This window comes from Microbulbifer mixtoriginis (SeqCode) (assembly GCF_052466695.1).
The window spans coordinates 925,243-1,040,585 of the sequence record NZ_CP174285.1; the positions used below are offsets into that span (position 1 = coordinate 925,243).

The 115,343-nt window shown below is 47.2% G+C and carries 88 protein-coding genes and 1 pseudogene (2 of these 89 only partly in view); 62 read left to right on the forward strand and 27 right to left on the reverse strand.

Annotated features, from left to right (window positions below):
- Positions 1–380 carry the 5' portion of a hypothetical protein gene (locus ACJJI0_RS04090; RefSeq protein WP_444884779.1) on the reverse strand. Its footprint begins 25 nt before the window's first position, so the window shows 380 of its 405 coding nt (coding positions 1–380); the start codon lies at positions 378–380; the stop codon falls past the left edge of the window.
- Between the two features lie 253 nt (positions 381–633).
- Between ACJJI0_RS04090 and ACJJI0_RS04095 the strand changes: the two genes are divergently transcribed.
- From ACJJI0_RS04095 to ACJJI0_RS04105, 3 genes are all read left to right on the forward strand, one after another.
- Positions 634–1,542, forward strand: a complete 909-nt coding sequence (locus ACJJI0_RS04095; RefSeq protein ID WP_444884780.1) for a hypothetical protein — start codon at positions 634–636, stop codon at positions 1,540–1,542.
- Positions 1,543–1,614: 72 nt separating this feature from the next.
- Entirely contained in the window at positions 1,615–2,172 is a 558-nt protein-coding gene (locus tag ACJJI0_RS04100; RefSeq protein WP_252081718.1) for a hypothetical protein, read from the forward strand.
- A 328-nt stretch (positions 2,173–2,500) separates the two neighbouring features.
- Positions 2,501–3,748: a DUF418 domain-containing protein gene (locus ACJJI0_RS04105; RefSeq protein ID WP_444884781.1), complete on the forward strand. Its 1,248-nt coding sequence runs from the start codon at positions 2,501–2,503 to the stop codon at positions 3,746–3,748.
- Positions 3,749–3,955: 207 nt separating this feature from the next.
- Here the strand turns inward: ACJJI0_RS04105 and ACJJI0_RS04110 are convergent, their stop codons facing one another.
- Entirely contained in the window at positions 3,956–4,138 is a 183-nt protein-coding gene (locus ACJJI0_RS04110) for a hypothetical protein (RefSeq protein ID WP_444884782.1), read from the reverse strand.
- Between the two features lie 85 nt (positions 4,139–4,223).
- Here ACJJI0_RS04110 and ACJJI0_RS04115 point away from each other — a divergent pair, with 85 nt between their 5' ends.
- A complete protein-coding gene (locus ACJJI0_RS04115; RefSeq protein ID WP_444884783.1) occupies positions 4,224–5,549 on the forward strand; it encodes a cytosine deaminase in 1,326 nt (441 codons plus the stop codon).
- Positions 5,546–6,952 (forward strand): FAD-binding oxidoreductase, encoded by a 1,407-nt coding sequence (locus tag ACJJI0_RS04120; RefSeq protein ID WP_444884784.1) that lies wholly within the window; start codon positions 5,546–5,548, stop codon positions 6,950–6,952. The genes ACJJI0_RS04115 and ACJJI0_RS04120 overlap by 4 nt, the downstream gene beginning before the upstream one ends.
- 205 nt (positions 6,953–7,157) lie before the next feature.
- Here ACJJI0_RS04120 and ACJJI0_RS04125 read toward each other — a convergent pair whose 3' ends face one another.
- From ACJJI0_RS04125 to ACJJI0_RS04135, 3 genes are all read right to left on the reverse strand, one after another.
- Entirely contained in the window at positions 7,158–8,147 is a 990-nt protein-coding gene (locus tag ACJJI0_RS04125; RefSeq protein WP_444884785.1) for an alpha/beta hydrolase, read from the reverse strand.
- A 42-nt stretch (positions 8,148–8,189) separates the two neighbouring features.
- On the reverse strand, positions 8,190–9,356 hold the full coding sequence (locus tag ACJJI0_RS04130; protein ID WP_444884786.1) for an AMP-binding protein: 1,167 nt from the start codon (positions 9,354–9,356) through the stop codon (positions 8,190–8,192).
- Positions 9,357–9,424: 68 nt separating this feature from the next.
- Positions 9,425–10,447, reverse strand: coding sequence for a methyltransferase (locus tag ACJJI0_RS04135; RefSeq protein ID WP_444884787.1), 1,023 nt, complete (start codon positions 10,445–10,447; stop codon positions 9,425–9,427).
- Between the two features lie 258 nt (positions 10,448–10,705).
- Here ACJJI0_RS04135 and ACJJI0_RS04140 point away from each other — a divergent pair, with 258 nt between their 5' ends.
- Positions 10,706–12,286 (forward strand): FAD-binding oxidoreductase, encoded by a 1,581-nt coding sequence (locus ACJJI0_RS04140; protein WP_444884788.1) that lies wholly within the window; start codon positions 10,706–10,708, stop codon positions 12,284–12,286.
- A 115-nt stretch (positions 12,287–12,401) separates the two neighbouring features.
- On the forward strand, positions 12,402–12,827 hold the full coding sequence (locus ACJJI0_RS04145) for a hypothetical protein (protein ID WP_444884789.1): 426 nt from the start codon (positions 12,402–12,404) through the stop codon (positions 12,825–12,827).
- Between the two features lie 100 nt (positions 12,828–12,927).
- On the opposite strand, the gene ACJJI0_RS04150 is transcribed toward ACJJI0_RS04145, so the two are convergent.
- The 4 genes from ACJJI0_RS04150 to ACJJI0_RS04165 all read right to left on the reverse strand — a co-directional run bounded on the left by ACJJI0_RS04150 (position 12,928) and on the right by ACJJI0_RS04165 (position 16,759).
- On the reverse strand, positions 12,928–13,917 hold the full coding sequence (locus ACJJI0_RS04150; protein ID WP_444884790.1) for a zinc-dependent alcohol dehydrogenase family protein: 990 nt from the start codon (positions 13,915–13,917) through the stop codon (positions 12,928–12,930).
- Positions 13,918–14,055: 138 nt separating this feature from the next.
- Complete coding sequence (locus ACJJI0_RS04155) at positions 14,056–14,901, reverse strand: enoyl-CoA hydratase/isomerase family protein (RefSeq protein WP_444884791.1); 846 nt, start codon at positions 14,899–14,901, stop codon at positions 14,056–14,058.
- Between the two features lie 55 nt (positions 14,902–14,956).
- Entirely contained in the window at positions 14,957–15,775 is an 819-nt protein-coding gene (locus ACJJI0_RS04160) for an SDR family NAD(P)-dependent oxidoreductase (protein ID WP_444884792.1), read from the reverse strand.
- A gap of 9 nt (positions 15,776–15,784) precedes the next feature.
- On the reverse strand, positions 15,785–16,759 hold the full coding sequence (locus tag ACJJI0_RS04165; RefSeq protein WP_444884793.1) for an LLM class oxidoreductase: 975 nt from the start codon (positions 16,757–16,759) through the stop codon (positions 15,785–15,787).
- Positions 16,760–17,040: 281 nt separating this feature from the next.
- Here ACJJI0_RS04165 and ACJJI0_RS04170 point away from each other — a divergent pair, with 281 nt between their 5' ends.
- Positions 17,041–17,961: a LysR family transcriptional regulator gene (locus tag ACJJI0_RS04170; RefSeq protein WP_444884794.1), complete on the forward strand. Its 921-nt coding sequence runs from the start codon at positions 17,041–17,043 to the stop codon at positions 17,959–17,961.
- A 201-nt stretch (positions 17,962–18,162) separates the two neighbouring features.
- Here the strand turns inward: ACJJI0_RS04170 and ACJJI0_RS04175 are convergent, their stop codons facing one another.
- The 4 genes from ACJJI0_RS04175 to ACJJI0_RS04190 all read right to left on the reverse strand — a co-directional run bounded on the left by ACJJI0_RS04175 (position 18,163) and on the right by ACJJI0_RS04190 (position 22,658).
- Positions 18,163–18,702, reverse strand: a complete 540-nt coding sequence (locus tag ACJJI0_RS04175; RefSeq protein ID WP_252081703.1) for a Dps family protein — start codon at positions 18,700–18,702, stop codon at positions 18,163–18,165.
- A gap of 104 nt (positions 18,703–18,806) precedes the next feature.
- Positions 18,807–19,418: a hypothetical protein gene (locus ACJJI0_RS04180; protein ID WP_444884795.1), complete on the reverse strand. Its 612-nt coding sequence runs from the start codon at positions 19,416–19,418 to the stop codon at positions 18,807–18,809.
- A gap of 306 nt (positions 19,419–19,724) precedes the next feature.
- The gene (locus tag ACJJI0_RS04185; protein WP_444884796.1) at positions 19,725–20,708 is read right to left on the reverse strand and encodes an alpha/beta hydrolase; all 984 of its coding nucleotides are present in this window, start codon (positions 20,706–20,708) and stop codon (positions 19,725–19,727) included.
- A gap of 807 nt (positions 20,709–21,515) precedes the next feature.
- Positions 21,516–22,658 (reverse strand): Ldh family oxidoreductase, encoded by a 1,143-nt coding sequence (locus ACJJI0_RS04190; RefSeq protein WP_252081700.1) that lies wholly within the window; start codon positions 22,656–22,658, stop codon positions 21,516–21,518.
- Positions 22,659–22,847: 189 nt separating this feature from the next.
- On the opposite strand from ACJJI0_RS04190, the gene ACJJI0_RS04195 reads away from it, so the two are divergent.
- The 5 genes from ACJJI0_RS04195 (at position 22,848) to ACJJI0_RS04215 (ending at position 28,921) form a co-directional block, all read left to right on the forward strand.
- The gene (locus tag ACJJI0_RS04195; RefSeq protein WP_252081699.1) at positions 22,848–23,648 is read left to right on the forward strand and encodes an SDR family NAD(P)-dependent oxidoreductase; all 801 of its coding nucleotides are present in this window, start codon (positions 22,848–22,850) and stop codon (positions 23,646–23,648) included.
- A 219-nt stretch (positions 23,649–23,867) separates the two neighbouring features.
- Positions 23,868–24,641, forward strand: coding sequence for an SDR family NAD(P)-dependent oxidoreductase (locus tag ACJJI0_RS04200; protein WP_252081698.1), 774 nt, complete (start codon positions 23,868–23,870; stop codon positions 24,639–24,641).
- Positions 24,642–24,686: 45 nt separating this feature from the next.
- Positions 24,687–25,844, forward strand: a complete 1,158-nt coding sequence (locus tag ACJJI0_RS04205; RefSeq protein ID WP_252081697.1) for an arginase family protein — start codon at positions 24,687–24,689, stop codon at positions 25,842–25,844.
- Between the two features lie 48 nt (positions 25,845–25,892).
- Complete coding sequence (locus tag ACJJI0_RS04210) at positions 25,893–27,269, forward strand: diaminopimelate decarboxylase family protein (protein WP_444884797.1); 1,377 nt, start codon at positions 25,893–25,895, stop codon at positions 27,267–27,269.
- Positions 27,270–27,316: 47 nt separating this feature from the next.
- Positions 27,317–28,921, forward strand: coding sequence for an MFS transporter (locus ACJJI0_RS04215; protein ID WP_444884798.1), 1,605 nt, complete (start codon positions 27,317–27,319; stop codon positions 28,919–28,921).
- A gap of 236 nt (positions 28,922–29,157) precedes the next feature.
- Here the strand turns inward: ACJJI0_RS04215 and ACJJI0_RS04220 are convergent, their stop codons facing one another.
- Positions 29,158–29,775 (reverse strand): site-specific integrase, encoded by a 618-nt coding sequence (locus ACJJI0_RS04220; protein WP_444884799.1) that lies wholly within the window; start codon positions 29,773–29,775, stop codon positions 29,158–29,160.
- Positions 29,776–29,807: 32 nt separating this feature from the next.
- A complete protein-coding gene (locus tag ACJJI0_RS04225) occupies positions 29,808–30,482 on the reverse strand; it encodes a site-specific integrase (protein ID WP_444884800.1) in 675 nt (224 codons plus the stop codon).
- Positions 30,483–30,920: 438 nt separating this feature from the next.
- On the opposite strand from ACJJI0_RS04225, the gene pcp reads away from it, so the two are divergent.
- Both pcp and ACJJI0_RS04235 read left to right on the forward strand, forming a co-directional pair.
- Positions 30,921–31,589, forward strand: a complete 669-nt coding sequence (gene pcp / locus ACJJI0_RS04230; protein ID WP_444884801.1) for a pyroglutamyl-peptidase I — start codon at positions 30,921–30,923, stop codon at positions 31,587–31,589.
- Positions 31,590–31,622: 33 nt separating this feature from the next.
- On the forward strand, positions 31,623–32,534 hold the full coding sequence (locus ACJJI0_RS04235) for an SMP-30/gluconolactonase/LRE family protein (RefSeq protein ID WP_444884802.1): 912 nt from the start codon (positions 31,623–31,625) through the stop codon (positions 32,532–32,534).
- Between the two features lie 135 nt (positions 32,535–32,669).
- Here ACJJI0_RS04235 and ACJJI0_RS04240 read toward each other — a convergent pair whose 3' ends face one another.
- From ACJJI0_RS04240 to ACJJI0_RS04250, 3 genes and pseudogenes are all read right to left on the reverse strand, one after another.
- Complete coding sequence (locus tag ACJJI0_RS04240) at positions 32,670–36,155, reverse strand: fascin domain-containing protein (protein ID WP_444884803.1); 3,486 nt, start codon at positions 36,153–36,155, stop codon at positions 32,670–32,672.
- 868 nt (positions 36,156–37,023) lie between these two features.
- On the reverse strand, positions 37,024–38,037 hold the full coding sequence (locus ACJJI0_RS04245) for a cytochrome-c peroxidase (RefSeq protein ID WP_444884804.1): 1,014 nt from the start codon (positions 38,035–38,037) through the stop codon (positions 37,024–37,026).
- A 595-nt stretch (positions 38,038–38,632) separates the two neighbouring features.
- Positions 38,633–38,785: pseudogene (locus tag ACJJI0_RS04250) on the reverse strand (helix-turn-helix domain-containing protein); the annotation flags it as partial.
- Positions 38,786–38,948: 163 nt separating this feature from the next.
- On the opposite strand from ACJJI0_RS04250, the gene ACJJI0_RS04255 reads away from it, so the two are divergent.
- Positions 38,949–39,794, forward strand: coding sequence for a MerR family transcriptional regulator (locus ACJJI0_RS04255; protein ID WP_444884805.1), 846 nt, complete (start codon positions 38,949–38,951; stop codon positions 39,792–39,794).
- A gap of 149 nt (positions 39,795–39,943) precedes the next feature.
- The gene (locus tag ACJJI0_RS04260) at positions 39,944–40,441 is read left to right on the forward strand and encodes an SRPBCC family protein (RefSeq protein ID WP_252081688.1); all 498 of its coding nucleotides are present in this window, start codon (positions 39,944–39,946) and stop codon (positions 40,439–40,441) included.
- A gap of 537 nt (positions 40,442–40,978) precedes the next feature.
- On the opposite strand, the gene ACJJI0_RS04265 is transcribed toward ACJJI0_RS04260, so the two are convergent.
- Positions 40,979–42,232, reverse strand: a complete 1,254-nt coding sequence (locus tag ACJJI0_RS04265) for a tyrosine-type recombinase/integrase (RefSeq protein ID WP_444884806.1) — start codon at positions 42,230–42,232, stop codon at positions 40,979–40,981.
- An 806-nt stretch (positions 42,233–43,038) separates the two neighbouring features.
- Here ACJJI0_RS04265 and ACJJI0_RS04270 point away from each other — a divergent pair.
- From ACJJI0_RS04270 to ACJJI0_RS04290, 5 genes are all read left to right on the forward strand, one after another.
- Complete coding sequence (locus ACJJI0_RS04270; protein ID WP_444884807.1) at positions 43,039–43,401, forward strand: MerC domain-containing protein; 363 nt, start codon at positions 43,039–43,041, stop codon at positions 43,399–43,401.
- A gap of 9 nt (positions 43,402–43,410) precedes the next feature.
- On the forward strand, positions 43,411–43,605 hold the full coding sequence (locus tag ACJJI0_RS04275; protein WP_444884808.1) for a ZrgA family zinc uptake protein: 195 nt from the start codon (positions 43,411–43,413) through the stop codon (positions 43,603–43,605).
- Positions 43,606–43,693: 88 nt separating this feature from the next.
- Positions 43,694–43,921 (forward strand): ZrgA family zinc uptake protein, encoded by a 228-nt coding sequence (locus tag ACJJI0_RS04280; protein WP_444884809.1) that lies wholly within the window; start codon positions 43,694–43,696, stop codon positions 43,919–43,921.
- A gap of 3 nt (positions 43,922–43,924) precedes the next feature.
- Positions 43,925–44,392, forward strand: a complete 468-nt coding sequence (locus tag ACJJI0_RS04285) for a Fur family transcriptional regulator (RefSeq protein WP_444884810.1) — start codon at positions 43,925–43,927, stop codon at positions 44,390–44,392.
- Complete coding sequence (locus ACJJI0_RS04290) at positions 44,392–45,411, forward strand: CobW family GTP-binding protein (RefSeq protein ID WP_444884811.1); 1,020 nt, start codon at positions 44,392–44,394, stop codon at positions 45,409–45,411. The genes ACJJI0_RS04285 and ACJJI0_RS04290 overlap by 1 nt, the downstream gene beginning before the upstream one ends.
- 863 nt (positions 45,412–46,274) lie before the next feature.
- Here the strand turns inward: ACJJI0_RS04290 and ACJJI0_RS04295 are convergent.
- Positions 46,275–46,997, reverse strand: a complete 723-nt coding sequence (locus tag ACJJI0_RS04295) for a DUF1826 domain-containing protein (RefSeq protein WP_444884812.1) — start codon at positions 46,995–46,997, stop codon at positions 46,275–46,277.
- 631 nt (positions 46,998–47,628) lie between these two features.
- Between ACJJI0_RS04295 and ACJJI0_RS04300 the strand changes: the two genes are divergently transcribed.
- Positions 47,629–49,854: a S46 family peptidase gene (locus ACJJI0_RS04300; RefSeq protein ID WP_444884813.1), complete on the forward strand. Its 2,226-nt coding sequence runs from the start codon at positions 47,629–47,631 to the stop codon at positions 49,852–49,854.
- Positions 49,855–50,037: 183 nt separating this feature from the next.
- On the opposite strand, the gene ACJJI0_RS04305 is transcribed toward ACJJI0_RS04300, so the two are convergent.
- Together ACJJI0_RS04305 and ACJJI0_RS04310 are read right to left on the reverse strand one after the other, a co-directional pair.
- Complete coding sequence (locus ACJJI0_RS04305; RefSeq protein ID WP_444884814.1) at positions 50,038–50,220, reverse strand: DUF3299 domain-containing protein; 183 nt, start codon at positions 50,218–50,220, stop codon at positions 50,038–50,040.
- 366 nt (positions 50,221–50,586) lie between these two features.
- Positions 50,587–52,194, reverse strand: coding sequence for a (2,3-dihydroxybenzoyl)adenylate synthase (locus tag ACJJI0_RS04310; protein WP_444884815.1), 1,608 nt, complete (start codon positions 52,192–52,194; stop codon positions 50,587–50,589).
- A 121-nt stretch (positions 52,195–52,315) separates the two neighbouring features.
- On the opposite strand from ACJJI0_RS04310, the gene ACJJI0_RS04315 reads away from it, so the two are divergent.
- The 14 genes from ACJJI0_RS04315 (at position 52,316) to ACJJI0_RS04380 (ending at position 83,054) form a co-directional block, all read left to right on the forward strand.
- A complete protein-coding gene (locus ACJJI0_RS04315; protein ID WP_444884816.1) occupies positions 52,316–53,053 on the forward strand; it encodes a thioesterase II family protein in 738 nt (245 codons plus the stop codon).
- 317 nt (positions 53,054–53,370) lie between these two features.
- The gene (locus ACJJI0_RS04320) at positions 53,371–53,700 is read left to right on the forward strand and encodes an isochorismate lyase (RefSeq protein WP_444884817.1); all 330 of its coding nucleotides are present in this window, start codon (positions 53,371–53,373) and stop codon (positions 53,698–53,700) included.
- The gene (locus ACJJI0_RS04325; protein WP_444884818.1) at positions 53,697–55,112 is read left to right on the forward strand and encodes an isochorismate synthase; all 1,416 of its coding nucleotides are present in this window, start codon (positions 53,697–53,699) and stop codon (positions 55,110–55,112) included. Before ACJJI0_RS04320 ends, ACJJI0_RS04325 begins: the two co-directional genes overlap by 4 nt.
- Entirely contained in the window at positions 55,090–61,716 is a 6,627-nt protein-coding gene (locus tag ACJJI0_RS04330) for a non-ribosomal peptide synthetase (RefSeq protein ID WP_444884819.1), read from the forward strand. Before ACJJI0_RS04325 ends, ACJJI0_RS04330 begins: the two co-directional genes overlap by 23 nt.
- A gap of 48 nt (positions 61,717–61,764) precedes the next feature.
- Positions 61,765–67,350 (forward strand): non-ribosomal peptide synthetase, encoded by a 5,586-nt coding sequence (locus tag ACJJI0_RS04335; RefSeq protein ID WP_444884820.1) that lies wholly within the window; start codon positions 61,765–61,767, stop codon positions 67,348–67,350.
- Positions 67,351–69,144: an ABC transporter ATP-binding protein gene (locus ACJJI0_RS04340; RefSeq protein ID WP_444884821.1), complete on the forward strand. Its 1,794-nt coding sequence runs from the start codon at positions 67,351–67,353 to the stop codon at positions 69,142–69,144.
- Positions 69,141–70,895 (forward strand): ABC transporter ATP-binding protein, encoded by a 1,755-nt coding sequence (locus ACJJI0_RS04345; protein ID WP_444884822.1) that lies wholly within the window; start codon positions 69,141–69,143, stop codon positions 70,893–70,895. The genes ACJJI0_RS04340 and ACJJI0_RS04345 overlap by 4 nt, the downstream gene beginning before the upstream one ends.
- Complete coding sequence (locus ACJJI0_RS04350; RefSeq protein ID WP_444884823.1) at positions 70,892–71,992, forward strand: saccharopine dehydrogenase NADP-binding domain-containing protein; 1,101 nt, start codon at positions 70,892–70,894, stop codon at positions 71,990–71,992. Before ACJJI0_RS04345 ends, ACJJI0_RS04350 begins: the two co-directional genes overlap by 4 nt.
- Positions 71,989–73,140, forward strand: coding sequence for a class I SAM-dependent methyltransferase (locus tag ACJJI0_RS04355; RefSeq protein ID WP_444884824.1), 1,152 nt, complete (start codon positions 71,989–71,991; stop codon positions 73,138–73,140). The genes ACJJI0_RS04350 and ACJJI0_RS04355 overlap by 4 nt, the downstream gene beginning before the upstream one ends.
- A gap of 9 nt (positions 73,141–73,149) precedes the next feature.
- Positions 73,150–75,438, forward strand: a complete 2,289-nt coding sequence (locus tag ACJJI0_RS04360; protein ID WP_444884825.1) for a class I SAM-dependent methyltransferase — start codon at positions 73,150–73,152, stop codon at positions 75,436–75,438.
- A complete protein-coding gene (locus ACJJI0_RS04365; protein WP_444884826.1) occupies positions 75,428–76,534 on the forward strand; it encodes a Gfo/Idh/MocA family oxidoreductase in 1,107 nt (368 codons plus the stop codon). The genes ACJJI0_RS04360 and ACJJI0_RS04365 overlap by 11 nt, the downstream gene beginning before the upstream one ends.
- Positions 76,535–76,601: 67 nt before the next feature.
- The gene (locus ACJJI0_RS04370) at positions 76,602–77,489 is read left to right on the forward strand and encodes an ABC transporter ATP-binding protein (RefSeq protein ID WP_444884827.1); all 888 of its coding nucleotides are present in this window, start codon (positions 76,602–76,604) and stop codon (positions 77,487–77,489) included.
- Positions 77,486–80,896 carry an ABC transporter permease gene (locus tag ACJJI0_RS04375; protein WP_444884828.1) on the forward strand — a complete coding sequence of 1,137 codons (3,411 nt, stop codon included), beginning with the start codon at positions 77,486–77,488 and terminating at the stop codon, positions 80,894–80,896. The genes ACJJI0_RS04370 and ACJJI0_RS04375 overlap by 4 nt, the downstream gene beginning before the upstream one ends.
- A gap of 25 nt (positions 80,897–80,921) precedes the next feature.
- The gene (locus ACJJI0_RS04380) at positions 80,922–83,054 is read left to right on the forward strand and encodes a TonB-dependent receptor (protein WP_444884829.1); all 2,133 of its coding nucleotides are present in this window, start codon (positions 80,922–80,924) and stop codon (positions 83,052–83,054) included.
- Positions 83,055–83,143: 89 nt separating this feature from the next.
- Here the strand turns inward: ACJJI0_RS04380 and ACJJI0_RS04385 are convergent, their stop codons facing one another.
- Complete coding sequence (locus ACJJI0_RS04385; RefSeq protein ID WP_444884830.1) at positions 83,144–83,827, reverse strand: VOC family protein; 684 nt, start codon at positions 83,825–83,827, stop codon at positions 83,144–83,146.
- Positions 83,828–83,980: 153 nt separating this feature from the next.
- The gene (locus ACJJI0_RS04390; protein ID WP_444884831.1) at positions 83,981–84,391 is read right to left on the reverse strand and encodes an Rrf2 family transcriptional regulator; all 411 of its coding nucleotides are present in this window, start codon (positions 84,389–84,391) and stop codon (positions 83,981–83,983) included.
- A gap of 110 nt (positions 84,392–84,501) precedes the next feature.
- Between ACJJI0_RS04390 and ACJJI0_RS04395 the strand changes: the two genes are divergently transcribed.
- The 3 genes from ACJJI0_RS04395 to ACJJI0_RS04405 all read left to right on the forward strand — a co-directional run bounded on the left by ACJJI0_RS04395 (position 84,502) and on the right by ACJJI0_RS04405 (position 90,904).
- The gene (locus tag ACJJI0_RS04395) at positions 84,502–85,401 is read left to right on the forward strand and encodes an NAD(P)/FAD-dependent oxidoreductase (protein ID WP_444884832.1); all 900 of its coding nucleotides are present in this window, start codon (positions 84,502–84,504) and stop codon (positions 85,399–85,401) included.
- A gap of 1,601 nt (positions 85,402–87,002) precedes the next feature.
- On the forward strand, positions 87,003–88,931 hold the full coding sequence (locus ACJJI0_RS04400; RefSeq protein ID WP_444884833.1) for a S8 family peptidase: 1,929 nt from the start codon (positions 87,003–87,005) through the stop codon (positions 88,929–88,931).
- 746 nt (positions 88,932–89,677) lie between these two features.
- Positions 89,678–90,904 carry a S8 family peptidase gene (locus ACJJI0_RS04405; protein ID WP_444884834.1) on the forward strand — a complete coding sequence of 409 codons (1,227 nt, stop codon included), beginning with the start codon at positions 89,678–89,680 and terminating at the stop codon, positions 90,902–90,904.
- 100 nt (positions 90,905–91,004) lie between these two features.
- On the opposite strand, the gene zigA is transcribed toward ACJJI0_RS04405, so the two are convergent.
- Positions 91,005–92,210: a zinc metallochaperone GTPase ZigA gene (gene zigA / locus ACJJI0_RS04410; protein WP_444884835.1), complete on the reverse strand. Its 1,206-nt coding sequence runs from the start codon at positions 92,208–92,210 to the stop codon at positions 91,005–91,007.
- A gap of 121 nt (positions 92,211–92,331) precedes the next feature.
- Positions 92,332–93,585 carry a tyrosine-type recombinase/integrase gene (locus tag ACJJI0_RS04415; protein WP_444884836.1) on the reverse strand — a complete coding sequence of 418 codons (1,254 nt, stop codon included), beginning with the start codon at positions 93,583–93,585 and terminating at the stop codon, positions 92,332–92,334.
- A gap of 732 nt (positions 93,586–94,317) precedes the next feature.
- Between ACJJI0_RS04415 and ACJJI0_RS04420 the strand changes: the two genes are divergently transcribed.
- From ACJJI0_RS04420 to ACJJI0_RS04460, 9 genes are all read left to right on the forward strand, one after another.
- The gene (locus ACJJI0_RS04420) at positions 94,318–95,574 is read left to right on the forward strand and encodes an exonuclease SbcCD subunit D C-terminal domain-containing protein (protein ID WP_444884837.1); all 1,257 of its coding nucleotides are present in this window, start codon (positions 94,318–94,320) and stop codon (positions 95,572–95,574) included.
- Positions 95,575–95,585: 11 nt separating this feature from the next.
- A complete protein-coding gene (locus tag ACJJI0_RS04425) occupies positions 95,586–96,806 on the forward strand; it encodes an AAA family ATPase (RefSeq protein ID WP_444884838.1) in 1,221 nt (406 codons plus the stop codon).
- Positions 96,719–98,839 (forward strand): SbcC/MukB-like Walker B domain-containing protein, encoded by a 2,121-nt coding sequence (locus ACJJI0_RS04430; protein WP_444884839.1) that lies wholly within the window; start codon positions 96,719–96,721, stop codon positions 98,837–98,839. The genes ACJJI0_RS04425 and ACJJI0_RS04430 overlap by 88 nt, the downstream gene beginning before the upstream one ends.
- A 532-nt stretch (positions 98,840–99,371) precedes the next feature.
- Positions 99,372–100,106, forward strand: coding sequence for a tyrosine-type recombinase/integrase (locus ACJJI0_RS04435; RefSeq protein WP_444884840.1), 735 nt, complete (start codon positions 99,372–99,374; stop codon positions 100,104–100,106).
- Positions 100,107–100,330: 224 nt separating this feature from the next.
- On the forward strand, positions 100,331–101,644 hold the full coding sequence (locus ACJJI0_RS04440; RefSeq protein WP_444884841.1) for a metallophosphoesterase: 1,314 nt from the start codon (positions 100,331–100,333) through the stop codon (positions 101,642–101,644).
- Positions 101,637–102,776, forward strand: a complete 1,140-nt coding sequence (locus tag ACJJI0_RS04445; protein WP_444884842.1) for a GTPase-associated system all-helical protein GASH — start codon at positions 101,637–101,639, stop codon at positions 102,774–102,776. Before ACJJI0_RS04440 ends, ACJJI0_RS04445 begins: the two co-directional genes overlap by 8 nt.
- Positions 102,777–102,782: 6 nt before the next feature.
- Entirely contained in the window at positions 102,783–103,796 is a 1,014-nt protein-coding gene (locus ACJJI0_RS04450) for a TRAFAC clade GTPase domain-containing protein (protein ID WP_444884843.1), read from the forward strand.
- Positions 103,793–104,653 (forward strand): TRAFAC clade GTPase domain-containing protein, encoded by an 861-nt coding sequence (locus tag ACJJI0_RS04455; protein ID WP_444884844.1) that lies wholly within the window; start codon positions 103,793–103,795, stop codon positions 104,651–104,653. The genes ACJJI0_RS04450 and ACJJI0_RS04455 overlap by 4 nt, the downstream gene beginning before the upstream one ends.
- The gene (locus tag ACJJI0_RS04460) at positions 104,641–106,596 is read left to right on the forward strand and encodes a GAP1-N1 domain-containing protein (RefSeq protein WP_444884845.1); all 1,956 of its coding nucleotides are present in this window, start codon (positions 104,641–104,643) and stop codon (positions 106,594–106,596) included. The genes ACJJI0_RS04455 and ACJJI0_RS04460 overlap by 13 nt, the downstream gene beginning before the upstream one ends.
- A gap of 1,793 nt (positions 106,597–108,389) precedes the next feature.
- On the opposite strand, the gene ACJJI0_RS04465 is transcribed toward ACJJI0_RS04460, so the two are convergent.
- On the reverse strand, positions 108,390–108,737 hold the full coding sequence (locus ACJJI0_RS04465; RefSeq protein ID WP_444884846.1) for a hypothetical protein: 348 nt from the start codon (positions 108,735–108,737) through the stop codon (positions 108,390–108,392).
- Positions 108,738–108,957: 220 nt separating this feature from the next.
- On the opposite strand from ACJJI0_RS04465, the gene ACJJI0_RS04470 reads away from it, so the two are divergent.
- The 13 genes from ACJJI0_RS04470 to ACJJI0_RS04530 all read left to right on the forward strand — a co-directional run.
- Complete coding sequence (locus ACJJI0_RS04470; RefSeq protein ID WP_444884847.1) at positions 108,958–109,338, forward strand: hypothetical protein; 381 nt, start codon at positions 108,958–108,960, stop codon at positions 109,336–109,338.
- Entirely contained in the window at positions 109,335–109,724 is a 390-nt protein-coding gene (locus ACJJI0_RS04475) for a hypothetical protein (RefSeq protein ID WP_444884848.1), read from the forward strand. Before ACJJI0_RS04470 ends, ACJJI0_RS04475 begins: the two co-directional genes overlap by 4 nt.
- The gene (locus tag ACJJI0_RS04480) at positions 109,717–109,899 is read left to right on the forward strand and encodes a hypothetical protein (protein ID WP_444884849.1); all 183 of its coding nucleotides are present in this window, start codon (positions 109,717–109,719) and stop codon (positions 109,897–109,899) included. The genes ACJJI0_RS04475 and ACJJI0_RS04480 overlap by 8 nt, the downstream gene beginning before the upstream one ends.
- 91 nt (positions 109,900–109,990) lie before the next feature.
- Complete coding sequence (locus ACJJI0_RS04485) at positions 109,991–111,802, forward strand: replication endonuclease (protein WP_444884850.1); 1,812 nt, start codon at positions 109,991–109,993, stop codon at positions 111,800–111,802.
- A 19-nt stretch (positions 111,803–111,821) separates the two neighbouring features.
- Positions 111,822–112,184: a hypothetical protein gene (locus ACJJI0_RS04490; protein WP_444884851.1), complete on the forward strand. Its 363-nt coding sequence runs from the start codon at positions 111,822–111,824 to the stop codon at positions 112,182–112,184.
- Positions 112,181–112,336, forward strand: coding sequence for a hypothetical protein (locus ACJJI0_RS04495; protein WP_444884852.1), 156 nt, complete (start codon positions 112,181–112,183; stop codon positions 112,334–112,336). Before ACJJI0_RS04490 ends, ACJJI0_RS04495 begins: the two co-directional genes overlap by 4 nt.
- A complete protein-coding gene (locus ACJJI0_RS04500) occupies positions 112,333–112,758 on the forward strand; it encodes a hypothetical protein (protein WP_444884853.1) in 426 nt (141 codons plus the stop codon). The genes ACJJI0_RS04495 and ACJJI0_RS04500 overlap by 4 nt, the downstream gene beginning before the upstream one ends.
- On the forward strand, positions 112,751–113,272 hold the full coding sequence (locus tag ACJJI0_RS04505) for a hypothetical protein (RefSeq protein WP_444884854.1): 522 nt from the start codon (positions 112,751–112,753) through the stop codon (positions 113,270–113,272). Before ACJJI0_RS04500 ends, ACJJI0_RS04505 begins: the two co-directional genes overlap by 8 nt.
- Complete coding sequence (locus ACJJI0_RS04510) at positions 113,169–113,816, forward strand: hypothetical protein (RefSeq protein ID WP_444884855.1); 648 nt, start codon at positions 113,169–113,171, stop codon at positions 113,814–113,816. Before ACJJI0_RS04505 ends, ACJJI0_RS04510 begins: the two co-directional genes overlap by 104 nt.
- Before the next feature lie 115 nt (positions 113,817–113,931).
- Positions 113,932–114,108: a hypothetical protein gene (locus ACJJI0_RS04515; RefSeq protein WP_444884856.1), complete on the forward strand. Its 177-nt coding sequence runs from the start codon at positions 113,932–113,934 to the stop codon at positions 114,106–114,108.
- A gap of 2 nt (positions 114,109–114,110) precedes the next feature.
- On the forward strand, positions 114,111–114,941 hold the full coding sequence (locus ACJJI0_RS04520; RefSeq protein ID WP_444884857.1) for a major capsid protein P2: 831 nt from the start codon (positions 114,111–114,113) through the stop codon (positions 114,939–114,941).
- A gap of 10 nt (positions 114,942–114,951) precedes the next feature.
- Complete coding sequence (locus tag ACJJI0_RS04525) at positions 114,952–115,254, forward strand: hypothetical protein (protein WP_444884858.1); 303 nt, start codon at positions 114,952–114,954, stop codon at positions 115,252–115,254.
- Positions 115,254–115,343: the beginning of a hypothetical protein gene (locus ACJJI0_RS04530; RefSeq protein WP_444884859.1), read on the forward strand. Its footprint extends 123 nt past the window's final position; only the first 90 of its 213 coding nucleotides appear in the window; its start codon is at positions 115,254–115,256; its stop codon lies off the right edge, out of view. The genes ACJJI0_RS04525 and ACJJI0_RS04530 overlap by 1 nt, the downstream gene beginning before the upstream one ends.

Genomic DNA, 115,343 nt, shown 5'->3' on the forward strand with positions numbered 1-115,343 from the left:
AACCAAGTTCGATTGCCGGGGAAGGTGGAGGCTAGTTGGAAGGGTGTAACCGCCTTGAGCAGCGGTGGGGCTAATATTTGCGGCCACTGGTAAGTGGGCGGTGGTGCCAGCTGAGGAAGTTCCAGGCCAAGGAAGGCAGCGGTTAAGGCGACTTCGTGATCATCCAGAGAGGTCTTGAGAGAAACCTGGGTGTCGTATTCACAGCAGTCGACTTCATCGGGCTCTGAGCTGGTAACCATGTGGTCACAACAGCACTCCGCTGCCGGCTCAGGGCTATCCATCATTTCGCAGGCAAGCACAGTTTGCACCTGGAACATCAGCAGGAGCAGGGCCGCCATAGCAATCAGTTTGGCGCGAAATGTGGAAGAGTAGTGTTTCATTACTAGTAAATCATACACCAGAGATCGGCCACCCGACAAAGATTGCCTTCACTGCGTGACTGGCTGGTGTTCTCAAGTTTCTCCAGGCAATGAAAATATAAACGAGGCTCAGCAATTTCCCGTGAGCCCCATGGTGGGAATTCCGACATCCATTTTCTCTTCGAGGCAGGCTTCCAAGCGATAATTAAGCTGTGCCCCTCTGAATAATGGGCCAAGTCACATATAGCTACCGAAAGCGACCTAAGGTTCCCCAATGCCATTCCTTCCAAATGCCGCCTTATTGTTGATTTCTTTAATGAGCATCATCTTTACTACTTCGGCTGTCGCTAGCTCTAATCAAGATGCCTTACAGATATTGCATGCTACGGCGAATGATCTCAATAAGAAAATTGATAGCGACTGGATACTGAGTAGGGAACGGAATTTGACAGCTTGGCTGCGAATGAAAGCAGTTCGCCAAGCGAGTTATGACGGTGAAGACTTGTCTTTCCTCCAAAAGCACGGCCTTGAAAAAAAGAGCCCGACTTGGTATGAGGTGAATTTAAAAGAACATCCTGAGTGGATGACCGCATACCGGTTGCTAATGCCGTTATCCTCTTGGCGAGGACTGCCTGAACACCAGGCTAAACTTTATGAACTTGGCATGACGGTGGTTGAAGTCAATAGACTCACTGGCTATATCCTTGCCAATGATATTCAGGAAATAACAATCCAGGCAGCGTTGGATTTTTTACGTGAGGAGGAGTCCACTTACGTAAGTAGATTTCTTCAAGGAGGTGAAGACTTTTCCTTAATCTATTTAGAATTTGTGGATAAGTTTTACACGCTCTCACATGTATTGGAAACCGATTGGGCGATAGGCCTATTTAACCTGTTCGATCGTGATGGTCAAGATATTTTATTGACTTACAGTTTGTCGAAAGTTAACTCCCGGATAGGTCTGGGGAAGAGTAGTTTTAGCCTGGATGAGAAGGTTGACATATTCATGGGGTATTTTCTCTCTGGAGTATTTCATGCATCAACGAAAGAGTCATTGCAGAGACACAAAGAGAGAAGGCGAGCCGATAGAACTCAAATTAATCTGGAATTTAAACCCCCGACGGATAAAGCCGTCAATGAGTGTCGTTGCGCCCCAAAGCAATGTTCGTATACCAATCATTGAATATACTCATTAATAGCGATAACGCCTTGTGTCTCTTATGTGGTCAATTCTTGATTTTGAGTGGTAGTAGCAATGGCTGTAACAAGGATCTGTATTTGTCTTGTCGTACTTCTCATTTCATTGCCTCTTGCGGCAGAAGAAAACACCCCCGCCGCTGAATCCTACGGTCCCCTTACAAAAATGACCAACTTATGGCTCCGGGGTGAAATTAGCAAAAGGCAGATTCGGGAACTGGCGTTAAGAGGGCGCTATGTGAATAGTTCTGATAAAGATAACGCCCATGTATCTTTTTTTCTAGACGAGATGCAGATAGTTGCTCGTGGATCATCAGTGTCTGGGCGATCAGCCCAAATTAATATCCAGGTCAATGAATCTAAGTTTGATCTGGATTATGACCTTGTCTCCATGCACCTCTTAATTAATGGGCATGGCAGTGGGCTATCGAATGAGCAGAAGTTTCTTCTGATTGTAATGAGCTATCGATTGGCAGCTGAGGGGTGGAGTAAATCTTTGGGAATAGACCAAATGGAGAAGAGCCTGATCTATAACACTCTAAATTACCTCTCCGAAATGCCGGCAGACTATAAGATGTGGGGGATGGCTAAGGAGATTAAATATCCTTTACATTAATAATAGAAACGGCCAATTTTAAGTCTGTGGTGATAATCTAATCGTTATCTAAATTGCTATTGATGAGATTGTGTTATCCAAGGTCTTATATGGACAGCAGAAGTGGCAATTTTTGTATTATGGTGACGCGCGCTCGACAGATTTAAATATATTTTCTAACCGATCTAAAAAAACTATTGGTCCAATCGTCCCAAAAAGGAGTGTTAACCGGCTAATTTTTTAAGTTGGTACGTCTGGTCAATAAAAGAATAATACTTTTAAGTGGTTCAATCTTGTGTCAAACCTACACTGGCATTAATCTGCTCTATTTTTGCTTAAAAGGATTTGCATGTCAGCCCGGATTTCACAGTTAGATTTGTTGAGAGGAATTGCCATATTGGGTATTCCTTTTATGAATATGGTTAGTTTTTCCATGCCCATGGCTGCCTATTTGAACCCTAAAGCGTATCTGGCAGATGGACCACTTAATGATCTGATTTTTATTTTCTTACATATATTTGCCGATCAAAAGTTTATGGGACTTTTTGCCATGCTTTTTGGGGCGGGTATTGTCCTTCTTGCTGAGAAGCGTTTAAACCAGCAAAAATCTGCCGCTAAGATTCATTACAGCCGCAACTTTTGGCTACTGGTTATAGGCTTGCTCCATGCGATCTATATCTGGGAGGGCGACATACTGACAGTATATGCGCTAGTTGCTATGGTGCTTTATATATTCCGTGGGCTGCGTGGAAGTTGGCTCATTACGCTAGGAACTTTGAGTTTAATGGGCGCTGTACTGGTCTCAAACTATACCGGTGTTGTGTTATCCGGGCTCAGTGGGGAAGCTAAATATATAGTCTCAGATATCTTCGCACCTGATACAGCACAAATTCAAAGGGACGTTGCGGCCTATACAGGTGGTTTCTGGGAGTTGGTCAATCACCGATTCGCAGCTGAAGATAGCGATGCAGATATGGAGGCGAATATTGTGATGCTATTTTTCAGCTTGTCGTTTATTTTGAAAATCGCCGCGATGATACTAATAGGTATGGGACTCTATAAAGTTGGCATCTTACGTGGTGAGGCAAGCCCTGAGACCTATAAAAAGATGGCTGTTGTCGCAACACCCATTGGTTTGATCCTTACTGTATTGGGTTTAGTTTGGAACTACAGCAATGATTGGGAGATTAATCACTACTTCTTATATGGCGATGCATTTAATCTGGTAGGGGCTACCTTCACCAGTATTGGCTATGTTGGCTTGGCCTGTCTCTGGTATCAGAGTAATACACATCTGTGGATTAAGAATAAAATACAACAGGTTGGCCAAATGGCATTTACCAATTACCTCGCTCAGTCATTGATTGGTGTGTTTATATTTTATGGCTTTGGAATGGGGCTATATGGTGCGCTGACAAGAGTAGAAGTTGTTGGTGTTTGTATTGGTCTTGTCCTATTTCAGCTCGCTTATTCTGATTTGTGGCTGAAAGTTTTCCGTATGGGGCCTTTAGAGTGGTTTTGGCGGGCACTAACCTATCTGAAGCTTCCACCGATCTTTAGGGAGAAGTCGCTCCAGACTGCCGGTAGGGGAGCTTAATTAGTCTCATTTGAATAGTGAAAGGACACGTCAGCTAGGGCAGTGACAGGTGTTAAGGCTCAGAGAAGAAAAAGCAGCTCAAACTAATCAGATATCCAAATCGCAGAAGTAGAGGGCCGGCTACAATCAAAGATGTGCAACATCACGCAAATAGCGCCGGTTTTAACTACGGGTGCAAGCTGCTGGTGAGGCAAATAGGCCGCTGACTTAGCCTGCAAGACAATCAAGCATGTTCTTACTGTTCTCCTGGGCGGATAGCAGATCGCTGGCGGCCAGTATTTGATCGATGCAGTCGTATTCATTGTGGGCATATCCTATTCCGGACTTGGCCTTGCCATATTTGTACTGGAGCAGAGTATCAGCAGAACATTCCCTACAGGTTTGTTGCATGCATTTTGGTATCTCTGTCTTTCAATCTCTTTTCTCACCAGCTATGCGCAAACTGTGTGCGGGCGCATTGGAACGGGAGGTATAGATGCAGGCAAGTTGGGGCTCCAGTTTCAAAGGCACTGGCACCATAAGAAATGCAACGATCCCTGCCTGTGTCTTGCGCGACCCTGGCAATTCTGAGCTATCGGATCTTGTTTCCTGCGATTTGGTATTTCGTAACGGAACGCTGGTCCAGGTTGCTCCAGCGGCCAGTCTGCCAGAGGCGTCAGGTGGGCTAGACCTGGATAACGGCTTGGTCCTACCGGCTCTTGTTGATCTGCATACTCATCTGGATAAAGGGCATATCTGGCCGCGTGCATCCAATCCCGACGGCTCTTTCACGGGGGCGATGCAGGCGGTTGACAGGGATCGGAGCAAAAATTGGTCAGCAGAGGATGTTCGGGTGCGTATGGAATTTGGGCTGCGTTGTGCCTATACCCATGGCACGGCCGTCATCCGGACGCACCTGGATAGTTCGCCGCTGCAAGATGAGATCACCTGGCCGCTCTTTTGCGAGATTCGCACCGAATGGGCGGGCCGAGTCGAACTTCAGGGCGTGTGTTTGTTCGGCATCCATCGCCTTGCCGCAGACGATCAATATTTAGGGCGCATTGCGTCTAGGGTGCAGGCTGCCGGGGGCATCTTGGGAGCAGCGACCTACATGGTGCCCGATCTAGATCGGTATCTTGAAGCGATGTTCCGTGCGGCTATGGAGCATGCGTTGGACCTCGACTTTCATGTCGATGAGACGCTCGACCCATCCGGAATGACCTTGCGCCACATCGCGGAAACAGCTCTGCGCCTGGGCTTTCAGGGGAAAATTGTGTGCGGGCACTGCTGTACTTTATCGGTACAGCCTGATGACGAGGTAGACCGTACGCTGGACCTGGTGGCTAAGGCGGGGATCGCGGTCGTGACTCTGCCGGTGAGCAATCTTTATCTTCAGGACCGGGTAATGGGCCGGACTCCGCGCCGCCGGGGTGTCACGCTGTTGCATGAAATGCGTTCCCGTGGAATAGATGTTGTTGTTGCTTCGGATAATACACGGGACCCCTTTTGCGCCTACGGTGACCTCGATCTGATTGAAGTCTACGCTCAGGCGACTCGCACTCTGCATCTGGACCATCCGGTTGGAGACTGGGTTCGGTCAATAACGACCACGCCGGCGGATATAATGGGGGTTTCTGCCGGCTGGATTGGGGCCGGTGAGTCGGCAGATCTGCTTCTCTTTCGTGCGCGCAATTGGAATGAACTCCTTTCACGCCCAAATGGTCCACGGCATGTGCTGCGCGCAGGGTACAGCATTGACAAGGACTTGCCGGATTTCCGCGAACTGGATCATCACATGCACATGGGAGCGCAACGCCCATGACTGACATCTCCGCTTTGAAAGCGAATCTCGACGGTATCAAGGTCGAGGATGATCCACGGATAGTGAGAAAAAAGAGCCGTGATTTCTTTTGGTATTCCCCGATCCTCAAGGAGCAACTTGATGGTGTGACCGGTGATCTGCTTGTCAGCCCGAAAAATGTTGACGAGGTTATTCGCGTTCTAAAAGTGTGCTACGCCGCGGACATTCCGGTGACAGCTCGTGGGGCGGGTACCGGAAATTATGGTCAGGCCATGCCACTTTCCGGTGGCGTTGTCCTGGATTTGTCGGAAATGGATGCTGTCAAGGATATTAAACCAAGCGTTGTTGTTACCGAGCCTGGAGCCGTTATGGCGGATATCGATGCGCAGACGATATCCCGGACCGGTCATGCGCTCCGCATACATCCCTCCACCTACCGTATCGCGACCATCGGAGGATTTCTTGCAGGGGGGGCTGCGGGGGTCGGCTCGGTGAATTGGGGGGGGCTCAGGGATCTGGGCAACGTCATCCGTTTACGGATGGTAACCATGGAGGCGGAGCCGCAGGTTCTGGAGCTGACAGGAAGCGATGTACAAAAGGCTATACACGCTTACGGTACGACAGGCATCATCACCGAGATCGAAGTACCGTTGACAGAAGCTTATGACTGGATCGATGTGCTCGTTGGGTTTGATGATTTTATAAATGCGATCCGTTTTTCTGAAGAGCTTGCCAACATGGATGGCCTTTTGACAAAAGATATCGCTACGATTGAAGCGCCGTTGCCCCATGACTATTTCTTGCGACACAAAAAATTTATCCGCAAGGAACAGTCCGTTGTTGTGCTCATGGTGGCAGCGTTTGCCATGGGGGCATTGGATGGGCTCCTGAGCCGATCGCCGGGTGCTGAGATGTTGTACCGCTCCGATAGCGCAACCGCCGAAGATATCACGCATTTACCGCCGGCTTATGAACTCACCTGGAACCACACAACCTTGCGTGGCCTAAGCGTTGACCCATCGATTACCTATCTTCAGGTCCGTTATCCTGATGTGAACCCACTTGAGACCGTCGGCAAGTTGCAGAGCATATACGCTGAAGAGTTGCCCGGCCACCTGGAGTTTATTCGCTACAACGGACGCCTAGTTCCCATTGGTCTACCCTTTGTTCGCTTCACGGATAAAACCCGGCTTGATGAAATTATCAAACGGCATGAAGCGCTCGGGTGTACGATTTTCAATCCGCACCGATTCACTCTGGAAGAAGGGGGGATGAAGCAAATTGACCCGGTGCTGCTTGCATTTAAAAGGCAGACAGACCCCAAGGGGCTACTCAATCCGGGTAAGATGATCGCCTGGGAGCATCCAGACTACAAGTTCGATAGTGATCAAGGGTTTTTGTTTCCAGGCTTACAGCGTTCATGAACTTGTATCATTCACCGGGGCCTGAATAGGCTGAATCGCCAGCACCAGTCTATGCCTGTATTGCCATATTTATATAGCGGTATAATTTTTGAAATCTATGGTGCACTAAGAGCTAATATCGCTAAGTTCCCAGGGACGTGACTGTTTTATTGGTTGGTAAAATGATTTATTTATTCGGGTATAAATAGGATGTGTAAATTTAGTATTATTCCTTTTCATTTTTATTGAGCCATCTAATAATCGAGATATGTTCGTCATCTCCAATTGTTGTCATACTCTGATGGTTCCTATTGTGAATCTTGACTAAGTCAATATTATCTTGGCTTAAGCCTTTGTAGTCGGAGTAAGGAGCGATTCGATCTGTATCTGAGGATATTAAAAGTATTGGAATTTTAGATGATTGGATAAGGGGGATTATATTTGTATCCTCCAGGTTAATATTATTTTTTTTCAAGACTAAACTGGCGCCTTTGCGAATATCTTGTTCCGGAATGATTTTGCTAAGTATTGGATGTGTGACTTTAGAGTGATTATATAAGGCTTGATCAAATTGGGGCATTGGGGCTAATAAAATAACTCCACTGATATCCGTTCTCAAATTTGAGATATAGGTAGCGGTTAGGGCACCCATTGAGTTCCCAACAATATAAAAATTATCCTTCTTAATAATATCTTCTTCAATGAGGTTGTTAATAAAAGGGTTGATGAGCTTGCTATCATAAACTCCATATTTCTTAATCCCACCTGATTCACCATGGCCGAGGAGATCTGGAACAACAACGTGATAACCTAAGAAACGAAAATATATTGCCGAGTTCAACATGAATTCTTTGGATACCCGAAATCCGTGTAATAATATTACCGTTCCAGAATATATCCTTGTTAAAGAACTCTTATTCAAGTTCATGCTGGCAGTACTTTCACTGCCATTTGCTTCAAATGTAACAGAGTATTGTAAATTTTGATCTATTAAAGGGGGTCCATGATAATAGCTTATACAGATGTCATCCTTTACAAAGCAATATTTATCTTTCTTAAAACCATGTTTTATAATTCTTTCAATGGTTATTATCTCATCAAATGGGAAGCATTTAGAGCTTTCTATAAAGTTGGCAATCATTTGAGAACATACGGCACGTATAGGGCGTAACAGTAGGGTTGATAATAGCACTGACAAATTAGCTATGGACTTCATTTCTATGTTTCCTATGCTGTATCTTTAGTGCTTGACTGAAATCTACAAATTGATATCGTCTGCCTGAATAATAGGCGGCACCTTGTTAGTTCTTTTGACCCTCATCAGCCTTTCAACCCGTTTTGTGCTAAAGGCTCCAGGGTATTGCTGGACTACAGATGCCAAGTTATGAATCTCAGCTAGAATTCGTTTTCGAACTATGTCGGATTCTGTAATACCGGTATAAGCTAAAGTAAGTTCGCTTGCAGATTTACGTGTTTCCCCGCTTTTTGTGAGAATCAGCTGCGCCTCCTCAACACCATCCTCTTCTCTAGCGATAGCAAGTATGTTCCTAACGCTAAAAATCGCACTACAAAGACTCACCTCATCGTCCGCGCGCCCCTCAATCAGCAATGCATTTGGCTGACCACATGGGCAAGTGGCTTGCCGAATCAAATCCCCTAACCGATAGCGTATAACTGGTACTGTCCAGCCATCGCCAATACGTGTGAGTAGGGCCCCGTGATCGTCGGGTTCAATCAATTGATCCGCTAAAAGGTGGTAAGTATCCCGATCACACTCGGGCCCGTTAACAGCGATGCTGTTGGTCTCCACCGAACCGTAGTCACACCAGAAGCCGGCATTTGGAAAGGCCATACGCACCGTATTAAACTTTTTCTCGGTCCAGGGTTCCGCCATCCAAATAATTGTTTTGATGTTCAGTTTGCAATTGCCATCCAGGATGCCCTGGGCGAAGTCCGCTAATCCTGTGGGAGCTCCAGCAAGGGAATTAATCTCTATCTTGCGAAATGTCTCCAGCCAAGCGCCTGCTTCACTGGGAGTAAAGGGCCCTACAGGTGCGGTGATAGCTCTGCTTTTTTCGGCGAGAGTTTGAATAAAGTAGTGGGCACCCCATAGGCGGCCGGGGTTGAAAAGGTTGAGGAGTACATCGCCAGACCCAAGTGGTTTCCACTGTTGTAGAAGTCTCTGTGTTGCCTGATGGAAGGGCGTATAGGCCAGCTTGGGGTTTCCTGTGGTACCACCGCTGGACATTAATATAGCGCCTTCTGTTTTTGCCAAGGCTTTGGTGATTTTTAAGATTTCTTTCGGCCCACTGATAGGTAGGTCGTCAATCCGGTTGGCGTTTGGGGGCACACTGAGCCCCCCCTGTTCAGATATTGATCTGGCATGGTGTAACAGCTGGCTCCAATCTAAGTGTCCGATGGTCATGGGGAGCTCCGTGCTTCCATTTCTTAATTGACTTGCCGGATGGATGGCCATAGTTATGAATACATCAGCTAGGGTTTTTGCGCTGAAATGACCGAGAAATAGCCAAGTGCTTTGTGGCTTTGTGGATTTTTAAAGCCGGCTTTAGTGAGCATTTGGTATAGTTCTTTTTCAGAATACAACTGTGAACCATGATTCATAAAAAGGTGGAAGCTAAATAAGCTCGGTGTAAGCTGGCTCTCATCTAGGAGCATGTCATGAATATAGATAAAACCCTCTTTGGGTAGTAGAGAGAAGGCCTTATTCAGTAAGGATTCACAGATAGCTTCTTGCCAGTCGTGTAGTACATTGCTAAAGCAGAGGCCGTCAAAGCCCGTGGGCCACTCAGGGCTGAATAAGTCCCCCTTTGCAATGGTTATTTGCCGTGTTTTGTTAAATTTTTGTACATACTCCTTGGCAGTTTCACAGACTGGGGCAAGATCAAAGAGTAAAGCACAGCGATTTGGATACGTTTCACAAAAGGCCAGGGCGATAGTCCCTGAGCCGGCACCAGCATCAAGTAAGATATCAACCTGTTTGAAAATACCGTCTGAAGCGGCTTTAACTGCCGAGGCGAAACCCTGAGAGTGCATTAGATGAGTAAAAGCGGCTGCCGATTCATTATCCATTTCATCGTTTTGCCACATATCGGTTACTGAACGCCCCTTACACTCCAATTCATATTCCCGTTTAAGGCTGGTTATAATTTTCTTGTCCAAATGATTGATATCGTAAATAGCAAAGGGGTCCAGTAGGACTTCCCCCCAATAATATAAACTGTTCTTATCTAAATAATTTTTTGCCAGCTCAGTGTTCTCATATTGGGCCAGTTCCATTTTGATATAACCCAGGTGATTAAGAATCAAAAGATATTGCTCAACACCCTTGTTACTAAGTTGCAGTGCCTGAGAGATCTTGTCGCTAGTGTTGTAGCCCTTGTCTATCAGGCCGTAAATATCAAGTTGAGCGGCAACCTTCAGACAAGCAAAGATGTAGTTGCCCATCAGGCGATCCCACAAGGGGGTGTCTGAGGAGGTGGGCGCCTTTATATACATACTCTATCTCACTATTGTCTTTATAAATATCTTCAACACGAAGGGTTACACTCTAATATGTGTAGAAGTGACTTATATATTGATTTGTCGCTTAACTTCTATTTTTGTCACCTAAATGAACTCTAAGGTTTGTTTGTCTTTTCGCTATTTGGTTTAGGTCTATTTGTTTGCTCTTTTGCTTTTAGAGTAATAGTAGATCTTCAGTAAAGCACTAGGATGTCGCGATTTTGTGCCAGTATAGGGCTGTGTGGAGTGGTTATGATTAGAGATTTTTTGCTGGAGATAAAAAAAACTTTTAGGGCTGATCAAGTTGTATCTGAGCAGGATGAAATAGCACAGCATATTGAAAATGTTACATCGTATAACGTAGATGTTCCGTTAATCTTATATCCTGAGTCTGCTGAGGAAGTTCGACAGATAGTCTTAAATGCAAATAAATTTAAAGTTTGTATACAGCCTTTTAGTACCGGAAAGTCCTGGGGTTTTGGTTCAAAATTATCAACGCAGGGTGATCTAATACTTGTTGATCTTCATCGAATGAATAAGATTATCGAAGTAAATGAAGAGTTTGGCTATGCAGTTATTGAGCCGGGAGTGACACAGTTTCAACTTTTCAATTACCTCAACGAGGCTGGCTCAAAGTATTTTTCAGACACAACAGGTTCTGCAAAGGATACAAGTATAGTAGGCAACGCTCTAGACAAAGGGGTGGGGTACAATATGGAGCGATATAAGCAACTTCTTAATCTGGAGGTTGTTCTAGGGGATGGGAGAATATTTAAGACGGGATTTGGGCATTATGCAAACTGTAAAGCAACTAATACCTTTCCGGATGGAATAGGACCATCATATCTTCGGATTTTTTTGCAATCAAATTTTGGAGTTGTAACTCGTGCAACAATTGAGTTGAGGAGAAGACCTGAAAAAAAGTGCATGTTTTTGACGGTTTTAAAGGATGAAAGTTACCTGGGTGATGCAATCAATGCCCTCAAAGGAATTAAACAACTTGGGTTGGTTAATTCTATTACTCATTACTATGAAAATGTCCGGGTTAAAAATGGTCTGGCTCCTGTAATGTATCAAGATCTTAAAGGGCAGGGTGTTGATATAGATCGCGAGAGCTTGATGGGATTTCTTAATCGATGCTCATTTGGTGCAGGTGTAATATTTTCAAATATCAGTGGTACCAAATACCAGATAAAAGCAGCAAAAAAAGAATTGAAGAGATTGAGTCCTTGGGGTATTACTTTTTATGTAACGGATAGGTTGATTAACTTAGGGTTGTATACCTCCAAGCTTGTCGGCTGGAAAAAAATGAACTCTTTTATTCATTGTAATGCAGGCTTTTATCGTATGGCATTGGGTGAGCCAAGTGATCGACCTATCATGAGCATTTATTGGCCGGCTCAAACGGAACTTCCTGAAGGATGGGAGAATCCGGATCACACTGACATTGGTATGCATTTCATTCTTCCAACAGTGCCCATGAATGTTGAATATGTTCAGCAGGCAAACTCAATTGTTCGAAAAGTAAATACACATTACAGTAAGGCCCAAGCAAGTTATGCATTTGGCCTTGTTGATGACAAGACAACTCATTTCAGTATATCAACGCACTTTATACGTACCGATAAAGTAGCGCGAGAGGAGTCGCGATCTTTGGCAAAGGAGCTTAATGAAGAATTCATTAAGGCCGGCTTCCATCCTAACCGTCTGTTTGTTGATTTTATGGATCTTGTAGTTGATCCTGATGATATTTTTTGGCAGGTCACAAGGGATATTAAGAAGGTTTTCGATCCAAATGGCGTCATTGCACCTGGCCACTACAATTTAACTTGACACAATTTTGGTAAATGTTAGTGAAAGCTTTTTAGTTCTTATTATGGCTGTTGAAATTTTTATTTTAAGAAATTTTAACTTCCTCCTTTGGTTTGAGAGTGTAAGGGTTATTTAAATGTTTACTGAGAAAAGATATCGGCAGTATATTAGTGATTTTAACTCTACTTTCACTGGAGGAATCAGCTTGGATGATTTCTTTGATAAGTATTACGAAAAGAGTGCAACTTTTGAGTATGTTCCCCAAGCCCGTAAAAATATTGGACGCCACCAGATTCTGGCCTTCTGGGAGGGCGTCGCTGAAAAAATGCAGGAGGTGATTCTAAGTCATACTCATTTCTTGGCGGATGAAAAAACTGTAGCTTCTGAAGCGCCGATAGATTTCCTCTGTAAAGAGGATCTTGAGTGGAATGGCATAACTTATAATGCCGGCTCAAAATTCAGGCTTATGATGTGTGCTTTTTATGATGTGAGTCCAAGCAACAAGTTTTCGTATGTTAGAGTATATTCGATATATAATCCGGGTTATAAGCCTGATGAGTAAAATTTGTTTGCTCGCAATTGCTCAGCTAGGATCCTAGTTCGATGTTAAATGGTTTGTTTAGGCCCAACATGTGGGCCATAGCTTTTGAATTCTTCAAGAGTCAGTCAATAGTAACCACAACTTTGCCCATAGCTTTACCGCTTCTCAGCCTTGCGTGAGCTTTGCCAATCTCCTTAAAGTCAAATGATGATTCGTCGAGTACGGGTTTGACATCACCCTTTTCTACAATAGATTTAAGGGCTTTTAAAATGGTCCCATGGTCTTTGCGCCCTTGATTATGAATCATAGGGATCAACATAAAAACGACATGCAAAGAAAGGCCTTTAAGGTGGGCCGTTGTTAAGTCAAGTTCAACCATGGCGACAGTTGATATCACCTGCCCATTGAGTGTGGCTGCTTCGAATGATTTTGCGATGTTAACGCCACCCACAGAATCGAATACGATATCAAAGCCTTTGCCATCTGTATGTTCTTTGACGTATTCCTCGACCGATTCTTTTTTGTAGTTGATTGGCGTTCCACCGAGCTTTTTGATTAGAGCCATTTGAGGCTCTCCGGCGCCTGTTGAAAAGACCTCGGTGCCAAAGTGACGGGCTAATTGCAAGGCAATATGCCCAACGCCTCCCGAACCACCATGAACAAGGACTTTCTGACCCGCTTGAATACCAGCACGTTTTAGCCCTTCATACGCGGTAATACCAACCAGTGGTAAAGCAGCTGCTTCTCGCATGGTTGTATTTGTGGGCTTTAATGCGATCAGGTTGGCATCCGCAATCATATATTCGGCCAGGGTGCCCGGCAAATCTGCTAAACCACCGGCACAACCATAGACTTCATCGCCAACCTTATAGTCACTGACACCTTCACCAACCTCTTCAATCGTACCAGCGAAATCCATGCCTAAGATGGCGGGAAGAGGTGGAGAGAAGGGCAGTTCCGTGCCCATTTCTCGGATCATCGTATCGACTGTGTTAACACTGGTTGCTGCAACCTTTACCAGTACATGCCCAGCCTTAATTGTTGGCTTTACTACATCGGCTTCTTCAAATACATCTGGACCGCCAAAGGCATTTACTATCATTGCTTTCATTTTTAATTCTCAAATATCAGGGGTAATAATGGTAGCTAATCAGGATTTTGGACTGATCACCGAGGTGAATTATTAATAGTCAGCCCTTAGAATAGAGAGGCTCTATTTTTCTATTGGAAAGAGAAAACTTTCAAAGGGTTAATTGATGTTCTGTACTTGCATGACCAGTTCACTCCAATTGCGTTGATTTTCAATATCATGCTCTAATCCCTGCTCATCAGCGATCGAAAACCGCTTTAGTGCAGGTGTTTTACTGGTCGCTTGATATAACCAGTAGGCTTCAGCCTTCAATGCTTCATCTATCGGCTTGTCGATGGACTCATATACGGCCTGCTTACAGGCATTGATAGATTCAGCAGGAAATTGAGAGATTCTCTTTGCTAGTGAATCTACATATTCACCGATTTCATCAGAGTCCAGTGCTTTGTTAATTGTGCCTAGCCTCTCCGCCTCATCCGCATCGAAGTCTTGAGCACTTAGAATGATCTCTAATGCTCTCCCTAACCCGGTCTGGCGAGCCATCCGAGATGCGCCACCACCGCAGGGCAGTATTCCCATACCAACTTCCATTTGCATAAACTTAAATTTGCCACGTGCGGCAAAACGCATATCCATTGCCAGCGCCAACTCGTGGCCGCCGCCTCGAGCAAAGCCTTCCAGTTTGGCAATGGTTGCCTGTGGAACTTTACTAATTCGCTCACAAACAGCTTGTAAATCGAGTAACTTAACTTCATCTCGGGATATTGCCTCATCAGACATATCCTTTAAGAGCTCGGTGTCATAGTGGCAGACCCAAATTTCAGGGTTTGCCGATTGAAAAACTACCACTTTGGTATTGCGATCCCGTTCCAGGCGCATGGCTAAACTGTTAAGGTCTGCCAGCATTTCTTGCCCCTGGACATTCACTGGCCCAAAATCAAATGTGACCGTTAAAATGCCTTCCTTTTGAGCGGTTGAGAATGTAGTAAAGCCTTCATACTTCATCATTATGTCCTTTTAGGGGGGGAAGGTATTGATTGTTTAAGTTACAGGTTATGCTTTAGGGGATTTGAGCCCCTAACTCATTAGCAACGCTTTCAATTTCTAAAATAAGCAATTCATTCTTTGCCTCATCAAGAGCATCGGGGTGTGGCTGAGACCAATTGCCCAGGTCGTTATCAAAGTACTTGCCGGTAGCACTGGAGAATTCATCACTAAGAGCTGCTCGAACCAATACATCAGCACCAATACCTATATCTCTCCCAAGCGAGCCATAAGCCTCTTTCACCATTTTGCTGCCCAAGAATGATGCGGGGTTAATGGCAATGAATGCTGGGGCTTCATTGCCAAGGGATTTGGATAATTGGAATGTCCACATCGTAATAGCCAATTTACTTTGGGCATAAGCATCACTATCAGAGAGGAGTTGCTCACCTTTAAGCGCTTCCAGATTCACAGGCGCCTGGGCGGCAGAGGATAGATTGATGACACGGCCACTACTATTGAACAGAGTTAAAAGGTGCTTGGTTAATATATATGGTGCAATAGTATTTACGATAAAACGAATATCGTACCCTGAGTCTGTAACTGGATTGGGTATTTTAAGTACACCAGCATTGTTTATTAGTACGTCAATATTTGAATAGTGACTTTTAACTTTTACTGCCAGTGCCTCAACTTCAGATAGGTTAGTGAGGTCTGCCAGAAAAGTGTCTATTGTGGTTTCAGGGAAATCTTGTGAGATGCTTTTCTTTACCTGTGCCAATTTAGACTTGCTTCTGCCATGCAACAGTAAAGTATGGCCTTTTGACGCTAATAGCTTTGCCGTTTCCAGTCCAATACCATCTGTTGCGCCTGTTAGTAAAATTGTCTTCGTCATTAATTATTCCTATCCTTTCAACTCTGGAAGAATATTTGTAGCAATCTGTTGAAGTGTTTCTTGTACGTCTCGTTTATTAAAGCGTAGATTAAGCGCAATATGATTAATGCCAATTGCCGCTCTTGACTTCAAATACGCAGCTAATTGATTGATGCCGATGCGAAACCCCAAATGTATTGGTTGTGGCGGACAATCAGGGTCGTCAATAACATCAATATACAGTGGCTCCATAACTGGCTTGGCAGGGACCCCTTCTTCGCAGATGTTTTTTCTTAGTTGTTTAATAAAATGCTTCTGCTCTGTATGGGGCCTGGGATATGTAATCCATCCGTCGCCATTGCTCGCTAGCCAATCTGGGGCCTGCTGGGAGGATCCTGTTATTAGTAACGGCAATTGTTGGCCATAAGGCTTTGGCAAAAGGTCCACTTCGCCAGCTCCTGCCCCAAGGCGATTCTCAAAATGAGGGTAGGGGGCTGCTATTTTTCGAATGTATTCGTAACTCTCACAAAAAATCGCCCCCCTCTCCTTATAAGGAATATTCATCGCTGGATACTCTTCAGGGCGATCGCCGCTGGCAATGCCAAGGATAAGTCGCCCTCCGGAGAGTTGATCAACCGAGGCAGCTGCTTTTGCAACGTGTGCCGGGTGACGTAATGGCAAAATAAGACTCGCTACGCCGAGGCTAATCTTTGAAGTTGCACCTGCAAGTAATCCAAGATAGACGAAAGGGTCAAACACTTGCCCGGCATCACCAAATGAAGGCACATTGAACGGCACGTCTCTTAGCCAAACGGCGCTAAAACCTAGCTCCTCAGCGAGTTGAACTCTCTCAATATGATCTGCCATAGTTGGCACAGAGGTTGTCGAGTAGTTTTCAATAGGGACGACTAGGCCTATAGAAAGTCGTCCAGGTTTAAATACGCTATTGAAGCCAGTATTGATTTCGGGAAACCAAGCTTTTCTATCTCTTTGGTCAGAAGTCACTAAACATCCCCTTCAACATAGTTGACACAGCGGGTTATGGTTGTTGGCATTGCCATGTCCTTTGCACAATTGTGATCAGTTGGCTCATATCCCATAAATGTTCTGAAGAGAGAAAATACCATCTATTGATCTCTTCTAATCGCGAACGAACCTCCTGTTATTGCTCAGCTACAAGACCTTTTGAGGGCAACTACTCAACAGCTGGGCAAAGCCTAATTCATTGGTTATTACGAATAAATGATGTATAAATGGATTCAGAATTCTGATTTTGGATATAATTGGTGGATACGAACGGAATAAGGCTTTTTGTGCTGGCTGCTGACCTGCTCAATATCAGTTCCGCGGGGCGTCAGCTTGGGTTGGCTCCATCAGTAGCCAGTGCGCGCCTGTCAAAGCTTGAGGTTCAATTAGGGGCGGATCTATTCCATAGATCCACTCGGAAGGTCACTTTATCGACAGAAGGAGCCGAATTCCTTCCCTATGCTAGAGAAATCCTTGCCCAAGAAGATGCTGCCTTGGCAGCCCTGGGTAAAGGCAGTTCAAATGTGAGCGGAACGCTAAGATTTGCGGCTTCAAGCACATTTGTACAGCGCTTTGTAGCACCAATACTGCCTGAATTTCTTGAGCGATATCCCGGTGTGGATGTGGAGCTTAAGCTATCTGATACACAAGTTAACCTAATCGAGGGAGGCTTTGACTTAGCCCTACGCAACTATGCCGTAGAAGACAGTAGTCTTATTGGACGTAAACTTGCAGAAGACAAGAGAATCCTGTGCGCTTCCCCCAGCTACTTAAAGAAATATGGTGCTCCAAATACGCCTGAAGATCTCATTCGGCACCAGCTATTGGTGTTTATGAATTCAAAGCCCAGAAAGCTGATATCTGAAAGTGATAAACAAGCTGGATCATTTCCTCCACCGAAAGGCAAGTCTCGAGTAATTTGTGATGATGGCGCCAGCATGCGTATAGCCGCCAAGGCTGGGGTTGGGGTTTGTATGAGTTCGTTATGGAATATTCATTCTGAATTAGAAGAGGGTACACTGGTTCGGGTACTTCCGGATTACAGAATTGATGACCAGGCAGCGATTTGGCTTGTCTACCCTAAATCTAATGTACTCACTTCAAAAGTCAGGGTATTTATTGATTTCCTTGTTGAAAAGATTGGTATTTCAGCCTCCTGGGCAAACCTGAAATCCCAATAAAGTAGCCTTCACGTTATTCAGTCGCTCCGTAACTGGAGAGATAAATTGTATAGAAAATTGAGGCTGGAACTGTAAATTTAACACTGTAAATAAGTGGAAAGTTCTAGTAGAGATGTAAGAAAGGAATTGTTGTCCGCTAAAAATACAACAACTCCCTTCTTCAACTAGAGCACAAAATTATTGCGTCTTTTGGGGTGACGCTCAGTGGTGCGTTAATCCTGAACTCCGGCTAGCCTCAAATAAGAACCAAGATCGCCTTTCAGCCTGATCAATATACTCCTCCAGTATGCTCGCAGTTGCAATGTCACGATGCTCATCACAGAGCTCATGGACTTTGCGCATATTCGCAATCATTTGCTGGTTGTCTTCAGCAAGTTCCGTGAGCATATCTTGTGGGTCTACATAATCCGCATCATTATCTGAAGATCGTTGTAGTTTGGCGATCTGGCCAATGGAGCGAAGTGTGGTTCCCCCCAGTTTACGCACACGCTCTGCCAAGACATCGGTCATCTCAAAAATTTGACTGGCCTGATCATCAAACAGTAGATGGTAGTCCCGGAAGTGCGGACCGCTCACATGCCAGTGAAAATTCTTCGTTTTCATGTATAAGCCAAAGGTGTCTGCCAGTAGCGTATTGACGGCAGTAGTAATGCTACTCCTAGCGTTCTCGCCCAAATCAGTTGGAGCCTTAAGTCTGGCTTGATCCTTTGCGCTTACTTGTTCACTGGTTGCTTTTCTCATAGGAAGCCTCATAAGGTTATGGCAAGGGGGAGGAGCTAGAAGAGTAAATATTATCTTGGCATTAGATTAGACGCCTATAGGTCGACTCGCCAGTCAAGCCTGGGTCACTCTGAGACTTTCGCCTTCGTTCCCGCACAATATTTAGCAGGCGTCTGGTCTAAACCAAAAGCCTTCATCAGCTGCTTGCTTGCCCCAATATAGGACCCTACTGTTGCGCCTGACCAATAGCCGGTATCACAAGTCAACGAAACGCAGTCTCCCCCAAAAGTTACAAAAGGCTGATCACGTACTATTTTGCATGTGCAAATGGCTTTGAGTGGATTCATTGGGTTGACGATACAGGGTTGATCCAGGCAATCCGTCCAAGGGTTACCTTCTGGACAGGAAAGCACTGGTTTAGTCGGTGCCTGAGCGAAAGAAAAAGTCGATAAGATTTTTTTTACACCGGTCGAGTCAGTCACAGGAATCCGGGCTTTACATGCTGACATCCCGAAGTTTAAACCCTTGTTAACATCACATTGGCAAATTGCATTTGAATCCGGATTTCTAGGGTCCGGGATACAAGGGGCGGAAGTGCATAAGACATATTCATTACTACAAATATTGCCTTCACTACTTTGAGGAGGCTTAGGCTTAACTTCTTCAGCCGCTGCGTTAAACCCTATAAAGGCAAGAGCAATCAAAATCATTATGAATAAGAATGAATGCTTCTTCATGCACATCTCCTTTATGAATCAAGGGGGCGGGTAGGATATGAGCAGACATTTACTCAAACTCAAATAATAGCAGTCGTTGATTAATAGTTGTTCCCATTTCGCTATCGACCAGACAGTGTGTGGGAACACCCCAAGAACATGACCTTTAATTGGTTGTTAAGTAGTCGTGGTTGTGGCTTATCCAGGCTTATTATGAAAAAAACTAATAGGGTCGACAAAGATAACTGCTCTATCTCGCTCTATCTCTGGTAGGTTTATCCAGCGATATTTAAATTTTGAATATATCCGAAAACTTTATAGGCAGTATTACTGAGTAGTATTGAGCCATTTAACAATGGCTTTATGCTCGATCTCACCTATTGTATTCATGCTTGGATGATACCTATCATGAACTTTAAATATTTTGATATTATCTTTCTTCAACTGCTTGTAACTTGCATATGGTGAAATTTGGTCTGAATCTGAGAGCATTAGTAGAGTCGGAGTCTGGGAGGATTTTAAGAGAGGTTTTATGTTTGTATCTTTCAAATTTATATTAGATTTTCTTAGAGCCAAAATCGCCCCCTTGCGTATATCTCTCTCAGGGATAATTCTGCTAAGTATGGGGTGGTCACGTTTTGCATAATTGTATACAGCTTCATCAAGTTGTAACATCGGAGCTAAAAGAATAACTCCGCTAATGTCTGATCTTAAAGAAGAAATATGAGAGGCTGTTACGGCGCCCATAGAGTTTCCTACAATATATATATTTTCATTTTTGATGATCCCTTCTTCAATTAGGTTGTCAATAAGGGAGTTGATATATTTAGTATCATTTACCCCATATTTCTTCTTGCCTCCAGTTTCACCATGACCTAGAAGATCTGGAACAATAACCTGAAACCCAAGAAAACGAAAATAAAGAGCAGAATCCAGCATAAATTCTTTGGAAGTACGGAATCCATGCAGTAAGATTACGGTGCCAAAGTAGCTTCGATCTAAAGAATCTCTACTTAAATTAATCTTAACAATATTTTCTCTTTCGTCCTCACCAAATGTTACAGAGTAGTTTAGGTTGGCGTCGGCTAAAGGTGACCCGTAATAATAACTAATGCATGTATTTTTTCCAGGTGGGCAATATTCAGCTTTCCTGAAGTTTAACTGTTCTATTCGCTCGACAGTTATCCTTTCTCCAAAGGAGAAGTGTTCAGCTTTTTCTATTGAGCTAGCTATTCTTTGAGAGCAGGATGGGATAGCAATGCATATTGAGATAACAGTTAGCACTCTGGCTAAAATTGACTTGGCTTTCATATCGCTTTAACTCAAATGGTAACTGCAGTTTATTCATATGGCGCGTAGATAAATTCACTAATCCATAAATTGCTCACTTGGCGATATCCCGCGACAGATTACTCTTGATATATCAGCTTAGCTGATCCTAAAAAATACAGTTCAAACAGCTATACCTTATTGTTGTCATTTAATATCTTGCAGGTTCAAGCGCATTAGTGAGCCTTAATCGTTTCAATTTGGAATAGTGCATTTTTGCCAGTAGAGTAGGGCGGTAGTTTTACCGCTCCTCCTTAACTCGCTTACGTCGCCTGCTCTCATACCGTTCCCGCATCATCACGGATATGCTTACGGGGACGGTACCTCAAATCTTCAGAAATACCAGTATGGCGAAACCAGTGGACGATAGCGCCTTAAGCATTTGGTCGCAAACAATGATCGTACAGCCTTTGTACCTTTACCTAAAATGTGAAACCATTAGTTTGCGCCGCAATCTTTCTTGGAATCACCCATAGCGGGTAACGATCTTTAAACGGCAACCAACTCAGAGTTTCACAAGTACATAGCGAATAGGCTGCTCATAATGAATAAGGATAGATCGTGAACAGTTGGCGATGTCTCGGCCATAATCTCAAAAGTTCCGATATTAACAGCCCTAATGCTTATCTCAGCCTAGACGAAATTGAAGATCAACTGGTAGAAAAACGATGTGTCCGTTGTTGATGGATCGAGTCCAAGCATGTAAATCACTACAAAGAAAACCGCAGAAGCGGCCAGAGTAGAGCTTAAAACCAATCTAATTTGATGTAACAAATATGAATAGCCTCGTTATTCCCGCTGCGCTTCCCATTCCTTTTTCAAGCTTTCCTCACTCCAACCATGTCGGCCGGCTTGGGTTTCAAAAAATGGAACCCAGTGACTTTCAAGTACTTCAACTTCATCAGACTTTTGATTTAACTTCTTCCAACCAGTACCACCTGGCATACGACAGTTTCTACCGCCCGGTAACGGGGGAGTATTCTGTATAGCTTTCGCAAAACGATCAGACTTAGCCTTTACTTCGGAAATAGGGCCGAATTTAGAGGGATCAATACATATATAGTAACTACCACCTACTGAGGTAGCCTGTGCCTTACCGTTTATGAAGTCTGCTAAAGTGGGAACCTCTGGGGTTATGATACCTCTAGGATTTATGATGCCTGTTAGTAACTCGTTCCATAGATTCAGCATATAAACCCGGGGTTCGTGAAGATTCTGGAAGCAGGTCTGATCATATACACGACCATATCCCTCGACTGGAATTGCATAGGGAGCCAAATCATTACCCAGCTCACCTGTATCCGGGTCAATTACAGCATTATATTTAAGCTTGGTACCTTGCAAAACAGCCTGTGCAGTATCTGCATCATACCACTCACACAGTTTCGTGCTCATCCAGACCGGTGGCTGTTCTCCGCTTGGGCCTATGGCATCAAGCGGCGGTACGGCAATTGTATTTCCCATACCGCCCAGTGGGGAGCACATGGGTACAGAGTTATTCGACGCTTGTGCTACACAATCGGCTTGATGAGCAAGCCACGTGTATGCGCCAAAACTGCCAGCATCATTATGATTATGAGCAAATACTATTGAAATGCCTTGCTCTTTTGCTTTTTTGATCGCAGTCTGGGCAACTTTCGTCATCGTATAGTATCCAGATGAGCGTTTACCATCAATTGATGCCCAAGTAGGACCTTCATCAACGATCTCAGGTTCAGCTTTGATATCCAACATTCCCATTTTATGGGTCAAATCTATGGCTTCATAAACACCGAGTCCCTGATTTAGTTTGCCCTGGAATATTCCGATCATTAATGCATTTGCCACCGCATTGCAGTGCTCATCGCTTGCCCCCTCAGCTTTCCATATCCTTCTAATGCAGTAACTTAAAAAATCTCCACTTGTTTTTCTCGTTTGTGCATCAGCATTCATATTTTCTTCCAGTTATATTAACCTGTTGGTCAAAGTATAGATGGGTATCAAAGGAGAATTACAAACTATAATTTTATGATTTATCCAAAAAATTAATTGTAGTAAATTAAAATATAGCTCTAAATTTATATTTAAACAATTAGGTAGTTAGCTACTATATAACTAGCTATTAATCTCAGAGCCTGCTTTATGAAAAAACTCTCAGGTAAGATCGCGATTATAACTGGTGCTACCAAGCAAAAAGGGTTGGGTCAAGCTGTAGCAATAAAACTAGCCTCATTAGGAGCAACTGTGATCCTTGCAGGGAGAGAAAAGTCAAAGGATAGCCTTGAATGTAATGTTAAAGAAATAGAATCTAGTGGCTGGGAGGCTACATATATATTTATAGATATGTCAAAACCTGATCAAATAGATAATGCAGTTAATGACCTGGCAGATAAATTTGGTCGCATTGATATTTTAGTCAATAACGCTGGGGTTGGATTTGGATCCGCCATTTTAAATGAAAATGAGAATAAAGATTGGGATATTAATTACAGCATCAATGTAAAAGGTGCATTATCTATGTGTAAGGGAGTACTGAAGATAATGGAAAAAGAGGGTTCTGGGGCAATAGTCAATGTTGCATCTACAGCTGGTATCGGGGTTTCTGCGGGTATGCCATATCCTTATATAGCTACAAAGCATGCATTGGTAGGTGCAACCAAAGCTTTAGCTTTAGAATATGCAGACAAGGGCATAAGGGTTAATGTTGTAGCACCTGGTGCAATCAATACAGATATGTTGCAGCAAGCTTATGCGGCAATAGCTGAAGGCGAAGGAATTTCTATTTCTCAGGCAGCCGAACAAGAAAACTCATCTATACCGTTAGGGCGCCCAGCAGAACCCTTTGAGGTTGCTGCGGCAATAGCTTTTTTAGCAAGTGATGAGGCATCGTATATTACAGGTGTTGTATTACCTGTAAGTGGAGGCTTGTCTCCAGGAATTTAGTAATATTTAAGAGGTAATAGCTTACTTTTAGGTTCATATAATTATATTGTATTTAATAAGATTTCCATGTGAGCATTCAAAATGCTCAGCACTTGCGCTTCCTCACTCATTTCTTTTGAAAAAATTAATCCAATTAAAAGGTCAAAAACCTTAACAAAAAAATGATAGCAGCCGAAAACTAACAGTTCCTAGGAAAACCGAATTTTGGAGAAATAAGCTATGAATAGATTCTTTGATATTAATGACCAAGTGGCAGTGATAACTGGAGGAAACTCAGGAATTGGATTGAGCACTGCAAAACGTTTCCATAAGGCTGGCGCTCACGTCATTATAGCGGGTATTGGTAGTGGGGATAATGCAATTCGGGATATAGAAGGCGGCGACTTTGTTGAAACAGACGTATCAAGTGAGTCACAAGTAAAAGAATTAATGAATTACGCAGCAGAAAAATTTGGGAAAATAGATACTTTGGTTAATTGTGCAGGCATAAACAAAGGATATGAAACGCTGCTTAACGTAGATTGCAATGACTTTGGGGCAAACTACAGCGTCAATACAATGGGAGTCGTTTTTGGTATAAAATACGCCACACCTCATATGAAGTATGGTGGCTCCATAGTCAATGTTGCTTCAGCCGCCGCAAAATCTGGCGTTCCTTACCTTGCTCCATATGTTGCATCAAAATGGGCAGTTGTTGGTATTACACAGACAGCAGCATTGGAGTTAGGGGCACAAAATATTAGGGTAAATGCCATATGCCCAACTTCCGTTGATACACCAATGGCCCAAGCAGAAGGCGGCGAACCGCAATTAGCTATGGAAAAAGTTGCTGTTCCTTTGGGACGCATTGCACATCCAGATGAAATTGCCGCTTTGATACATTTTCTAGCGTCACATGACTGTACCTTTATCAATGGTCAAGCCATTAATGTTGATGGTGGTTTTAGTGCAGGGCTTTCTATCTCTGCATTCAATAAATTGGCTCATACTTAGATATAATTTAAGGTGTTTCATATTGTTATTTAAGTGGACGTAAAAATGAGTAAAAGGAATTACCCTTATCCAGAAATGTCGAAAGAGAAAAAAGCACGTCTTCAGGATTTATGGAAACATTCTAGAAGCTCTGATGGGATAGACCCGGAAGTAGCGTCTCACCTACAAAGAATGGGTAAGATGGGCGGCGTTGGATTAGAAGTTGTTGGTAACCTAAACAAGGATTATTTAGGTGGCTTTATGTCGCCTTACTCTCGGGACTGTAAAAATGCAGACCTCGTAATAGTTGGCCAGCCCTTAGAAAAGGCTGCGCCGATGAATGCATCTCATAAATATGGTCCAAAAGTCCTTCGTGAGTTTTCAAAGAATGCCATGGGGACTATCGAACCAAATCCTGATGGAGGTTGGGATATACCTTTCGATACATGTAGAATCATAGATTATGGAAATATTGATACTTACGGGCGATTTGATTTGTCTGATGAGGTATCTAAAATAATCCAGGAATATGAAAAGATAGTTCTAGATAATGACTGTGTCACATTTACCTGGGGTGGTGATCATACAATTAGCTATGCACCAATTAATGTTCTCGGCAGAAAATTTGGCCCATTAAGTTTGATTCATTTCGACGCGCATTATGACCTGGTAACCTTCGCGGATTTTAACTATCCATATCACTCTGGCAATCAATTCACAAAAAATATGGCAGAGGGATATCTCGACCCAGAACGTATGATAACTATGGGTATCCGGGGAAGGATGACAGCCTTGGTTGGTGGACATGCAAAAAATTTTGGCGTAACTACTTATACTGCCGATCAAGTATTTGAGCTGGGGACGGACAAAATTGCAGAAAGGATTTTAGAGGTTGTTGGAGATGGACCTACATATTTCACTCTAGATCTCGATAGCCTTGACGCTACGGATAATGCTTCCAATTCAGCGGTGGAGCCCTTTGGACTAAAGTCTAGACAAATATGGGACATTATTCGATATCTCAGAAAAAATGGAGACATTGATCTTGTTGGTGCTGATGTATGTGAATATGCTCCATACCTAGACTCTACACATAGAGACGCATATATAGCATGCGGTATTAGTTGGAAACTGCTCTGTTGGCTGGCGGATTGTGTAGCTAAGCGTAAGGGAGAAAAACAAAAGACTGAATGGCCTTTAGCTATGGGTAAGGCAAGCCTGTGATATACAAATGAGGATTTTATAGTTTAATTTACTTTAAATGGACTTTGCATGGAATATAAATATTTAAATGAATTTCTATCCGTTAGGAATGGCCATTTGTTCATTGAAGACTGTGATACGGTTGAGCTTGCTGAGAAATATGGAACCCCATTATTTGTTGTATCAGAAAACCATTTGGTTAAAAACTTAAGATCATATAGGAAGGCATTTGAGTCTGAATGGCCTGAGGGTAAGGTCAGAATTATGGCCGCGATTAAGGCAAATCCTGTTACAGCAATACGTAAAATACTGACAAGAGAAGGGGCCGGTTGTGACACTTTCGGTAAGGGGGAGTTGGAGCTGGCTCTTCGAGGAAATGTTCCATTAAAGGATATAGCTGTAAATGGATCTATTAAGGGACGAGAGATTATAAGTAAAGCTATAAATCTAGGTATTCCCATTGTTTTAGATAGTCCTATAGAGCTTTTATATTGTGAGCAGGAAGCTAAATTTTTAAAAAAGAAAGCTACTGTAATACTTAGGGTCAAGCCCTGGCTAAAGAATCTTGATCTAAATTCAGATTTTTACCCTGATCGTACTATTCGAGAAATGACACAAACTGTTAAGTATGGTATCCCTCACAGTGAGCTTGTAGATATGATTCCACAGCTTAAAAGCTCGAAATGGTGTGATCTCGTAGGCTTTCATACTCATGCAGGACGCCATTCTAAGAAAGCGGCCTTCTGGAAGGCTTTAATGAGAGACTATGCATCACTTATAGGTAAAATAAGTATGTTAATGGGAGGGGATTGGGTACCGAGAATAGTTTCAGTGGGTGGTGGCTTTGCAGCCTCTAATGATCATGAGACCCGAGTCCCGGTAACGGATTATGAAACTCCTACACCTAAAGATTATGCAAAGATGATTACTAAGCAATTTAGAAAATCAATGCAAAAACTAGGCCTTTCAACGGAAGGGATTGTACTTGAGATTGAACCAGGAAGAGCACTCCACAATGAAACTGCTATCCATTTAACAAAAGTTCATAACATAAAATTGGAACGAAACTATATTGCCCGCAGTTGGATAGAGACTGATACCTCTGAGTGTTTTCTAGGTATAGGCAGCTTAAATACAAATCCTCCATTTGATATTTTATTAGCCAACAGAGCAAATTCACCCGAGTATGCTCCATATGATGTTGTAGGAATAACGTGTAATTATGAATGTATTGCTGAGCAAGTCATGATGCCAGAAGTTGCTGCAAAAGATATATTGGCGTTCCTCAATACTGGCTCATATATAGAAACCTATGCGTGTAATTTTAACGCTCTCCCTCGACCGGGTATGCTATTGGTGAGTGGCCATAAAGCTAGCTGGATTAAGCGACCTGAAACACAAGATGAGGTGTTTCAACGGGATATTATTCCTCCATGGATTAACTAGTTATCATTAGTCTTAGTATTTCAGCTCTTAATTTAAGATTAAATAAAATGTCAAAAGTTGAGCGCAGCTGGTTTCCAATGATTGTTATTTCTCTGTCAAATGTGATGCTTTATATAACAACTTTTGGTGTAAATGTTCTTATATCTCCGATCGTAAATGACCTTCAAAGTACGGTTTCAACCTTACAGGCCGTTATTGTTTCTGCTTCGTTAATTGGTGGGGCATTAATGGTGACAGCAGGAAGGCTCGGTGATAAATATGGAGAAAAGAAAATATTTTCTATTGGAGTGGCCATTTATGTTCTTGGGATGATAATTGTCATTTTAAGCCCAAATACCCTTATTTTCATTGTAGGGTGGGCCATTGTTTGGCCTCTGGGGATGGTTATGGTTGTGCCCACATCAATCGCTTTAATCATGAATTATTATCATGGTAGCCAGAGGGTGTTGGCTTTTGGGGTTTATGGAGCTGTTCTTTCAGCTGTATCGGCATTAGCTCCAGTAATTGTTGGTTTAATAGCTGACAATGTTAATTGGCGCGTATCACTTTCTTTATCTCCTATATTTGGAATAATTACTTTATTGATGGCTCATTCCCTTCCTGAAACAGAAGGCGATAAAACGATAAGCATAGATGTCAGAAGTGTCATCTTGTCGACGCTAGGTTTTGGTTTCTTCTTAGTAAGCACAACTCTTGCTGGGCAGTATGGTTGGTTGTGGGAGAAGAGGCCATTAGTAATCGCTGGAAACACTATTACCTTTGGAGAGCTGTCAGTTGTTCCAATTATTTATGGGGTGAGTCTAATTGCAATATTCTTGTTTATTGTTCGATGTGTTAGATTGAAGAAGCATGGGAAAGTCCCATTGTTAGATTTAACCCTGTTTAAAAATATATCATTTTCATTAGGATTGTTCGTTGGTGGCTTATTTTTTCTGGTAAATGCGGGGTTTCTATTTGTTGTTTCTGTATATCTACAGGCTGGTGTTCAGATGGACTCGCTCTCAACGGCCCTAACAACATTACCATTCACAGCAATTTTAGCGATATTATCATTTTTAACTCCACCCCTCGGAAAAAATATTGCACCAAAATGGATTCTGATTTTTGGTGCAATCTGCATGCTCCTGGGAATATGGTTATCCGGGCAGTTGGCCAGAATGGATATGACACCTCTTGAGTTGCTAGTTCCTATGATTATTGCGGGAATAGGGGGCGGATTAATAATGGCCCAATATACGGGAGTTACGATGATGAATGTTAAACCTGAAAATAGTGGAGCAGCGTCAGGTTTAACTGAAACTATGAAAGAAATATTAGGGCAAGGTTTTGCTGTGGCTTTTGCGGGTTCTATACTTTTTGGATCCGTATATGCAAGTATGGCAGACTCGTATGCCAATATAGAGGGAAAAACCTTATCAGATAGAACTCGCCAGGAAGAGGTTGTCAAATTAGAAGATATATTTAATAGTATCTCTGTCCCTGAAGAAGAAAAGTATGTCTCAGAGTTGCCAGAAAAAATCAGATTAGCTTATTCAGATATAGTTTCGAGAGCCGCAAATACTGGTCTGAAAGACGCCCTTTTTTCTATAAATATATTTTTATTTCTTTCATTGGTATTGATGTTTTTTTTGCCTAACAGAATCTTGAGGTGAAAGTAAAAGGTTAGACTTTAGTGATTATCTTGTAATTCACAACATCTATAAATAATCCCCTTGATTAACGCAAAATGATTGATGTCTAACTAGATAGTAACTCTAAAAAGGCCTTTAGTACGCAGGCTTTTGTATCCTCCCAATTACGCATAAGAAGATCCTGCACAGCAACCGCGTGCATAATACAAACGCCTCGGCGAATAGGGCATACTTGACAGTAGAGTAGGGCGGTAGTTTTACCGCCCCTCCTTAACCCGCTTGCTTCGTCCGCTTTCATGCCGTTCCCGCATATCGGAATCAATATAGCGATCGGTTGTGGCCATACTTGCATGGCCTGCATCATCACGAACATGTTCCCGGGGACGATATTTCACATCTTCGGAGATTCCAGTGTGTCTTAGCCAGTGCACCGTGGCAGCTTTCAAGTCTTCCGCGTCTTCACCAAGGCCTTCTTCCATCCGTTGGTAAGCGGCACCGAAACAGTTCTGTACGATATGTCGAACTTGACGTGTACTGGTGACAGGTCCCTTGCCGCGAGATTTTTGCACCAAGGGTGTCTGCTCATTGATGCTGGGCAGAGCAGGGAGCTGCAAGTGGATTCTGTATCGCTTTAAGGCACTTAACATCTGGTCGCACACGGTAATGGCTCGGCCTTTATTGCCCTTACCGGTGACGTGAAACCACCAGTTTCCGTCGCGATCTTTCTTGAAGTCACCCATAACGGGTGCCGATCTTTCATCGGCAACCAGCTCAGAGATACGCAGGTACATAGCGAATAGGGCGTTCATAATGAACAATGTACGCTCGTGCTCAAGTGGTGACTTCTCGGCCATAACCTCAGCAGTTTCTAACACATAATCCCACTGCAGATTGCTGATGCGCCTAACTACCTGGCTTTGTTGCTCACGCCGGACGAACTTACTTTTTTGCGGATCAATGCTACAGGGTTGGCGGGAACCAAGCCTTCCTGAAACAGGAAGTCGAAGAAAGAAGACAGTGCAGTAAAGATACATTTGATGGCCGCCTGAGATGGCCGGAAGTCCTTGGCGGATGGTGTCTTACCTGAACGAAACTCAACCTTAGATATACTGACTACGAATGGCCGCCAATCTGAATTAACAACACGTTCGCCGTTTCTAGTTTTAAACCGGGCGACATTCTTTGTACCGATCCAGGCAAGTGGCGGTTCAATACAGAACTGAACAAAATCCTCGATATGCTCACGCTTGAGCGACAAGATTGAAACTTCTTCGATACGCCAAGCCCACTGCAGTAGTCGTTCAAGTTCGCGGCGATAACTATTAAACGTTGCCTGGCTACCGTTGTAGCTGTAAAGAAACTTGAGCATGAACTCCAGATCGGTATCCGCACCAGGAATCTGCTTACTGAGATAATGATTAGCGGAAAAGCTGGTGCAGCGGAATGGATTCTCAAGATTACTCAGGTTATCGATGATTGGTGCTGGTGATTGATTGGAGGCAGACATAGAAAGGAAATGAAGTTGTTGATGGAATGCAGTGGACAGCCAAGTAAAGTACTTAATTGCACAAATATTTATCATTACAAATTTAGGCAGAAAAAACTCTGTATATGTAGGGCAGGGCAGGGCAGGGCAGGTTTGCTCCGGAAGTTATGATGCACCGTACCACCCTTGCTGGCGGCTCATTCCAGGCGGTGTGATATCAGAGAGAGTTTAAGTACACTCACTCTCAGTGAGAGATGCGTGTCGCTAGGCACTGGTCGACATACCGAGGTATAAGCCTACAGATTGCGCTTTGGTTAATGGAGACCAAGTTCACGTCTATCTGAAAAACGCTTCTGCTGTCTTTCTACAGATCTATGGTTCAAAACAGCCTCTTAATTGGCATATTGTGCCAATCAAACCTATCAGCAAAGCCGTTCTTTTAAGTCTGAGCCCTTAAAAGTTTCTATTCTTGATTAATAGAATCAGACAACATATTTCTGAAGGCCAATTTCAAACGACTCAAAGAGTATTGTCATGAAAAAGGTTTTAGTGACCGGATTTGAACCATTCGGGCATACGCCAATAAATCCTGCAGAATCGGTAATGCGTGTTTTGGATGGTACCCGTATTGGGAATTCAGATGTTTTTGGAATCCTGGTTCCTAGTAACTTCTTTGAGTGTATTGACGTAGTAACTAGCGCTATAGATGAGCTCCGTCCACAAATAGTGATCATGATGGGTGAATATGGTGGGCGATCGATGGTTACTATAGAGCGAATTGCTCAAAATTTTAACGATTCTACTCGATACAACCTAAAGGACAATCGTGGCGTAGAGATGCAGGGCGCACCTACGGTTGCCAATGGACCGGTAGCCTATCGTAGTAATCTTCCTCTCAGAGCTATGGTTAGGGCAATGCGTGAAGCCGGAGTGCCTACAGATATTTCGGATAATGCCGCCACTTTTTGCTGTAATCACTTGATGTATGGCGTTTTGCACTTTATTGCCAGCAATCAGCTGGATATACGCGCAGGGTGGATTCACCTTCCGCAATTACCTCAAGTAGCGGCTTTGCCCGAAAACCTTGGTACACCCAGCATGTCCAGAGAGACCTCAGCACTTGGTGTCCATGCTGGAATAGAGGCCGCATTGCTACATACTGAGGATATTGATGTTCCTATTCCATCCAAGTTTCAAGTCTAAGACCTACTGAAACTATTAAGAAGGGTTTTGACAATGGAGATTGAATGTCTTTGGGAGTGTAACGATGGATTGGGAGAAACACCCATCTGGCATGCAGAAGACACCTCTATCTACTGGGCGGATCATGTTGGCCCTTCGGTTGATCTGGCAGGGCCCCGGCGGCCATCGATTCGGCGGCTAAACATCTCTACTGGTGAAAGAAAGACTTGGGAAATGCCGGAGCAGGTAGGGTCCTTTGGTTTCCGTAAGGGGAGAGGGTTAGTTGGCGCTGCCAATTCAGGATTCTGCACCATTGACCTCGAAACAGGGGAGTTTGAGAAAGTTGTTGATCCGGAACCGAATCTACCCCAAAACCGGTTAAACGATGGAAAGATCGATCGAAGAGGGCGTTTTTGGTGCGGTAGTATGGATACGCAATTGAAAGGTAAAGTCTCTCATTTATATTGCCTTGAGCCTGATTTTAGCGTGCGCCAGGTTGCTAAAGACTTTTCCTTTGTATGTTCCAATGGGATTGCTTTCGACCCAGAGGACACTCGTATGTACTTTGGCGATACCATTGGTGGCATGGTCTATGTATTTGACTTGGATATGGATGAGGGCCGTATCAGTAACCGAAGGCCGTTCTTTTCAGTTCAAGAGCGTAAGCCCGCGATTGTAGATGGCGCAACAGTCGATGCTGAAGGGTATTATTGGTTTGCTTTGAATCTTGGCGGTAAGATTTTAAGGATTGATCCTAAGGGCCGCCTTGATCGTGAGATTGACCTACCGATCCGAAGTCCCACCTGCGTCACATTCGGCGGCGACAATTATGAAACTCTCTATGTTACTTCACAGCAATCATTTGTAACTCCTGAGGAACTGGCTCGTCACCCGCAGCCAGGTAGTATTTTTGCTATTCATGGCCTTGGTGTTCGGGGGCTCCCGGAGCCAAAGTTTGGAGCTTGAAAAGCTCCGAGTTAGGATCACTGATGAGTATCTATCTAGCTTATTGACACAGGATAATTTTGCAGATACGTAATCTCCAAAGATTAGGGCACCCAAACCCAGTAAGAATGGATGTGGGTGCCCGCCTGGTACTTGTTAGTTATCGTTTAGATCGTAAACAATAAATTTCTCCCAGGAACCTATTGCTTTGCGATTCGCATTAGCCTGGCCATCTGATTCTGCAACGATGTAATTACCATGTTCTGGGTTGTATAAGGAGATCAAGTCACCATTTTGTAAACAGCCCGAATTGTCTGAGTGATTGATCAACTTAAATGTTTCCCAGCTGTACCTAGCCGTTCTATCGACATCTAAAGCACCACTTTGTTGGGCACTGTAGTAATAACCATCGGTGCTTTGCAGCCACACGTCATCCCCGTCTATTAGGCAACCTTGTTGCAGGCTATTTCCTGTAAGGACAATAGTCTCATGGCTACCAATTACTGAGGCATTGGCGTTGGCAGTTTTGCCATTTCCTCCATTACCTGCGGCGCCCAGATACTTCCCGTGGGCACCTTTAAGTGCCACTTTTAAGGATTTAACGGGGGGCTTTCCGACAGCCATATAACCTACAACTGCCTTTATAGTTTCCTCATTATTACTGTTTGCCTCCTGTACCATCAGGCTCATTTCAAATGTGCCAGTTTTCTTATTTCTGACACGCGTGCTTAGTGTTTCATCCCTGTCACTACCTTGTACTTGGCTGATCAGTAAGTAATCCTGTAAGTCGACCCCGACAGTTTCAAAGTCCGGGGAGCCACTCAAATTATCTTCCAGTGCAACGGCGCCAATATGAAGCTGCAATCCATTGGCAATTGAGTAACTACCAGCCTCCATCACTACATAATGCACCATTTCCGATGTATGGATGCCATCGTTCCAGGCAAACTCCGCAACACGCACATCGAAGCTGGTTGAAGTGATATTGCGAATCTCAGTTGTTATCGGGTCAGTGCCGGCAATACCAATTACTGAAGCAAACACCACAGGGTTTTCATAACTGAAGTCCAACTCTATAGTAGTCCATTCGTGATTTATCCCGTAAGCCTTATCAGCCTCGCCACCTACAAAGCGCCGGTTAGTAAAACGCACTACATCGACCTTTTCACCTTCATGGATCAATTCCATATCTTGTGACTGATCTTCTACGTTAATCAGATAGCATTCACCGTTATCGGCCTCTGCCATACGTAATATTGTTGGATCAAAACCGTTAAAGCTTACGTTTTGATGTAAAAGCACATCGTTTGAACTCTCGCAGTTACCATGCCCCGTATTAGTTTCTGTGTCTGTTACATTATTGACCTGGAATCCACTCACCGAAGCCATTTCGATAGTAGATGCGTTATTAGCACTGGCCAATTCCCACATTTCTCTATCCGTTAAATCATCTACGTTTGCTTCCCAGCCAAAACTTAAGGTCTTTCCATCGACTTCTAAAGTTGTCTCCCATACATGCCGGGTCTCTGCCCAGCTCCAGTACCATTTGCTTTTGATCTTGGCTTGTGAAACAGTAAAAATGAAATTACTAAAGCTTTCGTGAGTCTGCGTATTACCAACAACTGTTGCCCAGACTTGTTCATCAGCACTACAGCTGTAAATTTCTACAACCTCTTCATTGCGAATAAAGGTTTTGGTATCCAGGCAGTGACGATAAACAGCCACATAACCATCACCCTCACGTGCAAACAACCAGTTCTGGAAACTGGTTGCTTCATCGAATTGCTCTGTTGGCCAATGCAAATTTACTGGTGCAGTTAGAAAGTCATCTACAGGTAAAAAGTCAGTTGCTCTGTTAACACCATCCATAAAGCGCAGCTCCATCGCAGGTTTGTACAAAATCAGGGCTACATTCTCATTTTGCTTTATATAGGGTAAGTGCGTGTTCATTTGCTCCTGGCCACCAGCCTTCCAGCCACCGTATTCCGCACCTGAACGAGTATAAACCGGTATAGTACCGGTTGTTGCTATCCAGGGCAGCTGCTGCCAACCTGCATTCCCCGCATGGAAATCCTGGTATGACGATAATTGCACATTACCATGGCGATACAGATCCATGGTTTTTTCTGAAATAATTGAGCTTGTGGTGAAAGGTGCACTGGTTTCAGTAAGAAGAACACCTGACATGTCGACTACGTCATCTGCCAGGTTAGACTCCACAATCAAATCTTCCAAAAAGAAGTTCAGACCGGCAAGTGGATTCAGGTAATATTCCAGCATCTCATCAATCAGTTCTGGGTGGGCATAGGCGCCGGCAGATTGAGAGAAAATTAACTTATCTTGGAGGTCCAACCCAGACCAAACAGTATCAACTTCAGTGATAGGGTGGCCGGAAGAATAGCTTATGTTAATCTCACCATTAAGTTTTTCAAGGCGATTATAGGCAACACTGCTGACATCAAGTGAAGTCATGGCAAAAATATCCATATGGGTACTACCCGTAAAATCTTGTGGACCTTTGCCAGTAATCAACGCGATATATCGTGCGAACTTATTATTCAAGAAGTTAAGATCTTGGTGAACACCTTCATAGGTCCTTGAATCGACAGCTATAGCAGCACCAAGGTCGTTGGTGACCATAGCGATATCATTAAGAAAAATAAGGGCAACCTGTCCAGCTAGGGTTTTAATCTCTGTATCCTGGGCATAGTCGTATAAATTTAACAATGCTGTTAGGGAAAATGGACTATAAACATTTGAAGTGGACTCATATACTCCAAACTGCTTTTTAACCTCCAGATAACGTACAAGACGCTCCCTTAGTTTTTCGGGCCCACCACCTATATCCCAACCTTCCATTTCAGATAGTAACCAGCTGGAAGATAGCCACATAAGTACGTGATTTTCAGAAGTGTAAACTCGCTTTCCTTCAGTATCTTCATCCTGCCAATAAGGTAGTTTGATAATTTCACTCAGGATAATATCATCGTACTCATCACTCTCTGCCAATAGCCTAATATATTCTATCAGGCGCATATCAGGGTTTTTGTAAGCGTGCTTTCCTGGTGTAAAAAGATCGGTCAGCCCCCGAGCCAGAGCCTCTTTATCCAGTGGTAAATCATAATATGCCCTGAGTACATAATGATCGTTATTAGGTTCGGCTTTGGATGAATCAAGAACGCGTTCGATATAAGCTACCTGCCGATCACGGAAGGCATTTAAATATGCAGGATGCGAGGACGTATCATAGTCTGTAAGGCTCCACAGCCGCGCACCGTCCTCGGAATTCTGCCCCCCCGTGGTGAACCAGTCCGATATATCGAGATCCAGGCCGAAGTAATTTAATGCCGTGACTGTACCATCGGCAACGCCGTAGAAGAAATTAAGTGAACCTTCAACCACGGTCGTTAGTCCATCGTATATCCACTCACCGGTATCTACAAAGAAACCAATTGCTGACGTTACACCATCCTCTACAGTTGTAACGACATCCTCAATAATCTCTTCAACTCTCTCTTCAACAGTATCCCAAGTATCAACAACCCAGGTTGTAAATTTATCCCACAATCCTGCATGGGCATATGCTGGTAAAATTAGAATAAACATAAGTACGATACACGCACCTATTTTTTTGAGCTTCATGATCAAGTCCTATATTGTTTTTTTTGACCAAATAGAAGTAACTCTTTGGAGGGGAACTATTTTTTGTTTAAAAATTAATCATATAATTTAGAAAGTTCCACGAATTTCATGCAATGCCGTATATTAAATTATTATTGGATAAAGTAAGTGATGTATGCTGGCTGTTCGAACTTCAAAATTCGTTCAGCAATGTAAGACCTTGTTGTTGATCGGGTCAAACAGAGATGGCGTATAGTGAGAAACTGATCTCACGAAGCTTTTAAAAGTTGATTCTGCAATCTCATGAAATATTGCGTTAATAATTTCGTAATACTCTTAGGCTTCTGTGTTGAGAAAGTGACTTTGGCTCGCCTTGTGCAAATGGTTTATCTAAATAAATCTAATTGGCAGAGGCATGACTGTCGCAACTTGTATTAGTAGCTAATAGCTGAAAAGATGTGAATTCGATACTATCGTCTAAAGCTAAACTAATAACTACTAATTAACTTGATACCTTCCGCCGAATAAATCAGATTACTTGACCTTAAACGGACAGAACACCTTCCGATAAAGACAACTGATAACTGAATGCTCAGGTAGTGAATGGTAATTTAATGGAGCTGCCGCAAATCGATAGCTAAAACTGTACACCTCACTATGGATTTCACTTTTCCGACTTGGTATAGATATTGTTAGAGGGCTATACATTACCAACTGGTTAGCAATTAGGAAACTGTTTAGTCCGCTAGCTTCTATCTCTGAACGTGTCTGATACACAAAGGTAGGGCAGAGTGATAATAAGTTATCAATGAGTAGTGATTTAAAATCCGCGAGCCTAGCCAAAATTAAATAGAGCGAAAGGGGCCCACCCCGAAGGGTGGGAAATACCTTAATGGATTTGATGCTCTAAAGCATTTAGGAAAGTTGCAATATCATCTACTTGTTGTGTGCTTAATTTCTGCCCCAATTGGTACCAAGCCATATCGTAAATTGCTTGTTCAATGGTTTCTACACGCCCGTCGTGGAAGTAAGGAGCGCTTCTGCTTATATCGCGTAACATTGGAACTTTAAACATCATTTTATCTTTTTCAAGGCCTGTAACTTTATAACGACCTAAATCTTCTTGGTGTGGATATTGGTTGACTAGCCCCATCTTCTGGTACATGTTTCCACCCAAGGTTGCACCATTGTGGCATGCCGAACAACCAGTGTTGATAAAGGTTTGCAAGCCCTTTAACTCACTTTTTGTCATAGCCTGATCATCGCCGCTCATAAAATCATCAAAACGATCATTCGTAATCAGGGTGCGCTCAAATGCAGCTATGGCCTGAGCAATATTGTCGTAAGAGATAGCATTTTCTTTACCAAAGGCGTGTTTGAAACTTTCTTGATATTCGGCAATTTTTGAAATCTTTGTCTCAACAGCCTCTTCTGAAGGCATCCCCATCTCTACAGGGTTTAGAATTGGACCTTTGGCCTGTTCCTTCAGGTCCTCTGCGCGACCATCCCAAAATTGAGCCATTTGGAATCCTGAATTCCAGACCGTTGGAGAGTTTCGATCACCCTTGGTACCAGGTAAAGCTCCCGGTGATGTCGCTTCATTGTCAACGCCCGAACCGTTGTAGTTCCCTACTTGATGGCAGCTGTTACAGGACTGGCTATCATTTACTGAAAGCCGTTTGTCCATGAACAGTGTTTTTCCAAGCTCAACCATAGCTGGGGTGTCATTCTCACTGCCTGGCATAGTTTCTGAGAGAGTGCCGAACATAATTTTTGATTGTTGACGTAATTGATTTATATCAACTTCGGCTGTTGCCGTTGTTGATAACAAGCTTGCTGCCACTATCAAGCCGCCAATGATTGGAAGCTTTAGATCTCTTTTCGAAAAAATTTTCCTAATCACTTTGGTATCTCTCCCAAAACTCAAAAAAGAATGAAAACTAACCTATTTTTAATCAAAGTTAGACGGTGCCACTATATAGGGGAGCTCGTTCAGCTGATACCATGATTTAACAAAAAACTTGTTGATTTTTGGAATATCCAGAATTGTTCACAAAATATTTTCCAAATTGTATTCAGAACTTGACCTATACATTGAATGCACTGGTTTTGGCAAAATTGAAGTCTTGCTATTTACCTTTGAGAATTGCAGGGCAATTTCTGAGATGGCGAGGAAGTGTAGGGTTGAGGGGATACTTATCGGTATCTCCAAAGAGAAATGATTCGCATTTCTGCTAGTCAGTTGGTGGGGTAATATTTACTCGAACGATAAATGCCCCCTTAACTATCTGAATGTGGTCAACTTTTTAGTGAGAGCTTTTAGATTTTAGGAAGTTTTTAATCTTATTGTTATATCTATTTAACTTTTATATTGGTCTACGTACCCTAAATAGAGGCGTTCCGCTGCCTATCAAGCTACCGGGCTTAACAAGAATCTCTTCGATCAATCTCTTTAGTGAAATTGGGTACTTTACCAATTAGTCCGCCTTTTCGGGGAATTACATTTTAGAGCCACCTGAGAATCTCTGTCGATACTCCCGAGGAGAAAGACCGGTCTGTTTGTGAAACATTTTCCGGAATGCGCTGACTTCCTCATATCCCACTTGCCAAGCGATCTGTTCGACTTGCAATGTGCCCGTTTCCAGTAGTTCGCGGGCCTTCTGCCTTTCAAGCTCTAAAGGTTATATCTAGCTCTTTGGTTATAACTTTTTGTCTCTTAAGGATATCTTTCCTGTATCTATCTGTTGACTCTCAAGTGGCTTGAGAGTCCATACTTCAACTCACGCGCAGAAGGGTGAACAGATAGGTGGAACTATGTTTAGAATCGGTGAGTTTTCAAAAATAGCCCAGACCGCTGTTTCACAATTACGGTATTACGATCAAATTGGTCTGTTTCAGCCTGATCACACAGATGAGTCCACAGGGTATAGATACTACAGTACTAATCAGTTGCCTGAATTAAACCGTATTATCGCCTTGAAAGAGCTGGGAATTTCGCTTGAACAAATTAAGGTCATGGTTCTTCAGGACGTATCGGTGCAAGAAATTCAAGGCATGTTACTGCTGAGAAAAGCACAAATAGAGCAAACTGTTCAGGAACAAATTAATCACCTAAAGATCATTGAAGCACGCCTAAAAGAGGCTGAAAGGCCTGAGAGTTTGAATTTCGATGGAATTATTCTTAAAAGCATTGCTGAGCAGCCTTTCTATTCTGTTAGAAAGATAATGCCAAACCTATTTGACACAATCCACTTGGTGACCGAGCTAAGGGAATATGTACCTGACGTGGCGGGGAAAGACCAGCTTGGCCCTCTAACGATCATACTTCACGGTAATGCTTTTAGTATTGAAAACGTAGATATCGAAGTAGGGTTTCCAGTTAAGAGGAGTATCGAAAGAGTTCTACTGCTACCTGGAGGAAGTGAAGTTAAAGGACGGGTTCTCCAATCAGAGCAGAGTGTTATTTCTACGATCAGGGTAGGAGCATTTGAAAACGGGTATGAGAAATATGCTCAGCTAGGTAGGTGGATAGAGAATAGTGATTTTCAAATATCAGGGCCTGCAAAAGAAATATTTATAAAGCCACCATCCCAAGGGGACCCTGAAGATTGCGTTTGTGAGATTCAATTTCCGGTAACAAGGCCAACCACTTCTGTTTGAATACATAGGTAAAGCCCTATAGATATCGAACAGTAAAACATATTAAAAATCAGATTTTAATGAATAGGCAATTAAGGCTTAGGGGTTCGTATATCTCAAAAACAGAATGCTTTATTTTTACGTCATAATTTTTAATTGGGAGAGTGCAAATGAAGATTGTCAATCAAATTAACATCAACACTTCTATTGATAAAGTGTGGGAAATATTATCAGGTAATTTTAGCGAGATTAGTAGTTGGACCAGTGCCGTTGTTGTATCCACTGAAAATCCAGATTTACCGAAAGGTGATGGTCGAAAGTGCGAGTTGCCTGATGGAGCCATTGCCAGTGAAACATTAGTGAATGTGGATAGTGGTCAGCACACTTTTTCCTATGAGGTAAAGCTATCTAGTATGCCATTCTTTGTTAGATCCATGATTAATACTTGGAAAGTTGAACCGGTTGCTAATGGGCAGTCACGAGTTAGCTTTGAAATTGGTGTAACTTTGCTCCCCATATTTGCTCAGATTATGGGAGTACTAATGAAGAGGCAGTTTAACAAACTTGCCAAGGTTGTGCTTGAGGAGTTGAAAGTCTTTTCAGAAACCGGAAAAGTCCATCCGCGAAAAGAAGAACAAATAAAACTTAACATAGCTAAGGCCGCTTAGCAGTAATATCAACAGGCAATAATGATATCTCTGGGGGGCTGAGTACCTACAGCCCCCAAATATTTCATATTGGCTACCCTTAAGGTTTTTCAATGTCGTATTCAGTAGACTTAAGACGTCGAGAGGTGGCAATAGAGGGAGCACCTGAGATTCATTTAAACAATAAGAAGCTCAGTTACATACCTCAGCAATTTTTGTGATATTACCATACAAGAGAAACTGTAGAGGAGTTGGTGTTAGATATTCACTATGATGAAAAATTCCCCATATTTGTCTGTGAAGACAGCTCCGGAATATATATTTAAGTCGGTGTGATTAGTTACGATATTTATATTCCACTACAGCAGCAACCTTGCCAGAAGATTATTTATGGTAGGAAGTGGCGGGTAGAGCCTGAGTTACCAACTTCCGAAATCATCTGACTCCATGTTTACTGGTCGTAACTCAATTGATAAGGAGACCATAATAGGAACTCCGGAAAACCTAGTAAGGCCGGCTAAGGACTCCTGAGCCTCATTATAGGGCAGGGCGGTAGTATTACCGCTCCTCCTTTACCCGCTTACTCCGTCCACTTTCATGTCGTTCCCGCATGTCGGAATCAATGTAGCGATCGGTCGTAGCCATACTTGCATGTCCCGCATCATCGCGCACATGCTCGCGGGGGCGGTACTTCACATCTTCAGAAATACCCGTATGGCGGAGCCAGTGCACAGTGGCAGCCTTGAGATCTTCAGCATCTTCCCCTAAGCCTTCTTCAACCATCCGTTGGTGGGCAGCATCAAAGCAGTTTTGAACAATCAGGCGCACTTGTCGGGTACTGGTAACTGGTCCCTTGCCACGGGACTTGTGCACCAGAGGTGTCTGCTCATTGATGCTGGGCAGAGCAGGGAGCTGCAAATAATTTCTATAGCGCTTCAAGGCCTTCAGCATTTGGTCGCAAACAGTGATTGCCCGGCCCTTGTTTCCTTTACCCGTAACGTGAAACCACCAGTTTCCGTCGCGATCTTTCTTGAAATCACCCATAACTGGTGCCGATCTTTCATCCGCAACCAACTCAGAGATTCGCAAATACATAGCGAATAGGGCGTTCATAATAAATAAAGTTCGCTCGTGATCAGTAGGTGATGTCTCGGCCATGATCTCAGCAGTTTCCAGAACATAGTCCCACTGCAAGTTGCTGATTCGACGTACAACCTGGCTTTGTTGCTCACGTCGAACAAACTTACTTTTCTGGCGAATCAGTGCCACAGGATTGGCTGGAACCAAGCCTTCTTGATAGAGAAAATCGAAGAAGGACGACAATGCAGTAAAGATGCATTTGATCGCTGCCTGGGATGGCCGGAACTCCTTGGGAGAAGCCGTTTTACCGGCACGAAACTCAACTTTGGACACACTGACTACGAATGGCCGCCAATCGGCATTCACAACGCGCTCGCCATTTTGTGTTTTGAATCTGGCAACATTCTTAGTCCCGATCCAGGCAATTGGCGGCTCAATGCAAAACTGCACAAACTCCTCAATGTGTTCGCGCTTCAGAGTCATTATTGAAACTTCTTCAATGCGCCAAGCCCATTGCAGCAAGCGCTCAAGTTCACGGCGGTAGCTGTTAAACGTTGCCTGGCTGCCGTTATAGCTGTAAAGAAACTTAAGCGTGAACTCCAGATCGGTATCAGCACCAGGAATCTGCTTGCTGAGATAACGGCCAGCTGAAAAGCTGGTGCAGCGGAATGGATTCTCAAGATTGCTCAGGTTGTCGATGATTGGTGCTGGTGGCCGGTTGGAAGCAGACATAGAAATATAGACTTGTTGTTGGAATACGGTGGACTGCCAAGTAAAGTACTTAATCAGTATTCATAAAAATCCGTTATTAATCAATAAGTTATCATAATTTTGGCCAACTAAAGTACTTAATTGCACAAATATTTATCATTGCAGGATCAAAAATTCACTTTCCCAACTAAAGTACTTAATTGAACGACCAATATAGGCCTTAATTTGTGATGAAAGGAGCTGCTGGTGTCAGAGATACCCGAGACTAATGCCCTCGTTTATATCTTGAAAAGGACAGCGACGGATTTGATTATAGTAACGCTGCAGTAGTAGCACCCCTGCATTTTAAATGCGGGGCCTTTCATCGAGTTAGGGTTTTACAGCGGGCTTTAATGTTAGGAAAAATGAGTCGGCCGGATCATAGTTTCACATTAACCATAACTAGCTCCTTTAATTATCGTCTAAGCCTACAGAACCTTGCTTGCCAACAGATGTTCGCACCCAATAAAGCTCAGATTCCGCGTGCGCACTCAATCTTTGACTGATTAGTCAAAATTATTAGCCCGACCTGATTTTGGATCTTAAATGAGCACTTATCCCAACTTGCGATGCCCTCTTGACTTTCAGTAGGTGTTATCGAAGGAAGAGTAGTTGCTGATTCCTCTTAAAGTCGAGAGTGGGCATTCTATCAATGCCTTCTCATTAATCAGCGGCGTTTTATGAACCCCAATTTATATTGTCTAGCCCACATGAATGATATAACGTATCATTTCTCTGGTTGATGCGTATTGATCTGTGTTCGGACTAAATAGATTAGAAGGATTATTGTGAGAGATACTCTAGGAATTTTCGCATCCGGTATTTGTCTGCTTCACTGTTTTTTGCCTCCTTTATTACCCGCTTTGGGAGGTTTAGGGGTATTAGGTGTTTTACAGGGCGACCAGTTTGTCCATTTACTTCTGCTGGTTCCGGTCTTATTTTTGGCTTTTGGCAGCTTCCCGGCCTCCTGCCGACGCCATCAGCGTTACACGGTAATGGTTGTGGGGTTCTCGGGGACGCTGCTATTGGTTGGTGCGCTTTACCTTGAAGGGCCTTGGGAGCTGGTTGCCAGTGTTGTTGGTGCTGGCCTATTGATCATTGCCCACTGGGTGAACCAGCGCTTAGTGTATCGGATCGCTTTGGTTGATTAGGTAAGGATGATGAAGTCTGCTGGAGTTCTGCTGATCGCTTTGTCCCTGGTTGGCTCAGTTGTGGGAGATATGGGAAGTCATGTCCATGGTAAGGCCATGATGTATCTAGTGGCCGAGACAGATAAAATCCGCATCGAACTAGAGTCACCTTTATCCAATTTAGTGGGGTTTGAGCATGCGCCTCGTAACGATACCCAAAAATAGCTGTTAGAGCAGGTTACTCTCGAACTATCCAAGCCTGATCATTTTTTGGAGTTTGGCAGTGCTCAGTGCCAGCCCTTAAGTGTGGAAGTTGGGGCGCCATATTAGTGCAGAAGTTAGCAGTGACAGCTCAACGCACAGTGGTTTCCATGCTAGTTATGAATTCAAGTGTGATAATCTCGCACAGTTCAACAGTGTCATTGTTACCCTGTTTGAGAGGTTTCCCGGTATTCATGGGATCGCAGTGCAATGGATCAGCTCCGGTCATCAGGGAGCTGAACTGCTCACTGGTAAAGACAACAAATTGCAAATGAAATAGGCTATGAAAGCATCCCAAATCAAACAAACTCTGAGCGTGGCGGAGCAAACCTGTCGCAGTTCGGGTGCCCGCTTGACTGAAAAGCGCAAGAACGTTCTTACTGTTTTGCTGCGTTCAAAAACTCCGCTGTCTGCCTATGAGATAGCGGAGCATTACAACGGTGACTTTCGCGACTCAATTCCCGCCATGTCAGTCTACCGAATGTTGGATTTTCTGGCAGCAGAGAACCTGGTTCACAAGCTCAATTCAGAAAACAAATACCTGGCCTGTGCTCATATTGCCTGTGACCACAGCCACCAGACTCCACAATTTTTAATCTGCAATCGTTGCCGCAAGGTGCGGGAAATTGGTATTAGGCCTGAAGTCATTGATGCACTGCGCGATACGGTTGAAAGTGCCGGATATCATCTCGAGACATCCCAGTTGGAGCTGGACTGTGTTTGTGATGAGTGCAGTCGGGATGCAGCTTAGTGGCAGCTGGTCAGTTAATACGTGGGGTGCCTGCCAACGTTATCACCGGTTTTCTGGGCGTCGGCAAGACAACAGCTATCCGGCATCTTCTGGAAATTAAGCCCGCCGATGAACGCTGGGCTGTTCTGGTCAATGAGTTTGGAGAAGTGGGGGTTGACGGCGCACTTTTTGAACCAGAACAGGAAGGCAATATTTATATTCGAGAGGTACCTGGCGGCTGCATGTGCTGTGCTGCCGGTTTGCCGATGCAGATTGCTTTAAACCAGTTACTGGCTAAGGCCAGGCCCCATAGATTAATAATTGAGCCGACGGGCCTGGGACATCCTAGAGAGGTGCTGGCGACTTTGTCTGATGCCGTGCGCGGTGGTGTGTTGGGCCTTCACGGTACACTAACTTTGGTCGATGCGCGTTGTATTGAAGATGAGCGCTACTTGCGCAGTGAGACTTTTCGGCAGCAACTAGAAGTTGCTGACTTGGTGGTGGCTAATAAGTCTGACCTTTATGGCCCTGAGGACTTGCAAAATCTACAGCGTTTTCTGTCATTTCTAGGTGAAGGTACGGAAAAACCTCTACAGGTAGTAGAGCAGGGGCGTATCGAACTAGAGTGGCTCCAGCTGCCCTGCAGTTTTCAGGTCTCGCCAGGGAGTGATCACCATCATCCAGTAATCCAGGTGGCGGATGAGGTTGAGCTATTGCCGGAGTGTGGCTATCTCCGCTCAGAAAATTGTGGAGAGGGATATTACAGTTGTGGTTGGCGTTTTAGCCCTGAATTTATATTTGATTATGATGCGCTCTTTTCACTATTCAGTGGCACTGACGCTGAGAGAATCAAGGGGGTATTTATTACCGAGCAAGGTGTATTTGGATTTAATAAGGCTGACATAGTGCTTACAGTATTGGAGCTGGATGACACATTGGAAAGCCGGGTGGAGGTGATTAACCAAGCGCGTTTGGATTGGGGCGCGATGGAGAGCTGCTGGATTGCTGCCCAGGCGGATAATCAGGGTACCCAAACATAAGTGTTTTACGAATCCAAATAGCTACTCGACTAGAAGCTATTTCATAACTTCTTTAACGTAATTAACATGCATACAGTATAGAAAAAACACGATAAGAGGAAAAATATCGCTCCCATCTAACAACCAAGCGGCGGTAATTTAAAAGTCCGCTCAACTTTCCATCGGCGAGCATACTTCTGAGCTTTCTACCATCCTGCCTTGGGGCTTTATTTCTATTTCTCCTGTGTAGACAGATAAGGAAGATCTTTACATCGCGCTCCAGAAAGCAAAACCCACAGGATGTCCTCAAAACAGGCTTGATTATCAATGGGTTTTGGGCCTCCCTTTCCTCGTTTTAACTCAGGAGGACAAAATTCGATCAATTCCTATTGTTCATCGATTAACTTTGACTTGAATTGGCTCACTATTGCAGTACCTTATTCAAAGTGATTGCACGAAAATAGTTCATTTCAAGTTATGAAAAAGCCTATATGGTTAATATTTCCAGTAAAAAATTGAGTGTTAAGCAATCAATGCTGATGGGGATAGAGCAGGAGCAAGTGAACACTTTGGATGTCAACAATGGCAGGGAAACTCAAAGCTATACATTAAAGCCAGGTGAGAGTAGGGTAGCTCAATAGGCTATACACCACTTTTGCGAAAAGTTAAATAAATTAGCCTTTTACCGGCATATATATCCCGATTGAATGGGAATTGCCGTTATGATTTCTCTCTTTGCCAAAAAATGAGCCATATATAGTGGCTCCCAACTGGCTGTATTTCCATCAGTTAATTATTGCCTTCTCCATGACCATGAGAAGAAGGTTCGCGGTAAATTTCATGGGTTATTCCTAAGAAGAGTTTTACGTCCCAGTAGGCGCTCGTCACTCGTCGGCGGATCCGAAATCAAAAGTGAGTAGCAGTCGCAGTTGGCCGGGCTCGACACTCGGTGAGCGGTGGATTAGACCGGCCCCTTCATTGCCCTCCCAGAGTTCGCCCTTGAGAAGGGCAACCGAGCCGCATGCCAGGTGATTGATGGAAGTTGGAGGGAATTCCTGGTTAGCCTTTAAGTCGAGTGTATTTGGGGTAATAGAATCTGGTGTCAGCCACTCTGTACCCGTACCTAAATAAGTCGTAATCAATCGACAGGGCACCCGGTCTACATGAAACTTTGGGCACATTGCACCGTTCAGGGTTGTTAAACGAATACCGACTCCACTTAGCTCAAATAGATAACTGAACATATCTGCCAATAACTGGATATCAGCACACAAGTGCGGGTAGGGACCAAGCTCTGGTAATGCTTCACCGAGACGCTCGATCTTGGCGGTAGGTAATAGAATCCTACGGTTGGGGTGTACACCACTATTTAAGAGCGAGCGGCAATCACTGGCTATGCTACTGGGCAGTTCCCGTTGCCAGATGGCCATATTGATATCAGCTTGGAAAATATCTGCTAAAACTTCTCCATTATCTGCAGATACGACCCGACGGGTATTTGGCAGGTCTGCCACTGACAGTCCTTCCTCTTTCGGAGCCAGTTCAGTATTTGGAGCTTGTGTAATAATTGTCTCATGGCTTCTTTCTGTAAAGTCGGTCAGGCTCAAGCTAATCTCCAATTAAGTAACTTCGGCTAATAAACACTATTTTCAGAGGCTTTAATTGCTTTGCTCTCTGCTATGGCGGGCGGTGCAATACCTAAATACCTCACTCGCGCACTACCCGCTCCTTAATGCATGCTACGATATAACATAACATATTGAGTGTGGTCGGCCTAGGCAGCCTCCAACATTGGGGTGAATCAAGCTTGAAGACCGAATTTATCGGGAGTTCTGATAGCTGGAGGGAGCCTTGGTGAGGCGTATTGACCAGTGCCTGGCGCAAGTAGATTGTTCGGCGATGTTCTTTTTAGCAGCAAAACTGTTTATCTCAGATTTCTTTCTTGCCGTCGTCGTAATTCACATTTTGTTCAGATTTAACTGAGCTAAAATGATACATTGTATCAATTGTGTATTTATAGTTTATCCCATTTGAGTGGAAGAGCCAGGGAAATAATGGCAATGATTGGCAGGATTTAGCTAGAGGTGCAGCTTCGTGCCGGCCTACAGCCGGGGAGGGTGTGTTACTCTGTCAGCCTGTCGTGTTTATAAGTGAATTTTCGGTGTACCGGAAAATACAGGGTTAGCGTTGGGAAGTACCCAAAATTAACCTGTTTTTTTTAAATATTGCTGAGTAAATATGAAAATAAATAATTCTATTGTTTACGGGGTTGCAACTGCTGCATTATTTGTTGGAGCGAGTTGCGCCAGCCTCGCCGCAGAGAAAGAGAGTGTTTCGACTGAAGGCATGTGGCAACCTCACCAGTTGCCTGAGCTGTCCAAAGAGCTTCGCACTCATGGCCTGGAGCTAGACCCAGCCAGCATGACCAAGCTTACCGAATTTCCAATGAACGCGGTGATCAGCCTGGGGGGATGTTCTGCTTCCTTTGTCTCTCCCAAGGGATTGGTGATTACCAACCACCACTGTGCCTACGGTTCAATTTCATACAATTCAACCGAATCCAAGGATTTACTCGCTGAAGGTTTCCTGGCCGGAGATTTGTCTGAAGAGCTGCCTGCTGCACCGGGCTCCCGAGTTTACGTCACCGTTGCAATGAACGAAGTAACGGATAAGGTCAACGAACGCCTGACTGATGAGATGGATGGCGCTGCACGTTTTGCCGCAATCGAAGAAGCGGAGAAGGCGCTGGTTTCTGAGTGTGAAAAAGATCAGGGCCATCGCTGTGAGGTCTACAGCTACTACGGCGGTTTGAATTACTACCTGGTTAAGCAGTTGGAAATCCGCGATGTGCGTCTGGTGCATGCACCCGCAGTTTCAATCGGCAAATTTGGTGGCGATATCGATAACTGGATGTGGCCTCGCCATACCGGCGATTACGCTTTCTACCGCGCCTATGTTGGCAAAGATGGTAAACCGGCTGATTATTCCAAAGATAATGTCCCTTACGAGCCTAAGCACTATTTGCCTGTAGCGGCAAAAGGGCCTAAAGAAGGTGATTTCGTGATGGTTGCCGGTTATCCGGGGCGTACCAACCGTTATCGCACTGCCCAAGAAGTGGAAAGCAACTTCAACTGGTATTACCCAAACATGCAGCGGGTGCTGGGTGAATGGTCGGAAACGATTGGTGCGGCAACTGCCAACAATAAAGATGCAGAGTTAAAGTATGCAAGCCTCGTGGCAGGTTTGAATAATTACTCTAAAAACTTTACCGGCATGATGGAGGGTTACCAGCGCAGCGATCTATTGCAGCGTAAAGAAAAGCTGGAAAAAGCTTTGCAAGCTTGGGTGGATTCAGACAAGGCCCGCGAGACAAAATACCAGTCGACGATCGATGATCTCGAGGCGCTGGTTGTAGAAAAAGAATCAACCCGTGAACAGGACCTGGCCATCGATTATATGGATCGTTCAGCCATGCTGGGTGCCGCAAGCAAACTGTATCGATTGGCTAAAGAGAACGAAACACCCGATGCTGATCGCAAGCCGGGCTATCAGGTACGGGATCTAACCCGATTCAAAGAGGGCATGCGTCGTATAGAGCGCAGCTATCATCCATCAGTCGACAAACAGATCTGGCTCTACTTCCTAGACCGGTATCAGGCGCTCCCGAAGGAGCAGCGTATAGCCAGCTTTGATCGTTACTTGAATATCGGAAAAGGCAATACTGACCTAGAGGCAACTCTCGACAAAATGTATAAGGAAACAGAGCTTTCCGATATTGAGGTACGTGAAGCGTGGATTGGTAAAAAGCCTGAAGACTTCAAAGAGAGCAAGGATCCGTTTATCCAGCTGGCAGTGGCCATGTACGATGATATGCTTGCCCGTGAAGAGTATGAGGAGTCCATTAAAGGGCGCTTCGCCCAATTGCGCCCACAATATATGGAGATGCTGATAGATTATTACCACTCCCTAGGTAAGCCGGTCTACCCGGATGCAAATAGCTCTCTTCGCGTGACCTATGGCCTGGTTAATGGCTATGAGCCACCAGCTGGAACAATTAAAGAGGCAGCAGATGGTAATGACGGTAAACAAGGCTTTGTACCTTTTACTACATTGCGTGGTATTAAGGCAAAGTATACCGGCGAGGACCCCTTTGATGCTCCCAAGGCTCTGATGGAAGCGATCGATAAGCAGAGCTATGGCCGTTACTATGAAAAGCAGCTGGATTCAGTGCCGGTTAATTTCCTAAGTACCGTAGATATTACCGGCGGTAACTCAGGATCTCCGACAATGAATGGTCGCGGTGAGTTGGTGGGAGTCGTATTCGATGGAACCTACGATAGTATCAATGCTGATTGGGACTTCACCGATAGTACCCGGGCGATTCATGTCGATATCGCTTATATTCTCTGGGTAATGGAGAATATTGACGGAGCCGGATACTTGGTTCGGGAGATGGGCCAGTAACCGACTATAGTTGAACTAACGTCCTCAAGTGAGCAATGCTACCTGAGGGCGTTTTTCTTTGTAGGGTTGAATACTATCCACCGCCATATTGTAAGCCGCAGTACCGAACTCGCTCTCTTTTTTAGTGTTCTTAGTTTCCCTTCTATAGAGAAAGGCGCGTACAGAGCGTCGACTGGAACTCCCTTAGGAAAAGTGCCGTGGATAACCTAATTCGGAGGTGGGGGGTAAGTGGATACAGGCTCCAAAGTAGGGCACAAAAAGGAAGCTGGAAATTGTTAGTTCATCATTAAATTCAATCGGGACGATAAATCCAGCAATGCGTATCTGTTGATTGTCGAGCTCTGGTTTTATTCTAGTGGAAGTCAAAGCGGCCTGGGAACGGCTTTCATTTTCACTCGTGGTGATAAAAGCCGATGTGTTAGGTATTGAGTCGGCAGCGGAGCCATCAAAATATCATCTATGTATTCTGATGGGCTGAGTTACTGCCCTCAGATTAGTGCGGGGTTTATCTGGATGGAGTTGTCATGGGCGAACATACAATCATACTTTTACGTTCAGTATTTGCCGGAACTTTAATTGCAGCTGTAATTCCTGGATGGTTGAGTAGATAATAGAGCATAGTTTAGAGTATTTGTTCCCCCGATTGTTGAGAGAGGTTGTGTTCTATAGGCCAGTAGCATCACTAAGCTAATCGCTAATTATTTAGTGATGCATTGAGGCTAATCTATCCCCTTACTGGTTTTCATATTCCAAAAGCTTTTTCTTATCAATTTTACCTACGGCAGTAACCGGAAGGCGAGATAACACACTAAGTTGCTCTGGTAGCTTAAAGGCAGCCAGTCCTCTTTTTGTCAAGAAATCGCGTAACATGTGTAAAGAAGGTGCTTTATCTGCACATACGATAGCCGCTCCAACTTGTTCCCCGAGTTCTTTATCCGGTAAGGGAATGATAGCTACTTGCTGAATATGGGGATGGGCGAGCAGGTGCTCTTCAATTTCGTCGCATGCAAATGTTTCCCCTCCCCGATTCACAACATCTTTGAGTCGTCCGGTAACTACAATATTGCCGTTGTCCAGAATGCTTACACGATCTCCACTGCGATAGAAACCATCGGGGGTAAAAGCACGGCGATTATGCTCTTCGGCTCGGTAATAGCCTCTCAATGTGTAGGGTCCACGAGTGAGTAATTCTCCTTCTTCTCCGGCTTTCACTTCCTGCCCGTACTCATCAACCACTTTTAGAGTATCGAGGGAACTCATAGGTCTTCCTTGAGTATTGGTGATGGTTTCATTGTTATCTTCGCGATGGGTGTAACAAATCAATCCTTCGGCCATACCGAATACCTGCTGTAGTGCACCGGGAAAAGCAACTATCGCAGCATTGGCGTCAGTTGGACTCAGCTTTGAGCCACCAACTTGAAGTAAGCGGAGAGAGCTTAAATCAGCATCTTCCCATTCTGTCGCTGCAGTCCAGACTTGAGCCAGTGCTGGGACCAGGGCTGTGGCGGTTACGCCGTAACGCTCTATCAGCTCAAAGCAGTAGTCCGGGCTTGCATCTTTGGTGAATATGACTTGCCCACCCATGGATAGCGTGCCCAGAATGCCGGGGCAACCCAGTGGAAAATTATGGGCGGCGGGGAGTACTGCCAGATAGATTTCATCTTTTCCTAAATTACAAGCAGCCGTAGCGCAGGTAATGTTGTAGCGATAGTCATTGTGGGTGCGTGGAATAAGTTTCGGAAGTCCTGTAGTGCCACCGGAAACGAGGAATAGAGCAGGGGCGTTAGGGTCTACGGGAACAGGGGTGAAGCCTTGGCATTCTGTTCTGGGCAGGGAGGGGAATGTGTCATTTTCATCAGAGCTGTATATGGCTCGCAAGGTCGGAGATTGCGAAGCAATTTGTTCTATCATGCTGGGGCGGCTTTCATCACTTTCAGCTCCTGAAGTGATATAAATACTGGCACCAGAGACCTGTGCAAAATGGCATATTTCATTTTGGCGATGTGCAGGCAACGCTAAAACAGGAACCAGTCCCGCTCGAAATAAGCCGAGCAGGGCTGTAATAAAACTGACCTGATTGCTCCACTGGAGTATTGCCCGCTCCCCAACTTTGTAGCCTTGTTCCACCAGGCCTGCAGCAATGCTATCGGCCTCATTAACCAATTCGGCATAAGTTAATTGATTCGATAGGTCCCGAACTGCGCATTGATTGGGAAAATTTTTCGCATTACGTGTGATCAGCTCCCAAATAGGTTGGTTATCCCAAATTCCTTGTTGCTGATAGAAAGCCTCTAGTTCCTTTGGGTGAGGCGTGTAACCATTAAGCAAATTATTTTCCATGCAGGTCTCCTGAAATGTTTGGGTGGGGCAGACGAGTGTTTTTTTGAATCTTCTTCAGATTTCTAAATTAAGAATTAACAGTTAGTATTCACGGCTTCAAATTTCTTATTGAGATAAATCTATGTCCGGCGCTTGGCTACAAATCCCTCGCCCTCAACCTAAAGCGGCTATCCGACTTTTGTGTTTGCCTCATGCTGGTGGTACAGCATCACTTTATCGACCCTGGGTGAAATTATTGCCAGATTCCATAGAATTGGTTCTCGTATGTTTACCGGGTAGGGAGCAACGCTGTAATGAAGCTATGCCCGCAGATATGCAAACTTTAATTGCTTTGTTAAGTAGGGCTATCAAACCTGTCATCGATAAACCCTGGGCAGTATTTGGGCACAGTATGGGAGCTACAGTTGCTCATGAATTGGCTCTCTCCTTGTATCGCGAAAAATTGCGCGGTCCTGAACACATATTTGTCTCTGCGCGCGAAGCGCCACAATTTCAAAAGAGTGGAAACATACACCAGTTGAGTGATGAATCTCTGTGCCAACAACTCATTAAGCTTGGCGGCACCTCTCCTGAATTATTGGAAATTCCTGAGTTAAGGGCTCTACTACTCCCTGCTATACGCCAGGATTATCGATTGATCGAAACCAGCAAGATGTCCTCGGACCAACTTTTAGATTGCCCCATCACTGCGATGCTAGGACGCGATGATCCTGAGTTGAGCACCGATGAAGCTCGGGGTTGGCAGCAGTGGACCAATGGTGAGTTCCAGTTGAAAGAATACGCAGGTAACCATTTTTATCTGTCCGATTGTCCCGATCTGGTTGTTGGTCATATTGTTCAGAAGCTCCGCTTGACCTAACTGCATGTGAAGTTAAGTTGGCCGTATAAAACCTTTCTGTTTCTTGTAACGCTATCAAAATCAATTGTCGGGAGAATAGGGCTGTTGAGCGGCTCTATATTTTCCATCGCTCAATAGATAGCGGATCTCTACTTCGATTAATTCGAGATCGTTATTTTTGATGATGTTCAAATTATTTCTCTTTAGTAACAAGTAACCCACACTCTCTCCACCCTGATGTCCAAATCTAAAATAAACATCCCGTTGATTTCGCAAATGATATGTTATAACGTTTCATTTCTGATGGGAAGATGAACAGCTTAGGTGATGGAGTTTCTATGCAAGCAACGAAGCTGCCAATGGAGTGTAAAAATCTGGATGAGATCCGCCAAGGTATTGATTCCATTGATCGCGAGATCATCAGGCTGTTGCAGCAGCGTATGGGATATGTTTTGTCTGCAGCGCAGTTCAAACCAGATGAAGCCAGTATTCCCGCTCCAGATCGGGTTGCGGCTATGTTGATTGATCGCCGTGGTTGGGCTGAGGAAGAGCAGTTATCTGCTGACTATATCGAGTTGCTTTTTTCTGGGGTTATCCAGTGGTTTATCAAACAGCAAAAACTGCATTGGCGAACTGAGCGTGCTTTACATGCTGAGGAGGTTCTATGAAGGGGCGCTCTAAGTACGAAGGACTGGAGGCCTGTTTGCAGGAAGCCAAGTCCAGGGTAAGCCAGGGACAGCCAGAGGTTCTGGCATCATTTTCCTTCCCATGCCACAGGCGCGATCCAATTAGATTGTTTGCCGCTAACTATCGACATGAACGAATAACATCTCTGTGGGGTATACCCTCCAGTGATTTTTATTCCGTAAGTTTTGGCTCTGTCCGTGAGTTTAGTTGTACCCCTGGGGAATCTTGGTCTGAGATTCAAACTAATTGGCAAAAATTACAGGCTTCTTCTGTCGTGAGCGGGGGACATCAACCAATTTTGTGTGGTGGGTTTGCTTTTGATTACCAAAAAGACCCTTCAACGCTTTGGCAGGATTTTCCCTCAGGCGTGCTAACGCTACCTGAGTTGGCCCTTTATTGTGAAGCGGGCCACAGTTATGTGGTAATAAATTTAATTGTGACTGGTCAAACAGACTGCAGTCTCGCTACTGAGCAAACCAAAGCGCGGTGGCAAGGCATCTTATCTCGTAACCCGGACTCCTCTACGAATAACATTTTACCGCGGGTGGAGAGTGATTTTAGTAATAGTGATACTGATCAAATGGATTGGCAACAGGGTGTTGTTGATGCGGTCGAATCAATTAAGCGTAACGAATTTCAAAAAGTGGTTCTCGCTCGTTCTGAAGCACTGAACGCGGATTGCTGCCCGGGAAGTATTCTCGGATATTTACAAGAATCTTACCCCGATGCCTATTTGTTTGCCTTTTCCCGCGGAAAAAGTTGCTTTCTTGGGGCTTCGCCCGAGCGCTTAGCGGCTGGTAAAGACGGGCGTATCAGTACCGTTGCTTTGGCCGGTAGCGCACCTCGGGGAAAAGATCCTGCAACTGATTATAAATTGGGATTATCTCTGCTCGATAGTGACAAAGACCGCTTCGAACACGACCTGGTTGTTCAACATCTCCTCTCTATTTTACGTAAACACTGCCATCGTGTAGTGGAACCTGAACCGCCTCAGCTCCGTAAATTAAAGCAAATTCAGCATTTGCTTACGCCTCTAGAGGGCTTGATGAAAGATGACGTAAATCTATTGGATATTTTATCGGATTTACACCCAAGTGCTGCGGTGGGTGGCTTGCCGAGGAGAAAAGCACTGAAGTATATCCGTGAAAATGAAGGCCTGGATCGTGGTTGGTATGCAGGACCTGTTGGTTGGCTCAATGCTGAGGGGGAAGGGGAGTTTGCTGTTGCTCTGCGTTCTGCGCTTTTTGCCTCGGGCAAGGTGACACTATTTGCCGGTTGCGGCCTGGTTGAAGCCTCCCTTCCTACCCACGAGTATCGTGAAAGTTGCATCAAAATGCGTGTTATCCGAGACGCAATAAGGAGCGTATCTCTTGTCGCCGAAGCCGCAGAATAAATCAGAGCCAATCAGTCCGGCCAGTTTGTTAAAGGATTTAGTTTGTCAGGCTATTGATGCCGATATTAATGACATTAATCCGCAGGGTGACTTAATTGCGCTGGGGCTCAACTCAGTGCAAATCATGAGGATTGTTGGCCAATTAAGGCAGAAAAAGATCAAGGTAAAATTTGCTGATCTTATCGCGGTGCCTCGATTGGAAGCCTGGCTTTCCCTACCTCAATTGGCTATTGGAACTGAAGAAAGTACCAGTGAACATTTATCTGTGCCGGGTGCTTTTGATGAAATCACTCCCTTTGATTTGGCACCGATGCAACATGCCTATTGGATTGGGCGAGACCCGAATCAATATCTAGGGGGCGTTGCCGCACACTTTTATCATGAGTTTGATGGCCAGGATGTAGTACCTGATCGATTGGAACAGGCTGTGCGCTCCCTGTTCGAGCGACATGGGATGCTGCGTGTTCAAATCCTCGATGATGGTCGACAACAGATTCCCGCTGAAGTGAGCTGGCCCGGTTTAAAGGTTCATGATTTCAGGCATCAGGCTGCCGCAGAAGCGGAGCAGAGTCTTATCGCTGTTAGGGAGCAACTCTCCCATCGGCAGCTGGATATATTGCAGGGCGAGGTTTTTGATGTACAGCTCTCATTGTTACCTGCGGAATTAAAAGCTGGCGGCACACGCCTGCATATTAATCTGGATATGGTAGCTGCAGATGCCTTTAGTCTGCGCGTGTTACTGAATGACTTGGCCAAGCTCTACCTGGAACCAGAGCAGTCTCTGGTTCCGTTGAATTACAGTTATCCGCGCTACCAGGCTGACCGCAGCGCTCTTCACTCAAAGGAAGAGCGCCGAGCTGAGAAGCAGCAGGCCAAAGAACACTGGCAGGATCGCCTGGCAGATTTGCCCGGTGCTCCTCAATTACCCACTGCGATAGGTACTGAGTCTAAAGACACTCGTCGCGTTGTTCGTCGCCACTATAGTCTGTCTGCTGACCAGAAAAACCAGCTGGCGGAACTTGCGAGCCGTCACGGAATTACTTTGTCCATGACCCTGGCAGCGGCGCTTGCCGAAGTGCTTACTGTCTATAGCGAAGAGTCAGACTTCCTGCTGAATCTCCCCCTGTTCGACCGGGAATCCCTGCACCGGGATGTCAACTCCCTGGTGGGAGACTTTACTTCTTCGATCTTGGTTGCCTGGCAGGGCAGCCAGAGTGGAACCTTCGTTGAGCGTGCACAGCGTTTACAACACAACTTCCGTCAGGATGTAGCGCACGGGAGTTATTTCGGCGTAGAGGTGCTGCGTGACCTCAGCAGGCAACAGGGACAAACGGTGTTTGCGCCGGTTGTCTTTACCAGTGCGCTTGGGCTGGGTGAATTATTTGGCGAGTCAGTTCGCAGTGCCTTTGGAGATGTCAATTGGATTATCTCCCAAGGGCCACAAGTGTGGTTGGACGTACAGGTTATGGAGCTCAAAGGCGGCCTGTCCGTAAACTGGGATGCGCGGGAAGCTGCGTTTGCTCCCGGCGTCCTGGATGGCATGTTTGCGGCCTTTACGCAGTTACTGGAATGCCTGATCGGTAGCCCGGAATTTTGGGCCCAGCCCATACCATCGCTGCTGCCAGCGGAGCAAAAGCACCAGCGCCAGCAGGTAAATTCCACAGCCAAGCCATACCAGTCTCACCAATTACACGAACATTTTTTTAGCAATGCCAAAAACTGCCCAGAAGCAGTGGCTCTCTATTGGAACGGTGAACAAATCCGTTACGGGGAGTTGGCCCACAGTGCTTTGGCGATGGCCGCGTATTTACAGCTTCAAAGTGTTGAGCCCGGTGATTTGGTCGGTATTTTATTACCCAAGGGGCCGGAGCAGATTATTGCAGCCTTGGGCGTATTAGCGGCAGGAGCGGCTTATCTGCCACTGGGTATAGACCAGCCACCGTTGCGTAGAGAGCGCGTACTGAAACTTGCTGGAGCCAAGCTGGTTATAGATAACTTGTCTGTGCTCTCCGGTGTCGCGCCTTTATCCAAGCCTGTTGTGGGAGAGGCAAAAGATCTCGCCTATACCATTTTTACCTCTGGCTCTACCGGTGAACCCAAGGGCGTCGAAATTAGTCACGGGAGTGCCTGGAACACCATAGCGGACATTAACGCGCGCTTTTCGGTTAATGAAAATGATCGCGTGCTCGCCGTATCGGCATTGGATTTTGACCTTTCCGTTTACGATATTTTTGGGCTCTTGTCCGCCGGCGGAGCATTGGTATTGGTTGAAGAGGAATCCCGGCGGGATGCTGAGCGCTGGAATCAGCTAGTGTGTCAGCATGGCGTTACTGTTTGGAATACGGTGCCGGCGCTATTGGATATGCTGCTGACCACGGGTGGTGATACTCCAGCTGGCGAGCTGCGCCTGGTATTAAATTCTGGCGACTGGATCAGCCTCGACCTGCCGGAACGGTTAAAACGAGTTAACCCGGATTGCCGCTTTATCGCTTTGGGTGGCGCCACCGAAGCTTCTATCTGGTCGAACAATTTTGAGGTCAAAGAAGTCGAACCCTCTTGGCGATCTATTCCCTATGGTTACCCCTTGGCTAACCAGCAATTCAGAGTGGTTGATGCCCAGGGGCGCGATTGCCCCAACTGGGTGACAGGGGAGTTGTGGATCGGTGGTGATGGCGTTGCCTTGGGGTATCGCGGTGCTCCCGGTATCACCGCAGCCCGTTTTGTGACAGATGAAGGTAAGCGTTGGTATCGCACCGGAGATCTGGGCCGCTACTGGCCGAACGGGTGCCTGGAGTTTTTGGGCCGCGTCGATAATCAGGTCAAGGTGCGTGGACACCGCATTGAACTCGGCGAGATTGAAGCGGCACTGACCGCGCACAAAGGGATTGCGCAAGCGGTCGCACTGCTGACTCAGCGAGGTGTGGTTGCGGTTGTCGTTCTGGAATCCAAATTATCACAAGGGAATATCAATCCAGAAAAGTGCTTTGTTGATTTGCAGCAGTTGCAGGAACCCTTGAACGACCTGCGGGAGTTCCTGACCCAACAATTGACCAGCGCCATGCTGCCCAGTGAGCTTTGCTGTCTCGCTGAAATACCGCTTACCGCCAATGGCAAAATTGATCGCGGCGATTTACAGCAGTTTGCCGATGAATCCATAGCGCAACACCAGGCAAAGCAGAACCCACCGCAAGGTAAATTGGAACAGCAGGTGGCTGCCGCCTGGTGCAAATTTCTCGATGTTACCGATATAGCGCGGGACGATAACTTCTTCGCACTTGGGGGTGACTCCCTGTTAGCAACCCGTGTTGTGCGAGACCTGCGCGAGTCTGGCTTTGAAGGTGTCACACTGTCGGAATTATTTAGCCAGCCCAGCTTGGCCGACTTTGCTGCGACATTAGTTCAAGATCCAACTGAGAACCCACAGCGAAATAAAGGCACTACCGAAATTACTGTTACACCCTGGCAATCGGATAAGGCCAATCGGTACGCCCCTTTTGAACCTACCGATGTTCAGCGGGCCTATTGGCTGGGAAGGGACCCAGAATTTGTTTTGGGTGGTATCGGTTGTCACTTTTATCGCGAATATGACGTTGTTGATCTCGATCTGGAGCGCTTGGAATCTGCGCTAAACGCTATGATTGCCCGCCATGAAATGCTGCGGGCTGTATTCGACAGCGAGGGCCGACAGCGCGTCCTTGCCGGTGTGCCGAGATTTTCCATTGATGTTACAGAGGTAGAGAGCGATCCAACTTCTGCTTTTGCGCAACTACGACAGGAATGCGCGGAGCAGGTGTTTGAGCCAAGCCGGTGGCCACTGTTTGATGTCCGTGCGGTGCGCTGTGCCCGTAATACCCGATTGGCTATCGGTTTGGATAATTTGATTCTCGATGCTTTCAGTATACTGCTGTTTTACCGTGAGTTAAATATTCTTTATCAGAGCCCTGAAACTCATCTACCTTCTATCGAACTCTCTTTCCGCGACTATGTGCGCAATGTATTGCCGCAAACTACCGCAGTATTTGATAGTGATCTTCCCGAAGGTCCCCTGGCTGCCGCAAAAACTTTTTGGCAGTACAAATTATCGGAGCTGCCTCCCGCGCCTCAGCTACCCATTGTGCGGGAGCCGGCATCCATTGAGCGCCCGCACTTTGTGCGTCATCAACAGCATATTGATAAAGGGACCTGGCAAAACCTGGTTGCGCGCGCGGCTGAGCAGGGAATCACGCCTTCGAGCCTCCTTTTAACGGCTTTTGCCGAAGTGCTTAGTCGTTGGAGCAGTCGCCCTGACCTGAGCTTGAACCTTACTTTGTTTGATCGCCGTGAAGTTCACCCGGATATCTATCGACTGATGGGGGATTTTACCTCCCTGACCCTGGTGGGTTACCGGCCAGAGGCCGGTGACAGCTGGTTGGTGCGAGCGAAAAAAATACAAGGGGAAGTTGGCGCGGCCCTGGAACATCGCGATATTTCCAGTGTTAGCCTGATGCGGGAATTAGCCCGCCGGCAGAGCGACGCGGAAGCCACAATGCCCGTGGTCTTCACCAGTGCACTGGGTATTCCCGGTGGTACAGCGGCACCGGAAAATGGACCTCTGCGGGAACCCGTCTGGGCCCTGACACAAACGCCACAAGTCTGGTTGGATCACCAGGTGGTCGAAGTCGAGGGTGGCGTTTTTTTAAATTGGGATGTTGTCGAAGCGCTTTTCCCAGAGGGGATGTGTGCGGAAATGTTCCAGGCCTATATCGGCTTGCTCCAATGGGCGGGTGACGCTGAATGGGATTCCACACCGCCTGATTTATTACCCAAGTCTCAACGGGAATTGAGAACCCAGCTTGAAAAGCGTACCGCGATTGATCCAACGGATAACTTGTCGCAGCGATTTTTCCAGCAGGCTAAAGCGAATCCCGACAATATCGCCTTATATTGGGGGGACGAAAATTCCCTGAGTTATGGCGTCCTGGCAGAGCGTGCTTTGCGCATTGCTGCCTGGTTATTGGAAAGCCAGGTTTCATCTGCTGAAGTAGTGGCCGTTAACCTGCCCAAAGGGCCCGACCAGATTGCCGCTGTTTTGGGGGTACTCGCAGCGGGAGCTGCTTATTTACCTGTCGGTATCGATCAACCGCAGGCCAGGCGCGAGTCAATGTTGCGCCGTGCCGAGGTAAAAGTGGTACTCGACAAAAGCGCAATTCAACAGGCCGAACAGTTCGCTTCTATTGGTGAACCGATTGCAACAGAAGCTGAGCAACTGGCTTATATCATTTTCACTTCCGGCTCCACAGGTGAACCCAAGGGTGTCGAAATCAGTCATGGTGCCGCCTGGAATACCATTGCGGATATCAACGAACGTTTCTCTGTTGATGAAAATGATCGTGTACTAGCTATTTCAGCCCTGGATTTTGATCTCTCTGTTTACGATATTTTTGGACTGCTATCGGTCGGTGGTGCGCTGGTATTGATTGATGAGGAGGACCGGCGGGATGCCGAGCGCTGGCATCAATGGGTATGTCACTACGGCATCACCATCTGGAATACGGTACCGGCGCTACTGGATATGTTACTCACTGTCGGTGCCGGTACACCGCCTGGCAATTTGCGTTTGGTATTAAATTCCGGCGATTGGATTGGCCTGGATTTACCTCAGCGATTAAAACAAGTACAGCCCGAATGCCGTTTTATCGCACTGGGTGGCGCCACTGAAGCTTCTATTTGGTCTAACAGTTTTGAAGTTGTAGATGTCGATCCAAGCTGGCACTCGATCCCGTACGGATACCCCCTGGCCAACCAGAAATTCAGGGTGATGGATACCCAGGGGCGCGACTGCCCTGACTGGACAACGGGAGAGCTATGGATCGGTGGTGATGGTGTGGCCATGGGCTATCGCGGTGCACCCGAGTTGACCGAAGCGCGCTTTGTTACGATCGATGGTGAGCGTTGGTATCGCACTGGGGATCTTGGACGCTACTGGCCCAATGGATGCCTGGAATTTTTGGGGCGTGCCGATAGCCAGGTGAAGGTCCGTGGCCATCGCATAGAGCTGGGTGAAATCGAAACCGTATTTAATCGTCAGATGTTTGTGCAGCGCGCGCTGGTGCTAACCACAGAAGAACAACAGCTGGTCGCTGCCGTTGTGCTCGCACCCGAATGCCCACCAACTTTTAGTACTGATGACTTGCGCGAGTATCTTCGCTGTCACCTGCCTTCCTATATGGTCCCGGATTTCATTGTGACTTTGCCGGAAATGCCCCTGAGTGCAAACGGCAAATTGGATCGAGCTTCAGTATTAAAGCTCGTGCATGCGGTGGAAAAACCGCAACAGGAAAAAGCGGCTGAACTGGTGACGGATAACGAGCGCCTGGTAGCCCAGATTTGGCAAAAGCTTCTTAGCCTACCAGCGATAAACCGCGATCAAAATTTCTTTGAATTGGGTGGCGATAGTTTATTGGCAACCCGGTTTATCGACCGCCTAAAACAGCAACACCGCTTGCTGCTTCCCCTCAGACGTTTATTTGCCTCTCCGAGACTGGCAGATGTTGCCGGTGCCCTAAGTGCAATGGAACCGCTAGTGGATGTTGATCCCGATACGGTGGAAGAGGGTGTGATATGAGCTTGTTGGCAATTTTATTTTTCAGCGATTGGACGGAGTTTTAACCCCATGACGGCTATGGAACTGATCGACGAATTACAAGGGCTTGGGGTGGAACTCTGGACCGAGTCTGAACAACTGCGCTTTCGCGCAGCTAAAGGCCTACTGTCGGAGCAGCACAAGCAGAGGCTGCGGGAACACAAGTTACAAATTATCGAAATACTGAGCGCGGCTCAAACAGCTGCTGGCAACGACCAGGACCTGGGAGTGGTGGTTGAGGCTGATAAAGATAATCGGCATGACCCATTCCCTTTAAGCGATGTGCAGACCGCCTACCTGTTGGGTCGACAAAATGCATTTGGCTACGGCGGCGTTGCTTGTCACGGTTACCTGGAGCTGGAATACCCGGGATTAAATCCAAAAGGTTTACAGGAAGCCTGGAACCAACTCATTGAACGTCACCCGATGTTGCGGGCGGTTATCGAGCAGGAGGGATACCAGCGGGTTCTCCCCCAAGTGCCGCACTACGAAATGAAAAGCCAGGACCTCACCGGTTTAGACGAAGAGGCCCTGGAGCTTGCCTTGGAATCGGTGAGAGATGAACTGGGCCACCGCAACTACCCCATTGGTGAGTGGCCCATGTTCGAGCTGCGCCATAGCCGCACAGATAAGGGTCATATAGTGCATTTCTCTATGGATGCACTGCTCGCGGACTGGGCCAGTGCGGGCATTTTATTTAATGAGCTCGATCTCCTGCTGTCTCACCCCGGTGCAGTCCTGCCGCCACTGGAAATTGATTTTCGTGATTATCTCCTGGCGGAACGAAGTTTATTGGATAGCCAGGGCTACCAAAATGATCGCCGCTATTGGTTGGATCGCCTGGAGCAATTGCCGCCCGCACCTGAGTTACCAGTTTTGCCGCCTGCTTCCGAGGCGGAATCTGTACGTTTTGATCGCCACCACTACCGCCTGGACACGGCGCACTGGCAGACTCTGAAGCAGCGAGCCGGTACTGCCGGCTTGACCGCGTCGGTAGCTGTGCTGGCTGCCTACGGAGCGGTATTGCAGCGGTGGAGCCGCCAGCCATGCTTTAGCCTAAGTCTTACCTTATTGAATCGGCTGCCCTTACACCCTCAGGTTAACCAACTGATTGGTGATTTTACTTCGGTCAGTGTGTTGGCAATTGGTGATTCCAATGGAAAAACCTTTCGCGATTGGGCGGCTGGCATTGGCGAACAGTTGTTCAATGACATTGATCACCGCTTGTTCTCCGGTGTGGAAGTATTGCGGGAAATGTCCCGTGCGCGAGGACCCGAGGCCGCATTGATGCCGGTGGTATTTACCAGTGCTATTAGTCTGGGTGATAGCGAAAAACCCGCTAGCGGCAGAAAGTCCGGCAGGGGAATTACCCAGACACCGCAAGTCACCCTGGATTGCCAGGTAAGGGATGATGCCGATGGTCTGGAAATTAACTGGGACGTGCGCCAGGGCGTTTTTCCATCGGGCCTGGTGGAGGATATGTTCGCAGCCTTTACCGGCTTGTTGAATGAGCTTGCCGCTGGCGGTGACGGGGAATGGCTTAGTAAGTCTCCGGTTTCTTTACCCGAGTGGCAGCAACAGGAGAGGCATCAGGTTAATCAAACCGATGGGCCTGTTCCTTCAGAGCTATTGCATCAGGGCGTATTTGCCCGGGCTGCGGCAACGCCGGAAGCTACTGCCATTATTGATAGCAATGGCAGTGTAAGTTATGGCGACCTGGCAAAAAAAGCGGCGGGTATCGCCAAATCGCTGAGCAAAGAAGGTTTCCAGCTGGGTGGCCGCGTGGCCATTGCAATGCCGAAAGGGCGAGAGCAGATAGCGGCGACCCTCGGTGTGCTCCTGGCTGGTGGTACCTATTTGCCATTGGACGCGGCACAACCGGAAATACGGCTCAATAGATTGTTGCTCAGTGCAGAGGCGGAATATGTCCTGACACTCAGCGACCTCGCCAGCCAAATTAAGTGGCCATCAGAAGTGCAGGTGATCAGTGTTGATACCCTGGCACCTGAAACTGAGATTCCGCTAGCCAGTAACGGCGACCCGGAGCAGCTGGCTTATGTTATCTACACCTCCGGTTCTACCGGCGAACCCAAAGGTGTGATGATTAATCATCGGGCCGCTTTAAATACGGTGCTGGATATTAATCGCCGCTTCGAAGTGGGCCCGGGCGATCGTATTTTGGGTTTGGCCCAACTCAGTTTTGATTTGTCGGTCTACGATATTTTTGGCCCCTTGGCAGCTGGTGCGATTTTGGTGCTGCCCGATCCGGCCCGCAGCGCAGACCCTTCACATTGGGCGGAGGTCATGGATGAGCACAGGGTGACGCTGTGGAACTCTGTCCCCGCGCAGTTGCAAATGCTGGCCACCTATCTGGATACAGAGCCTCGGCCGCTGTCTGAATGGCGATTGGCAATGCTATCAGGAGATTGGATTCCGGTTACTTTACCGGAACATATCAGGCGCCATGTGCCCGCACTCGACCTGATTGGCATGGGTGGGGCTACAGAAGCTGCAATCTGGTCCAACTACCACCGTATTGATCGAGTCGATCCCGCCTGGAGCAGTATTCCCTATGGCGTGCCGCTGACGAACCAGGGCTTCCGGGTGCTGGATAGCCAATTGCGCGATGCCCCTGTGTGGGTGGCGGGTGAGCTGATGATTACTGGCTTGGGGTTGGCCGATGGCTATCTCGGTGATGCGGCCCTATCTGAACAGAAGTTTTTCTCTCACCCGGTGGATGGCCAGCGCCTTTACCGTACTGGTGATTTGGGCCGTTACTTGCCCGGTGGCGAACTCGAATTTCTGGGCCGTGAAGACGGGCAGGTAAAAATTCGCGGACACCGTATCGAACTGGGAGAAGTGGAGTCTGCATTATTGGCCCATCCCGCAGTATCAACAGCAGCGGCGGTAATTGAGAAGAAAGAGAGCGGCTCGCGAGCGGATTTAAATCTGTTGGGCTTTGTGGAAAGTCGCCGCATGGATGATGCGGAGCCGGCGGTTATCGATCCAGAACTGGTAAATTCGGTGCGTCAGTTTGCGCACTACCAGGCCGGTGAGCCGGAAGCTGTCAGTGTCGGCGACTATGTGCAGGCGCTTGAAGAAGCGGCCCTGTTGTCGATGCTTCACGGCTTGATGGGCCTGGGGGCACTTACAGATTGCAAGCAGGGATACAGTGCAGAAGAAATTCTTTCACTAGCGGAAGTCCACGAAAAGCATCACTGGCTGGTGCGTCGTTGGTTGGGCCTTCTCGTTAATGCAAAGCTGCTCGGCTTATCCGCGATCAGCGCCGGCGCTGAGGAAAAATATACTCGTACCCAGGCAGTCGACATATCTGCTGTTGACGAAGCGTGGAAGCGCGTTGAGCAGGGAATTGAAAGCGGTTTTTGTAATCGGGAATTCCTGCAATATCACCGGGATCATGTCGAGTTATTACCCCAGTTACTAGCAAATCAACAAAACCCGTTTGAATTGTTGTTCCCCCAGGGTGACCAGCAGGTGGCCTTGTCCCTCTATCGGGATGACCTTATCGCCCGCTATAACAATGCCGCCGTTGCCGCATTAATTAACCGCATTGCCGCCCAGAGCGATAGAGGGTTAACGGTTCTTGAGTTGGGTGCTGGCACAGGGGCTACCAGTGCGTCGGTTATTCCCATGTTGGATGGATATGACGTTGACTATCTATTTACCGACATGACCGCATTTTTCCTGACTGAGGCTCGCCGTCAATTTAAAGAATGGCCTTGGGTGCGCTTCGGGTTAATGGATCTCAATACAGACTATCGCGCTCAGGGTTTGGCGCCTAATAGTGCAGATGTCATTTTATGTGCCGGGATGCTCAACAGTACCCGAGACCCAGAGGCGGCTATTGCCAGTGCAGTCGAATTGCTGGCGCCCGGAGGCTGGTTAATCCTGACTGAGCCAACGGTGGATCACGCCCATATCCTTCTCACTCAGGGTTTTATGATGGACCCGGCTGGTGATGATCGCGCTTGTGGGGCGACCAAGTTCCTGTCTATCGAAAAATGGCAATCGCTGCTAAAAGCCCATGGTGCTGGCCAAGTGCTCTGTCTGCCGGAAGATGAGCATCCTTTGTCTGCTTTTGGTATGAACTTATTGGCCGCGCAGATGAAAACTGATCGGCAATATTTGAGTGCCGGGAAACTGCGGGACTTTTTAGCGAATAGATTGCCCGCGCATATGGTGCCCGCCCATTTACAAGTTCTCGACCAGCTGCCGCTCACCGCCAATGGCAAAGTCGATCGCAAAATGCTCGCCGGTTGGCGCCCTGCGACTGGCGATGCACAAGAGGCTGCGCACTCAGAACAGATGGACCCTCTGGAAACGGGTCTGTGCAAGCTCTGGGCTAATGCACTGGGCCTCGATAATGTGGGCCGACAGGACAGCTTTTTCGATCTCGGTGGTGACTCGCTGATTATGGCGCGGGTTGCAGGGCGTTTGTTGGAAGAGATTCCCGAGGCAAAATCGTTCACTTACGACGCCTTGTTGCGCCACATGCTCAATGGACCGACGGTTGCTGCATTGGCCAGAGCACTGAGAGTTGAGCCGGATGCCGCTGCCGAGGAACAGGCAGACACGGATAGTGACAACCTGGTTGCAACTACCCGCGAGGGCAGCAACTCCTTGATGGTTCCTTTCAGCCATAAAAGCGAGGGTAAAGGGGCATCCAAAGAAGAGGCGCCGGTACGGATTATGTTCCATGCGGCCCTGGGTACCCTGGATTATTTCCAGCACCTGGGTAAAGCGCTTGCGGCCCAGGATCTGGGCCCAGTCATTGGAATTGCTGTCGCCGATACAGAAACGTATCTGTCCATTGATGCCAAAGAGTTAATCGAGCGCACCGCCGATGATTACGCCCAGAGAATCATCGACGAGGGCTATCAGCGTTGCCAGCTAATTGGCTATTGCCTGGGCGGCCTGCTGGCGACGGAAGTTTCGCGCAGACTGCTGGAGCGCGGTGTCGATGTGATTGACCTGAGCCTGATCGACAGTATCCCAATGTTTGTCGATACCGATGAAGAGCTGGCTTTCGAAGCGATTTTTGCCCCCAACCTGAATCTCGACCCGGTAAAAGCGGTATTTGGTGAGCATATCGAGAGCGAAGATATTTCCCGCGCGATCGAGACCTTAATGCAGAAACACAACGGTCGTGTTCCTGCCGGTGCAATGGCAGAACTCGATGGTGATGCCGGGCTTAAAGCGGTAGCGGAAGCCGTGCGGCAACGCTCTCAACTCACCCAAGAGCAGCGCCTTGCCGGTTATACCGAGATGGCCTCTGCCCAGGCGGGTGTGCCGGTTGAAGCCGCGATGATACCGGGGCTTTTCCGGGTGTGCCGACACAGTATGCGCGCTGCCTGTTTTGATCTGCCTCCCTATATTGGCGATATGACCTACTTGCGCTGCGAGGAAGAGCAATCCTTCGGTGTCACTGCCGGCGTAGGCCATATGGCCGCGCCTTATTGGCAGGATGTTTGTCTGGGGGATTTTGAATTAATCGATGTGCCGGGCAATCACTTCAGCGTGATGGAGCCGCCGCAGGTTGCCACTGTCGTTGAGCACTTGGCAAAACCCTTACAGCGCGGTAAAGCGGGCAAATAAATGGCTGAGTACATTTCGCCAAAGTCCAACCTGCGGGAACTGATGCGTCCATTTCGTAGCCTCGTGTGGCTGGGGGTGGTGCTCGGTGCCTGTGGTGCGCTCACTTCACTGATTCCTTTTATCGGTATCCTTGAACTGGCTCGCCTGTTCCTGGCGCCCGATATCAGTGATATCGCCGATGCGATTATTCCCGTTGTATTCGCGATAGTTGCCTGGCTGGCGATGGGGTGGATCTGCACCGTGATCGGTTTGTGGTTAACCCATATTGCCGACCAGCGTATGCAGGCGGAACTGCGACGGGCCCTGGTGCGGAAATTGGGACAGGTGCCCCTGGGTTGGTACAGCGAGCACACCTCCGGCGCGGTGCGCAAAGCGGTGCAAGACGACCTTGATGATCTTCACCATATGGTTGCGCACCACCAGGTGGAGTTGGCCGCTGCGTTTGTACTGCCACTGGCGGGCCTGGGTTATTTAACCTGGCTCGACTGGCGCTTGGCCCTTTTGGCGATATTCACCCTGCCAGTTTATCTGCTGTCCTACGCCTGGATGATGCGTGGTTTCGGGGAAAAAATGCAGCAGCTGGATAAGGACTTTGCTCGGGTCAGTGCTGCGATTGTCGAATTTGTTCACGGCATTGCGGTGGTTAAGGTTTTCTCGCAAACCGGTCGTGCCCACAGAAATTACCAACAGGCCGTCGAGGATTTCAGCTGCCGTTACACGGGCTGGGTGACACCGCTTGTCCGTTTGGAGGCCGTAACCTCTCTGGCCTTGTCGGTGCCAGTCATTATGTTGGTGAGTTTGTCTGGGGGAGCTTGGCTGGTGGTGAATACAGCCATTCAGCCGATTGATGTTCTCGCAACAACGCTGATCGCGGTGATAATTCCCCAGACCATTCTCACCTTGAGCCAGGGGCTAACCGCTCAGCAAAAAGCCAAAGCGGCCGCAGGCAGGATCGATCAATTATTGGAGGTTGCGCCCCTGGCTGTTACCTCTGAACCCAAAGAGCCCAAAGATGCAGGGCTGCTCTTTAAGCAGGTCAGCTTTGCCTATACCCAGGATCGGCCGGTATTAAGCGATATTACTTTGCGCTGTCGCCCCGGTTCGATCACAGCTTTGGTTGGGAGTTCCGGTGCCGGGAAATCCACCCTGGCCAAGCTGGTGCCCCGTTTTTATGACGTGACCCAAGGTGCTGTGCTCCTGGGGGACGTCGATATCCGTGATATTGCTCCAGAAAATTTATATCGACATGTGGGTTTTGTACTTCAGGAGACCCAGCTGTTGGCAGGTACCGTAGCAGATAACCTGCGTCTTGGACGACCGGATGCCAGTGACCAGGAGCTGATTGAAGCTGCGCGCAGTGCATGCATTCATGAGCGAATTTTGCAGTTCACCCAGGGATACCAGGCGGTATTTGGCAAGGATGCCTTTTTTTCTGGTGGTGAAGCTCAGCGTTTAAGTATTGCACGCACGCTTTTAGCAGATGCCCCTGTGCTGATTCTGGATGAAGCCACGGCTCATGCTGATCCCGAATCTGAAGCCCTAGTTCAGCTGGCATTATCGCGTTTGGTGAGGAATCGTACGGTACTGGTGATAGCCCATAAGCTGCACACCATCACCGGTGTCGACCAGATTGCGGTCCTGGACGGCGGCCGCTTGGTTGAATGTGGCACTCACCAACAATTGTTGGCTGAGGGCAAGCACTACGCTGAACAGTGGCGCCTGTATAACGATGCAGAAGCAAATGTAGAGGCTTTGGATAGTGATATTCAGGCAGCTAGCGGGGTGCCTTCATGATTCGCAGTTTGCTTGTCATTCTCGGACCCGCGTATCGCCGTGAAGTTTGCATTTATGCAATATGGCTTCTCGCCTATGGCGTTTTGCAGGGAATCGCGGTGACACTTCTGGTGCCTCTGCTCAGTGCACTGTTGGCCTCTGAGATGCAGGCGGTTGGATTCTGGTTGATTGCTCTGTTCTCGGTTGTTTCGATCGCCTGCCTTGCCCGTTACCAGCAAACCGTTAAAGGGGCTGCGCTGGCCATTCTGGTATTGAAAACTCTGCACAATCGATTGGGGGAACACCTCTCTCAACTTCCCCTGGGTTGGTTCAACCCTGAAAAAGTGGGTCGTTTATCCCGCAGCGCAACCGGGGGCACTTTGATGGTGACCAACGTATTTGCGCATCTGTTACCCCCTGTTGTCAGCGGTGTTGTCACTCCACTGACAGTGGGGGTGGCGATGTTGTGGTTTGACTGGCGCTTGGGGCTGACCGCTTTGTTGTTTGTGCCCCTGATTTATATCGGCCATCGCTGGTCCGCCCAGTGGATAGGTGCCATGGAAACGGAAGTGGATGCTGCCGGTGCTCGCGCCAGTAGCCGAGTAGTGGAGTTTGCCCGCAATCAAGCGGTACTCAGGTCGTTTGGCAAAAATGTCAGCGGTTACCCCCCACTGGAAGAGGCGATTGCCGGACAAAGCAGAGCCGCTGGGTCCATGTTACGGCAGACCTTCCCCCGTTTATTTGCCGGGGGATTTATGGTGCAACTCGCCTTTGCAGCAGTGATTGCCGTGGGCATTTGGCTCACGTTCCATCAACAACTTCCCCCTATCGAATTGGTGGCTTTGCTAGCTTTGGCGGCCCGATTTACCGGTCCTCTGGCGGAACTCGCCGGGCGCAGTGGTCTGCTGCGCATGGCCGGTAATGATTTAAGCAGACTGGCCGCTATTCTTTTTGAGCAGCCGCTACCTCAGCCACCAATATCTCAGCCTTTTACCGCTCAGGGCGGACTGGTTGAGTTTTCACAGGTGAATTTCAGTTATGAGCCGGGACAACCGGTATTGCAGGATCTTTCCTTTAAGGTTTCTCCGGGCACAACTACAGCGATAGTCGGTGCATCAGGCTCAGGTAAAACCACCATCACCCGTTTGTTGCTGCGTTTTTTTGATACCGATCAGGGCCAGGTAAAAGTGGGTGGGGTGGATGTACGACAACTGCGTACAGAAGATCTGATGCAGCAGATTTCTATTGTTATGCAGGATGTGTATCTGTTCAGCGACACCCTGGAAGCGAATATTCGTTTGAGCTGTCCCGAAGCCAATCAGAAAGAACTGGAACATGTGGCGAAACTGGCTGGCGTGGATGAGATTATCGCGCGCTTGCCACAGGGGTGGCAGACACAGGTAGGAGAGGGGGGGGCTGCACTTTCTGGCGGCGAACGCCAGCGGGTCTCTATCGCCCGCGCCCTATTAAAAGCTGCACCAATCGTTGTGCTGGATGAAGCGACAGCGGCGCTGGACCCACGCAATGAAAAATACCTGAACAGCTCCCTGAGGCAGTTACAACAGGGTTCCACTCTTATTGTAATCGCCCATCAATTGTCCACCGTGATGAATGCGGACCAAATCGTCGTGCTTGATGCAGGCGCTGCGGCTGAGACTGGAAATCACCGTGAACTGTTATCCCAGCAGGGCCTTTACGCACATTTTTGGCGCCAGCGCAGCCGCGCAACTGGCTGGAGACTGGTTGAGACCGATACGGAGGTGAGTCTATGACAATTGCGATTTTAGGTGGTTACGGTGATGTGGGTACAGCCGTTACCAGTTATTTACAGTCCCTTGAATTAGGGCCTTTGCGTATTGGTGGCCGCAACGCACATAAACAGCCGTTATCCAATAATTCAGTAATTTCTTTTCAAACAGTGAACTACCTGGATGCCGCCTCACTGGATCAATTTGTATCCGGCTGTAAGGTTCTGATCAATTGTGCAGGACCTTCATATTTGATCGGCGACAGGGCTGCCAAGGCTGCGGCACAAGTGGGAGCTGTCTATATCGATGTTGCTGGTGATGAGGCTCTCTATGAACAACTTGATTCATCCTATTACCAGAACCGTGGATTAATCGCAGTTCTATCAGCTGGTTTACAGCCGGGGCTTAGTAGCTTGCTACCGCGCTGGCTGGCGGAGCAGGAATTTTCAGAGGTAGAGAGTCTGACCAGTTATTTCGGTTTGCGTGATCGATTTACGGATGTCGCTGCCGATGATTATTTGCATGGCGCTTACGAACAGCACAGTAAGCCATTGGCGGCTTGGCGTAATGGTCGCCGGCTAAATAGTGTTTTGAAGCGCCGCTCCGATGTGGAGCTGCCGTTTTTCCCTGACACTGCCACTTTACTCTCTTATTTAAATTGTGAAAGCGAGCGCTTGGCTCGGGACTTATCCCTCTCTGAAGGCGATTGGTATAACGCGATTACCGGTTCTTATATTTTATCGGCATTTAATAGCGCCCATGGTTTGGGTCGCGATGAAGCCCGAGCAGCATTGTGTCGGGCCAGTGCGCTGGATCTGGCGGGGCGCCATCCTTATGTAGTCATGCTTTTGCAGCTTACCGGTAATTACTACGGGCAAGAGCGTACTCGCACGGCCGCGTTGCGGGGCACCGGCAATGCAGATTTAACAGCCGCGGTAGCTGCAGTTACCACTTTGGCTGTACTTCGCAATGAAATCCCTGCGGGTTGTCATTACTGCGCCGAAGTGTTGTCCCCGGCATCAGCGATGGAGCGTATGTCGGAGATTGGTGCATTAACATTTTTAACCACCCTAGAAACGGGAATTGAAGATATGGTGTGTCTTGAGGAGGGAGCCATTTGAAAAGCCTGACACTTCCACCTTCCAATACTGCCCATGAGGCTGGGCTGGCAGCTCTACCCGCTGAGATGACGGTAGACAGTGGTTTGGCGCAACTACCTGCTGCAATGCAAAGGCTGGAATTCATCAGCCTACGGGCGATTATGGAATTGCTTTCTTCCAGCGGCGCGTTGACCGCCGAAAATGCCGGGCGCAGCAGTGACGAAATTATTAATACACTGGGTGCCGCTTCCCGACACCACTGGCTGGTTCGCCGCTGGCTGGTGGCCTTGGTTGAACGGGAGTTTTTGAAGTTCAGTAATGGCTACTACTCCTGGGAGCAAATTCCCGAGAGTGCAGCGGGGGCAGATAAATTACCGGAGGCCTACGATGCGTTGGGATTTCCCCCGGAAATGGCTCAGTCCCACCAAAAGCTTTTGGAACATTTGGCTGAGCTGGTTCGTGATGAAGCCTCAATTAATCAACTGCTGTTCGAGAATGGAGAAATACTAACGGCATTGGCCGCCTACCAGAACAACTGGTTTACGACATATCTCAATTATGCAGCCGCGAACATTGTAAAACAGGCTGTTAATCCTGGCCCTATGTTAAGAGTGCTCGAATTAGGCGGCGGCGCGGGTCTAACCACTGCTGCAATTTTAGATACTCTGGCTGGCAGGCCGATTAATTATCGCTTTACGGATATATCGCCTCTATTCACCACTGCGGCCCAGAAGAAATTCCGCAATCACATCGGTTTGCGTTGCAGCCTACTCGATATCAATGCGGATTTTACCGCGCAGTCAATCCCAGCAGCCAGTACCGACATTGTTGTGGCTGGCAATGTTTTGCACAACGCCGCTCATATTGGCCAGACCTTACAGCGTATTCGTCGTTCTCTGGTCACCGGTGGTTGGTTGCTGTTTAGCGAGTCCACTCGGGAAAACCATGCCATGTTAACAGCAATGCAGTTTCTTCTTTCCCCCGCAGAATCGGTGCCCCTGCTGGGGAGCGAAGACCGGAGAGGGGGAACCGACCAGGTGTTTATCGACAGCACGGCATGGAAGGAAGAGCTGGTTAAGGCCGGCTTTGAGGTTAAGTGCTTCTTACCTTCATCGACATCGCCATTATCGGTCGCGGGTCAAACTCTATTTTTTGCGATAGCTGTTTAAGGAGCTGTAATGAAAAATGAAGTAATAACAGCGGAACTCTTAAGTGGATTAGAGCAGTTGGGAGAAGCGCCTGCATTATCCCTTGATGGTCATGAGTGGAGTGGTAACCAGGTACTGGCCTGGACAAAAGCTGTTGCAGAAAACCTGGGTGAGCAGTTGGATATTTTGCAAGGTAATGCACTGCTGTTACCTGCCAATAGTTGCGAAGAAGCAGTTCGACTGCTATTGCACTTGGTGGCGCTAAGGTTGGGGATCGGGTTTGAAACTGAACCCCCGGCTAATGCAGAGGTTGAGCTCTTTCAAGTACAAACCCCAGATTTATTGGAAGTCGTTCAAGAAGAACTTTCCCTGTTGTTAACACACAAGGGGCTGATAGAGGATGACACCACTGAAGCAAATTTCACACTGTATAAATCCCAACAAGAGTCGCTAAGGGCTCTTCAGGGCAGTGTAGGGGTATTTTCCCCTCTGAATAAGTTTACTCGATTTGCCATTCTTGCGGCATGGAGTAGTGGGCTTGCTGTCTATTTACAGTCGCCTGAAATCAATCCCGCAAAAGCACTGGTTGTTTTGGAGCGCTCGGGGTTTAGCGGAGTAATACTGCCGGCAACTTTATTAAAGGGATTGGTCGCACATCCCGCAATTGCCCTGACAAACCTGAAAAGTCTGCAATGCCTGTTATATGAAACCGAAGTATTGCTGCCACAACCCCTGTTGCAGAATGCTCGGCGCCTATTAGCCAGTGAGATAGCTGGTTGGGTCTGTAGCGAGACAGATATAGAACCTGTTGCAAAGGCGGAGCAGGCGTTAACCCAAAAGCTTGAGGCCATCACTGAGAGCGTTGCGAAACACCCCGCCGTCGCCAACTCTTTCACTGTGCCCCTAACCGGGGGCGACCGCTGGGCTGTGTTTGCACAAGCTAAGGTACAGGAGAAGATACAGGGCAAGCCTGGCATGCCCGATATGGCTGGGTTATTTGAAGGGATCAATACCGAGCTGGATACAGAATTTGCCCATATTGACTTGGAACATGCGGTAAAGGTTACCGAACAGCTTAACGCTACCGCTTTGCTCTCTATGTTGAATGCTTTTAGTCACCTGGGACTGTTTTGTGATCAGCACTCAGTACACAGTTTGGCAGAGCTACTCGAAACCCCACCGGTTGCTCAACAGCACCGAGCCTTGATTAAACGTTGGGTTAGGGTTTTACAGGAGCAACAGTTACTTAGTGCTGACGGTGACAGCTGGCGTGTCGAGGTTGATCCAGATAGCTACAGTGATACCGCTCTTGCCCAGGCCTGGGGTCAATTGGAACAGGATTGGCGAGCACTTTCTGGAGCGAGCAAAACGATCGATTACGCCCGCGCTAATGCGGAGCAATTACCAGATCTGATTGGAGGCAAAGTCCAGGCTGTGCACCTGTTGTTCCCCCGTGGTAGCACTGAGTTGGCGAGTGCGCTCTACCGGGAGGGTATAGCTGCCAGGTACCAACAGCGTGCAGTCAGCGCTTTATTGAAGTCCATTTTAAATAACTGGGAAGGGCAACCACAGCCCCTGAAAATTTTAGAGGTTGGTGCAGGCACTGGCGCGACAACCCAGGCTCTCTTGCCCGTGTTGGACGATGCCAGTGGCCATATTCAGTTTGATTACCAGTTCACGGATATCTCTGTGGCTTTTCTCGACAGCTTTTTCGCACAGCATGGTGATCAGGAGCAACGCCCCTGGTTGCGCCGTGGTTTGTTTGATATTGATCGTTCGTGGCGCAGCCAGGGATTTTCTCCCAATAGCTTCGACGTAATTATTGCCGGTGGTGTTTTTAATGCCGCCCATAACACAGATGCCTCCCTGCGAAGAGTGGCTGAGTTATTGCTCCCGGGAGGTTGGTTCATTATGACCGAGCCAACCAGTGAGGAGTTCTGGGTAATGGCTTCACAGGCATTTATGTTGGTTGATGCCGTCGACGAACGTACGGATTCCGGTGCAACATTTCTGTCACTTTCCCAGTGGCACAATGCCCTGGAGGCTGCCGGATTAGAGTTGGCTATGGATTTGCCGGTATCTGAACACCCCCTTTCCAGGCAGGGACATCGCTTCTTTGCCTGTAGAGCCAAACAAAATCAAATGCGCCTAACGGCAGATTGCCTGGCCGAATATATCGATCATTTTGATTCAGAAATCTTTATCCAGGTTTTGGACCAACTGCCTTTGACGCTTGAGGGGCAGGTAGACAACGCCCAGTTGCAGGAATGGGCCCAGTTCATGGACAGTCATCAGGGAGATTCGTCCTATGGGAATTGACAAGCGCAAGCGAGTTGTCGTTGCAGGGACAGGCTTTGGCCGTATTTATCTCGAAGCCCTGACTTCCTCCAGATTACCCGGTCGGGAATACTTTGAGTTGGCCGGATTACTGGCTCGGGGCAGTGATTTCTCCAGAAGTTGTGCCGAGCAATATGGGGTGCCGCTTTACACCGAGGCAGAACAAATCCCCGATGATGTCGACATAGTCTGTGTTGTTGTTCGTTCGGGGGCAACGGGGGGCGAGGGTTCTGAATTGGCCCAATCGCTACTCAAGCGGGGTATTCATGTATTGCAGGAGCACCCGGTCCACACTAAGGAAATTACTGCAAACCTGCTGGCGGCAAAGCAGGGAAATGCGGCTTACGCGGTTAATACGCTATATCCAAATTTGCGTCCTACCAGGCAATTTTTGGCGGCGGCCGAATATTTACGTCGGCACCAGTGCCTGGAAATGGTCGATGCGATCTGCAACAGCCAGATGGCCTATCCGCTGCTGGATGTCATTGGCCGCGCGGCAGGTGGCCTTCGCCCCTGGTCTTTTAGTGAGCCGGTACACGCTGAAGGACACCCTTTTCAAAGTTTATCGGCCACTCTTGGCGGAGTGCCCTTGACGTTGCGCATACAAAATCAGGTGCACCCACAGGACCCGGACAATCACTCCCTGTTACTGCATCGACTTGCCATAGGTAGTGAGGGGGGTGTTCTAACCCTGGCTGATACCCACGGCCCCGTGCTGTGGAATCCAAGACTGCATTCACCAAGGGATCAAACAGGCAGGCTGATACTGAGCGGTGAGGGTACCGAGCGATTGGCGGTTCCCAGCATGGTAACCCTGGGTGATACGGACATGCGCAGTTACCACGATATTTTTGCCCTCACCTGGCCTGAGGCCGTTATCCAGGCTCTGTATTCCCTGTGCGCCGATATTGCGCAACCCGAAAGACGCAGGCAGAGCGGCCAGTGGGCATTGAGTGTGTCGATGGCATGGAGTGATTTAACCGCGCGTATCGGTATGCCGGCATTAATCCAGCCCGGGGAGCCGGAGCCAGTATCAGTGCAGGCGCTTACCGATATTGTTAGCCAGGCTTGCGACTAAAAGGCAACGCAAATAGCAAAAAAAGTGATTACGGAATTTTTACTTATAAATGGGGTTAGGAGGAGAGATGCAAAAGCAATCAGGGTTGATCGTTGAAGGACTCTTTAAGACTTATAAAAACGGGGTGAAAGCGCTAAACGGTGTTGATTTGGAAGTTGGCCCCGGAATGTATGGGTTGCTCGGGCCGAATGGCGCTGGGAAAAGTAGTTTGATGCGCACATTGGCAACCCTGCAAACGCCAGATAGTGGTCGGATTATTCTCGATGGTGTGGATGTTCTGGCAAATCCGGATTTTATGCGTAGGAAATTGGGTTATTTACCGCAACATATTGGTGCTTACCCCGGGATTGCCGCGCGGACATTACTGGATCGTTTCGCCTGGCTTAAAGGTTTTACCCAAACGAGTGCTCGACGTCGGGAAGTGGATCGGCTTTTGGAGCAGGTTAATTTGGCCGATGTGGCCGATCGAGCTGTATCAACTTATTCCGGCGGCATGCTGCGTCGCTTTGGTATTGCTATTGCACTTATCGGTGAGCCGCGCCTAATCATTGTCGACGAACCCACAGCAGGCCTGGACCCCGCTGAGCGCAATCGTTTTCACTGTGTTTTGGCGGATGTCGCGGCGGATGCGATTGTATTGCTCTCCACCCATATCGTTGAAGATATCGAAAACCTGTGTCAGCGCCTGGCGATATTGGCCTCAGGGCGCATCGTCGTTGAGGGGACAGCCCCGGAAGTGACTGCTCCCCATAAAGACAAGATGTGGCAAGCACTGATTCCTCGGGGCGAGCAGTTACCGGAATCCCTGCACAATATTGCCAAGCCCGATGGCACCCAGGTAATCGTGCACGGTGATAAACCCGAAGACCCGCGCTTTACGGCCCATACCCCGCGCCTGGAAGATATTTATCACCTGGCGATTGAACAGGTAAAAGACCAGCGGGAGGCGGCATGAATAAGCTGGCGCTTATTGCCCATGAGGCAAAGCTGGAAATAAGGGCCGGTTTTAGCAGCGGCATTGTGGCATTGGCCTTTTGGGGCTTGGTGATTTACCTGCTATTGAATTTGGTGAACGCAGACTATATGCAAAAAATGGGGGCTACAGATATCCCCCGGAACTCGCCATCGCTCATTTACCTAATGGGTGCTGGGTGTATGTTCTTCCAGTTTTTTGCCTGGGCCTGGGTATTCTCACAGCCGATTCTGCGCGATCGCAAAGCCAGTTTGCACGAAGTCATTTATACAACCCCGAATTCCTTGAAGGTTATGCTTTGGGGGCGGTTTATTGGTGCAGCGGTTATAGGAGCCATATTAAGTGCATCGGCGCTGGTGGGCTTTTTATTCTCGCCGGTATTGGTCGGGATGGGCTTACTGCCTGAAGCGGCGATTGGCCCAGCCCCCTGGAAAGCCCTCGGCTTTGCATGGATCTGGCTGCAGATCCCCGCCAGCGTCGGTATCGGTGCTCTGTATTTTATTATGACGCTACGCACTCGAAGCCTGGCAGGTCCTTTTGGGCTCGCTGCGGCTCTGATGATGCTGTGGATGTTTGCTGTAATCGTGCTTCAGGGTGCAAGCATTAATCCGCAGCTGGCTGCGGTAATGGACCCTTCGCTGTTTACTTTTGTTTATACGGAAGTCACCTCCTGGACACCTTTGCAAAAATCCTCTTCTTTATTGCCCTTTACCCTGGGCTCGGTATTAAACCGGATTTTTTGGTGTCTTTTACCGCTACTCGCTCTAGCTGTCTACTTGAAATACCTGCGACGGGAGGACCTGGTTCTGGAAGGGTCTGCCAAACCTACTCGCGCTAAAGCCAGCAAAAAGACAGCTGCCAGTAAAGTAGTAAATCTCTCTCCATCGAAGCCGGATAGCGCATCACTTGGCCGCAGCCTGCGTCAATTAATGCTGGAAGCCCGTTGGAGGCTGCTCCATGTATGGGGTAGTCGGGCCTGGTGGGTTGGTGTGGCGATACTCGTCGTGATGGGGGTCGTCAGCTCTTTTACCCAAATTATCTGGCATGCCGAAGGGCCCATGGCACCGCGTTTGGAAATGCTGTTGCCACTCCTCAAGGATGTTATTTTTCTTGTGATTGCATTTGTGATCGCAGCGCTGACTGGCTTGGTATGCCGCAGGGATCAGGTGCCAGGGTTTGAGGATATGCTGGCTGCTACTCCAGCGCCGGATTATATGCGCCTGTTTGGTGTTGCCCTTACGGTATTTGCTATGACAGTGCTGTTGGCACTGCTACCGGGATTATCGGGCATCTTTGCCGTACTTCTTTCTGCACCAGCCTCTGTCGATATAGGCCAGGCATTTACCTACCAGTTGTTGATAGTGACAGCGCCGTTATTAGAGTTGTCGATGATGGTGCTCCTGGTGCATGCGCTATTCCGACATGCGGGCTTTGCCTACTCCATGTCAATGTTCGTGACTTTTATTTTGGTACTGAATCATGAGTTGGAGCTGGTGCATTACCCTCCCTATGAAGTGGGTATTACTGCACATATCCAACTGTCGGCCCTCAGTGGTTGGGAACCTTGGATCGGTTATTTGTTAGCGCTGGATGGATTCAAAGTTGCACTCGCCGTATTGATGGTCGGCCTGGCTGCGCTATGGATTCCAAGGGGATTGGATAGCCGCATGTCCCGGGGTTTTGCCCTGATACGCTCTCGCCTTATGGCTCCTCAGGGTGCCTTGGTGGCTTGTTCCGCTCTATTTCTTCTCGGTCTGGGTACTGTACTGGAAGACAAGTTGGTAGTGCAGGGAGGTTATCAATCACCGGAGCAACTGAAGCGGGAAGATGCAGCCTGGGAAGCATACTGGTTGCCGAAAGCTAGTGAGTTTGAAGTATCTGGCGGTGATCTGAAAATCAGTATCAACCCGGATAATCAGACAGTGGAAGCTGAGTGGCAATTGCTCCAAGTCCAGGTTGATGGACAGGGCCTGCATTTTGAATTGCCTCAGGGATTTGTCTTGGTGAACACTTTAGTGGATGGGCGTGAAGTAACGGCTGAACAACGCTACGACCATATGTCCCTGCCAATTTCAGGCTGCCCTGAGCCAGGTTGTAATATCAAACTATCGTGGCAACTGACTGCTCCCGGCTGGTCAGCTGAGGGGGAGCCCTCGGGGCTGACACCCAGCGGAGTCTGGTTACAAGCCAGTGATATTGTTCCGCGTCTAGGCATTGATCCCGAGCGTATTTTGCGGGTGCCAGCAGAGCGCGAAGCTCTGGGTTTAAGCCGTGAGTTCATCCTGCCAACCGCACAGCTTGCCACACCCCTTGAAGGCGCAGCCCCTTCGGGAGATTGGCGCTGGCAAGTTCGTATTAAAAGCGCTGACAAGCCTGTGTTCAGCGAGCAGGGGAGTACTAATGGTCCCTTGGATTTCGCCATTCAATGGGCACCTGATAAGGAACTTGCAGTATTCGATGGTTTTGAAATTCCCCATGATTCCAACCGCTCTAATATGGTCTCCGCCATTGCAAAAGATGTGGGCCAGATGCAGGCCTGCGTTAATGAGCGGCTGGGTACGGATATCGAAATTAAGAGAATTGCCCAGTGGCCAAGAGGGCTCGGCGAGACTCGCGCCAGCGGTACCTTACTGCAATTATCCGAAGGTCCTCACTGGGATATTGCCGATGAGGGCACAGGACGTTGGCTGAGGCGTGTTGATATTGCCCGTGCCTTGGCCCGTCAGCATCTAGTTGCCAAGTCGGATTTACGACGTATTGCTGGTTCTGCATGGTTAAGCGATGGAGTTTCGGGAGCGATAGGCCTGTTGTGTGTTGCAGAAATTGACGGTATCGAAGTGCTCGATGACGTTCTGGTTCGCTATTCCGACAAAACGACTAGAGATTTGGCAGGCAGCGAAATACCTGTTGAACGTTTAAGCACAGCGCCGATTTCTGGTTGGGCTCGCTACTACGCACCGGTGGCCGCACTGGATTGGACACTTCATCAAACTCCGGAATCCCTGTCTGCATTACTTGATGATATTCAGCAGCAGAAAAATATCGAGAGTGTGTTAAACGCCTATGTGGGCGTGACACGCACACAAAATATGCTCGGGGCTCCTCTTTCATCAGCTTTAACGGTCGAATATTTGGAAACAGGCCAGATACGCCTGGATGGGCAGCGTTGGCGCTGGGAGAAAGGCGGGTGGCAGCCGGTTACCGAAACTGCCAGTTACCGTTTGTTAGCCGATATCAACGAGCTGGATGCAGAGGTCATCAACGGAAATGCACTGATCGATCGTTTGCCTTCCGAAAAAGTATTGGCGCTAGATATCTGGCCATCTTATCAGCGGGACCCTGCACAGAATTTACTGGCTGAGAGTTCTGAAGTTTTGAATAACGATTAATTATAGGTAGAAAGGATATTAATTCATGCTCAGCTTAATCCGAGATAAAAAAGAACTCAGCAAACAGATTTCATTGCTATCCGCAACATTAATGTACGCCTCTGGAGCCTATTCTGCTGCGGAAAATGCTGCTTCTGAGAACGCGATGGAAGTTGTTGAAGTCACTGCACGGCATACAAAAGAGAAAGCCAAGGATATTCCCTTCAGTTTAAGTGTTATTGGTGAAGAGGAGATAAAAAACCGGCTGCATCTCAACGTTGAAGATGCTTTACGCAGTACCCCCGGAGTTGATGTCTACTCATCTAGTGGTGCGGTGGATGCAAATATCCGCATCCGTGGTGTTGGTTCACTCAATCAGGTAAACAAAGACGATGGCTCCGTCGTAGTTAATATTGATGGAGTATCTATGCCAGCAGGGAATGTATCTCTGGGGACCCTGGATATTGAACGCCTGGAAATATTGAAAGGTCCGCAAGGGACTTTGTTTGGGCGTAACAGTGAAGCTGGGGCGGTCAATATTACCACCCAGAAACCAACTGAGGAGTTTGAAGCATATGGCCGCATTGAGCTAGGTGAAGATAACCAGAGCCTTTATGAAACGGTGATCAGCGGCCCGTTCTCTGAATCACTCCGTGGTCGCTTGGCTGTGCGCCACACCAGTGAGGACCACTGGGTTGAAAATACCACTAATGGTGAGCCAATGACCGAGCCTGAAGATCTGGCATTCCGGGGAAGCTTGCTATGGGATTTGGGCCCGGAGACCTCTGCGCTGTTTATCGCAGAGAGACAGCACCAGGACGGCTTCTTGAACTTGCAGTTGTTGCAACCTTTTGGCGATGATCCAAGCAGTGAACATACCTTGGGGGCATTTGACGATAACGAGAAAACAGTTGAGCGTTTTTCCACAGAAATCAACCATCAACTGGGTAATAGTCAATTGACCTCAATCACCGCATTGGTTGACACAGATTTTAGTTACCTAACCGGTTACGACCCGGCGACTATGACAGCTGTCTTTGGCTTCCCGATGGAGTATCTTCGTGGCGATAGCCAGGATGAGCAAACGATCAGCCAGGATTTACGTTTGTCCTCGCTACCTGATGCATCGACTTTCTGGGTGATTGGAATCAACTTACACGATACCGAGAGAAGCTTTGACTCTGTTAATCTAGTGTCCTACGCCAACCAATACCGGGATTATGAAACTGATAGCCAGGCTATTTATGGTGAGACTACGCTTCCTATAACTGAAGCCATAAAATTAACAGCAGGATTACGTTACACCCAAGAGAGTAAGGACTACGCCGGTGAATACGCCAGTTATGGCACGAATGGGAGTTTTTATGTCTCCAAAGATCAAAGAACTTTGGATGATAACTATACAACAGGGCGATTGGCTCTCAACTACTCCCTCAGTGAATCTAGCAACCTGTACACAATGGCCGCACGAGGCTATAAATCCGGTGGCTTCAATGACTTTGCTACACAATCAGCTGATAGCTTGGCATACCGCCCAGCAACAGTTGACAGCATTGAAGTAGGTATCAAGTCTGAATCAGACAGCTTGAATATCAGCGGTGCGATATTCTTTAACTCAGTGGAAGATGACCATTTGCTCGGCTTTGATTTTGTTACTGCTTCATCGGCAGCGGTGAATGCGGATACGGAGACCTTTGGTGCAGAGATTGAAGCCGATTGGTTTATTACTGAGAGGTTCAGTATTGCCGGGGGCTTAAGCTTCCTTGATACAGAAATTACCAAAGATGTGTACGGCGTTTCCGGTGGTGATGTTATGGCGGGTAATGAAGTACCCGATGTGCCTAGCTGGAGTGCAAGTCTGGCATTAAATTACTACCAGCCACTACCAGACTTTATGGGTTTAAGTGCACCAGCTCTCAATACCAATCTAACAGTTCGCCATGTGGATGAGCGCCCGGCAGATGCACAAAATCATTTTAATCTGGATGCTTATGGTAAAGTGGATCTGCGCCTAGCACTGCAAACAGATTCTATGGAACTCTACCTGTTTGCCGATAACTTGCTGGATGAGCAGTATCAACTATACGGTTACACCAATGCGATATTTGCTCCTGACGCCAGAATAGGGGCGCCGGCAAAAGGGCGTCGCGCGGGAATTGGAGCACTTTATCGTCTGTAATGAGGTTATGACAGCTTAGTTAATAGCTGTTTTGTATAGCTCGATGGTTAGTGGATCAATCTCTTTACAAGATTGATCCACTAATTTGTTTAATTTGCAGGGGTTATTTTACTTCCATGCAATAGAGTAGGGTCCAAATTCTCTTTCAGCCCGCTAACTTCTATGCCTGTAACTTTAGTTGTGGGACCGGGTTTGATATTAAATATGTAATCTTGATCGGTTAAACGTCGCACTGATTGCCAGTCTTGCTCACTGACTTCCATATGTACTTTACTCAGACCAGTAGCACCATTTTTATGATTTTTTTTGGGGGGGTATTGAGGTGGGTTGTACGGACTCACTAAGAACGGCAGTCGCTCAGAGCGAGGATAAACAAAGCGGAAACTGGTTTTTTCTCCGTTTGGTTTAGTGCGTTGCCAGGGAATTACTCGCCCGGTTTGAACCCCTTCACGGTTCATTACTGAAAGATCATTATCAAAATCGTCACTGACTAAGGCAACATCACAAAAACCTTCTCCTTCTTGTGACCAACGTATCATCCTACGTCCCGCGCCTCGGCCGGCAAAGATATCAATAAGCCATTTGAAATAGTGGGCATTGGATGGAGATGTCAATAATTCAATAATAGCCCCTTCACTAAACCAAATATGGGCGTGCTGGGCGTTCTTTTCTTTTGTGGCGTAATCCACGGAAAAACCGAGCTGGCGGAAATCTCGTACGGCTTGATGAATATCCTTTACCCAGAGTAAAACGTGGCTACAGCGAGTTTTCATGATAATACCCGGAATTTTTAATTATCCAACGACTTTGTTAAAACTAAGATTTAAACGACAATACATAAATTACGCTTAGTTATCTCAGGTCAAACTTGAGCATATATGGTTTCTTAGGAATTAAAATCTATTTCTTTATGGGAGCGGAAAGGGTTAACGGTATATGTCCATAAGCGAACTAAGCGTAACTTCACCAAAACGTGCAAGTAAAATACTTTCTGCTTCATTCATTGCATCTTTTAGGGCCGTATTTACGGAATGTTCAATGATGCAGTCATCGTGTTCGTCGGTGAGGCCAATAGTAAAAACTGAGCTCTCACCCAAGGCTTTGTGAATATCAAGAAGGGTGATTTCATTTAAGGGTTTTATGAGCGACCAGCCGCCGTTGTGCCCTTTAATGGATCGCACATAGCCCTGATCACGCAAAAGCGCCATGGTCCTGCGGGCTACAACGGGGTTGGTAAGGAGCATAGCGGCCATCTTGTCTGAAGTAACAGGCTTGTCAGCCACGCTCAGATGGATAAGGACATGAAGTGCCCGGGATAGTCTGCTGTCTTTACGCATAAGTCACCTGTGTCTCAGGTCATGTAGCTTATCACGAAACTTTTGTTGTTACATTTGCCGTGCAGCCTTATACTTTTGTGTAACAATTAAAGTTACATGATAGTGGAGGGATGGATGTGGACGTGTTGATCATTGGGGGCAGTTTTGCCGGCTTGTCGGCGGCAATGCAACTTTCCCGGGGACGTCGCAAGGTTGCTGTGTTGGATGCGAATAAACCCCGAAACCGCTTTGCGAAAGCGTCTCATGGTATATTTTGTCTGGACGGTAAGACTCCCGCAGAGATTCGTACAACGGCATTATCTCAGTTGAGCTCCTATTCAAACTTTCAACTTATAGAGGGCACTGCGAATAGTGTTGAGATCCTGAACAAGGGGTTTGTTGTCAAGACACAAGGAAATACCACTTTTGAGGCGAAGAGGCTGATTCTTGCAACAGGCATTTCTGACCAGTTACCGAATATTCCCGGGGTGAAAAAGCGCTGGGGAAGAAGTGTGATTCACTGCCCTTACTGCCATGGTTATGAGTTGAGTGATCGCCCATTAGGTGTACTGGCAACCAGCGAACTCTCTTTCCATCAAGCAGCGATGATCCCCGATTGGGGGGCAACTACCTTATTCACCCAGGGGAAGTTTAGCCCTGGGGGGGAGATACTCGACCATTTACTAGTCCGTGGTGTGATTGTAGAGGAAGTCCCGATTATCCGCCTAGAGGGAGAAGGGAATAGTTTGAGTGGCGTTATCTTAGCGGATAAGCGCAGATTACCACTGGAGGGGCTTTACGTGAGCCCTAAATCTGAGATGACTTTGCCTTTTATAGATAAATTGAGTTTGGAGCTGGAGGACTCGTTTACAGGACGGATTGTGAAAGTAGACGAGTTTAAGGAAACCTCCGTTAAGGGAATATTTGCCGCGGGAGATTTATCCAACCCAATGCAAAGTGGAACCTTTGCTATTGCATCAGGCACCATGGCAGGGATTGGGGCTCATCGCTCACTGATATTTAACTGTTGATCTTTCTTCTGGTTACAACTTAGGTGATAAAGTTTTTAGATGCGGGCTTAAATGTTTGGCGTACTGATGAACACGTGAATATTGACGTGAATAGAAATGCTTAGAAGGAACTGTAAAGCATAAGTTATGACAAAGGGTTAGGTGCGGTAGTCGATTTTCCTATGGCAACACTAGGTTAGTTACCTATATTGTCCCTTGCTATTCATAAAGTTTAAAAGCTAGAGATAACCGGTACGTTATATTTTAATGTGGGGCACCTCTAAAAATTGTATTTTTTCAATTTTATCGCCTTTCAATTCCTATGACTCGGCGCTTACGTACGCCATAAAGGTAGTTTATAGCGGTGCTCTATCAGCGGTACATCTCATAAATGCATGAAAACACGTGTAGTGATTTGAAACGAAAAAATTTGAGTCGGCATAAAGTTACCACATTAGGCAGTACGATTGTTGGGGGGGTTCTTAGTGGTTAATTTTTCGGCAAGGAAGAATTTTTTATAATTTTGTGCAGCTTTTTGGTGGAGGTTTATCTAAATGGAAAAGGCCTTAGTCAGGATCTTATAGCTGCTGAGCTTGTCAGCATTGAAAGTATGCATGCTTAACTTACTTATAAATTTCCAGGTTTTATACCTTAAATAAAGCAGCTTATTAATGTGTGGCATTTTTTGTCCACACAGAAGCACTTACCCTTTGGTGTTATTCAAGATATCCATAAATATGTGCGAGATTTGGGTGTGTGGTTATTGATGATGGGAAAAGATGGGGGAATTTTTGTTGGTTATATTTAAGTCGCCAAAAGTATATTTCTGCAATTTAAATTACATCCGCACTTAAAAGATTTATTCTTTGAGGTTGAGAATTTCTCGGGCAGTAATATGACCTGCTCCCATAAAGTTTCAGCTAGGTTCGATAGGTTATTATCACTGGCGAGAGAATGCCTGTGAAGGCCAATGTGTAGCGAAAATACCATTCTGGAAGTTGGAATTACTGCTGAATAGTTGGTGATTATTGCTTATAAGCTCTGCGGTCTATTTCGTCTTTTAAAGGCTGTCCAATTTCCATTCGATCAGTTCACTTACCATCAAAATTCCTAGTTAAATATAATTTTTTTGATACGATATAACATTAAATTATACTTGGGCAATATAGCCGTAATTTATTTCATAAGACATTAATTAATTGTTTTGATGGCATCTCTTGTGAAGTGATTCTCATATTTTTGCGGAAAAATATTTATTACTTTGGCATTTTATAACGATTGTAAATTTGTCATCGAATCCCACTCAGGTTTAAGGGTTATCGCTGAGGATAGTATTTCTTAAGCCGTTATACGTTTGTACCAACAAGAAGCGTTGGTACCAATTTCGTTCTAGCTGACTAAATGATCTTATATTCAGTGAATATATTTGGCCAAGGCGAAATGGCTTAGGAGTAACTAATTTCAAAATATTTTTATTTTGGAATAAATATAACTTCAGAGAAACTATAGTAATGAAATTATTATTAAATAAATTTTTTAAAAAGACGGTTCTAACAAGTACATTTTCGCTACTATGTAATGCGCCTTTCGCTACCTATGCGGAAGAGGCGGACAACGCGCTAATGACTGATCGAATAATCGTAAAGTACAAAGAAAATGCTAAGGTAGGACGGGCATCTATCATGGCTAAGGAGACGGTAGACAAAGCCTCCCGCCATGCCGGCCACAAACTACGTCACCTGCGCCGTATGGCTACTGGTGCACAGGTAATGCGTTTAGAAGGTCGAAAAAATAGAGCTGAATTAAATGCAATTATCGATCGCCTGAGGCAAGACCCGGATGTGGAGTACGCAGAACCAGATCTGATCTTGAAAGCAGTGGCTGTACCTAATGACCCAAGTTACCTCAATCAGTGGCACTACTATGAATCTACCGGTGGCTTGAACCTTCCATCAGCCTGGGATAGCACTGCGGGTAACGGGGCTGTGGTCGCAGTACTCGATACTGGTTATCGACCCCATGCAGACCTGGCAGCCAACATTTTGCCGGGCTATGACATGATCGACGATACCTTCGTTTCCGTAGATGGCGACGGTCGCGATAGCGATGCCACCGATCCGGGTGATTGGTATAGCTCTGGTACTTGTGGCGATAGCTCCTCAAGTAACAGTAGCTGGCACGGTACCCATGTTGCCGGCACTATCGCTGGCGTTACCAACAATAATCTTGGTATCGCTGGTGTTGCCTATGAGGCCAAGATTGTTCCTGTCCGTGTGCTCGGCCGTTGTGGTGGTTATACGTCAGATATTGCTGACGGCATCATTTGGGGTGCTGGGGGTTCTGTCAGTGGACTGCCAGCCAATGTGAATCCCGCCGACGTACTCAATCTCAGCCTTGGCGGCAGCGGAAGCTGTGGTACTACCACACAAAATGCCATCGATACTGCTCGCAGTCTCGGTGCGACGGTTGTTGTAGCTGCTGGCAATAGTAATGCTAACGCAAGCCAATTTACTCCTGCCAGTTGTGATGGGGTGATCTCAGTGGCTGCGACTAATCGCAGTGGCGGTCGTGCTTACTACTCTAACTACGGCAATGTAGTAGATGTTGCAGCGCCGGGTGGAGCACAGAGCTTCGCCAATGACTCCGACGGCGTCCTTTCTACCTATAACAATGGTGCTACTGACCCCGGCAGTGATAGTTACTACTACATCCAGGGCACCAGTATGGCGGCACCTCATGTGGCCGGTGCTGCAGCATTGCTCTACTCTGTAGACCCTACCTTGACCCCAGATGAAGTTGAGTCAATCCTCACCAGTACCGCTCGGAGCTTCCCAGCTTCTTGCAGCAGCTGTGGTTCAGGTATTGTCGATGCAGCAGCGGCCGTAGCCGTGGCCAATGGCGGTGGCGGTAACGAAGGTGGAGAGCTCGAAAATGGTGTTGCTGAGACTGGTATCGAGGGTAACAGCGGTGATGAAATTTACTTCACCCTAGAGGTGCCTGACGATGCCACGGGCCTTTCCTTTGTAATGTCAGGCGGAAGTGGCGATGCTGACCTTTACGTTCGCCATGGCAGCGCTCCGACTACCAGTAATTATGACTGCCGCCCATGGACTTCGGGCAACAACGAAACCTGTGAGATCGCTGACTCTGAATTAGAGGGCGGAACCTATCACGTTATGATACATGGCTATAGCTCCTTCTCTAACGTAAGTCTCGTAGGCAGCTATACCGAGGGCGGTGACGGCGGTGGTAGTGACAGCTGGGAAGAAACAGATCTTTCCGGTTCCCCAAACAGCTGGCAGCACTTCACTGTTGAGGTTGATAGCGGAGCTTCAACGCTGAGTGCCGTAATGTCTGGTGGCAGTGGGGATGCAGACCTCTACGTCCGTTTCGGCCAAGAACCCACCCGCACAGTGTATGACTGCCGTCCATACGAGTGGGGTAATGATGAAAGCTGCAGCATCAGTAATCCAGGCGCAGGTACCTGGTATATCAGTATTCGAGGTTACTCTGACTACTCTGGCGTTTCTCTGAGTGCTAGTACTGAGTAAATGGGCTAACTCCCACTCTACAGGTTCCTGCGGGGTGGGTAGATAGCTGTTCTACTAAAGTAATGCCAGTCAGTTAAGCTGACTGGCATTTTCTTTTAACACGTTGATCTCTGCAGAATCCTTTCCCAGTTATATTGCCGGCAATATCACCAATTCTGTGATGATCATTTCCACTGCTCGATTAAAGCTCGTTTATCAGAGTGAATTAACTTCAAGTTCCAGCCTTTTCTTTAAAGTTGAAAAATTTTCGAAAAGTATTTTGCAGCCTTTCTGTGCACAGTGATTGGAAAGCCCTTAGTTATCTCTATATCGGTGCAAAGACAGATAAATAAGTTTGTTTAGGTGGAGGCTGTCACAAGAATAGAAAGAAGCCGGCAATGACCCAAGAAGGATACATCTGTTGCCACTACTATCCCTGTGGGCAAAATTGAAACACTGGTACTAATTTTGTCTCAATATCCAGCCATGACTTGCTCAGGCATATATCTTGCGTAAACCCTAACGTGCCCTGTCACAACAGGGACATTGGTACTAATGGTTAGGATGTCACACCCCGTCGGCTAAATCATCATGGAGAGATAACAATAATGAAGTCACTGTTGAAAAAATCCACACTAGCAGGTGTGTTTTCACTTCTATGTACAGGCTCCTTCGCCACCCAAATGGATAACATAAGTAGCGCTCCAACAACTGACCGGATCATTGTGAAATACAAGCAGGATTCCACGATTGGACGGTCAGCGAGCATGACTCAGGCAACCGTGGATAAGGCCTCTCGTCGTGCCGGCTACAATTTGCGCCACTTGCGGCGCATGGCGACGGGTGCACAAGTTATGCACCTGGGGAGCCGAAAAAGCCAAGCCGAGATCAACCTGATAATCAACCGACTAAAACAAGACCCCAATATTGAGTACGCTGAGCCCGACATGATGATGCACCCTATGGCGGTCCCTAATGACCCCAGCTATTACGACCAGTGGCACTACTTTGAAGCTGATGGCGGACTGAATTTGCCCGCAGCCTGGGATATAACTCAGGGGGAGGGCGTGGTAGTAGCAGTTATTGATACCGGTTACCTCGCCCACTCAGACCTCATGGACAACTTGCTGCCTGGTTACGACATGATTTCGGATTCCGATATCGCTGTAGATGGGGATGGTCGTGATAGTGATGCCAGTGATCCTGGGGATTGGTATACCGATAGTTACTGCGGAAACCCACTGTATCCCGAGTTTGATAGCAGCTGGCATGGCACTCATGTGGCCGGCACCATTGCTGCCGACACCAACAACAATATGGGTATCGCTGGGATAGCCCATAAAGCAAAAGTGCTCCCCGTTCGAGTACTCGGCCGCTGCGGCGGTTACACATCTGACATTGCCGACGGCATTGTCTGGAGCGCTGGCGGCTCGGTTAGTGGTGCACCAGCCAATGAAACTCCGGCTCAAGTACTGAACTTGAGCCTGGGGGGCTTTGGCCTCTGTGGAAGCACAACTCAAAGTGCCATTAATACGGCTCGTAGCCTGGGCGCTACCGTTGTTGTTGCTGCGGGTAACTCTGGGCGGAATGCCTTCTGGTTTTCGCCAGCTAACTGTTCAGGAGTCATTACAGTATCCGCAACCAACCGCTCCGGAGGGCTTGCTTACTACTCTAACTACGGTAATGTGGTCGATGTCGCTGCCCCCGGAGGTGAAACTAATTCGGTGGAATCCGATGGCGTTCTCTCTACATTAAACAGCGGAGCGCGAACTCCCGGTAGTGATAGCTTCGCATACTATGCCGGTACCAGCATGGCCGCTCCACATGTTGCCGGTACAGCTGCACTTATATATTCAGTCAAGCCCGATGTTACACCAGATGAGGTTGAATCCATTCTCACCAGTACAGCCCGAAGCTTTACGGGCTCTTGTCGGCGCTGTGGATCAGGCATTGTTGATGCGGCGGCAGCCGTTGAGGCCGCTATAGAGAATTGAATTGTAGAAAGGAGTTAGTTTGATAAAAGACCGGCACTTTGCCGGTCTTTTACACTTTTCCACTAAAGGATCTAGCCAAGTACAGGGGTGAGGTTAATATTCATCCTTGTTCCCATGCGGGAAATGGATCATTCAATGTCGCCCAGTATTCTTTGCCTCGTAGCACTTCGTCCTCGCTTAGCAGGCAGTCATCAAGCGCTTTTGTCATGCTGGTTTGATTCAAACTCTGGCCAATAAATACTAGTTCTTGCCGCATATCACCAAAGGGTTCTACCCATTGCTTTTCAATGGAGTTGCGATAATTCTCGTCAGTGGGCCAGTTTTCTTTGGGTATAGCCTTCCAGAACATTCCAGCGAACCCATAGTGAGCAATGCCTCCCGCTTGACTCCATTCGCCTGCAAACTCAGGGCGGGACGCCAGCCAAAAATACCCTTTGGAACGAATTAACTTGCCGTGCCTCTCAGTATTGTGCAGAAATTGATGAAATTTTTCTGGATGGAAGGGTCTACGTGCTTCGTAGCTGAAACTGCTAATGCCATACTCTTCAGTTTCAGGAACATGCTCACCTCGCATCTCTTTAAGCCAACCAGGTGCTTGCTGCGCGCGCTCGAAGTCAAATAAGCCGGTACTTAGAACCTCGACAATATTGACTTGCCCTTGAGAGATCGGAACTATTTTTGCCTGCGTATTTAAAGTTCGCAGAATGGCCTCTAGGCGCTCAACATCAGAAGGGCCAGCTAAATCCGTTTTACTGATCAGAATGACATCTGCGAACTCGACCTGGTCGATCAGCAAATCAGTTACACTGCGTTCGTCGTCTTCGCCTAATGATTCACCAGCATCCTGTAAAAATACTGCCTCGTCATAGTCCTTTAAAAAATTGACTGCATCGACCACCGTCACCATTGTGTCCAAACTGGCAACATCAGAGAGAGAAACACCATTTTCGTCGGCAAAAGTGAAGGTTTCTGCAACGGGTAAGGGTTCAGAAATCCCTGTTGATTCAATAACGAGATAATCAAACCGTCCTTCCTGCGCAAGCTTAGTGACTTCCTCCAGAAGGTCTTCCCGCAGAGTGCAGCAAATACAGCCATTACTCATCTCAACAAGCTTCTCCTCACTACGGTTAAGAGAAACTTCGCTCTGTACTTTCGTCGAATCGATATTGATTTCACTCATATCATTGACGATTACAGCAACTTTTTTGCTTTCGCGATTGTTCAGTATGTGGCTAAGTACCGTAGTTTTACCGGCACCTAGAAAACCTGAAAGGACGGTGACTGGGAGTTTGTTTGTATGTGCCATTAGCCTCTCCGCACTCTGAGTATTCATCCATGTGTACTAGGTTAATCAGATGGTGCGCAATGATATATCGTATCTTTTTTGGGTCAAGCTATTTCATCTATATGAGGGTAGGGCGGTAGTATTACCGCTCCTCCTTTACCCGCTTACTCCGCCCACTTTCATGCCGCTCCCGCATGTCGGAATCAATGTAGCGATCGGTCGTAGCCATACTTGCATGTCCCGCATCATCGCGCACATGCTCGCGGGGGCGGTACTTCACATCTTCAGAAATACCCGTATGGCGGAGCCAGTGCACAGTGGCAGCCTTAAGATCTTCAGCATCTTCCCCTAAGCCTTCTTCAACCATCCGTTGGTGGGCAGCATCAAAGCAGTTTTGAACAATCAAACGCACCTGTCGGGTACTGGTAACCGGTCCCTTGCCACGGGACTTGTGCACCAGAGGTGTCTGCTCGTTAATACTGGGCAGAGCAGGGAGCTGCAAATAATTTCTGTAGCGCTTCAAGGCCTTCAACATTTGGTCGCAAACAGTGATCGCCCGGCCTTTGTTACCTTTACCCGTAACGTGAAACCACCAGTTTCCGTCGCGATCTTTCTTGAAATCACCCATAACTGGTGCCGATCTTTCATCCGCAACCAACTCAGAGATTCGCAAATACATAGCGAATAGGGCGTTCATAATGAATAAAGTTCGCTCGTGATCAGTTGGTGATGTCTCGGCCATGATCTCAGCAGTCTCCAGGACATAGTCCCACTGCAAGTTGCTGATTCGGCGCACAACCTGGCTTTGTTGCTCACGTCGAACAAACTTACTTTTCTGGCGAATCAGTGCCACAGGATTGGCTGTTACCAAGCCTTCTTGATAGAGAAAATCGAAGAAGGATGACAATGCAGTAAAGATGCATTTGATCGCTGCCTGGGATGGCCGAAACTCCTTGGGGGAAGCCGTCTTGCCAGCACGAAACTCAACTTTGGATACACTGACTACGAATGGCCGCCAATCGGCATTCACAACGCGCTCGCCATTTTGTGTTTTGAATCTGGCAACATTCTTAGTTCCAATCCAGGCAATTGGCGGCTCAATGCAAAACTGCACAAACTCCTCAATGTGTTCGCGCTTCAGAGTCATTATTGAAACTTCTTCAATGCGCCACGCCCATTGCAGCAACCGCTCAAGTTCACGGCGGTAGCTGTTGAACGTTGCCTGGCTGCCGTTATAGCTGTAAAGAAACTTAAGCGTGAACTCCAGATCGGTATCAGCACCAGGAATCTGCTTGCTGAGATAACGGCTAGCTGAAAAGCTGGTGCAGCGGAATGGATTCTCAAGATTGCTCAGGTTGTCGATGATTGGTGCTGGTGGCCGATTGGAAGCAGACATAGAAATATGGAGTTGTTGTTGGAATGCGGTGAACGCCCAAGTTAAGTACTTAACTAGCCTTCTGATTTTATCCTAAATTCCAATTAGTTAGTGCTTTTATTACTAACTGAAACACTTACCTGATCACTCATCAGTATTTTTTGATCTGGTAAATACTTGTCCAAATATATTGCTTATTTGAATAGCCAGAAATTAACCCAAGAGTTAATAGGTTTAATCCCAGGTGATGTTTTGCCTCTAAAGATTGGTAGTCTCCAGAGTGTGTGACAACCTCTAGAGCCGATCCGGTATCATAAAGGGTTCGGTCTGGACATCGATGTTACCGCTGCCATACTAGGCACCTGCCTCAGCCAAGGGTTCGAGACCTTCGACGCCAACTTAAACCATGCCCCGAATACATCTGGTAATTTAGCTGAGTGATGGCACTGCCTTTAGCATGATGAGTTGTTTCGAACATTTTGTGTCCAAGCATCTTTCAGAAAAGGTCACTGATAAAAAGCTACCACTACTGAGTATTGGAATGAGGTGGTAGGGTATGGACCATAAGTCAGGCTAGAAAGAGGCACTTGATAGTTATCACCCTAGCTTGAATTTCAAGCAGCATTGCTTCTAAGAATGTAGGGGTGGGCTAGGGGCTTACCGGATTCGGAAGGGGGAGGTGGTCTTGCATCGCTTAAGCAAATCGATAAAGGAATTTTCCATTGAAGAACCACAGTCAGAGGTGGATGCTCCATGAAAATTCTTCACACATCTGATTGGCATATTGGTCGAACTTTATACGGCCGAAAACGCTATGAAGAATTTGAGGCCTTTCTGATATGGCTGGCAGAAGCAATTCAGAAAAACTCAATTGATGTGTTGATAGTTGCTGGTGATGTGTTTGATACCAGTACTCCGAGCAATCGCGCCCAGGAGCTCTATTACCGTTTCCTATGCCGTGTGGCTATTTCATCTTGCCGGCATGTGCTCATCGTTGCGGGAAATCATGATTCTCCATCCTTTCTCAACGCACCCAGGGAGTTACTTAAGGCCCTAGATGTCCACGTGGTCGGTAATATCAGTTCCTCCCTAGAAGATGAAGTACTGGTGCTTTGTGATAAGCAAGACGTCCCTGAATTGATTGTTTGTGCAGTGCCCTACCTTCGCGATAGGGATATTCGCGTGGCGGAAGCTGGTGAAAGCATCGAAGACAAGGAGCGAAAGTTGATAGATGGAATTCGCACCCACTACGCTGCTGTCGCTACCTTGGCCGAGCAGAAGCGAGAGAGTTTGGGGGGGGGCATTCCGATCGTAGCTACAGGACATCTTTTCACAGCAGGCGGACAAACTGTTGATGGTGATGGTGTACGCGACTTATACGTTGGTTCTTTGGCTCATGTGGCAGCCGGAATTTTTCCCGCAAGCTTTGATTATGTGGCGCTTGGGCACTTGCACGTGCCACAAAAAGTAAACGGCTCCGAGACTATACGCTATAGCGGCTCGCCGCTACCCATGGGGTTTGGTGAAGCGAAACAGCAAAAGAGCGTGTGCTTAGTGGCCTTTGATCAAGCTCAGGGACTTAGTAAGACGGCATCAGTCCAAATGATTGACGTACCGGTGTTCCAGAAACTGGAACGCATTAGAGGAGACTGGGGTGGAATTTTAAATCGTATCCTTGAATTATCGGTAATAGATGCTCCCGACGGTTCTGCTGTCTGGGCTGAAGTCATCTACGAAGGTGACGAAGTTATAGGAGACCTGCGGGAGCGGTTGGAAGCTGAAATTTCCAACGCTAAGGTAGAAGTTCTCCGTATAAAGAACAACCGAGTCATAGACCGTGTATTGAGGCAAATACACCAGGAAGAATCACTCGACGACTTGAATGTAAACGATGTATTTGAACGTTGCCTAGACGTTAATTGCATACCTGATGAACAGCGGCCGGAATTGCTTCGTGCCTACAAGGAAACACTTTCTTCACTCCATGAAGAAGATGTAAAGGCAGAGTAAAGAGGCTGTCGATGAGAATACTGCAAGTTCGCTTTAAAAATCTGAATTCACTGGTCGGCGAATGGCAGGTCGACCTAACGCACACGGCTTTTGTGTCTGATGGTATCTTCGCTATCACCGGCCCTACCGGCGCAGGGAAAACCACCATCCTAGATGCTATTTGTCTCGCCCTTTATGGGCGGACACCGCGCCTGAACAAGGTCACCAAGAGCGGAAACGAAATCATGTCTCGCCAGACTGGCGAATGTTTTGCTGAGGTGACCTTTGAAACTCAGTCTGGGCGTTACCGTTGTCATTGGAGCCAGCGCCGAGCGCGCAAGAAACTGGATGGTGAACTCCAATCCCCAAAACACGAAATTGCCAATGCCGATTCCGGCGAGATTTTCGAATCCAAGATCAGAGGGGTGGCCGGCCAGATTGAGTCAGCTACTGGCATGGACTTTGATCGTTTTACCCGTTCCATGTTACTTGCCCAAGGTGGCTTTGCCGCGTTTCTTCAGGCAGCACCAGATGATCGGGCTCCGATTCTAGAGCAGATTACGGGCACAGAGATCTATAGTCTTATATCTATCCGAGTCCATGAACGTCAGCGCGAAGAGAGGGAACAACTGAACCTGCTCCAGGCTGAAACAACAGGTATCGTAGTTCTTGAGCCTGAGCAGGAAGAAGAGCTTGAACAGACACTCAAGATAAATCAAAAGGAAGAAACTGACCTCGCCACCAAATTTGCCAGCACCAAGAAGGCAATTGATTGGCTTGATAGTGTTAAAAAGCTGAAGACAGAAATTCACAACCTCTCTGAAGAGGGAGGCAAGCTGCAGGATGAAATTGAGACGTTCAAACCGAGTCGTGAGAAGTTAAACCTGGCTGTAAGTGCTGCCTCCCTCGACGCTACATACGCAACTCTCACCGAGATCCGTAAGCAACAGGCATATGATAGGGCATCATTGAAGTCTAAGGAAGAAGCTCTTCCTGGGCTGGAGGCGTCTACCAAGGATCATGCCGAGGCACTGAGAACAGCTGATCAACAAGCCGGCTTGGCCAAAGAGAACCTGAAAGTGGCCGTACCGATATTCCAGCAAGTACGCTCCCTAGATCAGAAGCTTGCTGAGCTGAAGAAGGCTGTTTGGGAAAGCGATGAAAGTTGCAAGAAAATTGGGTCAAAGATTCAAGCAGAAAAAAATTGCGGCTCGAAGAAGAGGGTAAGCGCACCAAAACTCATGAGGCGCTAAATCTCGTAGACGGCTATCTCCAGGAGCATGCACAGGATGAATGGTTGATTCAGGGCCTGGCAGGTGTTGAAGAACAGTTCGGTATCCTACTCACTAGGCAAAAAGAAATTGCTCAAAAAGGGGCTGATCAAGAAGCTGCCTCGAAAGCTTTAGAGCTGGCGGCTAATTCACTAGATACCTGTCAGAAAGAATCAGCCTTTCGAAAGCAGGAGTTGGTAGAGGCCTCAAAACAGATTAAGCAGGGCAAAGACGTATTGAGCCAGTTGCTAGGAAAGCGTTTATTGCGGGAATACCGCACCGAGAAGGAAACCCTGCTGCGTGAAATGGCATTTCTGGCAAAAATAGTGGAGCTTGAAGAACACCGAGCCAGGCTTGAAGATGGAAAACCATGTCCACTTTGTGGTGCAACCGAGCATCCCTTCGCAGAAGGGAATATCCCTGTCCCTGACGAAACCGAAGAGAGAATTGATGCGCTGACTAAGTTGATCTGCAACGCTGAGGATCAAGAGGTCGCGATCCGAAAGCTTGAAGATCTTGAAAGATTGGCCCACAAAAATTTCATTGATGCGGAAAAACTGGAATCATCAACGGCAAATGATAAGAAGGTCGCAGAGAAAACCCTGGCAGAGATCAAAGATGCCGTTGTAAAACTGCATGCAGATTCTACTGAATTCAGACAGGCTGTCTTTATCAAACTTCGTCCTCTTGGAATCGTGGATGATTTTGAAGTGGACATTTCATTAGTGCTTGAATCTCTTCGGAAGAGGCTGAATGTATGGCAACTCCAGGTCAAGAAAAAAGTAGACCTTGAAAAACAGGTTACCGATATTGATGGAGAGGTAGTAAGACTGGATGCCGTTATCGAAATGCAGTGCACAGTTCAGAAGGAAAACCAGGATCGCTTAGAGAGCTTGCGAAACGAACTCCTTGTTGGAAGTGATGAACGTAATTCCCTGTACGGTGAAAAAAATCCCAGCGATGAGGAGCGCAGTTTAAATACGGCGATTTCTGTTGCTGAAAATGCAGAAAAACAGGCTAGGGAACGTCACAACAAGTTCCAGCAAGAATGGAATATGGTGAAGTCTCATACTGATTCATTGAGAAAGCGAATTGACGAGAGAGAGCCGAATCTGAGCAAGATGGAGACCGAGTTCTCAGAAGCACTCACGTCAGTTGGCTTTACGAATGAAGAAGAGTTTCAGGTGGCCATGCTGCCCTCCGGACGTAGGAATGAGCTGGCAGACAAGGCAAAGAACCTAGATGAACGACAAACCGATTTGAAAGCTCGGCAAAATGATCGAGAAAAGCGCCTTTCTACAGAAATGAGCAGACAAGTTACGGAAAAGTCTAAAGAAGAACTCGAGCCACAGCTTAGAGAGTTCGAGGCATCTCTAAGCAAACTACGGGAGATTATTGCCGGCAACAAACACAAGCTTAGTGAGAATGCAGCTGCAAAAGGCCGGATAAATGAAAAACGGGCGGCCATAGAGATTCAGAAAATCGAGTGCAGCAGGTGGGAAAACCTACAAGAGTTAATCGGTTCTGCAGACGGAAAGAAATACCGTAATTTTGCTCAGGGGCTGACCTTCGAGATGATGATTGGTCATGCCAACCGAGAATTGCAAAAAATGACTGATCGTTATTTGTTGGTTCGCGATCATACTCGGCCACTGGAGCTTAATGTGGTCGATAGCTACCAGGCTGGAGAGATTCGCTCCACTAAGAATCTTTCAGGTGGTGAGAGTTTTATTGTGAGTCTGTCTTTAGCTCTGGGTTTGTCTCATATGGCAAGTAAGAATGTTCGAGTGGATTCGCTATTCTTGGACGAAGGATTCGGTACGCTCGATGAGGAGGCACTCGATACGGCTTTGGAGACTCTCTCAAGCTTGCAACAGGATGGCAAACTTATTGGTGTGATTTCGCATGTCTCTGCCCTGAAAGAGCGGATCAGTACACAAATTCAGGTAACACCTCAAACAGGTGGGAGAAGTAATATATCCGGACCCGGATGCTACAGGTTGGAGCCACTTTGACCTGCTTCCTTCTAGACACCTCGTAACGTGGGTAGGCACAGACACCCTGTCGTTAAAATAGGATCAATAAGTGTGCTGTACTCCTCTAGAACCTAGTGCTGCCCCTTCATACCGCTTATTGATCCATGTTTATCGGGATTCACCTACGCAAACTGAAGATAGTTGCTCACCTTAATCTCCACAATAGCTATCCAAGAGGTGACACATACAGGGCAAAATTGCGGCCCTAGAGAGTCAATTAAGAGAGCAGCATGAAGATGTTTGATGGATTAGTGGTGCTCTGACTTTGCTATTGGATGCTTAAAGGCCCAATACATACAAAAGCCAAATGCAGTTTTACTGGGGTATGGTGTTATTGAGGTGTCGGCGAGTTGGGGGTTGAAACTTTGATCATAAGTGCACCATATGCAAGTAAAGCGGTGCATCGGCTGCGGCCCAGTTTTAAACGCTATTTGTTGATAAAATCACCATTGTCTGTGGGAAAATAAGGGCGCATAATGCCCCTTGGATTGCACCAAAGATCAAGGACGTAATGGTACAAAAGAGGCGCAGCGACAGCGGGTTTTCCGCACCCAGTCCCCAGCCACTCTTTCACCCGGTGGAAGCGCCGGCGGTCGCCTTTCCGATTCAGTTTGTGCAGATCGATTGGGATCGTCTGGTGGCCAAACGGCCCACGGTCCTGGACACTGTTGATACTATGCAGGTGTACCTGCTCAAGCCGGAAGTCCTGTGTCTGCTCGACGCCGAAAAACACCCGACCTTTCGTTTGATTCTGGACCTGATATGGGCCGCCGGTGCCCGGATCTCGGAAGTGCTGGCGTCAAAGCCGGCGTCCTTTGTTGATTACGGGTGTGACTTCGGGGTGGTTCTGAAAACGCTGAAACAGCATCCCGGCAGTTCTACCAAAAAGGCGCTGCAGCGCTCGCCCAAACACTATATCCCCATTACCGATCACGCCCTGGAAGACCGTATCCAGAGTTACCTCTACGCGGGGCATTTCAAAAAAACCGAGCTAATTTTTCGGATGTGCCGACAAACGGTGAATCGGCATATTCATGCGTTGGTGGGTAGAGTAGGGGGCGTACCCTTTGCGATCAGTACCCACACCTTTCTGTATTCGTTTGCGATTCATTTGTTATTGCATGGGCGGCCATTGAAGTACGTGAGTCAGTTGTTGGGGCGCAAGTCAGTGGATAGCACCGAGATTTATACCAATGTGCTGACCGTCGATGGGGCGCATTTTTTGGATGGGTTGGATTTTCATTGAGGGTTGAATGGCAATAATATATCTCAATGCATTATAAGAGAAGCTGGCTATATTTATGGCGAGTTACTACGAAGAAATACTGCTAGCGGTAGTTTTTATGGTATAGCAGTAGTACGGAGAGTTTCCTTTCAGCGAATTGCTAGAAGAAGATCGCTCACCCAAGTGAAAATTCAGGTGAAATTAAAAAGAACTATAGTATTACACGCATAAGGAAAAAGGGCGCAGTGCTACGACTACTACATCTATCCGATATCCACTTCCGGACTCCATTTTGCGAAGATCCTAAGCAAGATAGAGATGGCCCCATCCGCGACGCATTGATCAAAGATATTGAATCAATAATACAAAATGACAGCCGGCCAATATCTGCAATCTTAATTACAGGTGATATTGCTTTTAAAGCAGAAACCAAGGAATTCGAATTCGCAGCTCAATGGCTAGATGATCTGTGCCGTCGCTTTTCATGTCCTCCTCTGAATGTATATGTTGTCCCCGGAAATCATGACGTTAACCGGGCTACAGCCGGTAAACTTATGATAGATGCTGTTAGGCAACGCATTATGAATAAGCAAGGAGAGGCTCGCGAAAGTGCTTTCCGGATGGCGCTACTAGATTCGCAAGCAGGTGCAGAACTCATCAAACCAATGAATGAGTACAATGTGTTTGCTGCGCGTTATCGCTGCGACATTACACCTCAAAATCCTTTTTGGACAGACAAGCTACCCATAGATGAAGGCGTAGACCTGATTATCAATGGGCTAACATCTACTTTCTTCTCAGGCGAACACGATGACATCGGCAGGCTCTTCTTAGGCGGCATACAAACGAACTTCCGGACTGAAGACGGCTGCATCCATCTTTCTATGATGCACCACCCTTGTGACTGGTTCGTAAACTCAGATGACGTAATTGATGATCTTAATAACGGTGCAGGAATTCAGCTTTTTGGTCATAAGCACCGCGGTAGATGGGACCCAGGTATGGGTACTGTTCGGATAGCAGCTGACTCGATTCATCCAGACCGGGCTGAAGGCGGCTATGAACCGGGTTACAACATATTAGACTTACACCTTTCTCATAATCACGCCGAACAACCGCAGGTTACGGTATCTGCGAAAATTAGGGTGCTTCAAAATGCACCAAGAATCTTTATTGGTAAACAGAATTACAATCAAACCGAGGTCTTTGAGTATCACATACCGGTTAACCCTAGACCCACTGCTCCCATATCTGCTCAAACACCTCCAGCTGCTCCAGAGGAACCCTCTAGCACCCAGGCTCAATCTGAACAAGAAAGCACCAACGAAGAGTTTCCCCAGCCCTCCCAGGTAAATGGCAAAGAAATGGCATTTCGATTCTGGAACTTAAAGCTCAGTCAAAGAAGCCAAATTCTGACTGAGCTTAATTTATTGGAAGAAGAGCACATGGCGCTACCTGAAAATGAGCGCTACAGAACAGCGTTCAAGAATGCCAACGAAATGGGGGTTGTTGACAAATTGATAGAGAAAGTGACGACGGCGGAGAAGATAAATGAGTGAAGAAACGCAAGATATAGAATCCAATGAAGACCAGGAAATCAGCGAAATCCCAGAGATGCACATTCTTTTCGCTGATTGGATGAGGTCTTCAGAACTCGATGTCAATAGAGACACTCTCGATCTCCGCTGGGCAGGGGTTGCGCACTTACGCGATGAGCAACTTGATTGGGATGAAGAGAAAGAACTCATAAGGGTAGCTTTGGGTATGCCTGAGTTAAAAGATGGCCCTGATCACTGGCTACGTAAAGCATTCAAAAAGCATGACAATCTGTTCCCGATGACAGCAGGGACACATGAATTTGAACTCCAGACATTGTCAACAGCCTGTCTAGCGGCGTGTTTGGAAGACGAAGATAATGAAGAACGTGCAACAGCACTATCTACAACTATCCTAGCAGCATCATTTTGCGGGCAAAGGGATTTTCCTGGTAACGCTGACATCACCGAGATGTCCACACAATTTGCCTTGAAAGAAGGTATATCAAGAAGGAAGCGGAAATCGCCATCTCCTCCTAATTTCAACTTCAAGATTAGGAATGCAACAAAAGAAGCCGTTGAAGCAGTTTCCGGAAACCAACCTGCTCAATATGAGGCTGCACTAAAAGCTGTTTTGAATGAGTTCAAGGCACATCTAAGTTGGTGCCAAGATCACACCAAAGCATATGTTCGACAATCAAATAATCAAACTGTCATTCAAGATGAAGAACTCGAAATTTTGTGGTGGCTATTTGGTGAAAAAAGCAGCATGCTCAATATCCCAGTAGAACAAGTGGATAAACTCGCGTTACCTGCAGTGCTTGGTGTGGAATTTGCTCATAGAACGAACCTTGATTCAGAGCTACCTGCCCTACCAGGATTGCTTAAGAAAGCAGGCTTAAGAGATGATCAAGAAATAGCTTTCAAGGACATGATAAACAAATCTAAACCCCTGGTTGAAAACTTACTGGAAGAGGATGAATATTGCCCCGTTCTATCACCTGCACTACATGCCCTATCCATAACTCGAGAACACAGTAGCTGGCAAAGAATTTGGGAGAAAGACACCGGACTTGATTCTAAAACCAAAGCCAGTAGCAAAGACTGGGTAACTCAAATATACAGAGAGTGTCTCCACATCAGAAAGTGGGGGTAATAAGCAATGGCTGGAAAATGTTCAAATCCACAGTGCCAAATTGAGGAAACCGGTCTTTGCCTAGAAGGCTTTGAAGATCTAGGAGATTGCTCAAGTTATAACGGAGATTTAGTCGAAGAAGTATTGCAAAGCCCAGCAGACACAGTCCCTGCAATCCAGGAATTGGCTGAAGATAAAATCAACCTCATGGGTCGGCTACCTCTAGATCCAGAAACGGCTGATGCACTCCTTAAGAATAAAGGGGGAAGAATAATTGCCTGTGTTGGACCAGCAAACGTTGGAAAAACAACGCTATTTGCAAGCCTCTACGACCTCCTCCAGGAAGGGCCAATAGTTAACTGGAATTTTGGTGGATCAGCAACAATATATCCTTTTGAAGAACTGTGCCATTCCGCCAGATCTACTTCTCGGAGGGATCGCCCCGAAACACCAAGAACGTTTGCATCTGACGGCTTAAATTTCTACCACCTATCTCTGTACGATAAATCAAGTAACCGAGAAGAACTTTTTCTAGCCGATAGAGCCGGTGAACTATACAGTAATGCTGCAGATAGCTCTCAAGCCTGTGAACAGCTATATGAGGTCAGTAGAGCAGATATTGTTCTCATGCTTGTTGATGCTGAAAGTCTCGGTGATAAGGCTAAAAGACATCTTGCTAAAAGACAGGCCCTAAATATCATACAGGCTTTTTCTGAGTCAGCCATGATAAACGAAGGAACAAAAGTAATCATTACTTTGACCCGCTATGATTTAGCAGTTAAGGCTGAAAGCAATGAATTAGCGACCACAGAACACCAAAGAATTATTGACTCGGCAAAAGAAACTCTAGGGCCGGGTATCACTGTTGTGGGAGAAATCATAGCAGCACGGCCAGACTCGATTGAGAGTGTCGAACCCGGCCAAGGGATACCATCTCTACTAGGAAGTATCGTCGACCACAAGGTACCTAAAGCTAAAATAGCACCGAATGACCCTGAGAAAGCAAGTAGAACGTTCTTAGATCAAGAGTTCGCTTTATGAATACTAACCATAGCAATGACTCGATACTTATTTGCGGACTTCCAGAATCCGGTAAAACCACCTTTTTAGGTGCCCTCAGCTATTTAATGCAAGCTGGTGAATTGGAAACTTCACTTAAACATGCAGGTTTACCTAGAGAGCGCGCCTATATGAATAGGTTATCGGAGCGGTGGTGCCTGTGTGAACCTATGGAAAGGACGCGTATCGATGAAGAAGAAAGTGTCACGCTTCATTTCTCTAAAAACGAAAACACTATAGGAATAACTTTCCCTGACCTTTCAGGTGAAACTTGGAAACAAGTATGGGGAAATCATCAATGCACCGAAGAATTTGTCAAAATGACAGACAATGCTTCAGCACTGATTCTTTTCATTCATGCAGACAGTGTCAAAAAGCCTCTTTCTGTTGTAGATGCTAAGGGCATGGCAGAAGCTCTAGGTAAAAATGATGATCAGGAAAGTCTCGTTGATCCAGTACCTTGGGATGCAACATCTCATACACCAACACAGGCTATGTTAGTAGCGTTACTACAACTGCTAGCAAGACCACCTATGGGCTCAACTAGCCCTAAAGTTGCCATTGTACTCTCAGCATGGGACAAAATACTTGACGATATTTCTCCCGAGAAGTTTTTACAGGGTGAAATGCCACTTCTATATCAGTACCTAAATAGTGGTTTTGATTATCACGAATGGAAGGCTTTTGGCGTTAGCGCACAGGGTGGCGATCTCAGCAACGGAGAAACAACTGAGAAAGAAAAATTACTTTCGTTTGATAAACAATCAGAAAGAATAATTGTACAAGATAGTGCTGATACTACGCACGATTTGACAACAATACTCGAATGGACCCTTTAGCCGTGATAGCGGAATCAGAACGCATTCATGTATCTCAAGCTCTTCATGGATACCGTGATGGGCACCAGCTACTTGCAACGTCAGAAAAGCTGGATAGTGCAGCAAAAATGAAGTTACTCCAAATGAGTGACTCACCAGGTAGTGGGTTTAATGACTCAAATACTCCATGCTTGACAGGCTACCCATTAAAGGAAGCAGGAAAATATGCCTTGGCCAAAACTTGGCCCGCACTCCAAATGGGGCGGCCAGGCTGTGTTTGGACCCATACAATTTTAATTGATTTTTCAGACCTCCCTAGAATCAGTGATTTCTCATCGCTTCTTTCATATTTTAGAGAACCTGAAAGTCTTACATTTGACGAATACAAAAAAAGTTTAACCCTTTCAAGTAAAGATACAAAAAGGGCTGAGTTTGGCGCTGATGATCTAGGGCTAGAAGAGCTCATTTATCGACTTTACTCCACAAATACCACTGTTGAACTAGCCAAAGAACTGGTAAGTGATGAGACAGTATTAAAGGTATGGAGTCAGCAATGGCCTAGATTAAGAAGATCTTTTAGTTTTAGAACATGGAATAATAAGACCAGTTCTAAAACACGGGCTACTTTTGATATACTCCTAAGTATTGATGATCTTACGTTACGTGATTTAACCAGTCCTAAAAACCAAGATTATGACTGGCTTCTTGATGCAACATTAGATGCAAGAAGCAAGGCAGGGGGGGATTTACGAAAGTTTCTATGGAAGCATGGTGGAAATACTACCCAAACTCGAGAGGCGTATGTTCCACTTCTAAGAGCTTGGCAACTTTTGCGTGGAGATAAAGATGAGTTAAATGAGCTCAGCAGCTTGCTATTAAAGTGGCATTCTAGGCCCTCAAGTATTGTTAGGGCTATAGCTAATAAAATTAGCCATAGTGATCGTCCTAGTCTAGAAAAAAATACAACTAACCTTCTTATAAGCGATATTGGCAGCATTAAGATCAATGACTTATCTCGATCAGGCGAAGAGCTAATCGGACGCTCACTCGGAGCTAATCAAAACGATCTTCTTCAGAAGGTAATAGCTCCTTGGACAGAGCATAGTGATGGCATCTTAAAAGGTGCTGCTGAGACCATGTCCTACAACGCTATTATTAACTGTTTAAATTGCGAGCCACAATTAACTGATCGATTTCTAGCTGCCAGAAAGGATATTCTCGAAGAACCCAGCTTTTGGAACTATAAGAAGCTTGCTAATCAAGCCATTGAAGTTGTTGGCAGAGAATCTTCAAATACAGTTGTCACAGCGATAATAGAATCGGACAACTTTGATTTTGCAGATATTCTTATGGACAAATTTGGGGATGATTTCTATCGGTGTATCTTTAATAAGCTGGAAGAAAAGAGCATTAACAAAAAGTGGATAGAAATCGCAGTTCGTGATCCACATTCATTGTTATACGCAGCTTATCATCATTCCCATATTTCAATTGATAGCCTTGATTTAATCTCTGGATACATATCTCCTTATTTAGAGGTGAGTGATAAAGATAGTGACCCCTGGATATCCGCTATCGGCAATGCTAAAAATAATGATTTACCCAGAGACCTATCAATGTTCTTACTAAAAAGGGCCTTATTTGGTAGCTCACCTCAAATTTATGACTTGCTGAAACTTTCTATCACACCATGTTATGGGTTAATTAATAATTACGAGCTTAGTTGGAATGAATGGATAGAGATTGAACGTGCTCTACAATACCCAAGCACATGGATTCCGCTAAGCAGAAAAGATAAATTTATTTCAGGAATAGCGAACCATATCATAAGCAAAAGATACTCATCAGGCGAATTATTCAATTTAACCACAGACAAGATTCTCTTAGAAAAAATCATCTATAATATTTCAAAATCTGAGGAAGGGCTTCAGTATCTCAGTGAAGTAAAAAATGAAGAAATATAGCCAAGAGAACTAGTTTAGAGAAAATCTGACGGCCTTTGGTCGGGTCGAGGCTAAATTTCTACGCTTTAGCCTGAGTCAGACGAATTCTCTTAAATATGTAATCTATACTTTGGTTAGATTTTTTTAGTGCCTCCTCAAGCACTTCTTCAGGAGGCTCTTCATAAATTATTGTCGTTGACGGATTAACATTACCAGCTATTTTTTGAGCCACACGGCCAGCCGCATCGAAGTGTTATGCAGGCCGATGGGCACTCCCACTATGGTTTGGGAGAGAGCGCCAGAATATCCATGGGTAAAGATATAAGCACTCGCCTACGACCAGCAGTAACTCAGCCTGCGTCACGAGACAAGCACCGCTTCGGCACAGGTCAGTACCGGTTTCGTAGCCATCAATCTGAACCAAGAAACTATCGACTACTTAGAGGGGAGGGTGCTTGCCGCAGTTGCGAGTTCAGCCGCAGTAATCCGAATAACCCTAGTGCTAACAGGATGCACGTGCCTTGCTCATGAAATTTTGCTAAATGGTCAGTAGCATGCTTCCTTTAACTACGTATGCTTAGAGAGTTGCATAGCCTGCCATGCTGGTAGGGTCAAGCCAAGGCAGCTGTATTCGGGTAGGTATACGTGGGCTTCCGTGCAGCGTAAATTTACTTCAGAAAAACCGAGTTGGTTCCAAATTGGTGATCAGGCAAAGCAGTTTTATAAACACCCACCCAATAGAGGCATAGAGTGCTCTGTGAATTAATAATGCATGTGGGGGCAGGTCTGGGGTGATCCAGCCTGCATTTTGAGACAGTCAAAATGCTTACGGTCGCAGCATGCTGATCGCATGTCGCTTCATGTACAGGGATAGCCAAATGGGTTAAGGCAGTTTGTTCAGCTGAACAGGTACTAAATGTGAGGGGAAAATCATCTGGTAGTCCTGATGGAAAGCAGGAAGCAGCCTCGTAGGGTAGATCAGGAGTTGTAAGCGTTAATGGCTCCGGCGGCCTTATGCAATTATCTAGCAGTTGCTACTGTCGCAACTAATACTTGGATACGGAATGAGCGAAATGGGATAAGCTCATCATTGAACTCTAGGTATATTCTATCATTTAAATCGACAATGTGTTCATCTAATTGGGTTATTCTTAGCGCCCTATGTATTGTTGGTGGTGTCGATAGGGATAGATGGTACAAGCGAATGATGTTGACGTTGCGATTGCAACTCCTTAGACCATTGGTGGAAGTAGAGGTGTCTACTCTCGGCTACCCAAAGTCCCATAAGATGGGCCTCAGACCATTGGTGGAAGTAGAGGTGTCTACTCTCGGCTACCCAAAGTCCCATAAGATGGGCCTCTGTTCTAGTCGTTGTTGCGGGGTCAGGCATATGGACGAATCGCGCAGTCATAGTCAAAAAATGCATCAAGCGGAGTAGGCCAACTTCATCAGAATAAGTGCGCTCTCGATCACCTGGATCAACGATTTCCTCTACTACAAGCCCATCCTCACTGTAATAACACCCTTGCATCTTGAACTAATCGCGCGAAGTAAATCAGGAATACAGGGAGGTTAGCGAAAATTAAATATTGTTGGACATCCAAGCTCTAGGCTCTAGGCTCTAGCAACGGTTTAGCACTCAAAATATCTATAATTTCATTAGTTGGAAATTAAGTGTTTTAGTTGGCAAAAACTAAGTACTTTAGTTGGACGTCCAAGCGGCAAATTACACGGAGAATCAACTGCTTACAAAATTACCGATATTCATTTGATATCGGATATTTCTCCATATATTTTCCATATAAATCAACAACTTAGGCGATCTGGGTGAGAGACTCCGTGAGGCTTAAAACGGCTGGATTGCCCAATAAATCACCAGTGGCCAAAATGGCTAGCGCAAAAACGCCTGCAATAGCTGAAATTTTGGGTGTGTGTTTGGCGGCGAGGCGGGCGAGGTTATCGAAAGCGGGGCTTTGTTGGGACCGTTCAGCTGCAAGGCTTAAGATGATTGACTCATCAGAAACCCCTAAAAAACTAGCCGCAATTAGTCCTTGTTCAAAAGTCATTTTGCCGCCGTGGTGCCGCATTTGATTGACTCGATTTGGGTGAACACCTAATTCCTGGGCCACTTTGTAATAGCTGCCGAGGCGCTCTTTCATCATGGCCAGAATGTCATTGGTCGTAAGCATTTCGCTCTCTCCCTCCTTAGATTATTTTTTCATTATAGGTTTTATACAAGCCTGCAATTAGCCTTAGGCGACTTGTATAGGGTTATTTCGCTTGTATAGAGTGTTGTTGCTCGCTGTTGAGTAGCCCCGCCAAGGAGTACCGGCGGGGCGTGTCGACAGTGAGCCGACACGATACAGCAAGCAAGGAACCGCTATGCAAACTTCACCTACTAATCAAACATTTTCGCTTGGGGTTATTGAATCTGAACTGAACCGACTGGGAGAGAGGCCGGTGGCTGATTTCCTTGAAGGGTTGCGCAACGGCATCGACGAGCGTATTGCCCAGACTCAGCACTGCGAAACCTCAAAACAGTACCCATGCCCAGTCTGTCACGGTGCAGGCTGGTTGATCCTCTCTGGCGATATCTTCGCCTTTTCTCCCAATGACAAACTACTGAAGCCCATACAGCGCACCAGCGGTAAGAATATCCGCGCGGGTGTATCCCTGGAGTGCCCGCGCTGCCTGGGTTTGCAATACGACTTGAAAGCCTTGGTGGACGCCTGGCGCGCGCAAGCGTTGGAGGTGGCCGCATGAGTGCCGCCCGCAAAATCCAACCCGATGACCCGCGCCGCGTTGCTCGTAAAACAGTTGCAGATATCGAGAAAGTTTTAGCCTCGGTGCGCTTTGGTAACCGCAAGCATTTAAACGATCAGCAAAAGCTGCAATTCCTGGTGCAGTCACTGCGGGCGCTTGATGCCAACTTGCGCGAGATTGGCGACAAGGCCGACGCGCTGCAAAAAGATTTTGAGCGAACCCGCCGCGATGTAGCCGCCGTTGACCACGGTGTGCGCTCTGGAATGGATGACCACTACCGCGCGCAGTATGTGGCGGCCTCAATCAATTTGCTGCAAAACCAAATCAAGAACGCCCTCAAAGATCTGGACGATATTCGCAATAGCGCCGGGGGTTCCCATGAATGATCAAAAAGCCAAGTGCATGCGCGTAGAGCTGGTTTTGGACCGCTCCGAATATGAGCGCTTTCTCGCGGTTACGCGGGCTGTGCGTGAGCGCCGCCCGGTAGGCCTGGGCCCTGCAACGGAAGTCTTGCAGGCATTTGATTATGGCCTAAGAGCTGCGAAGCCACTGGGAAAATAAGAGCTATGGAGGGACACGGTGCGGGGGCGGAATGTTTGGAGTTTTATTTTGGTCTTGCTGGTGTGCCTGCCTGGGATTGAGGCGGTAATTCGTGGAACAGATCACGGCACTAGAGCAATTCAACAACCGTATGCCGCGCGAGATTTGGCGGTGGCGGGATTCAGTTATCAGTCAGCACAAACCATTAGTATCCGACTTGGCCGGCATGTATGCGCGGAGCTGTCGGGAACATGGGTATGTGCAGGCCAACAAAAACCTTCGGGCAAATGCCGAGGCGTTGACCGCGCCGGTCTATTCGCCGTTGGTGCTTAACCTGGACGCGACGGCCTCGGCCACCATGGATGATGAGGATATCCGGGCATTAGCCGAAACAGCGGCTGAGTTTTGCAGCCAATTGCAGGGTGAGAGCGGCGGCGATATAGAGGCGATGAATGAGGAAATCGGCGGGCATGTCCGGGCCCATGGTGTTGAGTGGCCGGTGCCCGGTGAAATTCCTGATTGCTGGGATACCGAGAGAGTCCACAACACAATCACCCGCGCAATTTTGCAAGCCTGTGATGCCCGTTGGTGGCGTCGCCAGCTGCGCAAGAAGTTAGGTCGTCAAGTCGAAACGGTTTTACGTAACGGGGGCAGGGTGCAAAAGCGCAAGCAGCCTTATGTCAGTGACTGGGCCTATGAACGCTGGCAAAAGTCACAGCACCGCAACCGCGCACTACTGGAGAGCATGGAAGCAGTGAATGAGCTGGGTGAGACTATGAGTCTTGCCGAGGCGCAAGAGGGGAGCGTTTCCAACCCGGTAAACCGACGCAACGAACTGATGGTACGGCTTCGCGGATACGAGGAAATTGCCAAGGAGCTCAATTTGACTGGGCTGTTTCTTACCCTGACAGCGCCTAGTGCCTATCACGCGCGCCTACATCATGGGCCGGTCAATCCGAAATACAACGGGGCCTCTCCCGATCAGGTGCAGCGCTATTTGTCCGGGGTTTGGCAAAACATCCGGGCCAAGTGGAACAAGTTAGAAATCCGCACCTTTGGTTTCCGGGTGGCAGAGCCACACCATGACGGCACACCGCACTGGCACATGTTGCTGTTCTTCTCCCCGGGTGATGCGGAAACCGCGTGGCAGATTTTCCGGGCTGAGGCGCTTAGTGAAGATGGCGATGAAAAAGGGGCTGAAAAGCACCGGGCAGAACGCGAAGTGATCGACCCGGAACGCTCCGCTACTGGTTACATCGCTAAGTACATTTCAAAAAACATTGATGCTCATGGCGTAGACCTGGACGAAGAGGCAGAGCGCCCCGGCAGTGACGGTGCCGGCAGGGCTCGGGCCTGGGCTTCGCTTTGGGGTATCCGGCAGTTCCAGCAAATCGGTGCGGTGAGTGTGACCGTATGGCGGGAGCTGCGCCGCCGCCGCGAGCCCTTGGAAGAGTGGGAACCGGAAGAAGTGGAAGCGATTCGCGCGGCTTGTGATGCGGGCGACTGGAGAACCTTTGTTGAACTCATGGGCGGCCCAACGGTTAAGCGTGGTGATTCCGTTTTGCGTCCTTTCCACTTTGAACAGGGCGCGCCCTCAATCAGAGACAAAGAAGAGATACCGGTTAACCAATACGATCACGGCGTTTGCTCTCGCTATGGCGACGAAATCAAGCGCTTGCTGGGTGTAGTGATGCGCAATACAAGCCGGGTGGTTTCCACCCGTCAGCATGTTTGGACTATTCGCCGCAGTGGTGGCCAAGTGCGCGAGCTGCCAGAAAGTGACAGCACAAATAGAGCCCGGTTAATGCCAGGGTTCACTATGGATCAAAAGTCGCTCGATGAGCGCATAGGAATTCAGATTGCCGCCGCAATGCGGCGGGAGAACGGACCGGCGCAGCCGGGCCGCTTGGACTTGTGTCAATAACTGTAACCCTGGAGGAACCATGGGCAAAAACAGGCAAAGGAAATACATGGAAAGGCAAGCCAGGAAAGGCGCGGTTGACCCGCGACCGATACCGGAAAAGGAAAGGCCGGCAACCCCTGTTCAACAGCAGGGGGAACCTAAGTCCGTGGAGAGGCTGCCACCTCCGCCTAAACCTGAAACAGAGAAGAAACAGGAGTTTTCAGCTGAGGATTTGCAAGCGGCTGCAACTCTTCCCATTCGTATTGTGGGGCCATCAGGTGATCTTCTAATGAGTACAACCCCAATGCAGGTACTCGAGAGAAGCAAGGCGGCGGGTTTGAACCTTGACGAGTTTGAACTGTGCCTGAAAGTTTCCAATAACCTGACGGGGAACATCCATTGAATGACTACTGGCGCGAGGCCCGCGCAATAGTGCGTGTTTGGGTCTGGTCTGGCGCAGTGGCGCGGGTACTGCTGGCGGCTGCGCCAGTAGTAGCCGTTGGGGCTTTTGCGTTGGGCGGGGTATCGGTGACGGTTGAAGGGGGGATAGCGTGAGCGGAAAGCGACAACCACAAAACCCGGTAATTGGGCACTGGCAGTGCCCGGAAGGTAGCAAGGCCGAAGTGAGGCAGGCTGCGAAAAGAGGTAGGCACTTTTACACCTCCTGCGACTGCTGCGGAGTGAACATGGGCGCAGGGGCGGCGCGCCAGACAAAAATCTGGCGAGAGGCTGAATTCCTGCAGGGAGCTGATGTTTTTAAGCCTTCCAACGTGAGTGACGAAGGGCAGGGGGAAGCGTTGCCAGCTGTTCAGAGTGAAGCGGCAGCAAGCGAACCACAAAGCGAACCTGTAGGCGAGCGCTGGCGCCCTGGTGAAGAGGAGGAGCACCAGGAGGAGCCGGAAGAAAATCCAGCGGCAACCTGGATAGCGTTGGGCGTTGGCGTGGCGGCCTTGGCTGTGGGGGTTCTGAATGGATGAGTTAGAGCGCATGGCGCAACAGGCGGAAACGGAAGAGAAGGCGCGTGATGCGGAAGCGGCAGAAAGTGAAGCGAATGAAGCAAAGCCGGAACCGGAAAAGCTGGTGCCGATGGAAGCGGCAGAAAACCGCGCGCAGTCAATTCTGAAGATTGCCGAGGGGGCCTGTCAGATGTTCATTGATGGGCGTCTGGTGCTGGAACAGGAAGAAGAGGAGTTAGGTATCAACTCCCTGGCACCGGCTATTCAGAAATATGAGTTGGCCGGCACGGGTACCGGACGCATTCCATACCAAGAGGAAGTGACGGCTGGTTTTTATATCGGCGGTTTGATTCGCCGGATTATTAAGGCCGTTAAGGCGCTACGCCAGCACGACAGGGAAGAAGAGAATAAACGCGAGGAGGCACACCGCAATGGCGCGCAACGAGAACACCAAACATCGCAACAATCACAGCCTGTATCTAGCGAAGTCGGGATATGGCAAAACACAGACGTTGCGCCGGCGATCAGGAATTGAGGAACGTGGAAAAGTAATCCTTTGGGATCCAAACAAGGACCACGATGCTGATGCTCGCTATACCAAATTAAGCGAATTTTTCCGGGGGCTGGCATCGGCGGAGCGTTCCGGCAGGGCTTACCGCGTGGCTTATGTTGGTGATGCTCACCCAAACCATTTTGAACAGTGGGCACAGGCTGCATGGTCCATTCTGGACGGTAACCGCTTAACCTATTTACTGGTTGAGGAGTACAGCAATTGCTGTCGCACCCCTGGCCCCCTGGAGCTTGAGCGGGACTACTACCACCGCATGCTATGGACTCAGGGCCGGAAGTACGGCGCTGTGATTCATGCGACCAGTCAGCGCCCCCAGCTAATCACCAAAGACGCGCTTGGTAATGCTGGGCATATCTGGGCAGGGCGCATGGATAGCAAGGCTGCTCGATCTGTAGCGGATGAGGTAGATGTACCCTGGCAGGAGTTTAAATCAATGGAAGTGGGGCAGTTCTACTATCGTGCGGAAGGTGGAGACGCTGAAAAAATCCAAGTATTCACCCCGATTTAGGCGAAAAGTGAAGCGGTGAAGCGAAAAGGTGAAGCGGACACCGCTTGACCAGTGAAGCGGAACCCATGTGACAAATTCCCTCGCATTTTGTGTTTCAACCAATTTCGAGGGACTAATGTCCATGCTTCCAAACTCTGTTGACCGCGCTGTGCGCGATAACGTCGACAAAAAAATTGTTATCTCTTCGGCGATTGGTGCCGCGCTCTTGGGTGTTGTCACTTTCGTGGCCGTTAAAACCGGCATCAAACCGTTAGCCAAAGCCGCGCGCGTGGCCAAGAACGGGAGCAAATAAGAATGCGTAATACATTCCGCCTTGCTCCCGCTGAGGGTGTTGCCCCTGGTGTAACAGCAACTATTAACCTCCCTGGCCCACGCTGCTATCACGACGTCACTATTCAAACATCGTTTCCGCGCTCACAAATCAACGCAATTCGAATCGTAGCTAATAACCGCACGGCGCAGGAGTACACCGGTGAGGCTATCGACGTGATCAACGCGTTTGATGGCAGGCAGAAAGGCGATGATACCTATATAACAATCCCGTTTGATCAAACGGGCCTCAAGGTGCGCATGTTTGAGGAGCTGACAGCCTTCAACGTGGGCTCAATGGAAATCAAAAACGGCGTTGCTACTGGGGTAATCCTCAGTGATCTGGAAATACAGATCGATATTGATGCCAGCGCTAACAACCCGCGCATTCTCAATAGCTGGGCGACTATTTCGCCGGTAAAAGAGGGTGGCCCTGGGGCCCTGCGTACTATCTACCGGCTTCCGGGTGTGTCCGGCGTTACTGGCCGTTGGGATTACGATAAATTGCCTAAAGGCACCCGTAATTCGCAGTATTTGTCTCGCCTGTTTATCAAAACCAGCCAGATTACCGAGCTGGAAATTGAGCGTGACGGCCGAACTATCTGGGAGCGTACCGCGGGCCTTAATACTTGGAAGCAAAACGACGGCGAGCGCTTCCCGCAAGCCGGCTGGTTTGTAATTGACTTCTCAGAAGAGGGCTATGGAGAGAATAAGCTTGATTGCCGTACAGCGCGTGACTTGCGCTTAAAGCTGACCAGCGCCGCCGCTGAAAACGTAGAAATGTTTGCTGAGTACATCGGCGAGCTGGAAGTCTAAGGGGGCGGCAATGTCTGACGCATCAAACCCATTTCTTGATTTCACAAAAGTCATGGTCGGTGGCGTCCTGTCTTGGAAGCAAATGGACAGGCCTGAACCCTTGCCAGCTCAGCCTGACAATGCCACCGCTGTTCCTGCCTATCCCTATCAGCCCAATACCGTCTATGGCGGGCCCGGAATGACTGCGGTGAATACGGCCGCAGTCGGCGCACCCTATCAAACCAATGTGGGCGGCCTCACCTTTGATAATCGCTTCCTGCTGTTATCGGGGCTTGCCGTGGGTGCGGCAGTTCTATTGAAGGTGGCCAAATAATGCTGGGGTCATTGACAAGCCTGACAGGGGGCGGTGGCCTTGATATGGGTGTGGGCCCATCGACGGCTAGCGGCGGAACGGCCAGCACG

Bases quoted from the DNA above. Each gene is read 5' to 3' on its own strand.
- ACJJI0_RS04185 (WP_444884796.1), bottom strand. From the start codon at position 20,708: ATGAAAGCCAAGTCAATTTTAGCCAGAGTGCTAACTGTTATCTCAATA.
- ACJJI0_RS04415 (WP_444884836.1), bottom strand. From the start codon at position 93,585: ATGTCTGCTTCCAATCGGCCACCAGCACCAATCATCGACAACCTGAGC.
- ACJJI0_RS04400 (WP_444884833.1), top strand. From the start codon at position 87,003: ATGACTGATCGAATAATCGTAAAGTACAAAGAAAATGCTAAGGTAGGA.
- ACJJI0_RS04240 (WP_444884803.1), bottom strand. From the start codon at position 36,155: ATGAAGCTCAAAAAAATAGGTGCGTGTATCGTACTTATGTTTATTCTA.
- ACJJI0_RS04135 (WP_444884787.1), bottom strand. From the start codon at position 10,447: ATGTATATAAAGGCGCCCACCTCCTCAGACACCCCCTTGTGGGATCGC.
- ACJJI0_RS04265 (WP_444884806.1), bottom strand. From the start codon at position 42,232: ATGTCTGCTTCCAACCGGCCACCAGCACCAATCATCGACAACCTGAGC.
- ACJJI0_RS04200 (WP_252081698.1), top strand. From the start codon at position 23,868: ATGAATAGATTCTTTGATATTAATGACCAAGTGGCAGTGATAACTGGA.
- ACJJI0_RS04360 (WP_444884825.1), top strand. From the start codon at position 73,150: ATGAAAAATGAAGTAATAACAGCGGAACTCTTAAGTGGATTAGAGCAG.
- ACJJI0_RS04105 (WP_444884781.1), top strand. From the start codon at position 2,501: ATGTCAGCCCGGATTTCACAGTTAGATTTGTTGAGAGGAATTGCCATA.
- ACJJI0_RS04515 (WP_444884856.1), top strand. From the start codon at position 113,932: ATGTCCATGCTTCCAAACTCTGTTGACCGCGCTGTGCGCGATAACGTC.
- ACJJI0_RS04435 (WP_444884840.1), top strand. From the start codon at position 99,372: ATGGTACAAAAGAGGCGCAGCGACAGCGGGTTTTCCGCACCCAGTCCC.
- ACJJI0_RS04505 (WP_444884854.1), top strand. From the start codon at position 112,751: ATGGATGAGTTAGAGCGCATGGCGCAACAGGCGGAAACGGAAGAGAAG.
- ACJJI0_RS04475 (WP_444884848.1), top strand. From the start codon at position 109,335: ATGAGTGCCGCCCGCAAAATCCAACCCGATGACCCGCGCCGCGTTGCT.
- zigA (WP_444884835.1), bottom strand. From the start codon at position 92,210: ATGGCACATACAAACAAACTCCCAGTCACCGTCCTTTCAGGTTTTCTA.
- ACJJI0_RS04455 (WP_444884844.1), top strand. From the start codon at position 103,793: ATGAATACTAACCATAGCAATGACTCGATACTTATTTGCGGACTTCCA.
- ACJJI0_RS04310 (WP_444884815.1), bottom strand. From the start codon at position 52,194: ATGGAAAATAATTTGCTTAATGGTTACACGCCTCACCCAAAGGAACTA.
- ACJJI0_RS04115 (WP_444884783.1), top strand. From the start codon at position 4,224: ATGCAGGCAAGTTGGGGCTCCAGTTTCAAAGGCACTGGCACCATAAGA.
- ACJJI0_RS04460 (WP_444884845.1), top strand. From the start codon at position 104,641: ATGGACCCTTTAGCCGTGATAGCGGAATCAGAACGCATTCATGTATCT.
- ACJJI0_RS04225 (WP_444884800.1), bottom strand. From the start codon at position 30,482: ATGATAAATATTTGTGCAATTAAGTACTTTACTTGGCTGTCCACTGCA.
- ACJJI0_RS04425 (WP_444884838.1), top strand. From the start codon at position 95,586: ATGAGAATACTGCAAGTTCGCTTTAAAAATCTGAATTCACTGGTCGGC.
- ACJJI0_RS04480 (WP_444884849.1), top strand. From the start codon at position 109,717: ATGAATGATCAAAAAGCCAAGTGCATGCGCGTAGAGCTGGTTTTGGAC.
- ACJJI0_RS04120 (WP_444884784.1), top strand. From the start codon at position 5,546: ATGACTGACATCTCCGCTTTGAAAGCGAATCTCGACGGTATCAAGGTC.
- ACJJI0_RS04375 (WP_444884828.1), top strand. From the start codon at position 77,486: ATGAATAAGCTGGCGCTTATTGCCCATGAGGCAAAGCTGGAAATAAGG.
- ACJJI0_RS04260 (WP_252081688.1), top strand. From the start codon at position 39,944: ATGAAGATTGTCAATCAAATTAACATCAACACTTCTATTGATAAAGTG.
- ACJJI0_RS04190 (WP_252081700.1), bottom strand. From the start codon at position 22,658: ATGAATGCTGATGCACAAACGAGAAAAACAAGTGGAGATTTTTTAAGT.
- ACJJI0_RS04160 (WP_444884792.1), bottom strand. From the start codon at position 15,775: ATGACGAAGACAATTTTACTAACAGGCGCAACAGATGGTATTGGACTG.
- ACJJI0_RS04100 (WP_252081718.1), top strand. From the start codon at position 1,615: ATGGCTGTAACAAGGATCTGTATTTGTCTTGTCGTACTTCTCATTTCA.
- ACJJI0_RS04395 (WP_444884832.1), top strand. From the start codon at position 84,502: ATGGATGTGGACGTGTTGATCATTGGGGGCAGTTTTGCCGGCTTGTCG.
- ACJJI0_RS04445 (WP_444884842.1), top strand. From the start codon at position 101,637: ATGAGTGAAGAAACGCAAGATATAGAATCCAATGAAGACCAGGAAATC.
- ACJJI0_RS04125 (WP_444884785.1), bottom strand. From the start codon at position 8,147: ATGAAGTCCATAGCTAATTTGTCAGTGCTATTATCAACCCTACTGTTA.
- ACJJI0_RS04315 (WP_444884816.1), top strand. From the start codon at position 52,316: ATGTCCGGCGCTTGGCTACAAATCCCTCGCCCTCAACCTAAAGCGGCT.
- ACJJI0_RS04175 (WP_252081703.1), bottom strand. From the start codon at position 18,702: ATGAGAAAAGCAACCAGTGAACAAGTAAGCGCAAAGGATCAAGCCAGA.
- ACJJI0_RS04215 (WP_444884798.1), top strand. From the start codon at position 27,317: ATGTCAAAAGTTGAGCGCAGCTGGTTTCCAATGATTGTTATTTCTCTG.
- ACJJI0_RS04420 (WP_444884837.1), top strand. From the start codon at position 94,318: ATGAAAATTCTTCACACATCTGATTGGCATATTGGTCGAACTTTATAC.
- ACJJI0_RS04335 (WP_444884820.1), top strand. From the start codon at position 61,765: ATGACGGCTATGGAACTGATCGACGAATTACAAGGGCTTGGGGTGGAA.
- ACJJI0_RS04525 (WP_444884858.1), top strand. From the start codon at position 114,952: ATGTCTGACGCATCAAACCCATTTCTTGATTTCACAAAAGTCATGGTC.
- ACJJI0_RS04180 (WP_444884795.1), bottom strand. From the start codon at position 19,418: ATGAAGAAGCATTCATTCTTATTCATAATGATTTTGATTGCTCTTGCC.
- ACJJI0_RS04320 (WP_444884817.1), top strand. From the start codon at position 53,371: ATGCAAGCAACGAAGCTGCCAATGGAGTGTAAAAATCTGGATGAGATC.
- ACJJI0_RS04205 (WP_252081697.1), top strand. From the start codon at position 24,687: ATGAGTAAAAGGAATTACCCTTATCCAGAAATGTCGAAAGAGAAAAAA.
- ACJJI0_RS04490 (WP_444884851.1), top strand. From the start codon at position 111,822: ATGGGCAAAAACAGGCAAAGGAAATACATGGAAAGGCAAGCCAGGAAA.
- ACJJI0_RS04130 (WP_444884786.1), bottom strand. From the start codon at position 9,356: ATGACCATCGGACACTTAGATTGGAGCCAGCTGTTACACCATGCCAGA.
- ACJJI0_RS04150 (WP_444884790.1), bottom strand. From the start codon at position 13,917: ATGAAAGCAATGATAGTAAATGCCTTTGGCGGTCCAGATGTATTTGAA.
- ACJJI0_RS04520 (WP_444884857.1), top strand. From the start codon at position 114,111: ATGCGTAATACATTCCGCCTTGCTCCCGCTGAGGGTGTTGCCCCTGGT.
- ACJJI0_RS04210 (WP_444884797.1), top strand. From the start codon at position 25,893: ATGGAATATAAATATTTAAATGAATTTCTATCCGTTAGGAATGGCCAT.
- ACJJI0_RS04350 (WP_444884823.1), top strand. From the start codon at position 70,892: ATGACAATTGCGATTTTAGGTGGTTACGGTGATGTGGGTACAGCCGTT.
- ACJJI0_RS04110 (WP_444884782.1), bottom strand. From the start codon at position 4,138: ATGCAACAAACCTGTAGGGAATGTTCTGCTGATACTCTGCTCCAGTAC.
- ACJJI0_RS04390 (WP_444884831.1), bottom strand. From the start codon at position 84,391: ATGCGTAAAGACAGCAGACTATCCCGGGCACTTCATGTCCTTATCCAT.
- ACJJI0_RS04155 (WP_444884791.1), bottom strand. From the start codon at position 14,901: ATGAAGTATGAAGGCTTTACTACATTCTCAACCGCTCAAAAGGAAGGC.
- ACJJI0_RS04145 (WP_444884789.1), top strand. From the start codon at position 12,402: ATGTTTACTGAGAAAAGATATCGGCAGTATATTAGTGATTTTAACTCT.
- ACJJI0_RS04235 (WP_444884802.1), top strand. From the start codon at position 31,623: ATGGAGATTGAATGTCTTTGGGAGTGTAACGATGGATTGGGAGAAACA.
- ACJJI0_RS04195 (WP_252081699.1), top strand. From the start codon at position 22,848: ATGAAAAAACTCTCAGGTAAGATCGCGATTATAACTGGTGCTACCAAG.
- ACJJI0_RS04345 (WP_444884822.1), top strand. From the start codon at position 69,141: ATGATTCGCAGTTTGCTTGTCATTCTCGGACCCGCGTATCGCCGTGAA.
- ACJJI0_RS04285 (WP_444884810.1), top strand. From the start codon at position 43,925: ATGAAAGCATCCCAAATCAAACAAACTCTGAGCGTGGCGGAGCAAACC.
- ACJJI0_RS04255 (WP_444884805.1), top strand. From the start codon at position 38,949: ATGTTTAGAATCGGTGAGTTTTCAAAAATAGCCCAGACCGCTGTTTCA.
- ACJJI0_RS04300 (WP_444884813.1), top strand. From the start codon at position 47,629: ATGAAAATAAATAATTCTATTGTTTACGGGGTTGCAACTGCTGCATTA.
- ACJJI0_RS04465 (WP_444884846.1), bottom strand. From the start codon at position 108,737: ATGATGAAAGAGCGCCTCGGCAGCTATTACAAAGTGGCCCAGGAATTA.
- ACJJI0_RS04450 (WP_444884843.1), top strand. From the start codon at position 102,783: ATGGCTGGAAAATGTTCAAATCCACAGTGCCAAATTGAGGAAACCGGT.
- ACJJI0_RS04405 (WP_444884834.1), top strand. From the start codon at position 89,678: ATGACTCAGGCAACCGTGGATAAGGCCTCTCGTCGTGCCGGCTACAAT.
- ACJJI0_RS04275 (WP_444884808.1), top strand. From the start codon at position 43,411: ATGAAGTCTGCTGGAGTTCTGCTGATCGCTTTGTCCCTGGTTGGCTCA.
- ACJJI0_RS04370 (WP_444884827.1), top strand. From the start codon at position 76,602: ATGCAAAAGCAATCAGGGTTGATCGTTGAAGGACTCTTTAAGACTTAT.
- ACJJI0_RS04385 (WP_444884830.1), bottom strand. From the start codon at position 83,827: ATGAAAACTCGCTGTAGCCACGTTTTACTCTGGGTAAAGGATATTCAT.
- ACJJI0_RS04470 (WP_444884847.1), top strand. From the start codon at position 108,958: ATGCAAACTTCACCTACTAATCAAACATTTTCGCTTGGGGTTATTGAA.
- pcp (WP_444884801.1), top strand. From the start codon at position 30,921: ATGAAAAAGGTTTTAGTGACCGGATTTGAACCATTCGGGCATACGCCA.
- ACJJI0_RS04510 (WP_444884855.1), top strand. From the start codon at position 113,169: ATGGCGCGCAACGAGAACACCAAACATCGCAACAATCACAGCCTGTAT.
- ACJJI0_RS04095 (WP_444884780.1), top strand. From the start codon at position 634: ATGCCATTCCTTCCAAATGCCGCCTTATTGTTGATTTCTTTAATGAGC.
- ACJJI0_RS04325 (WP_444884818.1), top strand. From the start codon at position 53,697: ATGAAGGGGCGCTCTAAGTACGAAGGACTGGAGGCCTGTTTGCAGGAA.
- ACJJI0_RS04365 (WP_444884826.1), top strand. From the start codon at position 75,428: ATGGGAATTGACAAGCGCAAGCGAGTTGTCGTTGCAGGGACAGGCTTT.
- ACJJI0_RS04380 (WP_444884829.1), top strand. From the start codon at position 80,922: ATGCTCAGCTTAATCCGAGATAAAAAAGAACTCAGCAAACAGATTTCA.
- ACJJI0_RS04140 (WP_444884788.1), top strand. From the start codon at position 10,706: ATGATTAGAGATTTTTTGCTGGAGATAAAAAAAACTTTTAGGGCTGAT.
- ACJJI0_RS04340 (WP_444884821.1), top strand. From the start codon at position 67,351: ATGGCTGAGTACATTTCGCCAAAGTCCAACCTGCGGGAACTGATGCGT.